Genomic DNA, 110,479 nt, shown 5'->3' on the forward strand with positions numbered 1-110,479 from the left:
AAGGTGATCTCCGGCCCGGCCTTGACGCTGTCCTCCGGGTGCACGTGCAGGTAGGCCAGGTCACCGGCCCGCAACGCCACCAGATGCCCGTACGCCCCCAGATACGGCTGCAGGTCGGTCACCGGCTTGCCGTCCTTGCTCACGCTCAGCGTCAGCCTGCTCGCCTGCCCCGGCACCAGGTCTCCCTGCAGGGACACCGTGTACCCGTCCACCGTCGCCGTACGACTGACCTCCGTCAGCGCCCGCGGCGTGTAGTCGCCCGCGACCAGCAGATCCGCACCCAGCGTCAGGTTACCGCCGCCCACCGGGGCGAAGTCCGCGAACGCCCGGTACGCGCCCGGATCCGCCAGCGTCAACCGCACCGACCACGCCCCGTCCCCGTCCTGGACCGGGTGCAGGTGCTGGAAGCTCGCCAGATCCCTCGACACCACGATGAAATGCAGCTTCTTGTCATGCTCGACCTGGTAATCGGTCACCGGCCTGCCGTCAGGGCCCGTCACCGTGAAACGGAAATCGGTCGGCTCACCGGCCTTGACGGTGGTCAACGGGTTCAGGGTGTAGCCGTTCTCGGACACTTGAAGCCCCCTAGGGGTATCGCTCTTCTTCTGTTCGTGCCGGCCTTCCGGGGCCATCGCGGCGTGGTCCTCGGCCTGCGCCGGGGCCGCCGTCGGGCCGACCACCTGGCCCACGCCCAGGGCGCCGCCGAAGACGACGGCCAGCCCCAGGACGTAGGCGCCGAGCTTGGCGGCGGCGTTCATGCCCGGCCCGCCAGCTCGTATCCGGCCTCCTCGACCGCGGCGGCGATCTCCGCCTGGTCCACCGGGCCTTCGCTTTCGATCGTCAGCAGGCCGCCGGCCAGGTCCACCTTTACGGAGGTGACCCCGGCGACCCCGCTGACCTCTTCCTTCACCGAGCTCACGCAGTGGCCACAGGTCATGCCCTTGACGGTGTAGGTGGCGATGCTCATGACGTCTCCTTTTTGTAGTGTAACACCCTACCCCCCTAGGGTATCCAGAAGGGTTTTTGAGGATTCAGCTGACAGGTACGGCCGGCCTGCGCATGAGAGCGGCCGTGAGTGCCGCGCCCAGGACGGCCACCACCGCGGCGCCCGTGAAGGCGGCCTGGAAGCCGAGTTGCTCCTGGGAGGTGGCCAGCGCGGTCATGACGGCCAGGCCGAGCGCGGAGCCGACCTGGTAGGTCGTGTTGACGATGCCGGAGGCGAGCCCGGCCTCCTCCGGGCGGGCGCCCGACATGGCCGACATCATCGCCGGGATGTACGCCAGGGACATACCGACCGCCGCGACCAGGCTCGCGGGGAGCACGTTCGTGGCGAACTCGCCGGTGAACCCGAGCCCGGCCACCCCGGCCGCCAGCACCGCCAGGCCGACCACGATGAGCGGCTTGGCCCCGAACCTGCCCAGCAGCCTGGCGGTGATGCCGATCATGAAGATCATGATCGCCACGGTCATCGGCAGCAGCGCCGCGCCGCTGGCGAACGCGCCGTACCCGAGGACCTGCTGCAGGTAGAGGTTGAGGAAGTACCACATGGGGATCCAGGCCGCGCCGAGCAGGGCCATGGCCAGGTTGGCGGTGGCCAGGCCGGGCGTGCGCCAGATGGCCAGGGGCATGAGCGGCTCTCTGACCGTACGCTGCACGACCAGGAACAGGGCGAGCAGCGCCGCGCCACCCAGTCCGGCCGGCCAGTTCGCGGCGACGATGGCGTACACGACGAGCGCGATGCCCGCGGTGACGGACGCGGCGCCCACGAGGTCGACGGATCCGCGCTTCCCGCGCACGGCGGGCAGCAGCCCGGTGGCCGCCAGGGTGGCCAGGCCGATCGGGATGTAGATGATGAAGACCCACGGCCAGCTCAGATACTCGGTGATCACGCCACCGAGGAACACGCCCGCGGTGCCACCCGCCGGGGCGGCGGCGCCGTACAGTGCCATGGCCTTGCCCAGTTCGCGGGCGTTGTGGCCGAAGAGCATCATGAGCAGCGCCATGGCGGCGGGCGCGATGAGCGCCCCGCCGATGCCCTGCACGGCACGCCCGGCCACCTCGACCCAGGCGGTGGTGGCCGCTGCGGCGACCACGGATCCGGCGATCAGGACCGCCCACCCCGTGACGAACACCCTGCGCGCCCCGAACAGGTCGGCCAGCCGCCCGCCGAGCAGCAGCAACCCGCCGAAGGCGACCACGTAGGCGTTGAACACCCACTGCAACCCGCCGTCGGAGAAGCCTAAGTCGCGCTGCATGTCGGGGAGCGCGACGCCGATGATGGAGGTGTCCATGATCACCATGAACTGTGCCGCCGCGAGCACGAGGAGCGCCCACCAGCGTCTTTCGTCAGCCATGACGTGACCCCTTCCTTCCTTGTTACCCCCAGGGGGTATGTCTGGGAACGGCGAGGAACGTAACACACCCCATGGGGGTATGTCCAGTTCGAAGTCATGCGCGCCCGGGCGCGATATTTGGCATGATCGAGCTGTTGCCTGACGGGTGGCCCCCTGAGTGGAGGGGGATGGACACGGAGAGGAATCCGAGATGTCGTGGGGGATGGGGTTAACGCGCCTCACCTGGGGCTGACCACTCGTTCTCCGCACATTCCGCGCATCCGGTCTGTGCGCAACACAGGGAGCGCAGCCATCCCTTGCTAGGCTGCATGTCAACCGTTGGGTCTCACCCCGGCAGGTGAGGCCGTCGAAGAAGTGGGGTCACACCGTGAAGAAGCTGCTCGTTCTGGCGCTGATCGCCCTTGGGGGGTTGCTGATCTGGCGTAAGGTGCAGGCCGACCGCGCCGAGCTCGATCTCTGGACCGAGGCGACCGGCAGCGAGAACTAACCGACCGGCGAGGCGATGAGTGACGTCGTCCCCATCAAGCTGGTGTGCCTGGACCTGGCAGGCACCACAGTCGGTGACATCGCCATGGTCGAGCGCGCCTTCGCCGAGGCGATCGCGACCCAGGGCATAGTGCCCGGGACCGGAGCGTACGCGCGTGCCATGGTTCACGTGCACCGGTCCCGGGGCTGTCCCAAGATCGATGTCTTCCGTGGGATCTTCCCCGGAAACGAGGCCCAGGCGCAAGCGGCGAACCTGACGTTCGAGCGCTCCTACGAGGGCACTCTTGAGCGGGCGGGTCTCGTCCCCATGCCCGGAGTTCTGGAGGTCCTCGACAAACTCCGCGGCACCGGCATCAAGCTCGCCCTGATCACCGGCTTCAGCCGCACCACCCTGAGCCGCATCCTGAGCGTCCTCGGCTGGCACGACAAGATCGACCTCGCCATCTCCCCCGAAGACGCCGGCGGCCGCGGCCGCCCCTGGCCGGACATGGTCCTGCACGCCGTACTGCGCCTGGGGGTGGAGGACGTCCGCCAGGTGGCCGTCATCGGCGACTCCGAAAGCGACATGCTCTGCGGCAAGCGCGCGGGGGCGTCGATCGTGGCGGGGGTGATGACCGGGGTCCACAGCCGGGAGCGCCTTCTGAAGGGCGGCGCGACCCACATCCTTGACTCGATCGCCGACTTCCCTAGTTTGGTACTGAGCGATGACCTTGGTACGACGCAGGTAGCTTCGTCCGCCCGGTAAGCTATCTTCGTCGAAGGGGCCTTAGCTCAGTTGGCAGAGCGCCTGCTTTGCAAGCAGGAAGTCAGGAGTTCGAATCTCCTAGGCTCCACCAGCCAAGACGCACCCTCGCTAAAGATCATTTAGCGGGGGTGCGTGACTAATTGAGTGACTACGCCTCTTCCTGCGCTGGGAAAATGCCGTCCATGGCCTCCGCCGCCTCCAGCAGCACGGGCCGCAACTGGAAGCGGTAAACCGTCTCGGTCACCACGGTGTTCGCATGGCCTACCAGCCGCGAGATGTCCTCGATCGGGGTTCCGGAGTCGGACAGGATCGACACGAAGCTGTGCCGGAGCTCCCGGGGGTCCACTCCGCGCCCACCAGCCCGGCGCGATTGAGTACTTTCCGGAAGTCACGCCGGACGTTGGTAGCCGTGAGCGCCGTACCGGTCTTGGTGCGGAAGACCAGATCAGCTCCGGTCCGCGTGTCGCCAGCAGGAGGCCGTACCTTGTCCTGAGTCTCACTGAGTTGGCGAAGAGCCTTGACCGCACGAGCGGGCATCTTGAGCGTGCGGCGCGACTTGACAGTCTTCGTGTCGCCTTTCCTGCGAACGGATCGCCAGACGTAGACAGCAAACTCCTGGTGATCCCAGCCGACAATGTCGACCGGCAGCCATGCCTTCCGCTTCTCGTCGAACGCCACCACATGAGGCCAGGTCAACGCCCGCACTTCCTCCGTACGCGCGCCAGTGAGCAGGGACAGAAGAATGTACGCGCGGATGCGAACGTCCGCCTGTTCGGCGGTGGTTACAACGGCTTCGGCACCGACCTGGGTCCCCTCGCTTCGGGACCCGGCGCGGCCAAGGTGGGTAAAGCAGGTCGCCCGGCTCCGACCTCGACTGCTTCGTCCCGAAGCCACATCACCGGAGCGTCGACCTGACTCAGCAGGAGGTGGTCGTCTCGGCTATACAGGAATCGGTGCCCGGCCCACCGTTGGCGGTGTCGGTGCCCGGCCCGCCCAGGATCCGGTCGTTGCCGGCTTCGCCGTCGAGGGTGTCGTTGCCGTCGTCGCCGCTGATGTCGTCGTCGCCGTTGCCGCCGAAGACGGTGTCGTTGCCGGCACCGGCGGCGACCCGGTCGTTGCCCGCGAAGGGGAGGATGACGTCGTCACCGCCCAGCGCGGCGATACGGTCGGCGAACGGTGACCCGCAGATGACATCGGCGCCCGAGGTGCCGATGATGGTCTGCCCCGAGGTGGCGGTGCGCCGGTCGATGGTGCAGCCCGGTCCGTTTTGCAGCGTCCCGTCGACACTGTTGGTGTTGAAGAAGCCGCTGCCGGTCTCTGCGGGGTTGTTGGTGAGGACTAGGCCCGTTTGCCCGTTTAGCGCGCGGGTTGCGCCCTGCGCCGACGCCACGTCGTCGTGAAGCAAGATCCGGTCGGAGAAGAGGTACGTGTCGTCGTGTGGCCCCGAGATCTGCGAGCGAACCGACTGAGCCGGGACGGGAGCACCGCGGAAGTCGTAGCTTGCGCTCTGCGTCGCGCTCATCCCTGCTTGGTCCATGAGCGCGTAGCCCTGGTAGGAGAACTTGGCGGTGGAAAGCGAGGTCCCCGGCGGCGTATGCACGTTCAGCGAGAGCGTGCATTCCTTATTCGAAGCATCACCACCAGGTTCGATGAGCGTCTCGTATGAGCTGAATGTAACGGTGAACGACTTCCCGTCGGGGCTGATCGCCGCCTCCCATGTCCCGGGCGGGCACCCGTTTCCGTTCGCACTGACGCTCGAGATGTATGCCTCGGCCGGGTTGGGGACAGAGGATGCCGCTACCGCGGGGGTCATGAGTGCTGCGGTGAGGACGGCGGCGGCGAGTGTACGTGCGGCCAGCTTGGGGAGTGTGTTGCGCATGATGAATGGCATAGGGCATTCCTTTCTGTGGTGAGCATTCCCAGCGAGAACGTCAGGTAATTTCCTGAGGCTCGTTGACCTGTGTCAGATCAAGCTCATGAATGGTGTCGCGGTAGCGCGGATGCCGGAGTTGTTCTTTTTCGCATACACCCGCACCGCTGCGATAGCGCGATAAGGGAGATACCCCGGTGTCAATCATGAAAGACGCACGCACGTTTATAAGCGGGCAAATAATCAGCAAGAAGCGAAAAGAGGGAGTGTCCTTGATATCCGAATATCCACCATTAAAATGGATATTATCCTGACGTGCAGCTCCCGAAAGATCCGATTCGCGCAGATATGCCATGATTCCGAGAATCTGGCCCCTGGCGCGGCGGTGGGCCGGGGGCAGCAACCGCAGCAGCAAGCGCGCCATATTCGAGCGACCTTGAGCGGCCGTTAATGACCCTGCGAGCAGCGCAAACGACCTGTAGCGATCTCGCTGCCGAGATTTCGGGACGAAAAGGCAACAGCGTGGCATGGGGCAGCTCTCCGGCCGGTCCCCCAGCGGCGGCGCGCGTGCCGGCAAGCGGCACTTCCCGAACCTTGTGAGCCGCCGGCTTCAGGCAGGGCAATCAGCGCGCGAGGAAGTCCACCGGGACACATGTACACGCGATCGGCGGCTTACCTGGTGCGTCCGGCCCGGAATGGCTGTGCCTGCCCGAGCGCCGTCACTCAGGGCTTTTTCGAGCTTGTACAGCTGCAAAGTACCGCTACCGCGACGAACTCACCCCCAGCCAGACATTCGGCTCCCAGGAGCGGGATTTGACGAACGTCTCAGCTTTGACCGGGCTCATGTCCTTGGTGCTTCCGGTAATGATCTTCTATAGCTCCAGAACCCGAGGGCGGGCGTCAGCACGACCGTAGGCAAGGATGTGGCGCAGTCCTTGCCGAAGCCGTTCGAGGGATTGCTCGTCTACATCTAGAACCGCCTCAATCTCGGGCTCGGTAAGGCCAAGCGCCTCCAAGGCGTCGAGGTCGAGGACAACACGCAGCACGTTGTCTCGCAGAGTGAGCTCCTGGACGGCTCCATAGGCGGTGCCCTGGTTGGCGGTAACAACACAGTAGGTGTCGAAGCCCAGGGCAATGTCTTGATCGTCAGGCTCATAGGTGCAGCACTGGAAGGTAAGCACCATGCCATCGCCGTGCTCGGTTTCGCTCACACCGGCGGACATGCATTCATCCTCGGGGTGTTCGTAGGCTCCGGCGACCTGAGCGGTGAATCTGATCGTCATGGTGGGAGAGTAGCCGCACGACAGGGCAAAGCCCGGCCCAAGATCACCGCCTTTGTCCGCCCTACTGGCCACATGGGTCAGAACCAACCCTTCCAGCGGCCCGAATACCTCGGAAAACGCGAGATCCGTCCGGCTCACGTGGTCGGACGCGACCCGGTCAACGTGAGTCAGCCGTCTCAAACGCGCGAATATTCGGGAGCCGAGGTGCTGCCCGAAGCGCTTCAGCGCCTTCCGTGTGTGCCTCTGACGAGACTTCACTGTAGATGTTCATGGTCACCGCTATTTGCGAGTGACGAAGGATTTGCATCGCCACGCGCGGGTGGACGTCGAGGGCAACGAGCAAGGACTCGCAGGTCTTTCGGGTCGCGTGAACGTGCACCTTGCGCACCCCCGCCCTGATACAGGCCTTGGCGAAGCTGCGACGGAAGTTGGACGGTTCGATCGGCCGGCCGCTGGCAGTCGTGAAGACGAGCCCGGTCTCCTGCCAGCGTGCTCCGCTTCGCTCCATGCGTTCCCAAAAGCGAGCTTGCGCCATCGAGGACCAAACAGGCTCATAACCGGGTATCCGCGTAGACCGCTGTGGCGTCGTCATACACCTTGCTCCGGCCTTCGGGGTCGGAGTGTTCGGCTTGGCGGACCTGCGTGATCAGGGCTTGAGGGCCATGCTCGGCGAGGAGGTCGAGGGCTTGGCACAGAGGGTCTCTACAGTCCTGTCGATCCATGCCATGGTCAGCTCGATCGGGTTGCGGTGAGTACGGCGATGTCACGGTCGAAGCAGACGATGATGTGGCCTTGTGGGGTGGCAGCGACGGCGTTGACCGAGTCGAGGAATTCGATGTCAGGGCTGATCCTGTCAAAGGTGGTGAGACTCCATGCCGCTACCGTTCTGTGGCTGGCGGCAACTGCGATGGGGTGGCCGTCGATCGTGGTGGCGGCGAGTGCGACCACGGTTCCCATGGCAAGCTGGCCGATCTGCTGAGCGGTGGCGACGTCCCATACCTTCATCGGTGGGTCGCGCCAGTCGTCGTTCGTGGTGATGGCGATGGGTCGTCCGTCCACGATGGTGGCGGCCACGAGGCGTACCGGTTTGCCGTTGCTACCGGTGGTCTGGAGTCCGGTGTCGCGGTTCACGGTGAGGTCACGGACCCGGAAGCCGCCGCCCCACCGTCCGAGGACGGCGACGGGCTGGTCGTCGAGCGTGGTGGTGGTGAGGTCTTGTACCCATCGATGGTCGCTCTTGCGGGGGTTTCCGGTCTCTTCGCCGGTGCGGAGATCCCATACCCGGATGGTCTTGTCGTCGCTGGCGGTGATGGCCCGGGGTGGGTCGTCCGTGTTGTCGGCCGCGACCGCGGTTATCGGGAGGCGGTGGGTGGTCAACGGTGCTCCGGCCGCTTTCCCCAGTGCGAGGTCCCAGAGGTGGACATTACCGTCCTTGCCTCCGGTGATCGCCACCGCGCGACCGTCCACTTGGGTCGCGGCCACGGCAGTTACGGCGCCGGTGTGATCCGTGAGTGGCCGGCACACCTGATCGCCGGTGTCCAGATCCCATACTCGTACGGTTTCGTCATCGCTGCCGGTGACCGCCGCCGGTCGGCCGGCCACTGAAGTGGTGGCCACCGCCGTGATCGCGGCGTCGTGGCGAACTGGCTTGTCGGCCGGTTGGCCGACGACCAGATCGGACACCCGGACCGACCCACCGTCGCAACTCGACACCACCACCTGCCGGCCGTCCACCACTGCCATCGCCACCGCATGCAGCGTGCGGGGATGCTGAGGGAACAGCTCACCGATCAGCTCGGCCGTTTTCAGGTCCCACACCTGGATGGTCGGCTCATTGGAGTTGCAGGTGATCGCCATCAGTCGGCCGTGTACGACCGTGGTCGTCACGGCCTCTAAGTCCGCAGATCGGGGAAGGTCACCGACCGGCAGTCCGGTGGCCAGGTCCGACACGCGCGTAGTCGTCTGATAGCCACCAGAGACGACCACCAGATGGCCGGCAGTCAGCTCCGCGACCGCGACCGCGCTCACGTATCCACTGTGGCCAGTGAACGGGCTTCCCACCGGATCACCGGTATCCAGGTCCCATACCCGGACCGTTCGGTCGCCGCCCGTGACAGCCACCCAGCGGCCGTCCAGCACCGCGGTCGCCACGGCGTACACCGGGCCGGTGTGGCCGCGGATCGGTGCCATCACCTCCTGCCGCGTTTCCAGGTCCCACACTCGTACCGTCGTGTCGTAGCAACCGGTGACCACCACCTGGCGGCCATGGCGTTCCGCGATCGCGAGAGCCTCCACGCTGTCAGCCTGAAGGTTGAACGGCTCGCCCACCGGCCTACCGGACGCAAGTTCCCACACCCGTACGGTGTCGTCGTCACCACCGCTGACCACAACGGGGCGACCGTCCAGAACGGACATCGCCAGCGCCCGCACCGCGTTCGTGTGACCAGCCCATGGGGCGCCGACCCGCTCGCCGGTTGACAGATCCCAAACTCGTACTGTGTCGTCGCCACCCCCGGTGACCGCTACGGCACGGCCGTCGAAGACCGTGGTCGTCACCGCCGACACCCAACTGGTGTGGCCGTCCATGGCGCCCAGCGGCGGGCATGACTTCACGCCCTTCGGCAGCAGACTGGTCCAAGTTGGCTGCACACGCCAGGCAGCAGGACGAATAACCGGTGCCTCATGGCGGGACAGAGACGACATGCCGCGCATATTAGTTGCTGGTACCGGGACGCGTCTCCAAGAAACCCAGGGCGGTCGTCTTTCCGGGCAGCCGGAGCCGGCGGGGCCTACATGGACAACGTGGGACGGTCCATTCCTGAGCTGCTCGGGCGTGTTTCAAAAGGGCGGCCCCATCTGAGACTCCGTGTGCGAAGGGGCCGTGTGCGGTCCAGCGATCGGTTGGCCTCCCGGGTCGCTAATTAGGTCCGGTTGGCCATCCTGTCGGTCACGGCCACGAGCGTATCCGCCATCCCTGGGCCGTGACCGGCGTCGTCCAGGACGATCAGCTCGCAGCCGGGCCACGCACGCGACAATCGCCATGCGGTCTCCAGCGCCGTGCTCACGTCCAGCCGTCCGTGCACCAGGATTCCGGGCACGTGTCCCAGCCCCGCCACGCCCCGCAGCAGCTCGTCGTCGCCGAGCCAGGCGGCGTGCCGCCAGTAGTGGGTGACCAGGCGGGCGAATGTCACGCGGTAATCCCGGTCGTCGTAGCTGGTATCCCGTTCGAGGCCGGGGCGCAACCGGACATGCCGGTCCTCCCACACGCACCAGTCAGCCGCCGCCTTCTCCCGCACCGCAAGATCGGGATGCTCCATCAGCCTGGCGTAGGCGTCGGCAAGGTTCCCGTCTCTCTCCTGCTCGGGTACGCCGTCCCTGAAGCGCTCCCACTCCTCGGGGAAGACCCGCCCCATCTCACGGGTGATCCACTTCACCTCGCGCCTGGTGGTGGTGCCGATTCCGAACATGACGATCTCGGAGACCCGGTCCGGATGCCGGACGGCGTATGCCAGTCCCAGCGTCGTTCCCCAGGAACCGCCGAGCAGCATCCACTTCTCGATCCCGAGGTGCTCCCGTAACAGTTCCATGTCCGCGACCAGGTGGTGCGTGGTGTTGGCGGCGAGGCTCACCGCCCAGTCGCTGACGCTCGGCGTGCTCCTGCCGCACCCGCGCTGGTCGAACAGCACCACTTTGTACGCCTCCGGATCGAGGAACTGGTACCACGCCGGCGACGCTCCCGCTCCAGGCCCGCCGTGCACCACCACGACCGGCTTGCCCTCGGGGTTGCCCCCTACCTCCCAGTACACGAGGTTTCCGTCGCCGGCCTCGAGCAGCCCCTTGTCATACGGCTTTCCTGTCGGATACATGCCGGAAATATAACAGCGCTGTTAGACTAGCCGTCATGAGCACGCTGATGCGCCACGTTCACGAGATGATGGACGGCGCCATCGCCGAGATCTACGCGGATCTCGGCATGCTCGAATACCGTCCCCGCTTCTCCCCTGTGGTGCGCACGCTGGTGGCCGAGGGGCCGATGGCCATTCGCGACCTGGCCGAGATCATCGGCGTGACGCACTCGGCAGCCAGCCAGACGGTGATCCAGATGCGCCGCCACGGCTTCGTCACCCTGGAGAAGGGCGCGGACGCCCGGCAACGCATCGTCCACCTCACTCCGAAGACCCGAGCCGCGCTGCCGGCGATCGAGGCCGAGTGGGCAGCGACGGAGCAGGCGATGCGGGAGTTGGACGAGGAACTGCCGGTGCCGCTGGCCGACATGTTGCGGGCCATGGTCGAGGCGCTGGAACGTCGGCCGTTCCGGGCCCGCGTTGAAGGACAGATGCGGACCGATGGCGCGAGGTGTGACAGTGCCTCAACCTCGCGGCGCAGCGGCCCTGCCGCCACTGCCAAGCGGCTGACCGGATTGATCGATCACAGCGGCGAGCAGTAAGTGCCGCTGTCTTCGACCAGGCCGAACAGCTTGATCCCGACCATCGCGTGTTGCGGATGGTGCTGAATCCGGGGTGGTGACTGGCGGTGCGATTCGTAGCCGGCGTGATGGGCCGTGAAGAGGAATCGGGGGTTCGCCGAACTAGGGGTGTTCCGAGGTAACCGCCTGAAAGGCCGGCATGCATGACAGCTCCCCCCCAAGATTCGGCGCCTCCCAGTGAGGGCACCGACGCGCAAGTGATAGAGGCGTCGTGGCGTCACCCTGATCGCTTCGGCGCCGTCTTCGATCGCCATTTCGCATCCATCCACCGCTATGTTCACCTGCGCTTGGGCGAGTCGGCCGCGGATGATCTCGCCGCGGAAACCTTTCTGCGCGCCTTTCGCAGCCGGGACCGCTTTGACCTCACCTGCTCCAGCGCCCGGCCCTGGCTGTACGGCATCGCCTCCAACCTGGTCGCCGAGCACCGTCGCGGTGAGGCGCGCAGGTATCGGGCGCTGGCCAGAAGCGCCGATGCAGCGGAGATCGCCAGTCACGACGAGCGCGTGGTGCAGCGGGTCTCTGCGGCGGTCATGCAGCCGCGGCTGGCCGCCGGTCTCGCCCGGCTCCCGGCCGGGGACAGGGATGTCCTGCTGCTGGTCGCCTGCGCTCAACTCAGCTACGAGGAGGTGGCCGAGGCTCTCGGCATACCTCAGGGAACGGTGGGATCACGTCTCAACCGCGCCCGCAAGAAGCTCCGCAAGATCATCGGTCCCGCCGGGGAGGCACTGTGATGAACGAACTCGAAGCGATCAAGGGCCACCACGACAGCCTGCCCGGACCCGCGCCCGAGGTGACCGCGCGTGCATGGGTGCTGGTGGCCGAAGAGGTCGAGGCCGAGCGGATCGGGAGCGGCCACCGTCAGCCGGCGCGGTCGCGTCGGCGCCCTCTTCGCGGTTTCCCGGCCGGCTGGTTGGCGATGAGGGCAGGCGTGGCCGTGGGCCTCGCGGCGGCGGTGACCGCGGGGCTGGTCATGGTGCGTGGCGGTCACGACTCCGCCCCGTTCGGGACCCCTCCGGCCAGCGCCGCCGAGTTGCTCCGGCATGCGGCCTCGGTCGCGGCGCGGGAGGATGTGCGGCCCGGGCCGGGGCAGTTCGTCTACGTCGACCAGAAGAACGTCACGTTCGCCTCCGGTTCCGAGGGCGAGTACACCCAGGACGTGCGCCGAGAGGTATGGATGCCCGCCGGGGATCCCGGCAAGGCCCTGACGCGCTCGACGTACGGGCAGACACACGCCACCAGCGGGCGCCCTGAGCACGTGCAATCCCCCGGAACGGTGGAGTATCAGCGCGCGGGGCAGTGCCGCGAGCACTCCCTGGGCCTGCCGTTCCAGGTCGCCGATCTTCCCGCCGATCCGGATCGGGTTCTGGCGAAGATCCGCCAGGACGCGGAGACGTTCGTCCGGTCGGACCAGCGCAGACGAGGGGAGACGGACCTGGGCGAGGACGAGATCGACATGCGGGTCGAGAAGGTCGTCGCGAGCTCGTTGCTCAGGCTGGCGCAGGACCCGCTCACCTCCTCCCAGACCAGGGCCACGGTCTTCGGCGCGCTGTCGAGGCTGCCGACCGTGACCATCGTCCCGGACCTCACCGACCCCGCCGGACGGCACGGGGTGGGCGCCTCGCTCAAGCTTGAGAGCCCCGACGGCTGGGAACGTGGGGAGCTCATCTTCGAGTCGGCCACCTACCGGTTCCTCGGCTACCGGAGCTGGATCGGGCGGCAGGAGGGCGGACAGATCAGGGAGATTCCGGGCGCCAGTACGGCGGTGATGACAGTGAAGGTCGTCGACTCCATGCCGGAGGTGCCCAAGGATGCCGGCAAGCCGATGTTCTGCTGACTTGGTCATCGACACGTGCGCTCAGTGTGTCGGCGTCGCGCATGGCGTGCTGGTAGATGAGCGCAGCCCCACACTACTCGTGCGACACATGGGGCAGAAGGTAATGAAGTACAGCACAATTAATGCATGGGACACCCTCGGCAGCCCGGCCCGCGGGAATACCCCGGTGTGGTTTCCGCTCTGGTCGTGATCCTGGCAGTGCTTCTGCCGGGCGGCTTCACGTTCAGCGTGTACAAGTACCTCAGAGCCCCCGACCCGAACACCGCCGCGGCTTCGCCGACCGCAGACCCCGGACCCGAGCCCAAGGAGCCGGGCCCCAGCGAGGACGAGCGCCCGGACTCACCGATCGACGCCGGCCAATACGGTGACTGGAACTTCCGTGCGGGCAGCGTCACGTTCAAGGCCGAGAAGGTGGGCGGCTGGACGTACGACTCCTGCGAGCCGGTGGACAGGAACGGGGTGCTGGCCAAGAACAAGTGCGAGCGCGCCGTTCAACTGGCCTATACGGCCTACCGAGGACATCTCACGGCGGTCCAGGTCATCATGGCCTTCCCCACCGTGAAGGCTGCCAAGGCCACGGCCATGCAGCTGACGAGCTCCTCCCGGGCCGTGAAGTGGCGCCGGGACAAGCTGCTCGACGAGTACGTCTACGCCAAGAAGCGGGTGGCCTCGACCGAGAGGTACGTCATCCTCACGGTCGTCGCCGCCGACAAGACAGCCCAGGCGAAGGCCATGCGGTTCCAGCACTACCTGCACGCGGATCGCTCGAACAGCTTCCGCGACTCGACTGCTTCAGATTGAGCGGTCACGCCATTCGCGTCTGACTCGTCCGTAAGCTGAGGGTGTGTCCCCCGCTCTGGTCCTGCTCGACGGCGTCCGCTGGCGGGGTGTGCGCGTGATCGGCGATCGTGCGCAGACCCTGCTGTCCGTGCTCGCCATGCACGGGCGTGCGGGGATCAGTGACGAGCGCCTGGTCGAGGAGCTGTGGCCTGATGAGGCGCCGGCCAATCCGACGAAGGCGCTGCAGGTGGTCGTCTCGCGGACCAGGGCGGCGACCTGTGCTGATGCCGTGGTACGGATCTCGCGTGGTTACCGGCTTGGGCTGGCCGCCGATCAGGTGGACGCGCTGCTGGTCGGCGCGCTGGTGAAGGAGGCGCGGGCCGCACTGGGCGAGGACGACGTGGCGCTCGCGCGTCGCCGCGCCGAAGAGGCCATGGGCCTCGTGGCCGGCGGCTCGGATGGTGCCACGGGCGCGCTCGCCGAGCTGAGGGGCATGGCGGCGACGTGGGTGGCCGAGGCGCGGCGGGTGGCGGCGATCGCGCGGGGCCGGAGCGGCGCTCACGAGGCCGCGCTGCCGCTGCTGGAGGAGGCCGCGGCCGATCGGCCGCACGACGAGGAGCTGCTGGCCTGCCTGCTGCGGAGCGAGGCCGCCGTACGAGGTGCCGCCGCCGCTCTGGAGCGCTACGAGCGGTATCGCGCGGGCCTGGTGGCGCGGCTCGGCACCGAACCAGGGCCTGAGCTCGCCCGCGTGTACGCCGAACTCCTCATCGCGGATCGGCCGGTGCGTGCGGGCATCCTGTTCGACGGCTCCTCGTTGCTCGGCCGCGATGGCGACATCCGTGCGGTGCACGCGCTGTTGCAGACCAACCGGGTGGTCTCCGTCATCGGCGCCGGCGGGCTGGGCAAGACGCGGCTGGCTCATGTCGTCGGCAGAGACGCCGCGCAGCCCGTCGCTCACTTCGTCGAGCTCGTCGGCGTGTCCTCGCCCGAGGGCGTGGTGGGCGAGGTGGGCTCGGCGCTCGGGGTTCGGGATTCGGTCAGCGGGCGTCGTGTCCTGACCGCTGAGCAGCGCTCAGACGTTCGCGCCCGGATCGCCCAGCATCTCGATCAGGCTCCGGCGCTGCTGATCCTGGACAACTGCGAGCATGTGATCGAGGCCGTCGCCGACCTGGTGGCGTTCCTGACCGTGACGACCCGCGACCTTCGAGTGCTCACGACCTCGCGCGCCCCCTTGTCGATCCCCGCCGAACGTGTCTACCCGCTCGGCGAGCTGCCCGCGGGCGACGCGGTGGAGTTGTTCCGCCAGCGCGCCACGGCCGCTCGCCCGGGTGTGCGGATCGACGAGGGAGTGGTCGAGGAGGTCGTCGCCCGCCTTGACGGGCTGCCGCTCGCGATCGAGCTGGCAGCGGCCAAGGTACGGGCGATGTCGGTGGAGGAGATCGCGCGGCGCCTGGCGGACCGGTTCGCCCTGCTGCGCGGCGGGAACCGTACGGCCCCCGATCGGCACCAGACGCTGCTCGCGGTCATCGAGTGGTCGTGGAATCTGCTGGACGAGCCGGAACGGCTGGCGTTGCGATGGATGTCGCTGTTCGGCGACGGTTTCACGCTGACCGCGGCCGAGCACGTACTGGGCTCGGACGCCCTGCACGTGGTGAACGCGCTGACCGAGCAGTCGATGCTGAACGTCCGCGAGACGGCGTACGGCCTGCGCTACCGGATGCTGGAGACCGTCAGGGAGTTCGGGCGGATGCGGCTGAAGGAGGCCGGCGAAGAGGCGTCCGCCCGGGCGGCGCAGCGGGCCTGGGCGACGGAGTACGCCCTCGAGCACGGCTCCAAGCTGTTCGGCCCGGCGCAGTTCGAGGCGGCCGACGCGTTGCACGCGGAAGAGAGCAACCTCGCCGATCTGCTCCGGCAGGCTCTCGGCGAGCCCGATCCCGTCACGATGGTCCAGTTGCTGGCGGGCATCGGCGCGCTGTGGTCGATCCGCGGCGACCACTCCCGGATTCTCGTTCACCGGGACGCGATCGCCCAGCTGGTCAGCGGCTGGACGCCGCCGCCGCACCTCGTCGAGGTGACCAGGGCCGCCATGCTGATCACGCTCATGAACAGCCTCAACTTCACCGACCGCAGCAGCGGTCCGATGCGCGACCTCCTCCGTACGCTGCCCACCGGTGACGCGACGGATCCCTTGGTGGCGGCGATGGCCACGGTGCTGCTCGCGTGCGACGCGGACGACGGCGCCGACGTGCTCCGTCGGCTGGAGGAGTTGTCCCGGAGCACCGACCGTGACGTGGTTCTGGCGGCGACACAGATGAGCGCCCAAGTCCTGGAGAACACGGGAGAGGTCACCGGGGCGATCGAGGCCGCCGAGCGGACCCTGGCGATGGTCCGCGGGGGCGAGGGGCCGTGGTTCGCCGCGATCATGCACGCCATGCTGGCCCACTTGGTCATGCAGCTCGGCGACCGGCGGCGGGCGGTCGGACACGCGCGTACCGCCATCCCGGTGCTGAGCCGGCTCGGCGCCGCCGACGACGAGGTCCAGCTCCGCGCGCTGCTGCTGATCTCCGCTCTCGCCGACGGCGCGCTCGACGCCGCGGAGGCCGAACTCGCCGAGATCATCCGGATCAACGACAACGAGACCGTGCTCGGCGGGGTGGCGATGGCCTCTTTGTGCGCGGCCGAGCTCGCCCTCGCCCGCGGCAGGACGGCCGCCGCGCTCGCGGAGTACCGCCTGGCCGTTCAGCGGGCGCACAACCTGCGTCTGCCCGGGGTGCTGCGCGCGGAGGCCACGCCGTGGGCGATCATGGCGGAGTCGGTCGCTCTGACGGCGTACGCGTACCACGCCCCGCCGGAGGACGCCCGGTACGGCGAGGAACTGTTCTCCACCGTCCGGGGCTATGACCTGCTGGCCGCGGACAGCCCGATCCTCGACTATCCGCTGTGTGGCTCGAGGCTCTTCGCGCTCGGCGCGTGGGGGTTGCTGCGCGGGGCCATGGCCCTGCGCGACGCGATCGGGTTGCTGGTGCTGGCCGAACGGTTCGCGTACAACACCAGCATGCCCAGCATGGCCTTCGAGCGGATCGAACCGTACGCGGAGCGGGCCGCACCCGGGATGATCGCCGCCGTGCGGGCCGAGTACGGCGACCGGCGCGGCTCCGACCTGCTCGACGAGGCGCGAAGTCTCGTCGAGCGGGTCTCCGGCCGCGACGGGCGCAGCTCACATGTGCCGCTTGTAGCTGCGTACCGACAGCGGCGCGAAGATCGCGATGACGATCAGGCACGCCAGCAGCGTCCAGGCCACCTCTCCGCTGACGAGGCCACTGTTGGCGAGGTCGCGGGTGGCCGTGACCAGGTGTGAGACCGGGTTGAACCGGACGAACGCGGCCAGCCAGCCGGGCAGGGTCTCGACGGGGACGAACGCGTTCGACAGGAACGTCAGCGGGAACAAGATCATCATGGAGATGCCCTGCACTGCCTGGGCGCTGCGGGCTATGGTGCCGACCCAGGTGAAAACCCACGCCAGCGACCAGCCCGTGAAGATCGCCAGCAGGATCGCGGCGAGCACGCCGCCCGCTCCACCGCCCGGGCGGTAGCCCATCACCAGACCCATGCCGAAGGTCAGAGTGGCCGCGATCGTGTAGCGCAGCATGTCGGCCACCATAGGGCCGGCGAGCGGCGCGATCCGGGCGATCGGCAACGACTTGAACCGGTCGAAGACGCCCTTTTCCATGTCCTCACGCAGTTGCGTGCCCGTGGCCATGCACGTCGTCAGCACGGTCTGGGCGAGGATTCCGGGGATCATCAGGGGGAGGTAGCTCTCCACGTCACCGGCGATGGCGCCGCCGAAGATGAAGGCGAACATCGCGGTGAACAGGATGGGCTGCAGCGTCACGTCGAAGAACTGCTCCGGGTTGCGACGCATCTTCTTGAGCGCCCGCCATGCCATCGTCAGGGTCTGACCGATCGTCTCCCCCATGGAGACGCGACGCCGGGCGGCCGCCACCCGGTCGGCGGCGCGGACCGCCTCGCGGGCGGGTGCGATCATGGTGCTCATCGGTTCTCCTTCGTGCCGGTCCCGTCGTCCTCATTCGTCTCGTGGCCGGTGAGGGCGAGGAACACCTCGTCCAGGCTGGGCTTTGCCACGCTCACCGAGGCGATCGACACCCCGGCGGTGCGGAGCGCGATCAGTACGTCCGCGGCCAGGTCCGCCTGGTCGAGGGCGACGTTGAGGCGGCCCTGCTCCGGGCTGAGCACCGGGTCTTCGCCGAGGACGCGCCGTACGACCTCCACAGCGGCGGGTACCTCGCCCGGCTCGGCGAGCAGCAACTGGAGCGTGGAGTTGCCGACCTCGGTCTTCAGCTCGTCGGGCGTGCCTTCGGCGACCTTGCGGCCATGGTCGATGACGGCGACCCGATCGGCGAGCTGATCGGCCTCGTCCAGATATTGCGTGGTCAGCAGCACCGTGCAGCCGTCGGCGACCAGGCCGCGGATGGTGTCCCACATCTGGCCGCGTGTGCGCGGATCGAGACCGGTGGTCGGCTCGTCGAGGAAGATCAGCGGCGGCCTGGTGATCAGGCTGGCCGCCAGGTCGAGGCGTCTGCGCATGCCCCCGGAGAAGTGCGAGATCGGTTTGTCGGCGGCCTCTTCCAGGCCGAACTGGCCCAGCAGTTCGGTGGCGATGCGCCGGGCGCGCGGCGCGGCGATGCCCTGCAGGCGGCCGAAGAGCCAGAGGTTCTCGCTGGCCGTCAGGTTCTCGTCGACCGACGCGTATTGTCCGGTGACGCCGACCAGCTGGCGGATCACGTGCGGGTTGCCGGCCACGTCGACCCCGAAGATCTCGGCACGGCCCGCGTCGATCCTCAGCAGGGTGGCCAGCATCCGTATCGTAGTGGTTTTGCCCGCGCCGTTCGGGCCGAGGACGCCGAAGATCTCACCGGGGCGTACCTCCAGGTCGATCCCGTCGACGGCGCGGTGCTCGCCGAACGTCTTCACCAGCCCTTGCGCACGTACGGCCAGATCGGCGCCCCTGCCGACGGCGGGGACGCCCTCGGTACGTCCGAGTTCTGTGATGCTCATGGCTTCACTGTCGGCGGTGCCGGTTTCACGGCACCCTCGACCAGGTTTCACTGCTTCTACGCGGGCGCCCAGTGCGTCGGCGATCAGCGCCGCTCGGTCAGGGCCGGGGTGACGTGGTCAGTGTCGCCGAACTGTCTCACACGGCGGCTTTACCCTCAGTCGTTACGTGTGGTGTAAGTGGGGCGCAAGTGACGATCAAGGGCTGATTCATATGTTCCTCTCGTAAGGAAATCAGTTGAGACGTATCCGGAGGATCACCGTGAAGAGCATCAAGAGAATCGCCCTCGTCTCCGCCGTCTCTGCCTCCCTGGTCATGATCATGGGCGGTGCCGCCAACGCCTCGACATCCGCGGGCCCCGGCTCGACGTTCGTGGCCTACGAAGGGCCGGGCTTCACCGGCCGGACACAGGTCATCGACAAGTGTGGCGTGACCAACCTCCGCTACCGCGGGTCGTACAAGTGGTACGGCGGCGGCCAGTCCGGCCGGATGCACAACCAGATCAACGCCAGAGGGCCGGTGCACTTCACGCTGCCCACCCAGAGCAACGCGCAGCAGAAGACGGTCGTCGGTTGGAAGAGCATCTTCGTGGTGTGCTGACGCCCCCGTCGGGTGGTGTGGATCCGGCCTCGAACCGCGCGTCTTCACTGGTGCCGTTCGAGCGTGAGCAGCGGCTCGGAGAACACGGGTGCCGGTGCGCCGGGGTCCGCGGCAACAGCCTGCTCCAGGCTGCGGAAGCCGGCCTCCAGTTCTTCGGGACCGAGCTGGGCGAAGAACGAAAGGGTACGCAGGCGCAGCCGTTCGAGCATGTCAGCGCGGGTGCCGTAGGACGGCTCGGTAACCGTGCCGAAGCCGGTGACGCGCCAGCCGGCCGACGTGAACATCGCGATGACCTCGTGCAGCGGCTGAAACAGCGAGGCGTCCACCTCGAAGCCGCGGGGGAAGTGCTCCAGCCACCACGGCCTGGGATGGTGGTCGCTGAAATTCGCGCGCAGCAGCAGCCGGCCGGCGGGCTTGAGCACTCTGGCCAGCTCTTGGACCGCGCGCGGCTTGTCCTGGACGTGGTGCCAGGACAAGAACATGAGAGCGTAGTCGGCGCTGCCGGACGGCACCGGCATGTCCTCGGCGGAGCCTGCCAGATACCGCACCTCGGGATGCCGGGACTGCGCCTGCGCTATTTCGCGCATGCGGACCGACGGCTCGACGCCGGTTACCGGGCCGAACGCTCGTGCCAGCGCGGGGGTGAACCTGCCGGTCCCCGAGCCGACGTCCAGCCCGACCAGCGGACGCCGCTCGGGCAGCTGGGCTCCGAAGGCACTGATCCATGTCTGCAGCTGCTGGTCGTCAAGTGCACGGCCACGTGCGTAGTCCTGGTACTGCTCAGTGTCGTAGTCGATCCGCCTCATCGCAGCTCCCGCGTCAGCCGGGCCAACTGCGAACCGTCGGCCCGATATATCGACCTGATACATCGGCACGATATGCAGTGGCGCGTCAGGCTGCAAGCCCGGGCATGGCGGTCGGGCGTGTCCGCACCGCGGTGGCCGGCCAGGTCCAGGGTGCGTAAGGGGAACCGGAAGACCGTCCACACCGGCATCGCCGCCGCTGGTCCATGGAGGAATGCGGGCTCGCAGGAGAGGACCGGTGAACGGTCAGAGCGCCGACGTCAGGCCTGTCGTTCCTCGTGGCCGGCCGCCGCCGCGTGCCTCCCCACGGTCTCGGCACCGAGTCGATGAGCAACGCGTACGTGACGGGGAACGGCGCGTTGCGGAACAGCCCCCACGCGAGCAGGATGACCCACGCGGTCGCCGCGCTGGTGATGAAGATCATGGCCAGCAGGGTCAGGGCCCACCCGATCACCAGGAAGCGGATGGCGAACTTGCGGCCGGCGTGATCCGACCACGTACCCCAGACCACCTGCCCGAGCCACCCCGTCAGCCCCGAGACTCCTGACAGGAAGGCGGCCTCGGCGAACCCCATGCCGTGCTGCGTGAGCTGCACGGCCAGGAACGTCACCGCACCCGCCTCGGCCCACAGGAACAGGAAGATCAACACCACGGACCACCGCACGTTGGCGTTGCTCAGCGCCTGCTTGACAGGGGCGAGCACGCTGCCCGGGAGCCGGGTGGACAGCTCGGGCAGCGGGCGGGTGAGGCCGCGGCGGTCGATCCAGTCGTAGACCTTCTCCTGGTTGCGCCTGGTGCCGACGAGCGCCTGCGCCACGATGATCGGGATCCCCAGGAGCGGGAGGCGGAGGCTCGCCCGGTGCTCACGGTTGGATCTTGTTTGTCATTGTTTATGGCGATTTGTCCAAGGTCAACAGGGGTACCGTGAAGCGGCCGGGCGGCACGCTCCTAGGTTCGGTTGATGCGGTAGACCAGGTGGGTCACTCCCGTTCCCTCGACGACGTCCGGGCCTTCGAGCTCGATGGGGGTGTCAGTGAGCCTGTCGAGGTAGCGGACGCCCGAGCCCAGGAGCACAGGGACCAGATCCATGCTGATCTCGTCCAGCAGCCCGGCGTTGAGGCACTGCTGGGTGATGTCCGCTCCGCTGACAGCGACAATGCCGTCGCCCGCGACGGTCTTGGCCTGCGCTACGGCGCTTTCGACACCTTCGGTGACGAACGTGAACGGGTTGCCGTCATTCTTCCAGCCCTCGGGGATCTGGTGGGTGACGACGAACGTCGGCAGCCCCAGCGGAGGGTTGCCTTGCCACCCACCCGCCAGGTCGAACGTGCGCCGCCCGGCAACGAGGGCCCGTGCCTGCGCCCACATCTTTGTCACGTGGCGGGCGCTCGCTTCTGACACGAGGCTGGACTCCGACCCGTCGGGCAGCCGGATCGGTACGGATCCGGCTCCGATCCACGCAAAGACCTGGCCCACACCGTCGGAGGCGTCGGCGACGAACCCGTCCAGCGACACCGACATGTTCGCGACGACTTTCGCCATCTTGGTTCCCCTTTTTTCTTGGGTTATTGCGCCTGCAGTTGTTCGAGGGCATTGAGAAGGTGGTCGGGGTCATGGTCCGGGGCCGCCCAGAAGACGTGGTCGACGCCCACGGCGACCACGGCCGGGCGTGGACGCTTCGACGGTACGGGCGGCGGCGGTGCGCGTACATCGGCCATCCTCCGGGTTTCGGGCCGTCACGAAGGGGCGCACGACTGCACCCGGGGGCCCGCCGACGCCTGGTGGCAGGCCGAACGCGCCGCCGCGACCAGGGACGTCACGTCGCTGTAAGTCGTTTGACGGATTCGGCTCCCGGGCGATCAGAGATCCAGCCGGGTGAGCTCGATCCGCCTGGAGACCCCGACCTTGGGAAAGGCGCGGTAGAGGTGGTGGCCGATGGTCCGCGGGCTGAGGAAGAGCTGTGCCGCGATCTCCCGGTTGCTGTAACCGGCGGCCGCCAGGCGTACGACCTGCAGCTCCTGCGGGGTGAGGCGGCCGCGCAGGTCGGTGTCGCCGATGTCCGCGGGCGCGGCCCCGTCGAGAACGTCGAGCTCGGCACGGGCCCGGGCGGCCCAGCCGGATGCCCCCGTCCGTTCGAAGCCGTCCCGCGCCCGGATCAGCTCGGCCTTGGCCTCAGCGCGCCGGCGCCGCCGTCGTAACCACTCCCCGTACAACAGCCGGGTCCGGGCTTCGTCGTACGGGCGGGGCCTGGCGCTGCGATGAAGAGCCAGGGCGGCGGTGAAGTGTTCTTCGGCTTCCCCGTCCGGGCCGAGGAGGGCGTGGCAACGCCGGGAGAGCGCGATGGCCTGCGCATTCCCCGTCTGCTCGGCCCAGCGATCGAACGCGGACAGGTGGCTGCGCCCGGCCTCGGCCCGTCCGGCGCGTACGGCCGCCTCCACGTGGTCGGGCACGGCGCGGATCACGATGTCGTACCGGGCCGGGCCGCCGCACACCCCGTCGAGGCGGTCGAGCGCGGCAGACGTGCGCCCGGCCGCCAGATCGAGCAGGCCCAGGCCCCACTGCGCCAGCGCGCTGATCGCCGGATGCGGCACGGCCCGTTGCAGCGTGCCGTCGGCCAGGGACCGGCACCGGGCGTCGTCGCCGAGGATCGCCGCGAGCCAGGTCGCGATCGCGTCGAAGATGGTGGCCTGCATCTCCATGCCGATGTCGGACGCCAGCGACGCCCCCTCGGCCACGCTGGACTCCGCGTCGCGGAAGTCGCCGCGCAGCAGCTGCGCGATCGCCTGACACTCCAGCCCGTACGTGAGCCAGGTCAGCGCCCCCTCCGCCCTGATCTCCGCCATCACGGAATCGAGAAGCGTCGCGGCGGCCTCGTCGTCCGAGATGAGCAGGCTGGTGAACGCGGCGCACAGCCGCTCCAGATACCCGTCCACGGTTCCCGCTTGTGCGGCGCCGATCAGCGATCGCATCAACGGGACCGCGGAACCCGGCTTGCCGTCGAAGAGCCGGCCCCAGCCGATCAGGCCACCGGCCAGGGGACGGAGGCTGGAGTCCGCCGACAGGTTCAGCTTTTCCAGACATGTCACGCTTCGAACCATCAGCCCGTGCGCACAGGCGTCCCTGGCAGCGAAGATCGCCTCGGTCAGCATGGACGCCGCGGCCTCCGGGTCGCTCGTGGCGACGAGCTCCGCGGCCTCCAGGGCGAGTGCGGCGTCGGCCGCCGGTGCGGTGGCCTCGTACTCCACCTGTGCGCGGATGAAGGTCGCCTCGGCCGCCAGGCGGGGATCGTCCGTCGAGGAGACGGCTTCAGCGGCGAGCCGGTTGGCCCACGTGGGCCGTCCGGCGTCGTACGCCGCCCGCGCCGCGTTGACGATACGACGGGCCTTGCCCTCCCTGTCGGTGCTGAGGCGGGCCGCGCGCTCGTACGCGGCGGCGACCGCCATGGTGCCGCCCCGGTCCTGGGCGCGCTCCGCGACCCGCTCGAGCTCCCCGGCGATCTCCTCGTCGGGCCCGGTGACCGCCGCCGCCCGGTGCCACGCCCGGCGATCGGCGTGCCGCTGACCGGTCAGTACCGCGGCGAGGGCGGCATGGATCGTGATCCGCTGGTGATGGGGCGTGTCCTGATAGACGACCGATCGGATCAGCGGATGCCGGAACCTCACCTCGTCCCCTGAGATCGAGAGGAGCCGCGCCTGCTCGGCAGGTCCCAGATCCGCCGCCTCCGCGCCGACCCGGGCGGCGGCGCGAAGGATCATGTCGAGGCCGGCGTTCTCGTCGGCCGCCGCCACCGCCATGAGCAGGCGGGTGGCCGGGGGCAGCGCGGCGAGCTGGGTGCGGAAGGCGTCCTGGACCCGGCCGGTGACCCGCAGCGGGCCGACCTGGTCGCCGGGAGTCTGACGCCCGGACCTGATCTCCGAGCCGAGCTCGATGATGGCCAACGGGTTGCCTGCGGCCTCGGCCAGCACCCGCTTCTGAACGGGCGTCGCCAGGCCAGGTGTCCGCACGTTCAGGAGCTGGTCCGCCGCGGCAGAGCTCAAGGCGGCGAGCCGGACGCCCTCGACCCCCGGCGCCGGGGAACGGTCACCTTCGTCGCGGAAGGCGAAAAGCATGGCGACGGGATCGTCGCTGAGCCGGCGCGCGGCGAACAGCACGGCGTCTGACGAGGCCTGATCGAGCCACTGGGCGTCGTCGACCACACAGAGCACGGGTCGTTCACCGGCGATGTCGGCAAGGAGGGTCAAGGTCGCCGCACCGATGAGGAACCGGTCCCGCACGCCGGCGCCGGTGTCGGCGAGGCCGAAGGCACCGCGCAGCGCCGCCGCCTGCGGGCCCGGCAGCGCCTCGATGTGGTCGAGATAGCGGTGGAGGAGCAGATGGAGAGCACCGAACGGGACTTCGGCCTCGGACTCGATCCCGACTGCGGAGATCACGGCCATGTCGTGTGCCACTGTGCCGGCGTACTCGAGGAGGGCGGATTTGCCGATGCCGGCCTCACCGTAGAGCGCCAGTGCGGCGCTGCGCCCGGACCGGGCATCGGCGAGGAGCCGAGTGATCCGCTCCTGCTCAGACTCGCGCCCCACCAACATGGGGCAAACGGTAGCAAGCTGCCGGCCCAGGGAAGGGGACGTCAGACGGAGGTGGTCGCCAGCCGGATGTCTTGAGGGGCAGCCACCCCGGGGCGAGAGGCCGTCCAGAGGCGGTGTACGAGGATCGGGCCGATGACCCAGTAGCCGAGCGAGGTGACGATGCCGGGAAAGCCGAGGTCACCCGAGACCAGGTCGTAGATCGGGTGACCGATCGCGTTGCCCATCGCCCCCATGATCGCGAAGAACCAGGCGATGAGCAGCGGCACCCGCCAGCCTCGGTAGATCGCGAGCGCGCCCATGGCGAAGGCCGCGTAGGAGATCATGTTGATCCAGACGAACATGGGAAGCGACATGGCCTGCGCGCCGAAGACCTCGGTCGGCCAGCGCCGGTTGAATCCGTTCATGAACTCCTCCCCGAAGTGCAGGAACTGCCAGGCCAGACCGATGAGGTAGATCGGCAGCACCCGGGAGGCGTCGGGAAGCCGGCGGTTGGTGGTGGCGAGGTGACAGCCGTAGGCGATCACCATGGCCGGGATGAAGGTCAGCCACAGCGCCAGCCCGGGCGACAGGTAGGCGAACAACGCGATCAGGGCGGCTGCCATGACGCCGGAGGCGATTGCGGATCGGTGGCGGGTCATCAATGGCTCCTCATGAGGTGGGTGGTGACGGTGTTGAGCTCGATCGGCGCGTCCTCGCCGACCACGACGGTGCCGCCGAGGCCGACCAGTCGGCGGCCGTAGGCGCGGTTGGGCCCGAAGGCGAAGGTCATCCCCGGGCTGAGCGGCAGGTCGGAGCCGATGGTGGGCTGCTCGGCCAGCAGCCCGTAGCGCGCGGTCTCCGGCAGCAGGCCGAGTCCGGTGCCGGACCCGCACACCGCTCCACAGGGGTTGACGGCGTGCACGAGGGGGTGTGGGTGCCAGGCGCCCGTTTCCTGGAGCGGCCTCTTCATCGCGGTCACGACCTCCCCGAACGTGCGTCCGAGGCGCAGGGCCGCCAGTCCGGCCTCATAGGAGGCGCGAGCCGCCTTCGCCGCCGATTCCAGGTGGGGATGGAGGTCGCCGAGCGCGATGGCCACCCGTTGCCGGCTCACGCACATGCCGTACGAGCAGTACGGCTGGCCGCACAGGGCGCCACGAATCGCGACATCGCCGCGCAGCTCTTCCTGAGCCCGCGCACCGTGGGCTACCACCTCCACAAGGCGTTCCCCAAGCTGGGCGTCGCCTCCAGGACCGAGCTCAGCAGGCTTGACCTCGGCGAGCGATGATCAGTTGTCGGCGAGCACCGCGTGCGCGGCGTTGTAGCCGGGGATGAAGGTGATGCCGGGGCCGCCGTGGCAACCGGCGCTGCCCAGGTAGAGTCCCTCGACGCCGAGCGGCTGGTCAGCGTATCCGTTCGGTCCGGGACGGTTGGGTCCCATCTGTTCGGGGTGGATCAGTCCGTGGCAGTAGTCGCCCTCCGGCGCCCCGAACATGATGCCCATGTGGCGAGGGGTGAATGTGGTGTGTTTGCTGATGAGACGGGCGAAGTTGGGTGCGAGTCTGGTGATCTTGTCGATCACGCGCTGTCCCATCTCGGCCTTCAGCCGCGCGTAGTCCGCGTGCGGGCTTTCGATCGGGAACCACAGGGAGAACGCCGACGCCGAGTGCTTGCCCGCCGGTGCCAGGTCGGGGTCCTGTGCCGACGGGATCTGGAAGGCTATGGCCGGATCGGCCGGCACGATCCCGCGCCGGCAGTCCTCCCACTGCTGCTGGAGTTCCTCCGGCATGCTGAACAGGCCGATGGCGGCCTGCATCGCCGGGTCGTTCAGCAGCTCGTAGGGCGCCGCGAACTCCGGCGCGCCGTCCAGCGCGAAGTGCATCTGTACGTAACTGCCGCGATGGTCGACACGGGAGAACCGCTCGCGTACTTCGGCGGCCACGGCGCCGGGCGGGACGAGATGGGTGAGCGTCAGGTCGGGGGCGACGCAGGAGACGACAAAGGGGGCGTCGAGCGTGGATCCGTCCTCGGTCCGGACGCCCATCACGCGTCCGCCGGCCACGCGGATCTCCGTCACCTTGGTACGCAGCCGCAGTTCTCCCCCGGCGGAGGTGAACAGGTCCTGGAGATGCGCGGTGAGCGCTCCGATGCCGCCCCTCGGTTTCTTCATCAGGACCGCGTTTTCGTCGGGGACGGCCAGACCGAAGGCCAGGGCCGCGGCGCTGCCCGGCGTGGCCGGGCCGCGGTAGGTGGTGTTGACCGCGAGGAAGGCGAGCATGCCCCGCAGCGCGCCGTGTTTGTCCTTGTCGGGCAGGTAGCGGTCGAGTACGTCGGTGACCGATCCGAACAGCAGGTCGGTGATGCTGGATCGCTCGAACTCGTCCGCCGCGCAGGCGTACATCTCGTCCAGCGTCTTCGGCGGCCGCCCGGCGTCGAAGCGCCCCAGGGCCCGGGCCGGTGCCTGGCTCCACGCCATCAGGCCGGCCATGCCGTTGACCACCTCGGTGCCATGCACCTCGTTCAGGTGGGTCATCAGCCGCATCAGGTCGGTGTAGTAGACGACCGGGTCGTCGCCGACGCCCCGCAATGACACCGACATGACGTCCATGTCGATGGTGGGCAGCACGTCCAGGCCGAGCTCGCGGCTGACCGTCGCCGAGGTCGGGAACTGCAGCGAGCCCGCGATCTCGAACTTGTAGCCGTCGAACAGCTCCACGGTGGAGGCCATTCCGCCGGCGTACCGCTTGGACTCCAGACAGACGGTGCTCAGACCCGCCTGCTGCAACAGGACGGCCGCCGCCAGCCCGTTGTGTCCCGCACCGATGACGATCGCGTCGCAGCTCCGCATTGCGCCGCCTCCCGGTTCTCCAGGCTTCCCCGCAGGCTGACACGCGCCGCATGTTTCGTCAATAGTGACGAAACAGGCCGTCGATCATCCCGTGCTCGATCGAGGAGAGCGCGGAGTGGCACAGCTGGGCCAGCTCGGCCAGGGACCGCTCGTCGCCCAGCATCCAGACCTCCATGGCGCCGAAGACGGCGGCGGCGATGCACCTCGCGGTCACCGTGACCGCGAGCCGCTCGCCGGGCGACATGCCGCCGTCCGCAGCCGTCCGGCGGCCCAGCCGCTCGGCGACGGCCTCGGCGAAGTCCGACTCGACCTGGCGGATGTGCTGGACGATCCGCCCGGGATCGAGCGTCTCGGCCCGCAGCGCGGCGATCTGTGTGACCGCCTGCACGTCGTAGGGGAAGGCGAAGATGGCCGCCCGTACCGACTCGATGATGGGCTCGTCGTCCGGACGCGCGGCGAGGGCGCTGCGGAACCAGTGCAGTCCGGCGTCGTAATCGGCGAAGAGCAGATCGTGCTTGGAGGTGAAGTGCCGGTAGAAGGTCCGCAATGACACGCCGGCATCGGCGGCGATCTGCTCGGCCGAGGTGCTCTCGACGCCCTGGGCGAGGAAGCGGACGAGAGCGGCTCGCCGGAGCGCTTCGCGCGTGCGTTCGCTGCGCGCCGTCTGCGCCGCCCTGCCCATCATGCGTCAGAACCTATCCGTTTCGACAATATTGACAAAACTGGTCGCCGAAGTGACGCTGGCGAAATGGTGTCGCTCCTCGCTCACGCCGTCCTGGGCGTGGCGGCCGTCTGGTTCGTTGTCGCCTCCAACCCGGCGATCTTCCGCCGTCCGGCGACAGGTCCGCTGATCTCGACACTGGAATACGTCTACTACCTCGCCGGCATCGCATCCATCGCGGTGGGCTGGTACTTCAACATCCGGTTCGTGACCGAGTACGCCGACGGCAATACCAATCCGATCTGGGGTGACGGCAGCTGGGCGCAGTACATCGAGCTGATGTACGTCAACCCCGCCGCGGGCTCCGCCGGTCAGGACTACACGATAGGCAACGTGATCCTGCTGCCGCTCATGACGATCATCGGCGGTCGTCGGCGCGGCATCAGCCGCCCGTGGCTGTTCTTCGTCTCCAGCCTGTTCACCAGCTTCGCGTTTGCCTGGGCCTTCTACCTGGCCACCACCGAACGGCAACGCCGCCTGGCGGAGTGCGAGACATCTTGAACGGCGGCATGAGCGTGGGCTCGGGCCTTCCTACTTGTCCTGCTGCCGGCGCACCATCTCGCTGATCCAGATGGGCGCGAACGGAGACGTGCAGCCCGGGGAAGTCGGGTAGTCCTTGAGCACCTCCAGGCGCTCGCCGATGTCGATCGCACGGGCGCGGTGCTCGGCGTGCTCGATCCCGATCTGCGCCAGGCAGTGGTTCATCGCCCACTGCAGGCGATCAGGGGCGTCTTTCATCTCCGCCTCGATGACGTCGAGCAGTCCCCCGAGGTCAAGGGCCTCGGGCTTCTTCGCCACGCGTTCGGTGGTCAGCGCCCAGCCGGCGCTCGCGACCGCTGGATCCGGATCGGCGGACCAAGAGAGGCGCAGCTCTTCGGAGTGCGGGTTCTTCTTCACCACGTAGTTCACGAGCCAGTCGTGCACCTTGGGTGCGCGCGCCTCGCGCACCATGGCGTCCAGCTCGGCATGCTCGAACGCCTTCGGGCGGCAGATCAGGATCGCCAGCAGTCTCGCCGCGGTGTCGTCCGTCTTCCAGAGCTGACAGGCGAGTTGCTGCTGCGTCTTCAGCCGCTTCGCGAGCGCGCGCAGCTTGCCGAGGTTCACACCGTGATCGTCACCGTGTCTCTCGTTCACCTCGCGTGCCTTCGGGTCCTCGAGCTCGGCCAGCTCGGCCATCACCTCGGCCACCGTCGGCTCGGTCGGCGTCGTCTCGGCCACCTCAGCCTCCTGTCCGTCACGTGCGGGACTCAGCCTACGGCGGGTTGCAGGTCGTCCGGTTGGCGGAGGGGCGACCCTTCGTTTTGTCCTGGCCGGTATCTCAAATTCCGCCTGGCTGCAACCCGTTGACCGTGGTGTGAACGCCATGTATACATACGCAATACCTGATGGATCCCCAACCCAACGACTCAGCGCCAGGCCCTGACGAGGCGGAGATGTCATGGCAGTGATCAGCAGGCGAGGATTTCTCGCCGGAAGCGTAGCCACGCTGGGGGCCTCTGCCCTGACGGCCTGCGGCAGCCCGGAGACCTTGCCCGTATCGATGCAGGAAATCCGCTCGGCCGGGGGCGGCGGTGGACCGAATCGCGGCGGGATCCTGTATTTCGGTCTGTCCACCGACCCGGCCAACCTCGACCCGCATCTCACCAGCGGCAGTGCATCCGACTATCTGCGCCAGCTCGCCTACAACGGGCTGGTCCAGTACAACGGGGCCGGAGAGATCGTCGGTGACCTCGCGGCCGAGTTCGGCTGGGCCGACGAGCTGACCTACCGGGTCAAGCTGCACCCGGGGGTGAGCTTCCACGACGGTTCCACGATGACGGCCGACGACGTGGTCTTCTCATTCCGCCGCATGATGGACAAGGCGACCGCGGCGGCGTCGGCGCCGCTGCTCGACCAGGTGGCCTCCGTCGAGGCGCCCGACGCCGCCACCGTGGTGTTCAGGTTCAAGCAGCCCGACGTGGCCTTCCCCTTCGCGCTGGCCGCGCCCACGACGAACATCGTCTCCAGGAAGTGGATCGAGTCGGGCGCGAACACCAAGACGCAGGTCATGGGCACCGGCCCGTTCCGGTTCGTGGAGCGCATCCCGGGGGTGAGCACCACATACGTCCGGTTCGAGAACTACTTCGAGGACGGCCTGCCGTACCTCAACGGGATCGTCTTCCAGCCGATGGGCGACGACTACGCCCGCGTGACGGCCCTGCGCACCGCGACCGTGGACATGATCGACTACGTCCCCGCCACCCACGTCGGCGTCATCTCCGAGAATCCGCGGCTGCGGTTCGTCTCGGACAAGACCTTCGGGTTCGGCTTCGTCGGCTTCGTGACCAGCCGGCGTCCCTTCGACGACGTACGCGTCCGCAAGGCCATCGCGATGTCGATCAACAGGCAGTCCGTCCTGGACACCGCGTTGCTGGGGCACGGCAGGCCGATGGACGGCGCCCTGATGTCGGAGACCTTCGCCCCGTACGCGCCCCAGCTCGCCGGCTCCATGCCCTACGACCCGGAACAGGCCAGATTCCTGCTCAAACAGGCCGGGCAGGAGGGCCTGACGCTGCCGGTGGTGACCACCAGCTCATACTCGGTCATCGCCAGGCCCGCGCAGGCGATGCTGCCCGGCCTGCGCGCCGCGGGACTGAACGTCAACCTCACCCAGCAGGAGTGGCTGACCTTCCGCTCCAGCGTGTCGACCAAGGTCTTCCCCGTTCATTCCTGGGGGACGGCGCCGAAGTTCGGCGATCCCGCCTCGCTCGGCGACTTCATCGGCAGCACCGGCTCCTTCGCCAAGAACCTCGACTTCGCGGACGACAGGATCGACGAGCTGCTCACCCAGGCACGCAGGACCTCCGACCAGAGCCTGCGCAACGAGATCTACCTCGACGTCGAGAAACGGGCCCTGGAGCTGGTCCCGATGACCTACACCATCCGCCGCGAGCAGGGCGAGGCCCACTACAACCACGTCAAGGGCTACGAGCACCCCCCGAAAGGCGCCTGGACCGCCACGGCCCTGCGCCGGACCTGGATGGAGAAGACGGCGTGAGGCGTTTCCTGGCCAAGCGGTTCGCCCAGGCGATCCTGCAGTTGCTCCTCGTCGGAACCATCGTGTTCTTCCTGGTACGGCTCATCCCCGGCGATCCGGCCAGGGCGGTGCTCGGCGACTCGGCCACCGACGAGCAGATCGCCGCCACCCGGGCCGCGATGCACCTCGAAGAGCCGTTCTTCAGCCAGTTCGTCGGGTTCTGGAGCCGGCTGTTCCAGGGGGACCTCGGCACCTCGCTGATCAGCGGCCGCCCGGTGATGCAGGACCTGCCGTCCCGGATCGGCAACTCCCTGGAGCTCGTCCTCATCGCGCTGGCGATCTCGCTGGTGGTCGGCATCGCGCTGGGCCGGATCGCCGCCACGCGCGCCGACAAGCCGGCGGACCACGCGCTGGTCGCCGGGTCGATCTTCGGGATCTCGCTGCCCGTGTTCGTGATCGGCACCTTGCTGCTGCTGGTGTTCGCGTTCTTCATCCCGATCCTGCCGCCGCGCCGGTTCGCCTCGCCGTTCGAGGATCCGCTCGCGCACCTGCAGATCCTCGTCCTGCCGGTGGCCACGTTGACGGCGGCCTCGTGCGCGGTGGTGACGAGGATGACCAGGGCGTCGATGCTGGAGACGCTCAACGCCGACTACGTCCGTACGGCACGGGCGAAGGGCCTGGTCGAGAAGCACGTCATCAACCGGCATGCGCTGCGTACGGCGCTGCTCGCCGTTGTCTCCGCGACGACGGTCGAGCTGACGACGCTGATCGGGAGCACGGTCCTGGTCGAGACCATCTTCGGGTGGCCGGGGATGAGCTCCCTGCTCATGAACGCCGTGGGACAGCGCGACTATCCCGTCATCCAGGCCGTCGTCCTCGCCGCGGCCACCATCGTCATCCTGGTCAACCTGGTCGGAGACCTGGTCGCCAGGGCACTCGACCCCCGGGCGGAGGATAACTGATCATGGCCACCGTGCTGTCAGGGGCGCCTGCGATCGAGAGCGCCGGCAGGAGGACCTTCCTGCGGCGCATGCTGTCCAACCGCAGGACGTCCGTCGCGGGCGCGTTCCTCCTGCTGGTCGCGATCGTCACGCTGTTCGCCAGGCTGATCGCGCCGTACGACTACCGCGACATCGTCGGCAAGCCGTTGACCTCGGCCTCCGTGCTCGGCATCGACGACTTCGGGCGCGACGTCCTGTCCCGCCTGCTGGTCGGGCTCCAGGTGTCGCTCGGGGTGGCGCTGTCGGCGGTGCTGGTGGCGGCGGTCATCGGGGTCGCGCTCGGACTCGTGGCCGGGTACGTCGGCCGCTGGGCCTCGACGATCATCATGCGTGGCATCGACGTCCTGCTGAGCTTCCCCCCGATCGTGCTGGCCATCGCGGTGGTGGCGATCTTGGGGCCGGCCCTGGTGAACGTCGTCCTGGTGATCGGCGTCCTGTACATCCCGAGATTCACCAGGATCGTCTACACCCAGGTTCTGGCCATCCGGAACCTGGAGTACGTCGAAGCCTCGAAGATCATGGGTGCGCGCCCCGCGGGAATCCTCGTCAGGACGATCCTGCCGAACGTGGCGGCGCCCATCATCGTCCAGCTGAGCCTGTCGGTGAGCTTCGCCATCCAGATGGAGGCCGGGCTGAGCTTCCTCGGCCTCGGCGCGCAGCCGCCGCTGCCCTCGCTCGGGACGATGGTCGGCTCGGGCCGCGACTTCCTGGAGGTCCAGCCGATGCTGCTGCTCTACCCGTCCGTGCTCATCATCCTGGTCGTCCTCGCGCTCAACGTGTTCGGGGACGGCATCCGCGACCTGCTCGACCCGCGTCGCCGTGGCACCAACTGAAAGGAACGCATTCATGACCCTCCCTTCCACCCACAGGCTCGGCGAGCTGTCCTGGACCCAGGTCAAGGAGCTGGCGGAACGGGACCCGATCATCCTGTTGCCGATCGGCGCGGTCGAGCAGCACGGCCCGCACCTGCCGGTCCACGAGGACTCCATCGTGGCGGAATGGGTGGCCGACAAGCTGGCGAAGGAGAACGGCTGCTATGTCGCGCCCGCCCTCCACTACGGTCACTCCGGGGTCTTCCGCGGTTTCAACGGCAACCTCTCACTGAGCCAGGCGACGCTGCGCGCCGTCACGTACGAGATCATCGAGGCGCTCGTGCAGTCCGGTTTCCGGCGCGTGATCATCGTCAACAACAACGGCGGCAACGTCGGCCCCGTCATCGACGCCGGCCTCCAGGCACGTCGTGACCTGGGCGTCCTCGTCGGTCACCTCTACCCGTGGCAGCTCGGCTACGCGCTCATGCGGGACGTGTACGACAACCCGGCCACGGCGTACGGCCACGGCGCGGAGCCCGAGCACTCCGCGATGCTCGCGATGTTCCCCGACCAGGTCCAGAGCGAACTGGCCGTCGCGGGCGGCCTGGCGTCGAACAGCGGCTGGACCCCGACGAGCTACACGGAGGCGGCGATTCCGGGGCACGACGTGCGCGGGACCGTTCTGTGGGACTTCTCCGAGGTGAGCGCGACCGGCTGCACCGGCGACGTGAGTCTCGGCAACGCGAAGACGGGCGAGATCTGGATCGAGCGGGTGATCGGTTTCTGCTCCGCCTACATACAGGAATACGACCGGAACACCTCGGGAGACGCATGACAACCGGCACGAGTCCCGCGGAGCCGATCCTCTCAGTCGAGGGGCTCTCGGTGGACTTCCAGATCGCGGGCGAATGGGTCCCCGCCGTTAAGGACGTCAGCTTCGCGGTCGCCAAGGGCGAGGTGGTGGCGCTCGTCGGGGAGTCCGGCTCGGGCAAGTCCGTCAGCTCGATGTCGGTGCTCGGGCTGCTGGCGAAGAACGCGCGCCGCCGCGGCAGCATCCGGTACGGCGACACCGAGCTGCTCGACCTCGGCGAGGAGGCCCTGCGCGACATCCGGGGCAAGCGGATCGCGATGATCTTCCAGGAGCCGATGACCGCGCTGAACCCCGTCTACACCATCGGCGAGCAGATCATCGAGGCGATCCAGTGCCACGAGCGCGTGCCTGCCGCCGAGGCCCGCTCACGCACGCTGGAGCTGCTGAGGAAGGTCGGCATCCCGGAGCCGGAGTCGCGGATCGACAGCTACCCGCACCAGCTCTCCGGCGGCCAGCGGCAGCGTGCGATGATCGCGATGGCGATCGCCTGGTCGCCCGAGGTCATCATCGCCGACGAGCCGACCACCGCCCTCGACGTCACGGTGCAGGCGGAGATCCTGGAGTTGCTGCGCCGCCTGCAGAAGGATCTCGGCTCGGCGGTCGTGGTCATCACCCATGACATGGGCGTGGTCGCCGACCTGGCCGACCGGGTGGTGGTGATGAAGCAGGGCGAGGTCGTGGAGGAGGCCCCGGTCGCCCGGCTGTTCGCCGAACCCCGGCACGAGTACACCACCAAGCTGCTGTCCGCGGTGCCCCGGCGCGGCCAGGCCGAGCCGGCACCGTCCGGCGGCGACCCGGCGTCGGGTCCTACGCTGCGGGTCACCGATCTCCAGGTCGAGTACCTGGGGCGGCTGGGCCGCAAAGGGTTCAAAGCCGTACACGACATCAGCTTCGAGATCGGGAAGGGGAAGGTCCTCGGCCTGGTGGGCGAGTCGGGCTCCGGCAAGTCCACGATCGGCAGGGCCATCGTCGGGCTGGTACGCGCCACGTCCGGCACGATCGAGATCTGCGGACGTGACGTGGCCGGGCTCGGCGCCAGGGAGCTGCGCGGGTTCCGCAGGAAGTACTCGATGGTCTTCCAGGACCCCGGATCCTCGCTCGACCCGCGCCGGTCGATCGGCGACTCGATCGCGGCCCCGATGATCATAAACCGGTACGCGGGACGCGCCGCCGTCCGCGAGCGGGTGCTGGAGCTGCTCGACCAGGTGGAGCTGCCCAGGAGCTGGGCCGACAGATTCCCGCACGAGCTGTCGGGCGGCCAGCGCCAGCGCGTCGGGATCGCCCGAGCGCTGGCGCTGGAGCCCGAGCTGCTCATCGCCGATGAGCCCACCTCGGCGCTGGACGTCTCCGTGCAGGCCACGGTGCTGCGGTTGTTGCAGGAGCTGCAGGACAGGCTCGGCTTCTCCTGCCTGTTCATCAGCCACGACCTGGGCGTGGTCGAGCTGCTCTCGCACGACGTCGCCGTACTGCAGCACGGACGGATGGTCGAACACGGCCCGGCCCGCGAGGTGCTGAACGATCCTCAGACGGACTACACCAGAAGGCTGGTCGCGGCGGCGCCGGTGCCCGACCCCGCCGAGCAGGCCGAGCGCCGCGAGCTGTGGCGGGCGATCTCCAGGTGAACGATCACCTCAGGTGGGAGACCACCCGCTCGTCGGGCCGCAGATGGTTGCGCAGGGTGCGTTCGGCGGTGTCGAAGTCGTGCATGGTCAGGGCCGCGAGCAGGGTGCGGTGCTCAGGGTTGATGACCGCCAGCCGGTCGGGGCGTGCCGCCACGGCGCTGACCCCGATCCGCTGGTGCCGTGGCTGGAGGCTGCTGAACAGGTCGGTCAGTACGGTGTTGCCCGTCGCCCTGACGAACGCGAAGTGGAAGAAGAAGTCCATCTTGGCGTGCTCGGCGATCGCGTCGCGGTCACCCGCTCTGCACCGCGCCACCATGTCCGGATCCTCCATCAGGTCCAGGTGCGCCGACAGCTCCCGCGGGATGTCGGTCTTCTTGTCGCACAGGATCCGGAAGCCGTGGATCTCGAGCACAAGCCGCATCTCGTACGTCTCGAACAACTCGGCAGCCGTCACGCTGCGCACCTGCGCGCCGCGCCTGGGCAGGAGGTCGATGTACTTCTCGGCCGACAGGCGGTGGAACGCCTCACGGACGGGAGTGCGCGACACGCCGGCCTCGTCGCAGACCAGCTTCTCCTCCAGGAAGGACCCCTCGGGAAACCGGCCGCCGAGGATCGCCTCACGCGTCCATCGATAGGCACGCTCGCCTGCGGTAGTCGCCGGCGCGATGTCCGGTTCCCAGTTCATGCCACCCCCACGTTCGTGTGTATACACAGCGTATATTAAACGCGAGAAGGAGTATCCGTTGCAGGACAAACAAGAGCGGAGATATGCCGCCTGGCTGTCCGGTCCGAGTTTCGCCGCGGCCGAGATCGTCGCCGACCTGGGCTACGGCGCGGTGGTCCTCGATATCGAACACGGCTCTTTCGACCTGGCCGACCTCGAACGCTTCATCCCGTTCCTCCGTGGTCTCGGTCTGGAGGTGCTGGCCAAGGTGCTCGGGCCCGAGCGGGGGCCGATCCAGCAGGCCCTCGACTTCGGCGCCACCGCCGTCGTCGTGCCCCACATCGAGAGTGCCGCGCACGCGGCCGCCGTCTGCGCCTTCGGGAAGTTCCCCCCTCGGGGCGACAGAAGCTTCGCGGGCGGACGAACGGCGCGGTACGGCGGGTTCGACGACGAGTGGATCGTACGCCAAGATCGCGAGACCCGCGTCTACCCGATGATCGAGGACGCGGGCGCCATCGAGCAGATCGACGACATCCTCGCCCTCGACACGGTCGACGGCGTCTTCATCGGCCCCAGCGACCTGTCCGTCCGCCGCGGCCGGGGCGCCTACTCCCGCTCGGAGCAGGACTTCGCCGACCTCAAGATCGTGGCGGACGCGGCCCGTGCCGCGGGCAAGCCCTGGGTGCTGCCCGCGTGGTCTCCGGCGGAGAAGGCGTTCGCCCTGGAGAACGGGGCCGACCAGCTCGTCCTGACCATGGAGCACGGCGCCATCATGGCCGGTTTCAAGGCCGCGCTCGACCAGACCCACGAACTCACCCATTAGGAGACCCTGCATGCTCGTCACCGTCGGACAGTTCAGCGCCACCACCGACAAGTCCGCCAACCTCGACGCCGCCACCGGGCTGATCGAGCAGGCGGCGGCCCGAGGGGCGCGGCTCGTCGTCCTGCCGGAGAACGCCATGTACTCCAACCCGGACGTGACCGCCGACATCGTCCCCGAGTCGGAGCACCTCGACGGGCCCTTCGCGACCGCGATCGGCACGCTGGCGAAGCAGCACGGCATCGCCGTCGTCGCCGGCATGACCGAGGCGCCCGCCGGGGAATACGGCAAGCCCAGCAACACCGTGCTCGCCGTGGACGCGGGCGGCGACCTGCTCGGCGTCTATCGCAAGGTGCACCTCTACGACGCCTTCGGCTACCGCGAGTCCGACCGGGTGCAGGCGCACGCGCCCGAACCGCTCGTCTTCACGCTGGACGACCTCACCTTCGGCGTCCTGACCTGCTATGACCTCCGTTTTCCGGAGATGGCCCGGTTCCTGGTCGACGCCGGGGCCGAGGCCCTCGTCGTACCCGCCGCGTGGGTCGCCGGGCCCGCCAAGGAGGACCACTGGATCACGCTGGTCCGCGCCCGCGCGATCGAGAACACCGCCTACGTCCTGGCCAGCGGGCAGACCGGGCCTGTCTGCACCGGGCAGAGCGCGATCGTGGACCCGATGGGCGCCGTCGTGGCGTCGGCGGGCGAGGCCCCGGGGGTGGTGTCGGCCGTCATCGGCGCGGAGCGGCTGCGTGCCGTACGCGCCAAGAACCCCAGCCTGGCCAACCGCCGCTTCAAGGTGCTCCCCGCCTGAGCTCCTTGTGAAAGGAGTGCGATGAAGATCCGGCGTCCCACGGCCTCCGGCGCTGTCCGGCATCCCCGGCGTGGACGCGGACGGGCCCGTGGTCGCCGCCGGCGGCGGGCTCGCAGCGGAACCCTCCGGCGATCGTCGTGCCCGAACCGCCAGCTCAGGAGTCGCGTCGCAGCGACGACAGCCCCCACAGCTCGGCGATGCGTCCGTCGCGCACGCGGAAGATCTCCAGCATGGTCGGGGGTTGCTGCCCGGGAATGCCGTGCACGCTCGTACGGACGGCGGCCGTGTCCCCTTCGACGACCAGGTCCTCGACGACGACCTGGGCATCCGGGAACGCCTCGTGGAACCGCTGCCACGCCCGGGTGACGCTCTCGGGGCCGGTCGTGGCCAGGGGGTGGCTGTAGAAGTCCGCGGTGAAGATCTCCACCGTGGCGGCGTGGTCGTGGGCGTTGAACGCCGCGTACATGCGTCGGGCAGCGGCCCGTACGTCTTCGGTCATCGGCTCTCCTGCTCGATCATGTTGGCGCGGACGCGGCGCAGAACGCCCAGCACGATCTCCTGCTGTTGTGCGGTGACGCCGTCGAGGAGCCGCTCCTGGTACGCCTGGTGTGATCGCTCCAGATCGGCCGCGACCCGCTCACCGTCGGGGGTCAGCGCGGCCAGGGTGTAGCGGTTGTCCGCCGGGTCCAGACGACGACCGACCAGCCCTTCGGCCTCGAACGCCTTGACCAGTCGGGTAACGCTCGCACCGTCGATGCCCAGCGTCCGGCGCAGGTCGCTGTGGCTGGTCTCGCCGTCACGCCACAGCCGGACCAGCAGCTGCACTCGGTGGGGGCTCATGCCCACGTGCCGGGGGAACGCCTGCCGCAGCTCCGCGCAGGCCCCACCGAGCTCACGGAAGAACGTGTCCTCCGGCGTCTCTTCACGCACCATCTCTTTATACTCTCAACTCTTGAGGACATCAAGAGATAGGCTTGTCGGCGGCACTGCGTAACCAGCGGTTCTACGGATGGTGAGGGGGTGGCTTTACTCATGATTCGGATGACCGGTAAGGTGGTTTTGTCAAGATCTATTTACCTTCATGAGGTTGAAGCATGACCCGCAACAAGCTCGTATCCGTTCTCCTCGGTTCCGCCGCCACGGCCGCCCTGCTGCTGACCCCGGCAACGGCCGCCTCCGCACAGGCCGGCGCCGCCTCCACCGCGACGAAGGCTGGTACGGCGTCGGCCCGAGCTGGGATCGAGCGCGACAGCGTCAGTTGCTCCAAGCCCAAGGGCAAGTGGGCCAACTACTCCTGGGGCGAGGGGAACACGACCGCGACCATCTACTTCAACAACCATTGCAGCCACAAGGTCAGTGTCAAGATCATGTTCGTCAGGAAGGGCTCGGTCGGCAACGCGGCCGCCAAGTACCGTTGCATGACGGTCAACGCCAACACCAAGGGCAAGAAGAAGTTCTACGCCGCCGTCTACAAGCCGTATTCCGTGACCCGGGTGGCGCGCTGCAGCTGAGCTGAGAGGCTGCCCTCACGATCATCGATCAAGGTGCTTCGTACAGCAGGGATACAGCAGCTCTTGACCGGCGCCCATTCTGCGAGCAGGACGCCAGGAATTCGTATCTCCTAGGCACCACCCCACGTCGAGGCCGAGCTGGGCGTCCGGCTCGGCCTCAGCGTGGCATTGCCCGAGCGTGGTGCGCCGAGAGGGCCGCCCATCGCTCGACATCACGTACCGGGCCGGCCGGCGGCCATGGGTCGTCGTTCACGTCAGAATGGGGAAGCTCTGCTCCGCCGCGCTCGACGAGCACCAGAGCCGTTGCTATGAAGCCCTCCATGAGTGAACGCAGGATGGGATGGTTCGAACGCTCGTAGCGCTCGATGAGTGCACCCACGAAGGCCGCGAATGCGGTCAGGTCGATCTGGCATTCGTCGCTCTCCATGGGGCCGAGTCCAGTCGGCAATCCCGTCTCGGGTGCGAGTGCCTCGGCTGATCGCATGAACAGGCGGGCAACTCCGTTCGAGGGGTTCCAGAGGACCTGATCGCCAACCTGGAAGTACTGGCTCACACTTTCCTCGCGTTTCCACAGACGGGGGCATCACTCCGCTGGGCGTGCTCGATGATCTTGCCGGTTCGACGGGTCATGGACTTGGCTGGCTAGGCTTTTCCGGTGAGCTTCGGCAATTTTGCTCGTAGGGTGCGGGACCCTGCACTGCCTTACCGATGGCGGGTGTCGGCGTTCCGTTCCTGCGTGCAATTGCATCGGCCCCTCGGGTTCGAGGCGACGCTGAGTTTTCTCGAGTCGCAGGCAGGGAGGTTCCAACGCGATGAGGCGGCACTGCTCCGTGCGCTCGACATCATCGAGACCAGTCGTGCCGCCCTGCAGGTCGAGCTCCGGGCTTATGCGACAAGGCGCCGACAGGCCAAAAGGCAAGGTCGGCGGTCTCCGCGTGCGGGGGACTCCAATCCGAATCTTCAGGCTCGCTGGTACTGGTACGGCGCTCCCCGGGAAGCGGCGCTGCACGCGTTGTGGTTCTGGCATCGGCGACATTTACCTTTTCTGATGCCTTCCGCAGACCCGGTTCTCCTGGAGATCAGCAGATGCGTCAGCGAGTGTCTGGATTCCGGTGGCGTACTCACGGCAGCGCGGCGCGAAGTCCTCGGTGCCCGTGTGAGTGAGCTTGGGCAACGTGCGTGCTCGTGGGATCTGCTGGTGGTCGTGCGGCATGTCGAGGTGGCATCCGGTCTGCGGTAATGCAAGTGCAGAACGGTGAGAGGCCGGGCCTGGTCGCAGCGGCCCGCCGCCCGCATGCTCGGTGGCGGGCCGCTGTCGAATCTACTGTTTACGCATCAGCAGCCGGCCCTGGCGGAATCGCTCTCCTTCTTGGGGCTCACGCAGCATGCGTCCCACTTCGACGAACCCTGCCTTGTGCATCAACTCGGCGAGGTCGTCGATCGGCCAGCGGTAGGCGGGCGTCACCTTGTGATCGAATTCCACCACCGGACCGCCCTCAGATTCGAAGAAGCCGAGCAGGAGGTAGCCGCCCGGGGCCAGCACCCTGTGGAACTCGGCGAAGTACGGCGGCAGTTCTTGCGGCGGGGTGTGGATGACGGAGTACCAGGACAGGATGCCGCCCAGCCCGCCGTCCGCCAGGTCCAGGGCATCCATCGAACCGACCTCGAAGCGCAGGTCAGGATAGGCCTCGCGGGCAAGCTTGATCATCGCAGGGGACAGGTCGATGCCGAAGGCGTCCAGCCCCAGGTCCCGAAGGTGCTCCGTCATGTGGCCCGGGCCGCATCCGAGCTCGGCGACCAAGGTCCCGGCATCACCGGTCCGCACGAACTCCGCGAACGCGGCGAGGGCTGCGCGATCCAGGGGCTGGCGGTCGAGTGCACCCTGGACGAACTCGGCGTAGATGACGGCGACGGCGTCGTAGGCCTCCGCCGTCGTGGTCAGATAGGAGGGGGTTTCGGTCACGGTGGATGACTCTAGACCCTGACCGGCGCCGTCGTACGGCTCTCGGCGGCGGGCTTCATGCCGGCTCTGAGCGACCTTCCGGCTGTCGACGGCGGCTTCGGACGGCACGTCGGTGGAGGTGCGGGCGTCGAACCCCTCACGACTGGTGACGGCTTCCCAGGCTGTCGCGTTCCAGCGCACGTAGCGCGGCACCCTCGCGCCCGGCGGGACGCTCATCGACGTGCGGGGCATCGGCCCGGATCGCGCGCCGGCTCTGCGGGACGCTGACCCTGGGCGGGTTTCAAGAGGCGGGCGCCCCAATTCGAGACGGTCCTGCCGCTGGCTCAGGCGGCCGAGGCACATGAGCTCAGCGAGACCGGCCGGGCCAAGGGCAAGATCGTCCTTACGCTGAACGAGGGCGCCTAGGCTCGGTGTCCGGAGTGTCCCAGTCGAGGGGGACGCCGAAGGTTTCGTGCAGGCCGGTGCGGCCCGCGTCGGTGAGCTGGACGACCCGGCGGGCCCGGCCGCGGCGCAGCCAGTCCAGCGCGAACAGCCGGGTCGCGATGGCCGCGCCGAGCGCGCCGGCGAGGTGGTGGCGGTGCTCGCCCCAGTCGACGCAGTAGCGGATCGCCGGTCGCCGCCGGGAGAACTCCTCGACGTCGATCCCGAACTCCGTCAGCTTGCCGAGACCGGCCGGGGTGATCCGGTAGCCGTTCGCGGCCGTGGCGAGCACGCCGCCGTCCACCAGCGCGGCCAGCAGCACCACCCCGAGCCGCCCGGCGAGGTGGTCGTAGCAGAGCCGGGCGCGCAGCAGCGCCTGGTTGCGTACGTCCTCACGCAGTGACGTGACCGGCAGCGGCCGGGCGATCCTGGCCAGCTCCTCCAGCGCCCGCGCCACGTCGGTGCTGGCCAGGCGGTAGTAGCGGTGCCGGCCGTCGTGCTCGACGGTGAGCAGCTTGGCCTCGCGCAGCCTGGTCAGGTGGCCGCTGATCGTGGACATGCTCACCCCGGCCTCGGCCGCCAGCGCGCTGGCCGGCAGCACGCCGCCGTCGGCGAGGGCGCGCAGCACCTTGGTCCGGGTCGGATCGCCGATGGCCGCCGCGACATGCGCGATGTCGGTCTCCGTGGCGGACTTCCACATGGCGCCAGTCTAGGACGACGACATTTCGGCGTTCACCGTAGTAGTCCCGTTCCAGACTGGAAGGCATGACGCGTACAACGAGAGAGCCGACCGTGTCCCTCTCGCAGGCCGCCGGATGGTCGCCGCTGGTCGCGCTCTGTCTTGGATATTTCCTGGTCATCCTGGACGTCACCGTGGTCACCGTGGCGATCCCGGTGATCGGCGCCAAGCTGCCCGCCGGGCTGACCGAGCTGCAGTGGGTCGTCGACGGCTACACGCTGGCGTTCGCGGGGCTGCTGCTGTTCTGTGGCGGGCTCAACGACCGGCTCGGTGGGAAGCCGGTTTTCCTGGCCGGGCTGACGGTGTTCACCGTGGCCTCGGCCTGGTGCGGGCTGGCGACGTCGGCCGGAGCGCTGATCGGTGCCCGGCTGGTGCAGGGCGCCGGTGCCGCGGCCATGGTGCCGGCCTCGCTGGCGCTGCTGCGCGACGCGTACCCGGAACGTGGGGCGCGGGCGCGGGCGTTCGGCGTGTGGGGCATGGTCGCGGGGATCGCCGCCTGCGCCGGGCCGGTGCTCGGCGGCGTGCTGGTGTCCGCGATCGGCTGGCGGGCGGTGTTCTTCGTGAACATCCCGTTCGGCCTGCTCGGCGTCCTGCTCACCGTACGGCACGTCCCCTGCCGGACAGGGCGAGGTGCCGGGCGCGGAGGGCTGGACGTCCCGGCGCAGGTGGCCGGGGCGCTGTGTCTGGCCGGGCTGACCGCGGCGTTGATCGAGGCCGGGGCGCGCGGCTGGACCTCGCCGGTGGTGCTGGGCGGGCTGCTTCTGTCCGTGCTCGCGCTGCCGACGTTCCTGCTGCTCGAACGCCGGGCACGCGCGCCGATGCTGCCGCTGGGGCTGTTCGCGAGCCGCCGGTTCTCGGCTTCGGCCGCCATCGGCGTGCTGCTCAACCTCGGCTTCTACGGCCTGCTGTTCGCCGTGCCGCTGTACTTCCAGCAGGTACGGCACCTCGACGCGATGGCGACCGGGCTGGCGATGCTGCCGATGGCCCTGATGCCGCCGATCGCCTCGCCGCTGAGCGGCTGGGTCGCCGCGCGCACCGGGCCGCGCCCGCCGATGGCGTACGGGCTGATCATCGGCGGGATCGGGCTGCTGAGCTGGCTGCCGGCCGACGGCGACACGAACTACTGGGCGCTGCTCGTACCGCTGATGCTCACCGGCTTCGGGACCGGTTTCACGATGCCGGCCGCCACCGCGGCGATCATGGAGGCGGCGCCGCCCGAGCTCGGCGGGGCGGCCTCCGCGGTGTTCAACGCCGCCCGTCAGACCGGCAGCGCGATCGGGGTGGCGCTGGTCGGCACGCTGGTCGCGGGCGGCGGTCTCGTGGCGGGCCTGCACGCCGACGTCGTCGTCGGCGGCCTCGGCTTCCTGATCGCCGCCTCACTGGCCGTCTTCGCCCTCCGCCCCGCAGATTGATCCGGCGGTCAGTGGCGTAGCAGTGTCAGGCTCGTCTCGGTGTCGGTGACGGTGAGCCGGGCCTGGCCGCCGATCGGGAAGGTGGCCAAGGGGTTGGTGTGGCCGACGTCGATGTTGGCCAGGACGGGGACGCGGCTCAGCACCGGTTGGGTGGCGATGATCTGTTCCAGCAGCGAGCGGGACATGTGGCTGGCCTGCTGGAACCGTCCGATCGCCAGTCCTCGGATTTCGGGGGCGTCGGGAAGCTGCAGCAGTGAGACCAGGTCACGGGCGAACCTCGCCGGGTGCGACTCGAAGTCGTCCTCGACGATCAGGATCGCACCGTCGAGGGACGGCATGTACGGGGTGCCCTGCAGCAGGTTCAGGGTGCACAGATTGCCGCCGACGATGCGCCCCTCTGCGGTGCCGGGGCGCAGCGGCCACCATCCCTCGTTGGGCATCAGTTCGCGCTTGTCCTGGTCGAGGAACCAGAGATCGTCGCTCCACTGCGCCGCCGGGGTCAGGGCGATCGGGGCGGTGTCGAACATGACCGAGGAGAACCAGCGCAGGGTCTCCTCGAGGTGATCTCGCATCCCGAACGTCGACCAGTGCGGACCGGAGTAGGTGACCAGCCCCGTCCGGGCGAGGATGGCGCTCTGCAGGGCGGTGATGTCGGAGTAGCCGCACAGGATCTTCGGGTTGGCGCGGATCAGCTCCCAGTCCAGGTACGGCAGGAGCTCGTTGCAGTTGTAGCCGCCGATGACCGTCAGGATCGCCGCCACCGACGGGTCCGCGAAGGCGTCGTGCAGATCGGCGAGCCGTGAGGCGACGCTGGACGAGTCGAACGCGTCCCGCTCGTCGACATGGGTGCCGTAGGAGAGCGTCAGGCCGAGCTCAGCGAACCGAGACCTGATGAGGTCGGTGTGATCGTGCTCCATCACCATCGCGCGGGACCTGGCCGGCGCCACCACGCGTACGACGTCTCCTGTGTTCAGTTTGGGAGGAAAGATCACATCCATACGACCGAAGCCTAACCGGCGTCGGGAACAATGGAACAAACCATTTCCATTGTTCCGCGACGCCGGTCTCGTCCACCGTCACCGAGAAGGCGCGAGCGATTCTCACCTGGCGCCGGCCGCGGTATCAGCGGAGGACCTCACTCTGACGAGGTGTCTTCCGACCACTCCGGGGCCGTGTTGTCGGTGTGGGCGGTGGTGCCGGAGTTGTCGGTCCAGGTGCCGTCGTTGTGGTGATCGTGGTGGTGATCGTGGCGGCGGAGATCGCGCCTGCGCTCATGCCTGTTGAGGTTGCGGTTGCGGTTCTCCACGTCCACGAAGACGCGCTGGCGCCCCTCCCGGATGGGCCGAGGAATGAAGACGGGCTTCTCGTGGCTGACGACCTTCGGCGCGGCCTGCTGCACCACGCGGGTCACCTTACGCGGTGTGGGCTGCGGCGGACCGCCGGCCGCGCTCCCGCTGGCCACCCCGGGAAGGAGCATGACACCGGCGACCGCGCCGGTAATTGCTAGTGCCGCGAGCCGCCCATGGTATGGCGCTCGCGTTCGCCGACTCTTGGTGTTCACGTGTCTCGTTTCCGTTCATGGATAGATCGGTGCGGACCCTGGCATCCGCCGTTTCAGCGGACACTCAGATGGAACCGGACATACCCATACAGATATTCTCAGTTACCTCGTTAATCCCAAATAGCACGTCAAAGCCCAAGGGTCGTAAGTAATCACGATTTTGGTGTTTGAGCGCATCCGCCCCAGCAGCCCCGGGCGATCTACCGCTCCTTGCCGAAGAATCGGATGAAGTTTCGCGTCCGGCCGGTTCCTCGCGTTGCCGAGCGACAGCGGGAGTCGGGCTCGTTGACTGATCTCTCGCTGTGGGGATTAGCGCTAACCCCAAGAACCCACATCTCGGAGAATGGGAAAACACCAGTGCGACACGTCAGCTCTTTCCGGCTTCGGGTTCAACGGGGCGTACAGCGGCTCCAACCCGGTGCCGTCGAGCTTCGCCCTTAACGGCGTCACCCTGCACCGGCGGCGTCTCCACCCCCACTCCCATCTACGCGGGCGTGATGACGTCCGGCTATCCGTCGGACGCCACCGAGAACTCGGTGCAGGCCAACATCGTCGCCGCCGGCTACAAGTGAGCCCGCCGCCGCCCCTGGCACGCGCCGGGGGCGGCGATCCGGTGAGCGACAAAGCCCGGTACAGCGGGGCTTTCGACTCAACTGCCGTATGGCTACTATCAGGCACCTATCGCCTAGTTGGGTGATTGTCACCGATTGGTGAGGAGAGTGTCCTGCACGTGGCTGGATGGGGCAGGAGCGGGCGACGGCGGACGGAGACCGTGGGCGACGGGAGCGCGTCATCCCAGCCGCGGCGGCTGGCCGGTGTCCGCCGGCTGCCCTTGCGTACGGTGCTGCTCATCATCGTGTTCGTGCCGAGCCTGACCTTTACCCCGCTGCTGGCTTCGGGCATGTTCCAGCTGTCCTCGCAGTGGCGGGCCGAGAAGGCCCAGATGGATCTGGCCACCAAGACCGTCGGCGCACCCGCGTCCGACCTGTTCTTCAGCCTCGACAAGGAACGGCGGCTCACCGCGGAGACGCAGGCCGACCCCGGCGGCGCCGCCGCCGGCAAGCTCACCAAGCAGCGCGTGGTGACCGACCAGGCCGTGAGCGCCTTCCGTCCCCTGACAGCCCTGGACACCAGCAAGGCACCTGAGGGGCTCGCCGACGCCATCGCCCGTACCGACCGCAGCCTCAACCTCCTCGACGAGCAGCGCCGGGCGGTGGACGCCGGTTGGGCCAGCCCGCAGAAGGCGTTCGACTACTACAGCGGGGTCATCGAGTCGGACCTGCGCGTGTTGACCGTCCTCAGCCACACCGACGAGGGCGAGGTGAACAGCAGCGCGCAGACCTTGGTCGACCTTTTCTGGGTCGTCAACATGATCGGCCGCGAGGACGCCGTCCTGGCCCGCGGCTGGAAGACGGGGCGCCTGACGAAGGACGAGTACGGCCTCGTCACCGACGCCGCCGGCACCAGGAAACACCTCCTGCGGTCCCAGGTGATCCCCAGCCTCACCGGCGACGAGAAGCGGTACGAGACGCTGATGACCGGCGAGGCGTGGGAGGCCATGACCGCGCTGGAAGAGCGGCTGACCCCCTCAGGCAACCAGGTGACCCTGCGCGGGGACAACGCCCAGTGGCGCTCCTCGGTGGACACGGTCACCGAGCAGGTGACGCAGCTCCTGCGGCTCCGGCTCGACCACGTCAGCAAGATCGGCTACGACCACGCCGGCATGCTCTTCGTGGTCTTCATCAGCGTCACCAGCGTCGGCCTGCTCGCCCTGGGCCTGGTGATCTTCACCAGCTGGCGCCTCACCTCCATTCTCCGCCGGCGCATCCTCCACCTGCGCGAGGACGCCCAGGAGCTCCAGCAGCGGCTGCCCAAGGTGGTCGCCCGGCTGGAGCGCGGGGAGGACGTCGACGTGGACGCGGAAGTGCGCATGCTCAAGCCCACCCCCGACGAGCTCGGCGAGCTGGGGCAGGCCCTCAACCTGGCCAGCCGCAGCGCGGTCTTCACCGCCGTACGGCAGGCCGAGCAGCACCGCGGCTTCCAGCGCATGCTCCAGCGCATCGCCCGCCGTACGCAGATCCTCATCGGCCTGCAGCTGAAGAAGCTCGACGAGCTGGAACGCAAGCACGAGGACCCCGAGGTGCTGGAGGGCCTGTTCGACCTGGACCACCTCACCGCCCGGCTGCGCCGCTACGAGGAGAACCTGGTGATCCTCGGCGGCGGGCAGCCGCAGCGCCGCTGGCGCAAGCCGGTGCACCTGCTCAACGTGCTGCGCGCCGCGCAGGGCGAGGTCCAGGACTACCGGCGGATCTCGATCGACGTCGAGGGCGAGTCCTGGGTGAGCGAGCGCGCGGTGGGACCGCTCGTCCACGTCCTGGCGGAGCTCATGGAGAACGCCACCACCTTCTCCAAGCCGATGACCCCCGTCGAGGTGCGGGCCGCACCGGTCAGCCGGGGCGTCGCCGTGGAGATCGAGGACCGCGGCCTGGGGATGGAGCCCGAGCAGTACGCCGCCGCCAACGCCCTGATGAAGTCGCCGCCGCAGCTCGACGTGATGACCCACGCCGACGACGTCCGGCTCGGCCTGTACGTGGTCGCCCGGCTCGCCGCGAGCCTGGGCCTCCAGGTGGAGCTGCGCTCGTCGGCCTTCGGCGGCACCCGGGTCATCGTGCTGCTCCCGGAAGCGCTGATCGTGGACCGCCCCCGTGCGGTGCCCGAGGAGGCCGCCCCGGCCCCGGCGCCGGCCCCGGCCCCGGCCGCGGAGGCGCCCCGCCCGCAGCCCCGCCCACAGCCCCGCCCACAGCCCCGCCCACAGCCCCGCCCGCAGGAGGAGCCGGCGGCTCCCCAAGAGGACGGGCAGTTGCCGACCCGCTCCAGGGGACGCGCGATGGCGTACGTGACAGCACCCGACGGAATCCCGGACGACGCCCTCCCGTCCGGCCTCCGGCCGCTGCCCCAGCGGGTGCGCCAGGCCAGCCTGGTCACCGAGCTCAAAGTCCCGGCGGACAGGGATGAACAGACCGAACAGGAGACCTGGGCCCTACGCGAGCAGCCCAGCCGATCCAGTGCGACAATCGGCGCGTTCCAGAGGCAGTCTCGCAGGCGCCGGACCGGTGATGACGCCTTCCAGCCCCGGCCGGACGGATCCCCCGAGCCCGGTTCACCTACGACGGAAGATCGATGATGACGCAGCGAACCACCGCCACCAACAGGGACCTGGACTGGCTGCTGGACGGCCTGGTCGATCAGGTCGCGGGCACCCGGCACGCCATCGTGCTGTCCGACGACGGCCTGGTGATCAGCCGGTCCCGGACCATCGAACGCTCCGACGCCGAACGCCTCGCCGCGATCGCCACCGGCCAGCAGAGCCTGGCTCGCGGTGTGGGGCAGCTCTTCAGCGGCGGACCGGTGCAACAGGTCATCATCGAGATGGCCGAGCTGTGGCTGTTCATCACGACCGCCGGTCGTGGCACCCATCTGGCCGTCGTCGCCTCCCAGGAGGTCGACGCCGAGCTGATGAGCGTCGCGATGCACACCCTGATCCAGCAGGTCGGCCAGAAGCTGGGCACCGACGCGCGTACCCCGCAGGCCGATGACGCGGGGAGACGCGGATGAAGCACTGGACTGAGGGGTTCGACGACGATGACGCCGACGAACCCCTTGTCCGCCCCTATACGATCACCGGCGGACGAACCGCCCCCGAGCGGGACGACCTCACGCTGATCACCCTGGTGACCTCGATCTCCGGCGTCTCTTCGCAGACCGGACGCGGGCTGAGGCGAATGCAGCCGGAGCACCGCACCATCTTCACCTTGTGCGAGCGGCCTCTGGCGGTGGCCGAAGTCGCCTCGGCGCTGAACCTCCCGGTGTCAGTGACCAAGATCCTCATTGGCGATCTGATCGAGAACGGTCAGATGCGGGCCCGGCCACCGTTGGCCTTCGCCCAGGCGGGCGGTCTTCCGGATGTGACAATTCTTGAGGCGGTGAGGGATGGCTTACGCAAGCTCTGACCAAGGGGACGACGCTCCCCTGGCGGTCAAGATTCTTATCGCCGGTGGGTTCGGCGTCGGGAAGACGACCATGGTCGGCGCGGTGAGCGAGGTCGCCCCACTGCGTACGGAGGAGTACCTCACCCACGCCAGCGTCGGCATCGACGATCTGGAAGGCGTGAGCGGCAAGTCCACCACCACCGTCGCGCTGGACTTCGGGCGCATCACCATCAACAGCGAGCTGGTGCTCTACCTGTTCGGCACCCCCGGGCAGGAACGCTTCTGGTTCATGTGGAACGACCTGGTGCACGGGGCGATGGGCGCGGTCGTCCTGGTCGACACCCGGCGGCTGGACGTGAGCTTCGCGTCGATCGACTTCTTCGAGAGCCGCGGCATCCCCTTCGTCGTCGGCGTCAACTGCTTCCACGGCGTCAAGGACCGCACGCAGGAGGAGATCCGCAAGGCGCTCGACCTCGACCCGCAGGTGCCGCTGGTGCTCTGTGACGCCCGCGACCGGGCGGCGGCCCGCGATGTGCTGCTCGCGCTGATCGACCACCTGCTGGCCGCCCGGTCCCGCACCGCGCCGCACCCCGTGGCCTGACGCCCTGTTACCTCGCGGCCGGTGACAGGAGCAGCGGACGGCGGTCGATGCGGTGGCGGACCTCGTCGGTGCCGAAGTGGTAGTCGATGCGCCGGGTCGCCTCGGCCCAGTCCTCCATCGAGCGGACCGCCGACAGGGCCTCCACCACCACCGGGTCGCTCCACCTTTCCACGGCGCGCTTCCACAGCGTGCCAGGGTCCTCGGTGAGCAGGCTGCCGACGGTGCCCTCGTAGATCGGCATCGCGCGCACCTCGCCGTCCGGCTCCACCTGCAGCATCGGGAAACCGTACCGGCTCAGGGCGTTCGGATGCATCATCAGGACCATGTTGTCCGCCGCCGCCACCTGCACCGTGCGGGGCGCGAGGGAACGCAGCCGTTCGACGTGCTCGCCGCTCACCAGCGTGCGCAGCTGGTCGAAGCCCAGCAGCTCCTGCTCGGCGAACCCCGGCCTGCTCGCGAGCCCGGACGGCACCGCCGCGGCGAAGGTGAGGAAGCGCAGGTACGGGAAGCGAGGGGCGACCGTGCGGCAGAACTCCTCCATCTGGTGGAGGTTGGAGCGCAGGACCGCGTAGTCGACCCCGAACTCGACCGGGTCGAGGCCGTTCGCCACCCGCTCCCCCGAGAGGTCGTTCAGCAGGGCCAGCGCGTTCATCGCCCGGTCGAACGAACCGGCCCGCCCGCGGATCCGGTCGTGCACCTCGGCGTCGGCCCCGTCGACGCTCACGGTGATCCGGGAGAAGACCCGGGTCACCTCTTCGGCCGAGCGGCGGTCGAGCGTCCATCCGCCGGTGTAGACGTTGACGCCCACCCCCGCTTCGCGGATCCGCCCGGCGACCTCGGTGATGCCTCTGACCAGCAGCGGCTCCCCGCCGGCGAACTCCACCGCCTGCGGGCGGAAGGAGACGATCGCGTCGGCGACCTTGAGCATCTCGTCGTGGTTCAGCTGCCGGGCCGGCCGCCTGCCCGACTCGGAGTAGCAGTGCACGCATCGCAGCGGGCAGGCGTAGGTGACGTCCCAGACGACGTCGCTGGGCCCGTTCGGGGTGCTCATGGCGTGGTCCTCTTCTCGTTCGTGTGATGCCAGTGGCCGACCAGGTCGGCGTACAAGGGTGATCGGGTGAGCAGTTCGGGATGCGTTCCGGCGGTCGTGGTGCTGCCGTCCATCAGCAGGACGCGCCGTGCTCTCATGGCGGAGCTGATGCGATGCGCGATGACGACGAGCGTGCCGCCGCGTCCGGCGAACGCCTCCTCGGCGCGCTGCTCGGCGGCCGGGTCGAGGTGGCAGGTGGCCTCGTCCAGCACGACGATCCGGGCGGGCGAGGCGTGGACGCGGGCCAGGGCGATGAGCTGCTTCTCCCCGGCGGAGAGCGAGGAGGGCTCCTCGATGACGGCGTCGAGCCCGCCGAGCCGTTCGACCAGCGGCAGCGCGCCCACGGCGGCGGCCGCCGCCCGCAGCTGCGCGTCGGTGCCCGCGCCGAGGTAGGCCAGGTTCTCGCGGACGCTTCCGGCGAAGACGTACGCCTCCTGGGGCACGAGTGCGATCAGGGTCCGCAGGCGGTGTTCCGGGGTCTCGTCGAGCGGGAGCCCGCCGAGCAGGATCCGGCCGCCGGTCGGCGGCAGGAGCCCCGTCAGCAGCATCGACAGGGTGGACTTGCCGGCGCCGCTCGGGCCGACCACGGCCAGGTGCTCCCCTTCGGAGATCGTGAGGTCGAGCTCGTGTACGACCGGTGTCGCCTCGGGCGCGTAGCCGAAGGTCAGCCGTTCGGCGTCGAGCCGGTGCCCGAGCGGGCCGGGCCCGGTCCCGGCCCGCGGGGAGCCCGCCGGTACGGTGACGGACTCGGCGATCCTGCGCAGCGAGACGGCGAGGGCCACTCCCCACCCGCCGACCGTGCTGATGAGCATGCGCAACGCCGGGTCGAGCCCGGTGGCCAGGTAGGTCACCGCGCCGATGACCTCTCCCACGCTCAGGTGGCCGCCGTCCACCAGCGGACGGGCGGCGATCAGCAGGACGAGCAGCGGGACGTGGACGCCGAGCGTGACGATCAGCCGCCGGCCGGTGCCCGCCCAGGCCATGGACATGGTGGCCGCCACCTGCGCGGAGACGGCGGTGTCCACCGTCGCGCGGGCCTGGTCGTGAGCTCCGCAGGCGGCGACGTCGCGCAGTCCGGACAGGATAGGGGTGGCCTCGGCCGTGAGCCGCTCGTCGGCCAGGATCAGCGCACGTTGCCGGCTCGCCAGCGTACGCAGCAGCCAGGCGAACACGGCCAGGGCCAGCACCACCGGCCCCACGGCGATGGCTGCCGCCGGCGGAGAGAGGGCCAGCAGCCCCACCAGCGCGGCGATCAACGACATGCCGAGCTGGCGGGTGCTGCGCAGCAGGGCGGACACCAGGTTCCGCACCGTTTCCACCTGCCCGGTGAGCCGGTTGACGGCGGCGGTGTCGGGTGGTTCGGCGCCGCCGGCGGCGCGGGTCACCGTGGCGGTGACCACGGCTCGTACGAGGTCGTCGCGCAGCGGCTCGACGACCTTGGCCAGGACGGGGAGCGTCAACCGGGTGGCCACGGCCTTGAGCGACATCACCGCGGCCAGCAGCCCGAGCAGGGCGAGTCCGGTCCCCGGCCGCCCCGCCAGAAACCCGCGGTCGACGGCGGCGGCGACGAGCAGCCCGGACAGCAGCGTCGGAGCCGATTCGACGGCGGACAGGGCCAGGGCGGCGGCCAGCGGGCGCTTGCGCGGCCGGAGCAGGGCCAGCAGCAGGCGCGGCGCGCTGAGCGTGCGCGGCCCCGCGAGCGGCCTGAGCGCCGGACGGGTCAGCGAAGCACCGGACACGCCTCCTCCTTTCCACTGGTTTCCTCGGCGGCGAACAGGGCGCGGTAGGCCGGGTCGTTCCAGAGCTCCCGGTGCGTGCCCCGAGCGCTGATCCGCCCGTTCTCGAGCCAGACGACCAGGTCGGCGTGGGCGGCGGTGGCCGCCCGGTGCGCGATGACCAGGCGGGTGCGTCCGCGCATCCCGTCCACGAGGGTGCGGGTCACCTGAGCCTCGGTCGCGGTGTCGAGGCTGGAGGTGGCGTCGTCGAGCACGGTAAGCCGGGCACGCCGTACGAGTGCTCGGGCCAGGCCGAGGCGCTGGAGTTCGCCGCCGGACAGCGGCGCGCCCGCGGCCGGGGTGCCGTACCCCTGGGGGAGCCGGCGGATGACGTCGTCGACGCGGGCGGAGGCGGCGGCCTCCTGTACGGCCGCGCGACCGGTCCCGGGCCGCCCGTAGGCGATGGCCGAGGCGAGGTCACCGCCGAGGAGCGCGGGACGTTCGAAGGCGTACGCGACGACGTCGCGCAGCGAATCGGGGGCGATCTCGGCCAGGGGCCGGCCGTCGAGCAGCACCTGCCCGCGGTCGGGGTCCAGCAGCCTGCCCGCCACCATGGCCAGCGTCGTCTTGCCCGCGCCGGACGGCCCGACGACCGCGGTCAGCGATCCTGCGGGGAGTTCCAGGTCGAGCTCGTCGAGCAGCCGGGCGCCGTCCCGCGTGACGGTGACGCCGCGGAACGACAACGTGCCGGGGCCTTCGGGGGCCGGGCGCGTACCGGGGACCTGCGTGGGCAGGGCGAGCACCTGCGAGACCCGCCGCGCCGCCGAGCGGGCCTGCGCCACGCTCATCACCGCGTCGACGTGTTCGATGAACGACAGGCCCAGCGTGGCGTACCCGGCCACGGCCAGCAGCTGCCCGGGTTCGAGGCGGCCGGCCACGACGCCGAGGCCCGCCACGGCGAGGACCGCCACCTCCATGAGCGGCAGCACCAGGCCGATCCGCCACCCGCCACGGGCCTGTGCTCGCCACAGGGCGTGCCCGGTCGCGGACAGTTCGGGCAGCGGGGTGAGCACGCGGGCGATCTCCCGGTCGGCGGTGCCGGAGGCACGCACGGTACGGATGCCCGCCAGGGTGTCGGTAAGCCGTGCCGCCAGCCGGCCCTGCGTCTCCTGGTAGCGGTCGTACAGCCCGGACATCCGGGAGACGAACATGAGGATGATGAGGAGCGCGACGGGCAGGCCGGCCACGAAGGCCAGCCCGGTCCGCCAGTCGATGATGAAGAGCGCGGTGATGCCGCCTGCCGCGGTGAGGAGCCCGGCGGCGGTGTCCAGCAGGGCGAGCGGGACCTGCCCGGCGCCCGCGGTGTTGCTCACGAGCCGGTTGGCCAGCTCCCCGGTCGGGAACCGGCGGGCTTCGCCGACGCCGAGGCGCAGGATGTGGCCGGTGAGCCGCAGGCGGAGCGCGGAGGTCGCCGAGGCGTTGGCCGCGGCGCCCGCGACGTGGCACACCAGGTCGGCGACTGTCATGACGGCCAGGATCAGGCCCAGCCGCGCCGCCGCGGCGAGCACGTCCTCATCCGCGAGCACCCTGTCGACCGCGGCGGCCAGCAGGGCGGGCATGGCCAGTGTCGCGGCCGAGGCGACGGCGGTCGCGACGGTGACCACCGCCAGCGGTCGCCAGGCGCGCCGTGCGAGAGAGGCGAGCAGGCGGTCGCCGTGCTTGTGCGTCACCCGTTCCCCGGCGATGCCTGCCACGGGATCTGACATCCTTCCTCTCCTCTCTCGACGGACGCGGTGGGTCACCGCCGGCGGCGGTGACCCGGGGATTTCACTAGGACAGGCTGAGGGTGATGAAACAGGTCTCATCGCCCTCGCACGTCACGCCGAAGCAGCTGAGCGTGCAGGGGTACAGCCAGGACTCTTCTGCGGCCGGGAGCATGTCCAGGGCCTTGATGTCGATCTCCATCAGACGGTGATCCAGCAGCTGTCGTTCTTGCACGAGATGAAGCACGTGATGACGCAGGGGAACAGCGAGTTCTCCTCGGCGGCCGGCAGCATGTCGAGAGCCTTGATGTCGATTTCCATGGTGTTCTCTCCTTCGGTAATGGGGATTTTTCGTCAGATGGTGACCCAGCAGCTGTCCTTGCAGGTCTTGACCTCGCAGGTGATGAGGCAGGGCCACAGCGAGGACTCCTCGGCGGCGGGGAGCATGTCGAGAGCCTTGATGTCGATCTCCATGGCGTTCTCCTTTCTTGTGTCGTGCCGCTCGTTTCGAGGCGGCATGGGATGCCGGCCCGCATCGACGGGCCGGAGTCTGTGAGCGTCCGCTAGGCGGTGACGGACCTGCCGCTCAGGAAGTCGATGAGCAGGCCGGTGACCAGATGTCCGTCGCCGGAGGCCAGCGGGTCGTGGTCGGCCACGGGGATCTCCAGGTAGACCGGTGGCACCGGGTGACCGGCGGCCAGGAGGCGGCGGTGCAGGCGCCGGGAGTGAGCGACCGGGATGATCGAGTCCTGCAGGCCGTGGATGATCATTATGGGCAGGCGCATGCGATCCGCCAGCCGGCCCAGGTCGCGCGGGCCGAGCTCGTCGTCCGGCTCCGCGCAGCCGCCGAGCCGATCGAGCAGCGTGCGTACGCGCTGTCCCCCGTCCTGGTACAGTTCCCGGCCGGACAGGAACGGCGCGATGACCGCGGCCCGGGTCCACAGGTCCGGCTCCGCGGCGGCGGCCAGCAGGGCCAGGTAGGCGCCGTAGCTGATGCCGTACAGCATGGGCCGTTGCCGGCCGGGGCCACGCGCGTCGGCCAGCGTGCGCCCCAGCTGGAGGATGTCCGCGAGGTCGGGACCGCCCCACACGCCGTGGATCGCGTCGCGGTGGGCGGCGCCGTAGCCGGTGCTCCCCCGCTGGTTGGGTGCGACCACGGCCATGCCCGCCGCGGCCATCCGCTGGAACAGCGGATCGAACCCGAAGGGCCAGGCGGCTTCCGGGCCACCGTGCAGGGCCAGCACGACCTGCTCGCTCGCCACGGGGTCGCCGTACACGATGGCCTCGACGGGTCCGGCCGGGCCCCGGTAGTCCACCGTACGAGCCGGGGCCCAGCCGCCCGGGTGCTCCTCGGCGGCGGCCCGCGCCCGGGGCCGGAGCGGATCGGGCAGGGTGACCACGCCGAGCGGACGGTCCGGCGTGCTGTGCAGCAGGTGCAGCCCGCCAGTGGTCCAGCGCGCCAGCTGCTGCAACGTCCCGGCCGGCAGCTCGGCCTCGATGCCGGTGTCCGCCACGAGGTCGTGCAGCAGCAGGTCGGAGCGGCTGCGGCGGACGACCGACAGGGCCAGGTGCCGTCCGTCCGGGTCCAGGGTCAGCGGTGCGACGGTGCCCTCGATGCGGTTCAGCCGCTCGGGGAACGCCGTCGGAGCCGGGTCGTCGCGGTGCCGGACGCCGAGTCGGAACGTTCCATCGCGTTGTGCCGCGGTCAGCAGCACACCGGTGCGCGGCGCGGCCATCAGCAGGTGCTCGCCGTTCGCCAGCCCTTCGAGTGACGTCAGAAGGCCGGTGGCGAGGTCGAGGACGAGCGTGCCACCGGTGCCCGGCTCGGGGCGGGCCAGCGCGAGCCGCCGGCCGTCCTCGTCGAGCCAGACTCCCCCGGCGACCGCACCGGCCAGCCTGGCGACCTGCTCGGGAGCCTCGGCACGTCCTGACACGCGCCACACCGTGGTGCGCCCGTCCTCGCCGCTCTCGAACAGCAGGGCGGCGGTGCCCGGCGCGACACCGGCGACGAGCCTGAGCCCTCCGCTGCGCGGGGTGAGCAGTTCGTACTCCTCGGCCGGCGTGCCGTCCGGGCCGGGGACGGCGAGCAGCAACCGCGCCGACCCCTTGCCGTGGCGGCACAGCAGCACGTCGCCGTCTCCGGTCGGGAGCGGGAGCGTCCAGGAGGTCTCGCCGTCGCGGGTGGGTGACAGGCGGGGCCGCGGCGCGGGACCGGTGAGGTCCCACAGTTCCGGCATGAGCCGGTCACGGCCGTACGCGGCCAGGCAGGTGGCGTAGCGCCCGTTGCCGGAGAACCGGAAGCTGATCCGCCTGAGCTCCGTGGGCAGGGTGGTGACGGTGCTCATCGCGCGATCACCTCGGTGGAGACCATCCACGGGCGGGGGCCGCCGTGGCGCAGCCGCAGCAGGAAGGCGAGCACGCCGGCCAGCCCGGTGTTCCACCCGAACGTCACCTCAAGGGCGTTCTCGTCGGGCACCACGAGCAGCCCGTCGCGCACGATGGCGCGTGTCCACAGGACGGCGGCCAGTTCCTCGGCCTGCTCGTGGTAGATCGGATCGTCGGCCAGCTCCGCCAGGTCCAGCAGGAACTGCCCGTCCCCGGCCAGGCCGTGGCAGGCCGCGGTGCCGGAGCGCAGCCGGTGGCCGTGCACCGCCCTGGCGGCCGCCCGGGCCACCTCCAGCGCGTCCCAGTCGCCGGTGACCGTGTGCAGGCGAACCAGGAACGTCCCGATCCCCGAGGAGCCGTTGCACCAGTGGGGCATCTTCGCCCCACCGTGCGGGCCCTCCCCCCACCAGGCCGCCTCACCGTGGTAGTCGACCGCGTCCAGCAGGGTACGGCCCGCGGCGACGGCGGTCTCCAGGCAGTCCTCGCGCCCGAGCGCGACGCCGGCGGCCAGCAGGTACGCGCCGATCCCGGCGACGCCGTGGGCGAAGCCGTAGTGGACGACGCCCGCCAGCGCGGAGTCGAAATCCTTGGGGATGGGCCACAGGACCGTGTCGGGGGTGCGCTGCGCGACCTTGAGCAGCTCGTCGGCGCAGTCGCTCGCCCGGTCGCGGAACCTCGTGTCGCCGGTGGCGTTCCACAGGTGCAGCAGCGCCGTCCCGGTCCCGGCCAGGCCGTGACAGATGTCCGGGTTCGGCCAGCTGACCGGCAGGTCGAGGGCGAGGTCCAGGCCCGCCGTGCGTATGTCGTGGTCGTCGAGCGCCTTGCCCGCCTCGTACAGGGCCCAGGCCATGCCGGCCCGGCCGAAGTACAGCCCCGGTGAGGGGCGGCGCTCGCTCGCGAGGCGCTGGATCATCCAGTTCGCGCCGTCGCGCAGGGCGGTCGTGAGCGATTCCTGAGGGAAGGTCCCCGCCAGGGAGGCCATCAGCTGGAGCACGCCGGCCGCGCCGTACTGCACGCCGCAGGGGTCGGCGTTGGCGCCGAACCCGGTGCTGGGCCACAACCGTGCGGCGGCGTCCCCGTCCAAGGTGCGCAGGGTGTACGCCAGCCCGTCCTGGAGTAACCGGTCCTGGTCGGCCGTGGCCAGCCGGTAACCGTCCCCCGCCTCCAGCCCGGTGGTCAGGCCGTCCAGGAACGTACGGACCCTGGCCAGCTCCCACCGCCGGGCGGGATCCTCCGCCATCAGCCCCAAGATCATGGGAGCCAGCTCGGTGGCCACGGGATCGCCGGCGACGGCCACGTCGACCAGCGTGCGAACCCGGGAGTCCCACGGTCTGGCGTGCTCGTCCTGATCCTTGACCAGCATCGGCTGGCAGGAGGTCACCAGGTAGAACACCGTCGCGCCCAGGGCGTACAGGTCCACTTCGAGGCCGGGGCAGGGCCCGAGTGCGGGGGAATTCTCCTGCTCCGGCGGCGCGTAGCCGGGAGTGTGGGTGCGTCCGACCAGAGTGCCGGGCATCGCCGCGGTCTCCAGGTCGATCAGCCGGCAGTCGCCGTCCTCGGTGACGATGATGTTGTTCGGGGTCAGGTCGCGCACGATGTAGCCGCGCCCGTGGACCGTCGCCACCAGGTCGACCAGGCGCCTCACAAGGCCCAGCACCGTTTCGCGCCAGCGCGGGTCCGGACCTTCGGCGCCGCGCTCGCCGGCCCAGACGGTGAGCACGGTCCCCTCGATGCGCTCCTGGACCAGGAACAGGTTGTCGTCCTTGTCGAACAGCGTCACCTTGCGCGCCGTGACGCCGAGCGGCCCGAACAGGTCGAGCATCCGCCCTTCGTGGCGCAGCGCGTCCCGCTCGTCACGTCCGTTCAGCCTGGCGCCCACATGCGGCCGGGCCTGCTTGACGATCATGTTCCCGCCGGTGTCGCGGTCCTCGGCCAGGAAGACCCCGCCCTTGGCGTTGTGCCGTACGGCCTGGCGCACCACGAACCGGTCGGCCAGCAGCACCGCCTGCGGCGCGGCCACCCGTACCGGAGCCTTGCCCGACTCGAAGGGGCAGGGCGCCCACGGGGGCGGCGAGTACCAGGCGTTGCGCTTGTCGGTCACGAGGGTGCCGTCGGGGGCGGCCAGCTGCGAGGCGTAGGAGCCGTCGTTGTCCAGCACGGAGGGCGCCGAGAACACCCCGTAGCGGTAGTGGACCAGGCTGCCCGGCTTGTACGCGCGATCGGACAGGATGGGCGGCCCGGGCAGGCCCAGGGTGGCCGCGTGCAACTCCTCGGCGATCGCGGTCGCCGCCCGGTCGTCGGACGGGTAGACGGTGATGAACTTGCCCACCGACCCGCGGTCCTGCTCCCTGGCCACCAGGCCGGACAGTTCGGCCAGCGTCGCGGCGAACTTGAACGAGCAGCGGTGCCGCGCCAGCACCTCGACCGCGCGCGCCAGCACCACCGGAGCGGACAGCGGCGTCGCCGAGACGTGCAGCTTCCAGCCCTGCGCCCTGTTCTCCGCGCCCACCGGAGTCACGTACGTCCACGGCTTGCGGGTGCGGACCTCCCAGGCGTCCTCTTCCTTCGCCGCCTGCTCACCGGTCGCCGCCCGGCCGGCTCGCGCCAAGGCCGCTTTGGCGACATCCCCCAACACGTGCTGATCCACGCCGAACCCCCCTGAATCCACTGAGTGATCAGCGCGGGCCGGGGCCATCGGCTGATCGACATCAGGTATAGGCGTGGCGACTTGTAGCCATCTTGGACAGGAGTTGGAACCTGTTGGGCGTCGTCTTGCCGGAACCTCCCCACCCGCCCGCTCACCTGCCAGAACGTCCTGTCAGCCGATAGCGTGATCAGGTGGACAACGATGCGATGCCGTGAACAACGCCAATGGCCACCCCCCGCGATCGGGGAGTGGCCATTGACGTCGTGCTTTCTAATCGCAGTGTTCGAAGCCACTGGTGTAGGAGCTGCTGCCGACCGAGCCGCCCCACTTGACGCACTGTCCGGCCGCGTCGCGCCTGACGGGACCCGCGTAGTAGTCGTAGCTACCCGAGTCGGTCGTCCTGCTTTCTCCTTGCGGCTCCAGGAAGGCCGACGCCGCCGACGCCGAGCCGAGGTTCGTCGACTTCAGCGTCACGACGCAGTTGTAGCCGTTGCCCGAGTTGTAGAGCAGGTACGTGCGGCCACCCGTGAGAGCGGCCGAGTCGATGACCGAGTAACCGCTGCCGCAGACCTCTTCAGGGGTGTAGGGGTTGCTGCTGCCGCAGGCGTTGGTGCTCGTGATGGCCTTCTTCTGGCCCAGGGACACGGTCACGCCGTCCACGGTCGGGCTGGTGTCCATCGCGCCGGTGGAGGTCCGCTGTTCGTAGTGCAGGTGCGGCGCGTTCGAGCCGCCCGTCGAGCCGACGGTCCCGATCACGGTGCCCTGGCTGACGGTCAACGAGCCGCCGGCCGACCTCACCATGCTCGCCAGGTGGGCGTAGCGGGTCCGGGTGCCGTCACTGTGCCGGACCTCTATCCACTTGCCGTAGCTGGTGCTTCCCGCGTCGTAGAAGTACGCGGTGCCCCCAGCGGTGGCACGCACCGTTTCGCCGTTGATGTCGTCGCCCCCGTAGTCCTGCCAGTCGATAGAACCCGACGGGTTGTGGGCGGGGGTCCCGGTCCAGTTGTTGGCGTAGAAGGTCTTACCGCAGTTGAACGGGCTCTTGTGAGACACAGCCAGGACGCTGGCGTCCTGCGCTGAGGCGGCCTGGGGAATCAGCGCTGCCGCGACGGTGACCAACAGGGCAGTGATCGCGGGTCTGAGGGCCTTCGGCCAGGTCGGCCTGCCGATTGTGGGCATGCTCACCTCTCTGAACAGGTGCGTATTGGGGGGATACGGTTGGGCACCCGGTTCCAAATGATGTCGATGAGCCGCCTTGGGGGCGCATTTCGACATCTCGCCGCCCGTGGGGGAGGGCGGGTCGATCATGAAGATATCCCTGAAAGTTCTCTTCATCAATCTCTACGGACATGAAATTTTGCGGCTCTTCAACCTGCCGTCAAGTACATGTCAAAACCGCAGCCCACTTCGGCTTAAGCCAATAAAGAGCCTATTTTATGTACACCCGAAATTATAGATTTTGGTATACAGAGTAGGACCCTCGTTCACGGGCCCCGCGTACGATGATCGGCCGGCACCCCGGTTGGATGAGGCGCATGACTGCTCATGACGTCGCCCGACTTCTCCCCGAGGTCCCCGTGCTCCGTGACTTCTGCCGGTCCGTGGCTGTGCTGGAGGCCATCCTGAGCCCCGACTGGGCCGGCCGCCGCCACTCCTTCGACGCCGGTTGGGCCCCAGGGGAGGAGATGGCGTCCATGCGGAACGGCTCCGGAGACGAATACTCCATCGTCTTCGTGGCGGGCGGCGCGTACCTGCGAGGTTTCGACCACGAGGCGGCGATGAGTCCCTACGGGAACGACGGGCCGTGGCCGGGCGTGCTCGACTCGGTTCCCGATGTCTTCCGCCGGTGCGTGGAGGAGCCCGCGTTCCGTGACGAGGACGGCATGCCCGTCGTGACCGCCTGTCTGTGGCGGGAGGCCGGCGACGACGCCTGGCGGGTGGGCGAGATCGACTATCCGGACGGCGTGCGCGACCCTGACGGGTCGGGCTATCTGTTCGCGCTGCTCATGGACCCGTCGCCGGAGGGGTTCCGGCGGTTCGCCGAGGACTATTACGAAATTTCCCTGGACCTCGACGCGATACGGCACGTCCATGCCCTCCGCCCGCTGACGCAGGCGGTCGTCACCGCGTTGAACGCCGACCTCACGCTGAAGGATCTCGCCGAGGACCTCGCGGAAGCCCGGTATCCGTCCTGAGCCTAGCCGTACCGGCCGCTTGAAGCCGGGCGCAGGGCGGCGGTGACATCGTCCGCGAGCCGGTCCACCTCGTCGACTGCCAGGGTCGAGACGGTGAGGCGGATCGCGGGCGGCGTGGCGATGCGGTTGCGGGCGCCGGGCGCGACGGCCCAGCCGCGCGCGAGCAGGCGGGTGATCGCGGTGGCCTCGTCCGGAACGGGGATCCACACGTTGAGCCCGGTGCGCCCGTGCGCCGGGATGCCGCGCTCGGCCAGCGCCGTCACCAGGCCGTCCCTGCGCCGCGCGTACGAGGCCGCCACCGCCGCCGTGTCCACCGCGTCCGTACGCCAGAGGTAGGCGACGGCGCGTTGCAGCAGGTGACTGACCCAGCCCGCGGCCAGGCGCTGGCGGCCGCGCAGCCGACCCAGAGTGACCGGGTCGCCGGTGGTCAGGGCGACGCGTAGATCGGGTCCGTACGCCTTGGCCGTCGAACGCGTGAGGACCCAGCGCTGCGTGACCCCCGCCAGCGGGTGCAGGGGAAGGTCCACGAAGCCGGACCCGTGGTCGTCCTCGACGAGCAGCACCCCCGGGTACGCCCCCAGCACCTCGCGCAGGGCCCCGGCCCGTTCGGAGGAGACGGCGGCGCCGATCGGGTTCTGGGCGCGGGCCGTGACCACGACGGCTCGGACCCCGGACCGCAGGGCCCGGGCGAGTTCGTCGGGCAGGGGGCCTTCGTCGTCCACCCGCATCGGCACGGGACGCAGCCCCATGACGCCGACCAGGTCGAGCAGGGCCGTCCAGCTCGGGTCCTCCAAGGCCACCGCGTCGCCGGGGCGCAGCTGAGCGGCCAGCACCCGTTCGACCGCGTCGAGGGTGCCCGAGGTGATCGCCAGCGGGCCCACCGGTACGCCGTCCGCGCGCAGGCGCTCGCCGGCCAGGGCGATCAGCTCCTCGTCGTCGCCCGTCCCGTACATGGCGGGCCGTTCCTCGTGCGCCCGGGCCGCGGCGGCGAGCGCGTCCCCCAGGGGCGGCAGCAGGGCCGGGTCGGGGTTGCCCTTGGACAGGTCGCGCGCGCCAGGAGGCACCTCGATGCGGATCTCCTCCCGGAACGTGCTGGCCGGGCGCGGCCTGACCCGGGTGCCGCGCCGCCCGGCGGTCTCGATGACGCCGCGCTCGCGCAGCAGCCGGTACGCGGCCGCCGCCGTGTTGGGACTGACCCCGGCCCGGGAAGCCAGCTCGCGCACCGGCGGCAGCATCGCGCCTGGTGACAGCCGCCCCTCCGACACGGCGGCCTCGACCCCGGCCGCAATCTCGCTGGCAGTCCCACCCACAATCAGGTACTTTTCTGACACAAAATCCATTATGTACTAATACAAAGAGGTACGGGTGCTTATTCATCCTTGGGACGCGGCCCACGACGGCGGCGAATGGCGGACCTGGCTGCGTACGCACGACTTCGGGCAGCTCGCCGCGAACGGCGTGGACGGCGGCCCGCCGGTCGTGGTGCCGACACATTTCCTGTTCGACGGCGGCAGCGAGGTCGTGCTCCACCTGGCCAGGCCGAACCCGATCTGGGCCGCGCTGGAGGCCAACCCGGCCGTGGTGGTGACCGTGCACGACGACTACGCCTACATCCCGTCGGGCTGGCGCTCCGACACCCCGGAGACCGGCGTACCGACCAGCTATTACGCCTCGGTTCAGCTCGTCTGCCGGGCCCGGATCGTGGACGACAAGGAGAGCAAGGCCGAGATCCTGCGCCGCCAGCTGGCCCACCACGAGCCCGACGGCGGCCACGGCGAGGTGGCCGCGGACGCGGGGCCGTACCGGAAGATGCTCTCGGCGATCCGGGGGCTGCGGCTGGAGGTGGTGGACGTGCGGGCCAAGTTCAAGTACGACGACCACCGGCCGGTCGAGTTCCGCGAGCGGATCGCGGGCGGGCTCGCCGAGCGGGACCTGCCGGGCGACGCGGGCGCGCGGGCGCAGCAGCTCAGGCGGATGTCCCCCGGACGGTGAACTGCTGGTTCAGTCTAGCCTGAAATTACTGGCTAGAAAGCTGAACGTTAGGATGACCGCATGAGTACGCAGGACGGCCCCGACCGCGAGCAGGTGCTCGAGTGGGTCGAGCGGGTGGCCGCGTTCGTCTCCGCGGAGTGGGGACTCGCCCCGATCACCGGCCGCGTCCTGGGCTGGCTCATGGCGTGCGACCCGCCGGCGCAGACCGCGAGCGACATCGCCGACGCCATCGGCGCCAGCCGCGCGTCACTCACGACGAACATGCACCTCCTGACGTCCATCAAACTCATCCGCAGGTTCCGCAAGCCAGGGGAGCGGAACGTCTACTACCAGATCGAGGACGACGCCTGGTCCAAGGTCATCCGGCAGAAGCTCGCCGCGTTCACCGCGTTCGACGAGCTGGCCGCGGAGGGCCTGCGGCTCGGCTGGACCGACGAGGCTCAGACCAGGCGCATCGAGTCGGCCAGGACCGCCATCGCCGGCCTTGCCAAGGTGCTCAACCAGGCCACCGACTGAAACCCGGAGCTGACGCGGCGGGCTCTCTGCGGCCTCAGCGGCGTCGCGCCCCGCCTCGCGGAGCAGCCCGGCCGGGTCCTCGACGCCTTCCTGCAGCGGTACGGGGGTCCTTCGGGAGACCCGGTGGACGCGTACCTGTGGATCATCGTGCTCCTGCCGGCGTACACGGTCGCGCTCTACCCGGTGCTCGCCACGCTCCGGGCACGCCGAGGCCCTGCTGTCCACCGCGGTCAGCCGGCTGCGCTGGGCGGCGGCGCACCTGGCCGTGGCCGCGCTCGGCACCCTGGCGCTGCTGGCCCTCGGCGGGTTCGTCACGGGGCTGATCTATTCGCTGGTCATGGGGGACCAGGCGGTGGGCCGGGTCCTGGCGGCGCCACTCGAACACGTACCGGCCGCCTGGCTCGTGGGAGCCCAACACGGTGTCGGGCGAGCCGTTCACCGCGGCGCCGGCGACGGTGATCCTCGCGCTGACAGCGCTGCTCACCACCACGGCCCTGATCCGCCTCCGCAGCCGCGACTTGATGTCCGATTTCCACTAGTGGGCGCGGCCTGGGAGCCGGAAGAGTGGTCCGCGTGCTCACCGACGAAGACGCGTATTCCGTGCTCAGAAGCCGCGACGGCCGGTTCGACGGCCGGTTCTTCGTGGCCGTCGTGACCACCGGCATCTTCTGCCGTCCGAGCTGTCCGGCCACCCTCCCCAAACGCGAGAACGTCCGTTTCTACCCCTCCTCCGCGGCCGCCCTGGAGGCGGGCTTCCGCGCCTGCAAGCGCTGCCGCCCGGACACCGTCCCCGGCTCCCCCGAGTGGAACGTCCGGGCGGACGTGGTGGGCCGCGCCATGCGGCTCATCGCCGACGGCCTCGTGGACCGCGAAGGAGTCGCCGGACTGGCGTCCCGGCTCGGCTACAGCGAACGCCAGCTGCACCGCCAGCTCACCGCCGACCTGGGCGCGGGCCCGCAGGCCCTGGCCCGGGCCCAGCGCGCGGCCACCGCCAGAACGCTCCTGGAGACCACGGACCTGCCCGCGGGCGAGATAGCGTTCGCCGCCGGCTTCTCCTCGATCCGCCAGTTCAACGACACCGTTCGCAAGGTCTACGGCACGACACCCGGTGCCCTGCGGGGCACTCCCTCCGTCCGCCGCCCACCCGGCGCGGTACGGCTACGCCTCACCTACCGCCCGCCCCTGGACCTGCCCGCCCTGTTCTCCTACCTCGCCAACCGCGCGATCCCGGGCCTGGAAGAGGCCACCGCCCACTACTACCGCCGCTCGCTGACCCTCCCGCACGGCCTCGGCCTCGTCACGCTGCGCCCCGCGGGCACGTACGTCTCCTGTGAGCTCCACCTGGAGGAGCTGAAGGATCTGGCGGCAGCGGTACGGCGCTGCCGCCAGGTCCTGGACCTGGACGCCGACCCCCGCGACATCGCCGACCACCTGACCCGCGACCCGCTCCTCGCCGCCGTGGTGGCGCGGACTCCCGGCAGGCGCGTGCCCGGCCATGTGGACGCGGCCGAGATGGCGATCCGCGCGATCCTGAACGAGGAGACCCCCACCGGCCGATCCCGGCTCGCCCACCTGGTCCGCACCTACGGCACCCGGCTCGGGGGCGGTGCTCGCGCCTTCCCCCGGATGGAGGTACTGGCGAGCTCCGACGCGCCCGCCCCAGTGGCCGCCCTGGCCCGCGCGCTGATCGCCGGGACCCTCCATCTCGGCCCCGAAGCCGATCGCGACCAGGTCGAACGCGAGCTCCTGACCCTGCCTGGCATCGACGCGGAGGCCGTGGCACGGATCCGCATGCGAGCCTTCGGCGACCCCGACGTCTTCCTCCCCTCTGACTCGGCCGTGCAGCGGGGACTGCACCGCCTCGGGCTGACGGCCGAGGACGCGCACCGCTGGCGGCCCTGGCGCTCGTACGCGATGCAACACCTGAGCGCGCCATACACCCACACCCCCTGAGGAATCGTTCGTGTCGACCTATTTGTCCCTCCTTAAGAGCAGGCGTGACTTCCGCAGCCTCTGGCTGGGCGCGTCCGTCTCCGTGATGGGCGACAGCATGACGTTCATAGCGCTGTCCTGGCTCGTCCTGGCCCAGCCAGGCGGAACGGCGAAGCTGGGTTTCCTGGCCGTCTGTTACACCGCCCCCGTCGTGGTCGGCGGCCTGGTCGCGGGGCCGTTGCTCGACCGGTTCGACAAGCGGGCGGCGCTGATCGCCGACAGCGTGCTGCGCGGCGCCGCCGTCGGATCGATCCCCCTCGCGGCGGCGGTCGCGACCGTGCCGAACTGGCTCCCGTTCCTCGTCGCCGCCCTCTACGGCCTGCTGAAAATGGTCCCCATGGCGGCGGTCCCGGCCGCCATCCCCGATCTGGTCGCCCCGGAAGAACGCGACGCCGCCAACGCGCTCGAATCCGTGAGCTACTCCCTGTCCGGCATCATCGGCTTCACCCTGGCCGCCCCGCTCCTGAGCACCCTGGGCCCGGCGAACATCCTGGCCCTGGACGCCGTCACCTACGCCTGCTTCGCCGTGGCCGTGGCCCTGATCCGCCGCCCCCTGCGCCCGCACGCGAAGCCGGCGGCAGCCCAGGCCGCACCCGTGCCGGTCTTCCGCGACAGGGTCCTCGTCGGCACCACGCTCGCCTTCATGGCCTTCAACATCGCCGAAGGCGCGATGACCATGGTGGTCGCGCCATGGCTGGCCAAGGAGCAGCTCCCGGGCGACGGCGCCGCCCTCTCTCTCCTCATGGCCGCCCTGTCGGCCGGTGAGCTCCTGGGCGGATTCGCGGCCGGGGCCTGGCGCCCGAAGATGGACCGGCTGGTCGCGATCGCCGTGGTGGAGCTGGTGGCGGCGGCAGGGTTTCTGGCGGCGCTGGGGTCGCCCGACTGGATCCCGGTGGCCGCGGGTTTCCTGGTCATCGGCATGTTCAGCGCCCCCATGACCGTCTGGGCGCAGTCGCTGCGCATGGAGCGCATCCCGCCGTCCCAGCGCGGCCGGGTCTTCAGCGTCTTCCGCACGATGATGCAGGCCACTCCGCCCATCGGAGCCGCCGCGGTCACGCCGCTGCTGGTGGCGGGCAACCTGGCGGGGGCCGTCGTCCTGATGAGCGCTCTGGCGGCCCTGCCCGCCTTCGGCCTGCTGTTCATACGCGAGGGCCGCCGACTGTGCATAACCGGCTCATCCTGTGGATAACCATGCCCGTACCGGCCCTCACCAGGGGCAGCGGAAGCACCCCCTCCTGGCGCCCCGGCAGGGCCGGAACGCTGGAGAATCAGGGCTTGGCGTCGCCATACCACAGCCCGTGACCACCTCCGCCCGGTTGTCCACCGGCCTGGGCACACACCTGTGGATGAACGCCCTCAGCCGAGCCGGTCCGCGATGCTCCTGGCCACCTCGGCGGGCGGCTGCAGGGTCGTGTCGACGACCTGGCCCTCGCGGCTGAGCCAGGGGAAGGCGCCCGCGTACGCCGGCAGGTGCTCCAGCCGCCATTTCCTGGCCGGCACGTCGTCGGCCGCCTCGATCCGGCGGGTCAGAGTCTCCTGGTCGGTGTGGAGCACGAAGAGGTGCACGGGAATGCCGGCGTCCCGCAGACCGGCGCTGATCTCCTGCCAGTACTCCTCGATCAGGACGGTCTGCAGCATGAAGCCGACCTGCTCGGGATCGAAGTAACGAGCACCGGGAACGAGCGGGACGAGTTCCCTCGCAGTGCTCGTCTTGCCCGCGCCGAACGTCCCGTTCAGCCAAACGATCACGGATCACCAAGTCCAGTAGGAGCGCGCCTCCGACTTCCAGCCCTTCGGGAAATACTGCTGGATCTTGAACGCCATGCCAAGGCCGCGGGCGATGTACTGGTCGCGGTCCAGCTTCCTGGTGATCGGCTTGCCCGGTTCACCCTTGTTGTCCCACCAGGACTCCCACTGCTTGATGCAGGTCTTCCCGCTCAGGTACTGGTTGGAGCAGGGCGCGGGCGGCGACCAGATCTGGGTGTGGCCGAAGTCGATGACCTTCCCCGACGACTTCTCGGTGATGGTCCCCCACGCCTTGAGGCAGTACGCCTGCGAGGGAATGTCCCACTTCACGTAGTGCTGCGGGCCAGACGTGGCGAACGTCCGCAGGTTGCCGCACTTGGCGTCGCCGATCTGCTCCTTGGTCACCCTGACGGTGTAATACGTGCCGTTGCCCCGCCACCCGTCCAGCGTCAGCCAGTCGCCGTCACGTACGAACTTCTCCGCGGAGTCCGGCGGCCACTTCTTCGGATCGCCCCAGCTGACCTCCGAGGTCGTGGACGACAGGGGCTTCCAGGTCCACTGCCCGGCCGCCTGCCCGTCGGCCCAGTACTGTCCGGCGCTGCGCTCGGCGAACCGGGAGTACTGCCCGTAGTTCTCCCCCGCCCGAGCCGGGCCGGCCGCCCCCGCGAGCACCGTGATCATCGCCGCGCCGGCGGCGAGCCACGGCCGCGTTCCCATCTTCTGGATCTTCACCGCCAGCACGCTACAGAGCCCGCGGCGCGCGACGGCTCACATCAAGAATCTTCGAAACGCCCCTTCGAGGCCGGGCGCAGGAGGAACGCGGTGCTCTCGTGCTCGGGAACCTCCACCTCGAGCCCGGTGCCGGCCAGCGCCTGCGCGATCAGCTCCCGATCGCCGGCCCACTGCAGGACGAGCTCGTCCACCAGATCGCCGTACGTGTCGAAGCTCGTCGTGTGCGACTGGGTCGTCCAGAAGACGGCCCTGGGCGGCTGCCCGGCGGCGGCGGCCGCCTCGTGGACCTGCTGCCAGGCGCCGGACGCGGTAGGCCAGAGGTCGGGCTCGGCGAGGTAGCCGTGCGCGGCCAGCCGGTCGAAGGCCGCCGAGATCCGGCACAGGTCGGACGACCGGTCGGCGGCCAGGCAGGTCACGACCCCTTCCTCCGGCTTGTTCAGACCGTGGACCGAGGCGATGAGCGAGTCCATCAGGGCGTCGCTGTGCTTGGCCAGTTCGTCGGCGTCCATCTCCAGCAGCGCGTCGTAGTCGTCCTCCTGACCCGCCTGCCCGGGAACGGAGACCACGAGACCCTCGCGGGCGAACGCCGCCTGGATGTTGGAGGGCAGCCCGCCCCGCCACGCGAGCGGCACGTCGTCGGCCAGCGCGCCGTCCGGGGTGAAGTGGTCGGCGCACGGGCTCAGCAGGCCGCTGGTCTCAGTGTCGGACGCGAAGCGTTGGGCATCGACGATCTGCCAGCCCTCGTGCTCCAGCCGGCTGAGCGCCCGGTCGAACCCCTCGCGCTGCGTGCCGCGCGGCGGGACGGCCTCCTCGAACTCGATCAGCTTGGACAGCGTGTCGGCGACCTCGGCGCGACGCTGTTCGAGGAACGCGCGGGTCTCGGAGATGAGGTTCCGGCTCATCAGGGTGTCCATCACCATCGACCACCAGGCTTCGGCGTCGTCGAAGGCGACCGGGTCCAGCTCCTTGAGGGAGAGCCACAGCTTCTCCGTGTACTCTTTGCCGGCCTCCTGGGACTCGCCGTTCAACGCCTGCTGGCGCAGCCTGAGCCGGTAGAGGAACTCGACGAAGTTCGCGAGAGAGCTGTTGACCTTCTCCGCCTGCGGGGTCTCGTCCATCGAGAGCAGGCCGACGACGCCGCTGCGGATGTCGAGAAAGTAGCGCATGCCCGAGTCTCCCGACGTGCCGCCGAGCGTGAGGACGTTGAGGTCCCCGCCCGGCGTCCGGAACACGACGAGGGAGCCCACCCGCGGCTCGTCGGCGATGAAGGTGGTGAACGCCTGGTCCGCGCGCACCGGCAGCCCGACCTCGGACAGGATCCGGACGTCCTCCTCCGACAGCCCCTTCTCCCGGCACTGCTCGACGTCCATCAGCAGCAGGCCCTCGTCACCGAAAGCCTCGACCATCTCTTCGTGCGTGACCACGATTCAACACCCCGACGTCAGACCCTGAGATCAAGTTCCCCCAAGGGTAGGGGATCTTTACGGATCAGACGGTACGTTCCCAGCGGACCTCCCCCTCGTACCACCGGTCGGTGGGACGCAGGCCGGCCGACCTGGCGACGGCGGCCGAGGCCGCGTGGTCGGGGTGGATGTGCGCGACGATCGTGTCGATCCCCTCGCCTATGAGCCGGTCGACCAGGGCCCGGGCGGACGCGGTGGCCAGGCCGCGGCCCTGCCAGGGCGTGCCGATCACCCAGGCGATCTCGGCGGTCCGGCCGTCGATCGTGGCCTGCACATATCCGACCAGCCGCTCTTCCTCCCGCGACCAGATCACCCAGTTGCGCCAGCCGGGCGGCCCGGCGACCAGCCGCTCGTAGCGGGCGCGCAGCTCCGGCGTGGTGAGCGGGGCGCCGCCGGTGAACGTGTGCAGGTCCGGGTCCGACAGCACGACGGCCATCTCGTCGGCGTGCTCCGGGCGCAACGGGACGAGGACGAGCGCGGGCGCCTCGATGGGACTGGTCACCGGCTCATTCTGCCGTCAGCCCGCCCCAGTTGCCGTTCGTACAACTCCCGGGAGCGGCGCAGGAAACCGGCCAGCAGCTCCAGGTCGGCGGCGCTGTAGTCGCGCATCAGGGTCTCGCCTTCGGTGACGAACGGCCCGTACAACTCCCAGGTCTTCTGCCGGGCGATGTCGGTGAGCTGGATGAGCGTCTTGCGGCGGTCGGTGGGGTCGGGGCGGCGGGCCAGGTAGCCGAGGCGCTCCAGCCGGTCGACCAGCGCGGTCACGCTGCCGGTGGTCAGTCCGAGCGCGGTCACGAGCCGGCTGTGGGTCAGGTCCTCATGCTGATTGAGCAGCTCCAGGCAGCGCAGGTCGGTCCGGTTGACGCCGAGCAGCTTGGCGGCCGCCTCGTCGTAGGCGTCCACGGCCGATTGCATCGCCTCCATCTCCTCGGCGACGGTCCGGCGCAGCGCGTCCCAACTTTCGTTTGACATTCGAGCCTCTCGACTATCAAGATAAAAGTGTCTTGAACACCAAGATACATGACTATCGAGAGGATTCCGATGGGCACCACAAATCTCCGCAAGCTCAAGCCCCTGCTGGTCATCGCTCCGCTGGCGGCAACCCTGGGCGGGCTCGGCGGCCTGGCCGCCTCCTCCCCCGTCTACGTCGCGGCCGGAGCGGCCGGCGGGCTCGTGTGGACCGCCCTGGCCGCCCTGCTGACCGGCCCGCTGCTGCGCCTGCGCGACCGATCCCCGAGGCTCACCGACAGCGTGACGCTCGCCGCCGCGTTCGTCACCGCGCTGACCCTCGGCGCCGGCCTCGTCCAGCACGTCATGTACCCCACTCCGGACGCCTACCTGCACCTCATGCGCTCAGACGCCGCCGCCGGCGCCACCGGCCTGTACATGGCCGTCAACCCGCTGCTCGAATGGCTGCTCATCCCGGCCGCGCTCACCTTGGCCTGGCACACCGGACGGCAGCGCCGGCTGCTGCTGATCGCCGCCGGCGTCTACTACCTCCAGCGCATCACCACCTACCTGTACTTCGCCCCCACCGTCCTGAGCTGGACCGGCACCGGACCCGTGCCGCTTCCCCAGGTCGCCCTCTGGCTCGACCTCGACCTGGCCAGAATGACCCTCGACCTGACCGTCATCGCGGTCCTCGCCGCCGCGGCACTGCGCCGCCACGCCTCCGCCCCGTTCGCCTACCCGACGATCGCCGCCGGGGGACCGGGACGGCACGCCTGATCACTCACCAGTGCTCCCCCCAGCCCGTCGGGCGAGGAGGCCGCACCCGAGGGCCAAGGTCAGCGGACCCTTTCGCCGTACACGTGCTCGACCCTCATCGTCATGAGCACCCTGCGGTCGTACACCATCACCGACCGGTACTCGTCCCAGTCCGGATGCTCCCCCGCGGCCCGGCGGTAGTAGTCCACCAGCGCCTCGACCTCGGGACCGTGGGGGTCGGCGCCCGGCCCCGTGAGCGTCACCGTGCCCTCGGCGGTGGCCCACGACCAGCCGTCAGGGCTGGTGACCTCCAGTGCGGCCCGCGGGTCCCGGCGCAGGTTCGCCGTCTTGGCCCGCCCCTCGGTCATCGAGACGTAGATGACCTCGGCCTCCCGGTCGTAGAAGGGCATGACGGGGGAGAGCTGGGGGCGGCCGTCCGACTTGAGCGTCGCGAGGACGCCCAGCCGGCTCTCCGCGAGCAGCGCGCGCGGGTCGAACGGTGCGGCGGTCATGCGGGCTTGCGGAACTGCTCGACCATCGCCGCGTACCCGTCGCCGCCGCGCCCGTCGGCCACGGCGCGGTCGGTCAGGGCCTTGATGAACCTCGGGAGCTCGGCGTTGACACCGAGGGCCTCGCTTTCGTGGATGAGGTGGTCCATCGCGGCCAGGTGGGTGTCGATGGTGGAATCCAGGGCCGGGTACGTGCCGCTGTCGACCTGCTCCGCGTAGGCCGCCAGCCAGCCGTTCACGATCTCGATCCCCTTGCTCGCGAGCGGGGCGTACGCTTCTGCTCGCACCCCCGCCGAGCCGAGCAGGGCGGCGCCCTGCAGGAAGCCGTTCAGGACGTTCCACATCAGGCTCAGCACGGCCATCTCGTGCAGCGCCGACAGGGTGTGGTCGTCGCCGAGGTACGTCGTCCCCGAACCGAGGCTCCTCAGGACGGGCTCGTACAGCTCGAAGGCCGACCGCGGCCCGCTGTAGGTGATGACGGCATCCGCCCCGATCTCGGCGGGGACGGCCATGATCGCGCCGTCGAGGTAGGCGCCGCCCTGCCGCGCCGCCCACTCGGCCGTCTCACGGGCGCCCTGCGACGTACCCGACCCAAGGTTCACCAGGACGCGGCCGTCGAGAACCGCGCCGAGCGGGTCGAGGAGCCCGTGCACGGCGTCGTAGTCCGTGACGCAGACGACCACGAGCGGGCTGGCGGCGACGGCGTCGCCGACCGAGTCGGCGAGCTTCGCGCCCTGGGCCACCAACTGGTCGGCCTTTGCCGCCGTACGGTTCCATACGGTCGTGGGATGTCCCCCGCGCAGGAACGCTCCGGCCAGTGCCTGGCCCATCAGCCCCAGGCCGATGACTGTCACGGGAGTGTGGTTGGCGTTGTTACTCATGGCAGAATCCTCAACGTTCATACCGATATGAAGGTCAAGGGGGGAACGAGCGTGCTGATCGGGGAGTTGAGCCGGCAGACCGGAGTTCACACGCATCAGCTGCGTTACTACGAGGCTCAGGGCCTGCTCGAGCCAGAGCGTGGCAGCAACGGCTACCGCGAGTACGGCGACGACGCCGTGCTGACCGTGACCCAGATCCGCAGGCTGCTCGAAGCCGGGCTGTCGACCCAGGAGATCGCGTACCTGCTGCCCTGCGCCACCGGCGCGGCCCCGGACCTCGAGCCCTGCCCAGAGCTTCTGGACACGCTGCGAGCCCGCCTGCACGGCCTGGACGAGCACATCGACATGCTCGCCCGCTCCCGCCAGTACCTCCGCGACTACATCGACGTCACGGAGCGACGTGTTGCGGAGAGCGGGTCCAATGCTTGAGGGCTTAGAGACGGGCACGCGCTACATGGCGCTGATCGCCCGGAGGCTCCCGCGCTGGGTTCCGGCAGGTGGACGAGCTCATTAGGGCTTTTCGGTCGACCGGTCCCAAGTAGTTGCGTTCGAGCGCGCTCGAAGCCATAGCGTCGCCGCCATGACGACACAGACCTGGATCATCACCGGCGCGTCCCGCGGTTTCGGACGCGCGCTGGCGGAGGCGGCGCTCATGGCGGGCGACCGCGTGGTGGCGGCGGTACGCCGGCCCGAGAGCGTGGCCGACCTGGCGGCGAAGCACCCGGACAACTGCCTGATCGCGGAGTTCGACGCCCGGGACGCCACTGCGGCCGGCGAGCTCGTGCGTGCCACCCTTGTTCGTTTCGGACAGCTCGACGTGCTCGTGAACAACGCGGGCCGCGCCGTGGTCGGAGCGGTCGAGGAGGTCGGCGACGCGCAGCTGCGTGAGCTGATGGATCTGCACCTGTTCGGCCCCGCCGCGCTCGTGCGCGCGGCGCTGCCCGCGATGCGCGCGCGGGGCACCGGGACGATCGTGCAGATGAGCAGCCAGGGCGGGCGGATGTCGTTCCCGGGGGTGGCGGCGTACTCCGCGTCGAAGTTCGCGCTCGAAGGCTGGTCCGAGGCGCTGGCCGGGGAGGTCGCGCCGTTCGGGATCCGGGTGATGATCGTCGAGCCGAGCCGGTTCCGGACCGACTTCAACGCGGGTGATGTGCTGGAGTTCGTGGAGGCGTCCGAGACCTACCGGGAGCTGCTGGCCGCCGTACGCGCGGACATGGCCGGGGCCGACGGCCGCCAGGAAGGCGACCCGGTGCGGGCGGCCGAGATCATCGTCTCCCTCGCGCACAGTGACGAGGTGCCGCTGCGGCTGCCGCTCGGGCGCGAGGCCGTCGAGCGGATCTCGGGTACGTACCGGCGCGGCCTGGAGGAGGTCGAGCGGTGGGCCGAGACCGCCCGCAGCGCCGACTTCGCGGACGTCCCGGCATCAGTCCGCCCGATTTAGGCTGGCTGTCATGGCCACCGACGATCTGATGACCAGGGCGCTCGAAACGCTCGGGGACGACGGCCCGATGTCGGTCGAGGCGATCCACCGCCTCACCGAGCCGGCCGACGTACCCGAGCCGATGACGATCGCCGACGTCGCCGACCTTCTCGGCATCTCGCCCCACACGCTGCGCTACTACGAGCGGGCCGGGCTGGTCGAGGTGGCCCGCGACAGCCACGGTCATCGCGTCTACGACGCCGAAGCGGTGCGGCGCCTGGTGTTCCTCACCCGGATGCGGCTGTCCGGCATGCCGATGCGCGACCTGCAGGACTACATCTCGCTCGTCGACGCCGGGGAGCACACGGTGCCCGAGCGGCTCGACATGCTGATCGAGCATCGCGACACCATCCGCCGCCGGATCCGTGAGCTGACCCTTTCCCTCACGGCGGTCGAGTACAAGATCGCCACGTACGGGGGCTCGACCGGGCCGGACGTCCAGGCCCCCGCCACCGACCGGCCGTCGCGACTGGCGCTACGGGCGGAGGCGTGGGGACAGCACTGAGACGGTCTCGGTGGTGACGAAGTCGACGTAACCGGCGGGAGGCTTCATCCCGCGCGACAACATCCAGTGGATGCGACCGGCTCCGGTCAGCGCGAGCGTGGCCCGGTAGCCCAGCTCGACGTCGGCGGCGTCGAAGCGGCCGGCCAGTCCGTCGAGGTGGTCGGTGAGATGGCGCCCGAGGGTGGTCAGCGCCAGGGATGCGAGATCGGCGCCCACCGGGCCCACCCCGAACGTCGCCCAGTCCAGCGCCACCGTGTCGGCGCTGTCGTCGGCGGCGACGAGGTTGCCGTGGGAGAAGTCACCGTGCACGAGCACTCGGGGCACCTGGTCGAGCCGCTTCAGCAGGTTGTGGCGTTCCTGCCACAACGCCGGGATGTGCGGGGGCAGGTCCATGCCGGCCCAGTTCAGGTCGCTGACGGCGATCCGCTGGGCGAGCTGGTGGCCTGACAGCCACGGTACGTCGGGCACGGTGACGCCGGCCTGCCAGCGGCCGAGCCGGTGCGCGGCCACGTGCGGGGCTTCCGGTGTGGCGCCGACGTCGGCGAGATAGACGGTGTCGTCGATGACGCCGTAGCAGCGGGGTGCGGCCAGGCCCGGTCCCTCTGGCAGCAGTCCGCTGGCGTAGGCGAGAGGTTCCCGGCGCCAGTTGGCCCAGTGCCGGGGGTCGGCGGCGCCGGCGGCGTGTCGTCCGGTGGTCAGCGGCCGGCAGGCTTTGCGGATCACGGTGAAGGCGACCTGGTCGTGGCCGAGCCGGGCCAGGCCCGACAGCCTGGTCACGGCACCGGTGGCGGCCCCCGAGCTGCCGGTGATCGGCTCGCTCCGGCACGACACGAGCGTGCCTCCTGGGTGGCCCAGCACCGCGTCCAGCACCGCTTGGGGAAGCAGATCCGTCATTCGCGGCACGGTAGGCCATCACTGTGCTCGCGTGCCTGCCATTTTCCGCGCGGCGACCCCGGCGGCGGGTCCTTGCCGGTCGTACCAGGACGCGAGCATGTGCGGCCTCCACAGGGTTCGTCAGTCGTCGAGCTGCTCGTGCAGCCACGCGCGTTCCGCACGGCTGGTGGCGCGGGCGATCTGGAGCATGCCGCGGCGGTAGGGGTCGTCGATCTCGTCGGCGCGCAGCGGCCGCTCGCCTTCGTAGAAGAAGCTCGCCGGTTGTTCGAGGAACTCCAGGCGACGGCGCAGCACCGCGGTCCGGTCGGCCTCGTCGGGGAGCAACGACAGGAAGGCCAGGATCGTGAAGAACCGGCTGCCGTCGGTGATCTCGTGGTCGGCGGGCTCGCGCAGGCGTCGCAGCAGCTCGGCGCGGCCGGCGTCGGTCAGGCTCAGGACGTACCGCTGGGCGGCCGCGGCGCCGGGCTCGACGCGCCGGTCGAGGAGGCTCCGCTTCAGCATGCGGTTGATCGCCGGGTAGAGGCTGCCGTCGCTGACCGGCCTGGTGTAACCGGACAGCTGGGCGACGCGGCGGCGCAGCTCGTAGCCGTGCAGCGGGCCGTCGGCGAGGAAGCCGAGTATCGCGAGTTCCAGCATGCCGACAGCATATACCTCGAATCGAGGTATTATCGCACCGGCTCTCCGTCGGGCAGGCGGACGCGGAAGGCGGTGCGGCCGGGGCGGCTCTCGACGGCGATCGTGCCACCGTGCGCGGCGACCACCGCCTTGACGATCGCCAGGCCGAGCCCCGTGCCGCCGGAAGCACGCGATCGTCCCTTGTCCACGCGGGAGAAGCGTTCGAAGATCTCCTCCTGCATGTCCGCCGGGGGTCCCGGGCCCGCCGTCGGTGACCGTCAGCTCCGCCGCACCCGGCACTCGTCGCACCGTCAGGGTGACCGCCGTGCCTTCGGGGGTGTGCATACCGGCGTTGGTCAGCAGGTTCGTGATCACCTGGCGCAGCCGCGACGGGTCGCCCTGGACGGTGACCGGCTCCTCGGGCAGTTCGAGCCGCCGGCCCGCGTCCAGCCGGGCGAGCAGCAGCAGGTCGGCCACCAGTTCGCTCATCCGGCCCGACTCGGCGTCGATGCGGTCGAGCGCGTGCCGTACCCCCTCGGGCATCGGCTCGGCGCCGCGAAGAGGCCTCACTCACCCTCGTCGGGTACGACCTGACCACCGTGGACGCCTACGCCACCGCCGCGTTCGCGATGGGCTCCGCGGCGTGGGCGTGGGTGGAGGAACAGGACGAACTGGGGGCGTTCGCGGTGACCTCATCCGGAACGGTCTGGCGTACCAGCGGTTTCCACCGTCATGTGCCGTCCGGGTCGGCGGAGTAGCGGGCGGCGGCTTCGGCGGCCTTGCGGGCCAGGGCCTGGCGGAGCTCGGCCGGGGCGAGGACTTCGGCTTCGGCGCCGAAGGCCAGGAGCGCTTCTGCCGCGGCCAGGGAGCGGAAGTGCAGTTCGACGTGCACCCGCTCCGGTTGCCGGTCGGTCGAGGGAGGGGGACCGGCCAGGTCGGCTTGGTGGATGCGCAGGAACTTGCCGAGGATGTCCCGGTGGACGCTGACCGTGACGGGCAGCGGGACGGGGATGTCGTCGATGTGGCGGCGCAGGCCGTCCCAGACGTCGGCCAGTTCGAGGCCGTCGCGGCGTCGTACGGGCTCGTCGAGAAGGCTCGCCGACAGGGCCCGGTCTGCTCGGAAGAGTGCGGGCTCGCCGCGATGATCGGCGACCAGATACCAGACGCCGGCCTTGTTGACCAGGCCGTACGGATCGAGAGTGTAGGAGCGGACGCGGTTGTCGCGGCCGTGGCGGTAGCGCAGGCGCAGCCGCCGGTCGTTGAAGACGGCCTGCTGGAGCACGGCCAGGTCGACGGCGGAGCCGCTGCCCTGGCGCGCCGGTCCACCGCGCCAGCGCACGGGGTCGATGAGGATGCGGCGGCTGGCCAGGTCGGCGTCGGGCCGGTGCGGGGCGGGCAGGGCGGCCATCAGCTTGCGCAGCGCGGAGCCGAGGGCCTGGCCCAGGCCCAGCTCGGTGTGAGCGTGGTCGGACAGCAGCACGAACAGGGCGCGGGACTCGTCGGCGGTCATGCCGGTGACGTTGGTGCGGTAGCCGGGCAGCAGCGCGATGCCGCCGTGGGGGCCGCGCACGGTGTAGACGGGCACCCCGGCGGCCGACAGCGCCTCGACGTCGCGCATGACGGTGCGGACCGACACCTCCAGCCGCTCGGCCAGATCACCGGCGGGCAGCTGCCCGTGGGTCTGCAGCAGCAGCATGATCGACAGCAGGCGCTCGGATCTCACGTCCTCAAAGGTATATGACGCCACCTGACATATATCCCCGTGAAGATGCAGGTAGACGGCCCGCCTACGGGGGCGGCGCCAAGCGTCCCTGAAAGGACCTGTGCTGTGACCGCAACGAACGCGCTCGCCCGGAAGATCGCCGAGGACTTCGTCCGCGCGTGGACCGGCAAGGACGTCGACAAGGCCCTGAGCCTGCTCGCCGACGACGTCGTGTGCGAGGCCCCGACCGGCACGTTCGAGGGAGTGGAGGGCTACCGCGGGTTCCTCGAGCCATTCGCCAACTCGCTGATCGGCGCCACCGTCATCGACGTCCTGGGCAACGACACGAACGCGGCGACCGTGTACACCACCGACACCCCGCTGCTGAAGGACTTCCGCGGCATCGACTACTTCACCGTCGAGAACGGCAGGATCACGCGCGTGATCAGCATCTTCGACATGCTGCCGATGCACCGGGCCAGAAGCGCCGTCCAGCACTGACCCTGCCTTGCGGCTACTTCTGTTCCCGGAGCCAGGCGTCGAACGTGGTCGGCGCGATACGGGCGTGCTCGCCCGGCAGCAGCACGTTGCCGGCCATCTCCGGGCCGAACAACCCCGACCACGTCGGCACCAGCTTCACCTCCCGGCCGCGCGCCCGATGCGTGCGCCGGGCCATGTCGACGAGGTCCTGCGGCTCGGGCCCCGCGACGTCGACGTAGCGTCCCTGCGGCTCGCCCACCGCGATCTCGGCCAGGACGGCGGCCACGTCCGCGGGCGCGACCGGCTGCACGAGCAGCGGCGCGACCGTGGCCAGGCCGTCCTGCTCGGTCCAGCCGGCCACCATCTCGGCGAAGTCATGGAACTGCGTGGCCGGTACGACCGTCCACGGCACCGTGCCCTCGGCCACCAGGCGTTCCTGCTCCCGCTTGCCGGCGTAGTGCGCATTGCCCTCGATCCGGTCCACCCCGGCGATCGACAGCAGCACATGATGGCGTACGCCGGCGCGTTCCTCGGCGGCGAGCAGGTTGCGGGTGGCTGTTGCGAAGTAGGCCACCGTCTCGTCCCGGTCCCCCGCCGGCCCGTTGGTGACGTCCACGACGGCCCCGACTCCGGCGAGGGCGTCGTCGAGCCCCTCACCCGTCAGCAGGTCCAGGCCGAGCGAGCGGCTGATGCGCACGACGTCGTGCCCGTCCCGTTCGAGGGCGGCCACGGTCAGGGAACCGATGTTGCCGGTCGCGCCGGCGACGGCGATCCGCATGATGATCACTCCTTGTCTACGAACACCATGGACCATATCTCGGACTAAACAGGTCCGCAATATCCGCGATATGCTGGCGACCGTGAAGCTGCCCGTGAGCACCGAATGGCTGTTGCACTGCGCCACCTCGCTGGCGCAGCTCGAACCGGGGACCACCGCGTCGGCCGCCCAGCTGGCGGAGTACTACGACCTGCCGGCGCCCTACCTCGCCAAGCAGCTCCAGTCGCTCGTCAAGGCGGGCGTGCTGTCGGCGACCACAGGGCCGCGCGGCGGGTTCCGGCTCGCGCGCAAGCCCGCGGAGATCACGCTGCTGCAGATCGTGGAGGCGGTGGACGGCGCCTCCGCTCCGTACGAATGCCGCGAGATCCGCAGGCAGGGACGCGGCGCGCTCCCGGCCGAGGAGTGCCGGCAGGCGTGCATCCTTGCGGCGAAGATGGCCGAGGCGCATCAGGCGTGGCGAGGCAGCCTGGCCGGGATCTCGCTCGCCGACGTCCTCGCCGACCTGCCTCCATGGGCGCCGGCACGCACTCGATCGCTGCTCACCGGCGCGAAGGACGCGCCGGGCGCGTCATGACAGGATCTGTGGGGGACTGCGAGGTTCGGAGGACGTGATGAACAACGAGACGGCCACGTTGCTCTTCGACGTGATCGCCCGGTTGGAGAACAGCATCCTCGCTCGCGACTGCCCCGCCATCGTCGCGCTCCAAGGTGAACGCCAACTCGTGCTCAGCGACTACGACTACCTCCGCGACCAGCAGTCGGCGACGGACTTCGAGAACCGAGCCGCCACCAAGGCCCAGGAGATCGCCGCGACGCGATGGATCTTCGCGGTCCCCCAGGTATGGGTCATCACCCCGGACAAGGTCTTCAGCCGAGCCGTCTCGAACCTCCCTCTGCTCGAAGGGGAGCAGGAAGCGATCACCTGGATGAGCTTCGACCAGAGCGACGGCGTGGACTACGGGCGCGTCCCTTACACACGGCGTCCGAACGGGGAGCCGGTGTTCGACGAACCGGAGATGTTCACCGTGAGCGTGCGTCCGGCCGAACGCATGCCGGGATACACGCTCCTTCAGGGACTCTTCCCCGACCATGGCACTGCCGGCTGACGGCGCGGTGGAAGGACAACTTCCGCCGAAGGGGCCGGATCTGCGGTCACGCTTCGGCAAGGAGGCCACCGCGGCCCAGCGGGCCCTGGGGCCGGTCGGCGGCTCGCCGGCGTGAGCCTTCGCGCAGTTCGAGCACGTCGGGGACGGTCATGAGCCCTCTTCTCTCCAACAGGGTGTGCGGTGGTCAGCTCTCCGGGTGGACCATGAGGAGCACAGCGCGATTGTGTGCGGCGTGACCTCGGTACAGGTGCGGGCGAGCGGCGTCGAACCGGATGGAGTCGCCTTCGGCCAGGTCGGTGGGGGAGTCGGCGGGCCCGGTGGTGACGTGTCCGTGGGTGAGCACGAGGCACTCCTCGACGCCGGGCAGGTGGGCGTCGGAGTGCTGGGTGCTCTCGGCGATGGCGATGTCGTAGACCTCCACGGTGCCGCGCAGCCTGATGCGGTGGAGCAGGCGCGCGCTGACCGCGTCGCCCTCGACCTGCGGCCGCCGGTCGTCGGCGCGTACCACCTCGACCGTCGAGGCGGGCGCTTCCAGCAGCTCACCGAGGGACGCCTTCAGCGCGGTGGCCAGGGCCCACAGGGTGCTCAGGGTCGGGTTGCCCTGGCCCTGCTCGATGCCGTGCAGCGTGGTCTTGCTGATGCCGCTGGCGGAGGCCAGATCGGCCAGCGATATCCCGGCCGCCGTACGCAGCCGGTGCACGTTCGTCCCCACCACTTGCGTAAGATCCATGCGTATCAGCATAGTGGTATGGACGTACCAGCAAAATGGAGGCCGACATGACGGTGACGCGGCTGCGCGACATTCCAGGCATCGGTGTGGACACCGTCGGTGACGCGGCCGACGCCGCGGGCGACCCGGAGTTCCTGCGGCTGGAGAATCTTGACACCGACCTGCGGCCGCCCGCCGTCGCCGTCGCCGCCACGCATGCCGCCGTCGACGACGACGCGGCCAACAGCTATCTGCCGTTCCAGGGACACCGCTCGCTCCGCGCGGCCGCCGCGGCGCACGTCGGGCGCATCTCCGGGCACGCCTACGACGCCGACACCGAATGCGTCAGCGTGGCCGGCGGGCTCAACGGCATCCTCAACACGCTGCTGGCAACCGTCGAGCCCGGGCAGGAGGTCGTGCTGTGCGACCCCATCTACGCCGGCCTGGTCAACCGGGTCCGGCTCGCGGGCGGCATCCCCCGCTTCGTCCCCGCACAGCCCACCCCGGACGGCTGGACCGTCGACGCCGAACGACTCGCCGCCGCCGTCGGACCCGACACGGCTGCGGTCCTGATGATGGGGCCGGCGATGCCGACCGGCCTCGTCCTGGACGAGCGCCACTGGTCCGCCCTCGCCGACGCCTGCGAGCGCCACGACGCCTGGCTGATCTACGACGCGGCCATGGAACGCATCCGCTTCGACGGCCGCCCTCCGAGCCACCCGGCGACCCACGAGGGCCTGGTACGGCGTACCATCACCGTCGGTTCGGCCTCCAAGGAGCTGCGGCTCATCGGCTGGCGCGTCGGCTGGGTGGCCGGCCCCGCCGACATCATCGCCGACGTCCGCCTGGTCGGCCTGACCAACGTCGTCTGCCAGGTCGGCCTGGCGCAGGACGCCGTGGCCGCCGCCCTGGACGCGCCCGACGCCGATGCCGACGTCGCCGCGGCCACCGCCGAATGGCAACGGCGCTGCGAGACGGTCCTGCGCCGGCTCGCCGCGTACCCGGTCGTCCGACCGCACGGCGGGTGGTCGCTCCTCATCGACACCAGACCGCTGGAGCTGACCCCTGCCGAACTGTCCCGGCGCCTGTTCGACCGGGCGAAGATCGCAGCCACCCCCATGGACGGCTGGGGTCCCAGTGGCAGGCACTACCTGCGGCTCGTGTTCGCCAACGAACCCGTCGAACGCCTCACCGGCCTCGGCGACCGCTTCCGCCTGGCCATCGGCTGATATTTGCGCTTATCTTGCTATTGCAAATCTCTTGCAATAGGAGCGTCCTCATGCCCCACCTGGTGCCGGAAGCCGGGCCGCAGCGTGTCCTCGCCGCCTCCAACTTCGTCTACACCCTCGGCAGCGGCCTCTACCTGACCGCCGGGGTCCTGTACTTCACCGAGGGGGTGCATCTCCCGGCGAGCCAGGTGGGCCTGGGGCTCGGCATCGCCGGGATCGTCTCGCTGGCCCTGGGCATCGCCGTCGGCAACCTCGCGGACCGGCACGGCGCACGCGGCGTCTACACGATCACGCTGGTCGTCCAGGCGCTGGCCACGGCCGGTTTCGTGCTGGCCGGCAGCTTCTGGCCGTTCCTCCTCGCCGTGTGCGCCGCCACCGGCGCGAAGGCGGCCGGGCTGGCGGCACGCAGTCCGCTCATCAGGCACTACGGCGGCGACCGGCCCCAGGAGTTCCGCGCCTACCTCCGCGCCGTCACCAACGTCGGCGTCTCCTTCGGCGCCCTGCTGGCCGGCTGGGCCGTCCAGGTCGACACGCTCATGGCTTACCGGCTCCTCGTGGCCGGCAACGCCCTCGCCTTCGCCGCCTCCGCGGCGATCCTGGTCTGCCTGCCGCCGGTCGCGCCCGGGCCCGTCGTCCACGAGCCCCGCTGGATCGCGCTGCGGGATCGTCCCTACCTGCTGCTCACCGCGCTCGACGGCATCATGGCCGTCCAGTTCAAGGTGCTCACCGTGGCCATCCCTCTCTGGCTGGTCGGGTTCACCGCCGCGCCGCGCTGGCTCGTCTCGGGCACCATGCTGATCAGCACCGTCATGGTGGTCGCGCTCCAGGTACGGGCCAGCCGTGGCGTCGACTCCCCTGCGGCCGGCGGCGGCGCCTACCGCCGGGCAGGCGTCGCCTTCCTCGTCTCCTGCTCGCTGATCCCGTTGGCCGCCGGGTTGCCGGCATGGGGAGCGGCGGCGCTTCTGGTGATCGCGGTGGTGATCCATACGATCGGCGAGCTGTGGCATTCGGCGGCGGGCTTCGAGGTCTCCTTCGCCCTGGCGCCGGAGCACGCCACGGGGCAGTATCTGGGGGTGTTCGGGCTGGGCGCCGGACTGGCCGAAGGGCTCGGCCCGGCGTTGCTCATCGCGCTCTGCATCACCTGGGGCCGTCCCGGCTGGTACGTCGTCGGAGGGCTGTTCGCCCTGACGGGCCTGACGGCCCCTCTCGCCGTCCGCTGGGCCCAGCGAGAATCGAGGGCCGCAGCCAGTGCGTGACCCCGCCGAGTCCGTCACCCGGCAGGAGTCAACCGGATGTATCCGTACGGGTTGAAGAACAGATCGTCCTCGTCGTAGCGGTCGCATGCGCCGGTGCGCAGCAACCAGCGAGGGGCATCCTCGGCCATCCGGAACCCGGCGCCGTCCTCGATCTCCTCCGCGCGCGGATCGGTCAGCAGGTAGATCGCCAGCGTGTCCAGGTGCGCGACGAGCTCGGGCAGCCTGTCCTTCGCCGGAGGCTCCTCACCGACCTCGATCTCCACCTCGGGCGCGCCGAGCAGGTGCATGCCGCAGCTGTAGAGCACCTGACCGTCGTAGATCGGCCGCTTCACCCAGGCGGCGACCAGCGCGTCGGCCAGGGCCTCGTCCGTGGCCTCGTCCGTGGCCTCGTCCGCTCGATCGGCCAGCGCGAGCCAGCGGTCCCGGCCGTGCGCGATCCCGCTGCTCTCGTTCTTCACCGCCAGGGCGCCGGCCCGCAACAGAGCGGCCGTCACCGCCAGCAGCCGCCGGGAAGTGTCGAACGCCAGATCCTGCATCATCGGCGCGGACAGCAGGTAGCCGACGGTGTCATGGGACTCCACCGCGGCCCAGTCCGCCTCGTCGAACGAGGCCGCCGCCATGCTCGCCTCGAACGCCTCCGGCATCCGAGGGTCGGGTTCGGCCTCGGAGTATTCACGGTCGAGGACGAAACCGCCGAAGCCGGCCGCGATCCGTTCCATCTCCGAAAGGCCCAGCCCGGCGCCGAGCACGCACAACACATGCCGAGGAAACGCTTCACTCATCCCGACACGCTATCGATCATGACCGGCGCCTCGCGCCGATTCCCGCGATCTCCCGGAACAGCGGATCGACGACACGGCCGTCACCGCGCTGCCGGCGGCACCACCGGATCGTGACCCGCATTCCACTCGCGGCCTCCCCTTGTGGCCCGGCCGCCCTGTCTCCGGCGGCTACGTCTTCTTGGCGACGTGCAGCTCGCACACGCCGTCCGAGCAGGACCGCCGCAGCCGCCCCATCGAGACGGTCTGCGCCAGGCCGATCAGCCAGCACGTCGGGCACCCGCGGAAGGCCACGAGCGCCACCGGCGCCAGCACCAGGCTGACCGGCCCGATCACCGGGATCAGCGCGAGCGAGCCGATCAACGCCCCGAACCCCACCGCGCCACGCGCCAGATGCCGGGGCAGCGACGCGCTGGCGAACTCGTGCCCGTCAGTCATCGCACGCCCCCTCGCCGAGCCGGTGCTGCACGGCCGCGCGGGCGCGGTGCAGGCGCGACTTCATCGCCGCCACGGTCAGGCCCAGCGCGTCGGCGGTCGTCCGGCCGCTGAGGCCCTGGACGTCCCGCATGATCAGCACCTGCCGCTGGTCGGCGGGCAGCGCCGCGATGGCCGCCGCCACCCGCGCCGCCTCCAGCCGCTGGAACACCTCGTCCTCCGCGGACCGGATGGCGGTGCCGTGGAGGGGAGGCGGTGGCCGCAGCGCCAGCCTGGCCCGGCGTACGCATTCGTTGCGAATGATCCGGAACATCCATGACAGCAGAGCGCCGGTGGCGCGCAGCGTACCGATCTTGCGATAGAGGACGATCAACGCCTCCTGCGCCGCGTCCTCGGCATCCTCGGGCGTGGCGCACAGGTGGCGGGCGAAGCGCCGCACGTGCGGGTGCGCGCCCGACACCAGCGCGGCGATCGACTCGGCGTCGCCGTCCCGGGCCGCCGCGATCAGCGTCTCGTCCGGCCAGGTCCTCGTCTCAGCCACGCGCACGCCTCCTCCGCCGCAGCACGACCACGCTACAGGTGCAGATGAGTACGACGGCGACCGCGACGCCCACAGCAACGATCACGACAATCTCTCCCATTCGTCGATGACGGAACGCATATGAGAGGCGCCGGACCCGCCGAAGGATTCACCCGCCACGCGAGGAATGCCGGCCGGCCTCTGGCATGTCCTCAAGGATCATGTCGTTTCCCGCATCAAGCGTGTTCGAGAGAGTGGGCGAGGCGGGCTTCCTGGGCGAGGGTCAAGGCCGCTCCCGGCACGTATTCGGCGGCGTTGACGTGCGTCTCCGTGACCTTGACGCGGTGCACGATGGCGCCGGCCGCGTGCTGCTGGCCGCCGAGTATCGTCTGGGCGGCCCTGCCGATCAGCATCGCCACCGCTTCGACCGTGGGATACGGCAGGTCGTGGGTGTGCGCGTGGCGGCCGAAGAGGTAGACCTTGCTGCCGTGCTCCGTCAGCAGGGCGGCCAGCGGATCGTCCACGCCGAGCATCGCGCCGTGGTCGAGGTGCTCGTCGATGAAGGCACGCAGGTCCCGCTTGAACGCGCCGAACTCGACGACCGTCTGGTCTTCGCTCAGGCTGCCCGCGCCCACGGTGACCTCGGCCCACCAGGAGTGGCCGTGCAGGTTCATGCACTTGCCCGACAGGTGCGGGAGCCGGTGCGCGGTCTCGAAGTTATGCCGGACGCAGATCTGATGTGTCATGGGTGGCCTCGCTGCTGTACGTGGTCGGGTCGGGCACTCCGGCGAGGGAGAAGGCGTTCCTGCGGGTCAGGCAGGCCAGACAGACGCCACAGTGGAGCGAGCTGTCGAGGTAACAGGTCCGGCTCTTGTCCATCGGCGCGTCCAGTCGCCGGCCGTAGGCGACGATGTCCTCCTTCTGCATGGTGACGAAGGGGGTCTCGATCCGGGGCGTGTGGAATCCGCGGGTGGCCTGCTTGATCATCTCCTGGTAGACGGAGAAGAAGCCGGGGTCGGCGTCCGGCATCGGATAGCCCTCGCGCGTGTGGTGCACCCCCAGCGCCACCAGCTCCGCCCGGCGGGCCATGGCGATCGCCACGGCCATGTCCGTGATGAAGGCGTTGCGGTTCGGGATGGTGATCGAGCGCAACGCGGTGCTGGACGGCACAAGGGTCGGCACGGCCTCGGCGGGGTCGGTGAGTGAGCAGCCCGTCAGCAGGGGGCCCAGGCCGTGCACGGTCACCGTGTGGTGCTCGGCCGTCAGGTGCTCCGCCACGTCCCTGGCGGCGGCCAGTTCGCGGGGGCCGTGCCGCTGGCCGTAGTCGAAGGAGATCAGCAGGAGGCGATGAGTCCTGCCGTAGTGCGCGGCCAGCACGGTCGAGTCGAGGCCCCCGGAGAAGACCACGACGGCCAGGGGACCGTGCCGGCCAGGTGTGAGACTCAACGGCACTCCTCGACACAAGATGCTTACTGTGAGTGATCATAGGTGACTGCCGTGTCGGTCGCGGACTTGTCGGGGGCTTTGCCGCTGTCCGAGGTGGGGCGGCCGTGAGAACGGGGAGTTCTGGGCTGACACGCAGTCCGTTCGACGACGAAAGCAGACGACCCGCCATGGCAATCCCGGCGTCTCAAGATCCCGTGCTCGATGGCCAGTCACCGCCCGCGCGCCGGCTCCGGCGGTCGCAGGAGCCCTTCGGCGAGCTGCTGCTCGCCGGCGGCCGCACGGACCTCGGCGAGTTGCCCGCCGCCTGGCTCAGAGAGCTGGTCACCGAGCGGCAGCTGGTGGTGCTGCGCGGTTTCACCGGCGCCACGGCGGTGACGCAGTTCGAGGGGTTCGCGTGCGGGCTGGGTGAGCCGGTGTCGTGGTGCGGCAACCGCACTTTCTCCGTACGAGCCCAGGCCGACCCCGACGACCACCTCTTCGAGACCGGATTCATGCCGATTCACTGGGACGGCATGTACATGAACGACGACGACGTACCCGATCTGCAGATCTTCCAGTGCCTGGAGGCGGTGGACCCGACTCTCGGCGGGGCCACGCTGTTCTGCCACACCGGCAGGGTGCTGGCCGACGCCGATCCCGCCACGCGGAGGCTGTGGGAGGGTCTCACCTTCCACTACGAACGTCCCAGGGCCGAAGGCGGGGCGTTCACCCGCGACTTCCCGCTCGTCGCCGGCCACCCGCACACCGGTCTGCCCACGCTGCGGTTCTCCGAGCCGGTGCCCGACGGCGTGGTCATCATCAACCCGCCCACGACCACCCTGCCCCGGCCACCTGAAGGGCACGACCCCGACCAGATCATCGAGGAGCTGCGGCAGGCGATCTACGACCCCCGGCACATGTACGCCCACCGGTGGCAGGTCGGGGACATCGTCATCGCCGACAACAACACGCTGCTGCACACCCGCGAGCCGTACCCGTCCGACGTCCCCCGGCATCTGCGCCGCGTCACCACCAGGTTCAGAGCGGCAGCCGCGCCGGAGTGATCGGCAGTTCGCATGGTCCACGGCGTCGGCGACGACCGTCCCCGTGATCCCGATCTCGCCCGGCCGAGCGGCCCTGAGCTCACCGGTCACCGTCGGAGGGGGTCAGGAAGTCCTGGAGCTCCCGGTGCCGGAACTGGTACGTGGCGCCGCTGACCCGCAGCAGCCGGGCCTCGCAGGCCCAGTCGAGGAAGGCCCACAACCGCAGCGGCAGCAGGCCGCGCATGGCCGCGACGACCAGCCCGATCATCGTACGGGCCCAGGCGATCGCCCCGAAGGACAGCCCGAAGGTCACGCCGCCGACGAGCGCGCACACCAGCGACTCCACGACACCGGTGTTCATGACGAACGCCAGGAAGGCACCGACGCCGCCGGTGAGACCGAAGGCCAGCCCGATCGTCGGGTTGCGGTGCAGTGCCTCCCGCGGGTGGGCCAGCTCGGCATCCCTGCTCCAGCCCCCGGTAGCGATCTTGAAGACGACCCCCAGCGTGAAGGCGAGGGCGAAGGTTCCGGAGACCCCCACGGCCAGCGGCAGCGGGCCGGCGTGGGCCAGCCGCAGCGGCACCAGCCCGATGATCGCGCCGCACAACCCGAAGCCCAGCAGCGTGAAGGGCTCGGCGTGGAACACCTCGAGGACGGTCATCCGTTCGGCGCCCCGCTGTCCTGCCGCGGTCAGCCCGATGACCGCGCCCAGCACCAGCCCCCCGGTGCCGCCCGCGGCGACGGCGAAGACGGGCCCGAAGACCTTCCCCTCGGTCAGCACGAGTCCGGCCAGGCCGCCGAGCACCCCGACGGGCGTGCCCGCCAGGGCGCCCAGCAGGCCGCCGATCACGCGCCGCCGTCGGGGGACCTCGCTGCGCCCACCGGCGGCGGCCGGCCAGGGCGACAACGACAGGCCGGTGGCGATCGCCACCCAGCCCGCCATGAGCGTCAGGGTGAGCAGCCGCTCAGGACCGGCTACAGCATCGTCAGCCCCCGACCCCGTCCAGTACGCCAGCATCGCGATGACCGCGAAGAGCGCGCAGACCAGGCAGTGCAGCGCCCAGACCCGCCGCCGGCCGCCGATCGGCCACAGCAGGTGCGGAACGATGTCGATCGCCGTCAGGCCGGGCGGCGGCCGGTCCGCCTCGGCGCCCCGGGCGGCCTGCCAGCGCAGGTGGGCGGCCAGGTGCACGAGCCACGACCGCACCTGTTCCGCCTGGTACGGAGCCCCGTGGGCGGTACGGGGCGTCAGCACGGTCGCCGCCGGCACGTACGCCTCCAGCAGCCTCCTGACGATCCGCGCCACCCCTTCACCGGTGTCGAGCCCCGGATCCACGCGGAGCAGGCCGGCGGGATCGGCGCCGGACTCCACGGCGGTCACGGTCAGCACCAGCCGCCAGGGCGTGGAGAGAGCGGCGTGCACGGCCTTGCCCGCCGGCCCGGACAGCGCCCCCTGGATGGCCTCGCGGTGCGCGCCGTAGGGGTGCCCGTCCGGCCAGCGGGTGCGCAGGTACGCGCCGATCTGCTGGCCGGTCAGGTTGCGCAGGTGGACCCTGGCGGCGTTGTCGAGCCCGGCCCCGGCCTCGCGCAGTTCGGCGTGACGGTCGGCGCGGCAGGTCACGACGACCGCGCCCGGTCGCCGGCCGGACAGGTCGCTGTAGCGGTTGAGCTCGGCCAGCAGCCCGATCGCCCGGCGCGGCGGGCCCCACGCCGGCTCGGGGTCCAGCTCGTCCAGCCCGTCCACCACCGGCAGCACCCGGCGATCGCGTACCAGCCGTTGCGCGTCCCTGGCCGCGAGCCCGAAGTCCTGCGCCAGTTGCTCGGCCAGCCAGGCCTCGAACGGCCTGCCGAGGGTCCAGCGGGCCGCGCTCAGCCGTACCGGCACCAGTTGCCCCTGGTCGAGCCGGCCGCCGGCGGCGAGCACGGGCTCCAGCAGTTGCAGCACCAGCTCGATCGCCAGCACCGTCTTGCCGGCCCCCGACTCGCCCACGACCAGCAGGCGCCGCAGGCCCAGGTCGCCGAAGAACCGGCCGATCGTGTGCAGGTCGCACTCGGTCTCGCCGGTGTCGCCGTACAGGCTGAAGGAGAGCGCCGCGAGGTTGTAGCCGCCGAGCAGGCCCTTGCGCGCCCTGTCCTCCTCGCGGACCACGCGGCGGGTCAGCAGCTCGACGGCGGGATCGGGCGTGGAGACGGCCGGCGTCGGCGGCGGCTCGGGGACGGGGGCGGACGGTTTCGCCAGGGCCGTCCTGGCCGCCCGCCAGCGTTCGAGCTCGCCGGGGATCAGCTCGGTCGGGTAGTCGCAGTAGTGGAAGCAGGCGGTGACGAAGGCCCGGACGAAATCCCACCGGGGCAGCCGGTCGACCTGCCGCAGGACGTGCGAGACCGTGCTCTTCGGCAACGCGTCGACCGTGGCGCCGTCCGTGGCCGTCGTCTGGCCGCCGAGCGAACGCAGCCTGCTCAGGGACGGCTCGCCCGCCCACTGCTTGAGCCGGGCCAGCGACCGTACGAATTCGGCCGTGCTGCCCGCCTCGGCGGGATCGGGCGGACGGGGACGCTCCTCGATCATCCCTCTCCCGCCCGCACCAGCGCCCAGCCGAACTCGTCCCTGCCGCGCCGCGGCCACCGGCCTTCCAGGCACCGGCCCTCCAGCGTCTGCACGTGGCGCGACTCCATCAGGAAGTTGCGGGCCTCGTCGGCCTCCACCAGGTCACGGCCGACCGCGATGGGCACGAACCCGTGCCGGGGGATGTACACCCAGCGGCCGCGGTCCCAGTCGTAGGGGTCGAACCAGCGGTGGCGAACCGTGCCGGACACGCGTACCTCCGGTCCGTCCCTGGTCAGCACGAACGACCCCTGCGAGCGCAGCAGGCTCATCCTGCTGACGTAGAACAGCTCCGTACCGATGAAGGCGTTGATCCGCACGTCCCAGTAGTCGTGCAACCAGCTCGACTCCCCCTCCCGCAGCTGCCGCGCCGTGCGGGCGAGCTGCCGTTCGAACCGGCGCTGATTCTTGCGCTCGGCCTTCTTGATCACCTTGAACGAGCGCAACCACCGCAGTGACATCGTCCTCGACGCGCCCGCGCCGTCCATGAAGTGCTCCAGGAAGTCGGACGCGATCGGGTGGAAGTCGCGCCCGCCCTCGACGATCGAACGGAACAACGCGACCAGTTCCGGGACGGGCCTGCCTGTCCGCCGCCGTAAGCCTCGCAGGAACATCCTTTGTTCTCTCCGTGGTCGGGTCCAGGGTCAGGGACACGTCTGGCGGTACTCCTCCTGGGGCACGAGATTCTCCCACTCCTCGCGGGTGAGGGAGCGGCCCGCGTTGGCACACGCCGCGGCCACCAGGTCGGGGGGTGTGCGGACGTTCCACAGCCGCGCGGTCCTGTCTCCCGAGGCCGTGGCGACCGTCGTCCCGTCGTTGCCGTAGACGAGGTCGGTCACGCCCTTGGTGTGGCCTTTCATCGCGGGGCCGAGCCGCCGGTAGGTCAGCAGGTCCCAGAGTTGCACCTCACCGTTGGTGAGGCCGGTGGCGAGGACCTTCCCGTCGGGGTTGAAGGCGAGCGAGGTCGTCATGCCCTCCTCGGCGATCAGGCCGATGCCGACCGCACGGCGGTGCGGCACGTCCCACAGGCGCACGCTGTTGTCGTAGGCCGTGACGGCCAGCCGCTGCCCGTCGGGGCTGAAGGCCAGATCGTTGACGAGTCCGCCGTGAGCCGTGAACGTAGGGCCGGGCAGCTCCCGGCCGGTGGCGACGTCGAATAACCGGATCCGGTTGTCGAAGCCCGCGGTCGCCACGATCGTGCCGTCGGGGCTGATCGTCATCGCCGTGATGACGTCGGTGCCGTCGCGTACGGTGATGCGCACTCCGATCTCCCTGCGGCTCGCGATGTCCCAGAACACGATGGACTTGTCCCGCCGGGCGGCGACGAACCTGCCGTCGGAGCTGATCCTGGCCATCGCGAGCGACTTCTCGTGCGCGACCTCGCGGCGGCTCGCGACGTCCCAGAGCCGTATCCCGTCCAAGCCCTCCGACAGGAGTGTCCGCCCGTCGGGAGTGAACTCCACCCGGTACGCCGCCGCACGGCGGGCGTCCTCGGGACGCAGCGGCGGGCCGAGATGACGCTGGGTGGCCGCGTCCCACAGCTGGAGGTCGGGGCTCTTCTCGTCGGCGACGCCGGTGACCAGAATCCGCCCGTCCGGGCTCAGCGCGACGGCCCCCAGCGCCGGCACGCGGGTCCCCTTCTGCTGGAGGACCTTCGGGTCGGCCAGCCGGACCACGCCGTCATCGCTGGCGGCGACCAGCACACTCCCGTCCGGGCTGAACGCGATGTCGTCCACGCCGGCGTAGTTGTCCCAGAGCGCGAACAGCTGCTGCCTGCTGGCCGTGTCCCACACCACGGTGCGGCCGCTGTCCCCGCCGGTCGCGATCCGCGTGCCGTCCGGGCTGAAGGCGACCGAGTAGTAACCGGCCGTGCGGTCCTTGAGCATCCCCTTCGGCTTGCGCGTGGCCACGTCCCACACCCGGCCGGTACGGTCCCAGCTCACGGTTGCCAGGGTTGACCCGTCCGGGCTGAGCGCCACATCGGCGAGGGGCTGGGTGTGCCCCGTGAAGGGGGCGCCGAGCTGGCGGGACGTGGCGGTGTCCCAGAGCCGCGCGGTCTTGTCCTCCCCGGCGGTGACCAGGATCTTCCCGTCCCTGCTGTACGTCACGCCGCGGATGCCCTTCCGGTGGTCGTACCTCTCGTCCGGACGACCCATGGGAGCCCCGTGCGGGAGGTGCGTGGCCACGTCCCACTGCTGGACCACGCCTTTGCTGTCGCCGGTCGCCAGCGTTCTCCCGTCCGGGTTGAACGCGAGCGCCGCCACGACCCCCTCGGCCTTCACCTGGGCGCCCAGCTCGCGACGGGTGACCACGTCGTAGAACCGGACGATGTCGAGGCACGCCGTGGCCAGCGTCCGGCCGTCGGGGCTGACAGCCAGCCGCACGCTCGAACAGTCGTACTTCGCCCGGGTGATCGGGGCGCCGAGCTGCCGCCGCGTCGCCGCGTCCCACAACCGCGCCGTCCCGTCGTCGCCCCCCGTCACGATGGTCGCGCCGTCGGGACTGAACGCCACCGCCGTGACGCCCCGCTGGTGCCCGGTGAGCGTCCCCCTGCCGGTACGGGTCGCCGCGGTCAGCACCCGGTTCCTGGCCTCGTTGGTGTGCGCGATCCGCCACGCCGCCACGGCGAGCATCGAGGCCAGGGCGGTGTCGCCGGTGACCTCGCTCTGCGCCGCCAGCTGGCGGGAGCTGGCCAGACCGCGTTGCCAGTTCGCGTCGGCCGCCGCGTTGACGGCGGTGCCGGCCGCGGCGAGGGCGAGGACCGACAGCGCTGCCAGACCCGACATGACGAGCCGGCGGCGCCGGGTCACTTGCCGCGCCTCCCGCGTGGAGGCCGTGACGAAGCTCTCTACGATGGCGCCGGGCGGGGGGAAGCTGTCGGGGTCGCGCTCCCAGCGGGGCCGACAGTCCTGGACCGCCAGCAGCCGGGGCCCCCGGTAGAGAAAAGCCGGGTCGCGGTGGTTCTCCGCCCACTGGGCGGCAGCCTCCAGGAGCCCGTCGTACACCGTCTGCGCGGCGAGGTCCGGTTCGAGCCACTGCCGCAGGGTGGGCCAGGCCGTCAGGAGCGCGTCGTGGGCGATCTCGACGCTGTCCTCGTGCAGGGTGAGCAGGCGCCGGTCGGCGAACGCGGACAGCAGCGCCGCCGTCCGCTCCAAGTCATCCGCCGAACGCGCCGACGCGGCGGCGTGCAGCTCGGCCAGCGTCGCCCGGCGCCGCGCGACCCGGCCGCCCGCGGTGATCGTCGTCATCCGCCGGAAGAACCTGAGCGCGGCCTTGCGATCGTCCGGCCGGAGCCCGTCGAGGGCCTCGTCGGCCGTACGTCGTACGGAGTCGCGTACCCGGCCGGAGTCCTCGTACCCCCGGACCGTCAGGGTGTCCTTCTCGCGCCGCTCCCAGGTGTTGCGCAGGGCCTGGGAGAGCAGGGGCAGGGCGCCGGCCTCGTACCGGTCGCCGGCGCGCAGCTCCGCCAGGATGATCTCCACCAGCCCCTGTTCGAGCTCCAGACCCGCCGCGGCCGCGGGGCCGGTGATGGCCAGCCGCAGGTCCGGCTCCGTCATCGGCTCGACGATGACCTGACCGTCCTGGATCGCCTCGGCGAACTGCGGGTAGGCAGCGCACCGGTCCCAGTAGTCGGCGCGTACCCCGACGATCACCCCGCCGCCGTCCGTGCCCTCGGCCAGGGCGTGCAGGGCCCGTACGAACGCCTGTCGCTCCCGCTCGTCGCCCACCAGGGTGAACAGCTCCTCGAACTGGTCGACCACCAGCACGAACCGCCCGGCTCCCGCGACGACCTCCCCCGGATCCTCCCGTAATCGCTCGGCCACAGTCTCGACCAGCCCGCCGAACGCCCCCACCCACACCCCGGCGAGCGCGCCGAACGGCTTCGCGCTCGGCGTCACCAGCAGGCGCGGCCAGTCCTGCGACCCGGCCAGCGGCAACATCCCCTCCGCCAGCGCCGGCATCAGCCCCGCCCGCAGCAGCGACGACTTGCCCACCCCCGAGGCGCCTGAGACCAGCAGGATGGATCCGTGCCGCGCCAGCCGCCTCCCCAGGCGATCCAGGAGGCTGCGGGTCGCCCGCGTACGCCCGAAGAACAGTTCGGCCTTCGTGCCCTCGAACGGCACCAGACCTTGGTAAGGGCACACATCGTGGGATCGGCCGCTCCCGCCTCGCTCGCCCATGGCGCTCATTCTGGCCAATCGCCCGCACGCCCTCAATCACGTTTGAGCGGATAGCCGGAGTCGTCCGCCCCGTCCGATTCCGTCCAATGCCGTCCGACCAGTGGCCTGAACAGCCGGGACGCGGTTTCGATGGTCTGGTTGTCCGCGGGGGCAGGACCGACGAAGAAGACGGGGGTGTCGGAGCCGTGTATCCCGGTGCCGGGATGTCATTGGGGGCGCTGCTACGCATGTGGCGCCGGCGGGCGCTGCTGACGCAGGAGCAACTCGCCGAACGGGCGGGTCTGAATGTCAGGACGGTGCGTCGGCTGGAGAACGACGGGCTGTTGCAGCCGCGGACCACCTCGGTTCTGGCGCTGGCGAAGGCGCTGGAGCTGGACGGTGCGGAACGGGCGACCCTGAACGCGGTCGCCCGTGGCCACCCCACCGACCGCCCCACCACAGCCCCGGCTGACCCGTCTGTGACCGGCCCGAGGCCGTGGACCATCCCCCGGCAGCTGCCCGCCGACGTCGCCGCGCCGGGCGTCCGGGAACGCGAACTCGCGATCGTGGAGGACCACGCCACCATGCCTGAGCTGAACGAGGTCGTCGTCTTCGTCAACGGCATGGCCGGGATGGGCAAGACGGTGCTGGCCGTACACGCCGCCCACCGCCTCGCCCCTCGCTTCCCCGACGGGCAGCTCTTCGTGGACCTGCACGGCCACGCCCAGGCGACGGCACCGGTTGAACCGGGCGCCGCCCTCGCCCGCATACTCCGCACCATGGGCGTCCCGGCGAAACACATCCCGTGGCACCCGGACGACCGCGCCGCGCTGTACCGCAGCGTCCTGGCCGGCCGCAGACTCCTGATCGTCCTGGACGACGCCGCCGACGAGCACCAGCTCCAGCCGCTCCTGCCCGCCACCCCCGGCTGCCAGGTGATCGTCACCAGCCGCCACCGCCTGACCTGCCCGGGCGACGTCCGCATCCTGTCCCTGGACACCCTGCCTCTGGCAGAGGCGATCACTCTGTTCACCCGCACAGCCGGATGCGACCGGGACACGCCTCCGGACGTCCTGGCCGAGATCGTACGCCGCTGCGGCCTCCTCCCCCTGGCCATCCGCATCGCCGCCGCCTGCCTCCAGGCCCACCCCGCCTGGAACGCCCACCACCTGCTCGACCGTCTGGCCGCCGACCGCCTCACCGAACTGACAGCCGGCCGCCAAAGCGTCACCGCCGCCTTTGACCGCTCCTACGAACGCCTGCCCACCGACCAGCAAGAGGCCTACCGGCTCCTGGGCTCGGCCCTCCACCCGGCCTTCGACCTCGACACCGCCACCGCCCTGCTGAACACGACCACCACCCAGGCGATCCGGCTCCTGGACCACCTCCTGAACGCCCACCTCCTGCAGGAGCCGGCCCCGGGCCTGTACCGGCTCCACGACCTGATCCACGCGCACGCCTCGGCGCTGTGGCCGCCGGACGGGGTGAGGGCATCCCTCCAGGTCCGCTGCCACACCGCCTTACTGACGTAGCCGGCGACGCCTGGCCAGGACGAGCAGCAGGTCGCGGCCGTAAGCGAGCGGCAGGATCGACGGCCAAACGATCAAGAGGCCAGAAGGTCTGGGCGTACTGCAACGCGTACTGCGTTGAAGATCAAATTGCGTGACGTGGAGTTCTCAAAGCATGCTCACGCCCATGAGCAGTCTCCCCGACCCCTTGCCCGAGTTCTTCGATTGCGGCTGCCCGGACGTCTACTACTGTCCGCGAGCCGGTGCGGTCGAATGCCCTCGGCACAGCGGCTTCGACGTCTGCTGTGACGCGCTTGATCAGCATGCTCCAATCCGGGCGTGAACTAGTTTGGAAGATTTCGGTACATAATCTCTGGACCTGCTGCGGTGCAGGTCATCGTGACAGTCATCCTGTCCGCGCTTCCCGTGGGTCCCCCTCGTTGACCGCCCTGACGGGCACGGCACCCGGGTTCACGTTCAACGCGGCAAGGGGTCGCCGTGGTCTGTCGACTGGTAGTGCATGGTGAGCCCCATCCGGGCAGCGAACTCGTCTGTCAGAGCTCTTGCGCTTCGCCAGGCCCAAGCCGCGCAGCCCGCCCCCAAGGCGCGGTCCGGAAACCACGGATTGCCGCTTCCCTTCATGAGTTCGTTCTGGGCGAAGCGGTTGCTACTCTCCAGAGCCTTCCCGAAACGGTGAGTCATATCGATGCTCACGAACTCTGGTCGATAATGAACCAGGTAGTTCCGAAGCTGGACAAGCAGCCGAGCGTTCTCAGGAATCTTGGTACCCGGATCGAGCGACTCGCGACCAGCCAGACGGAGTGCAAGATCGTACTTCTTGAGTACGTCCAGATAGCCGTTGTCGGTCGCATCCCATACCGGAGCCATGGCTGAGAGGACCGAGCCGTCTAGGCTGCCGACATACGAATGGTGCCCGTCCCTGGCATCCTGAAAGACCTCATTGATCGCCGCTTCGAGGAAGAAGGCGGACTCGCTAATCGCGCTGATCACAAGTGTCCGGTGACGAAGATCGAACATCGGTCGCGAACCTGCGAGTGAAGTCTCAAGAGCCTGCGCGTCCTCGGCTGCGTAACGAGCCGCATACAAGTGGTGTGTGGAGAAGTAACTCCGCATGAGGACGGTGATGCTCTCCGCCATCTCAGCACTGTCAGTCAGACCGATCTCGGGCAGGGCGAGAGTGGAGTTCCCAGCCTGGAGCACGACCTGAACCACTCCTCCCCTGCCCCCGCTAGCTGCCCCCCTTCCGGGACTGTCAGGCGGGTTCTGCGGGTCTGTACGGTCACTGGCTCTGTCTCTCTTTCGGTGGTGACGGAGCGTTAGGCCAACAGGATGCGGTGGCGGAGCAGCGTGAAGCCGGCGCGGCCGTGCATCTGGCGCATGATGCGCTTGGTCTTGGTGTTCACGCCTTCGGTGCCGCCGTTGTGGAACGGCAGAGTGACGGCCGCGTGGACGGCGTCGCGGTCCTGGTCGAGGCCGCGGATGAAGGCGTGCACGTGAGGGAGGTCGGCGGCACGGGCGGTGGTGATCCACGTGCTGAGGCGGTCGGCGTTGCCCTCGCTCGGCCGGAGCAGGTCGGCGAAGTCGCGGACGAGTCCGGCCAGGTCGATCATCTCGGGGCAGGCCGTGGTGAGCTCGTTGAGCAGTCGGCGATGCTCGTCTTTGAGGTTATCGGGCCGGGTGAGCAGGAGCCGGGCGAGGCGGCGTGGGGAGATGGGCAGGCGGTCGGCTTCGACCCGGCCTTGGGTTATGTAGCGGTAGAGGAGATTGAAGCTGCCCGGGTAGCCGAGGGCTTTGATCTCGTTGAACAGGTGCAGGACGGGGACGGCGGGGTCGTCGGTTCGGCGGCGTTTGAGGTGGTCGCGGTAGGGGTCGACGAGGGTCGGCCGGTACTGCGGGGCGCGTTGCAGGCGTTCGGGTTCGGACACGCGCGCGTAGCGTTTGACGGTGTTGAGGCCCAGATTGAGGCGGCGGGCGCACTCCAGCAGGCCAACTCCCTTGCCGAGTAGGTCGTGGACCTGGTGCCAGCGCTCGCGGGTGGTCTGGGCGCGTTTGCCGTCTTTGATCGGGGGTCCGGCCTTGGCCCAGCAGGCACTATGTGTGGCGACTTCCTTGGTGACGGCCTCACCGAAGTTGTGCCACAGAGCACTGGTGGGCCGCTGGCGAGGTGTCCGCGCGGAGCACGGGTCCTTTTCCTGCGGCCCCCAGCCCGAACGACGCATGCGACTTTCACCGCACGTCGCTCTCCGGTGACTACTGCGTGAGCTGCGGTTTCGGCTGCCCGGTGTGGATGGAGTCATGGCAGGTCCGGCAGACCACGAGGGTCTTGCGCCGTCGCCTGGCCATGAGTTCCGCCCACGCGGGTTGCGGCCGTCCCGGCAGGGTGAGGTCTGCGAGGCGTCGGACGTGGTGCACCGAGATGCCGTCGTCGGCTTTGCAGATCTCGCACCGGTTCGCCAGGAGCCGGGTGATCAACTCTTTGTGGCGGATGGTGCCCGGGACCAGGACACGGTCGGTGATGGCCGCGTCCTTGTTGCGCCGTAGTGGAATGCCTCCGAACCGTGCGACCAGTGGCTTCCTGCCGCTGCGTTCGATCCTGGCTTCGAAGCACTTGCGCGGCCCGTGCGGAGTGGCGATGGTGGCCGCGTATGTGCGGGCCATCTTCGCCACCGACGAGCGGTGCTTGTTGGCCAGAGTCTTCAGCAGCGAGGTCTCCATGACCCAACCGAGCCGGTGGAGACGATGGACGTTCCCGGCCAGCAGATAGTACTGGACGATGCCCCGCCACTCGGCCCCGTAGGTGTTGACGATGGTGTGGTCGTCTTCGTTGATCAGACGGGGCCTGCCCTCGGGTTTGCCGCGGGACAGGTAGGGGGTCTTCTTAGCCTTGATCACCGATGCTGGCACTTTGAGGCTGACGACGCCGTTGGCACTGCGCCGGCCGCGAGTGACCTTGCGGTCGTTGTGCAGGACGGTGATCTCATAGCCGAGGAAACGCGCCGCCTGGGTGCGGGCGTGCGTGATCAGTGTCTTGTCCGCCGACAACTCCAGCGCGAGTTCGTCGCGCATAAACGCTGTCAGGCGCTGTTTGATCTCCTCGGCTTCGGCCTTGGGTCCGGTGAACCCGAGCAGGGTGTCGTCGCAGTACCGGACGTAGCGCAGCCGCCGGAAGCCGGGATCTCGGGGATCCCCGCTGGGCATGCTTCGCAACTGCTTGCGCAACTCCCGCGCCGTGGCGTGGTCTCCGCGCTTGTGCGCCCGGTCTCTGGCGGCGCGCACCCTGGCATAGGCGGTGTCCTGCCTGCGGATCCGCCCTCGGGTGTATTGCGGGATCAGAACCTTCTCGACGAAGTCGTCCAGCCGGTGCAGGTAGATGTTCGACAGGATCGGTGAAACGACGCCACCTTGCGCAACCCCGCTCAGCGTCGCGTTCCAGACCCAGTCCTCCAAGTATCCGGCCTCGAGCATGTTCCGCATCAGCCGTAGGAACCGGCCATCGTGGATCCGCTCGGCCAGCGTCGAGAGCATGATCTCGTGATCGAACCTCCCGAAGCAGTCGGCGACGTCTCCCTCGATGAACCAGGTCGTCCCGGTCCAGGTCTCGCCCACTTTCCGCAACGCGGTGTGGCAACCTCGACCGGGGCGAAAACCGTGGGACAGGTCGGAGAACGTCGGCTCGTAGTAGGCGTCCAGCAGGAGCCGCACCACTTCGCCGACGAGCTTGTCCGACCACGGCGGAAGGCCCAAGGGCCTGGTCTTGCCGTTCTTCTTCGGGATGTGGATCCGCTTGACCGGGCTCCACCGATACCGCTCATACCGCAGCGCCTCGATGATCGGCTCGATCTTGCCGATCGACATGCCGTCCACGGTCTCCCCGGTGACCCCGGGCGTCATCGCCCCCTTGTTGGCGTAGATGCGCCCGTAGGCCAGCAGATACAACTGCGGGTTGAACAACTGTCGATACAACTCTTCCAGCGGCAGGCCACGCCTGCCGCGCTCACGCAGGACACCCAGCACCGTTTCGGCGCTCTGCATTACGCATACCTCCTGACCCTGGGGTGTCCGATCACCTGGCCCCCTTCGCCCTGCGTCCGGCTCTCCCGGACTCCTTGGCCGGTCGTGACTCCGGCGACTACTACGGGGCCTCCGTCGCCATAGGACTCGCGTCCCGTAGGCGATCCCATGTTCGTCCTGGTCGTACGTGACAGCGTGAGGTAGGCGTCCCACTCATCTCCTTCAATGCCCTCACTGGGCATCGCTCCGCGCTCGGAAGGTGCCCAGGTCATGGCATCAAACCCGGGCAGAGCGCGGCGTCGGCTTCGGGTGTCGATTTCCGACGGATGCGACCTTCCATCAACTGGAGATTGGGATTCAGGCAATCCAGCTTTCGCCTTATCACGCGGGTCCCACGACGCGCCGTCTCCAACGCCTGAGCACGGTCGCCGCTTCAATGACATGCTGCTGTCCCCTTCACCTTTCGGATCCAGGTAAGCCATCGGACCCAGGAACCTCCTTCCAATTCCTCCCGGCTGAGCCGGGGATACGACCAGGCGCCTCATGGCGCACTGCCACCGGTCGGCGACCTGGATGGCGTCCGAAAGTGCGCGGCGGATCGCTTCGGCGTAGGCGCCGGAGCCGTCCCGGCACACGATCTGCACCCCGGGAGGGGCGCGCAGCCAGGCTTCCAGGACGTCGGCGGTGCGGCCGGGCAGGACGTCGATGCGCTCTCGGGTCTCGGCGTCGATCAGCACGGTGGCGTAGCGGTGACGTCGACGCAGGGCGAAGTCGTCCACTCCCAGCACCCGGGGTACGCGCGGCGGTGGCAGGGGCAGGCGTAACAGGATCCGCAGGGCGGTATGCCGGGATAGGTGCACGGCCATCGCGGACAAGAGGCGCACGCCGGCACGTCCGGCCAGTTCGCGGACCACCGCTCCGATCTGTGAGGCCAGGCGGGGCGTGCGGCGTTGGTAGCGCTCCAGCACGCCGGGCAGCTGCTCCCGGAAGGTCTGGCGGCAGCCGCGGGTCGGGCAGACCAGGCGGCGAATCCGCACCATCACCACCACGCGACGTGTGTCCACCGCGACATCGGCCAGAGTGCGCTCGTGATAGCCATGCACGCGCGTTGTCCCGGCTCCACAGGTCGGGCAGGTGACAGAAGAGCCGTTCGGGGTTCGCGCCCGTACCCGAATCTGCTCACCCTGGTCCGCTATATCCTCCACTACCAGCGGCGATAGCCCTGAGAACACCGTCTGCACCAACTCGTTGACGTCGATCACGACTCAGCGTGACCTGATGACACCTTCCGTCACCACCGAATCTGCGACAGAGCCACTGACTGGACATACCCGCAGGGAACCTCGTGCGGCGGCGACGTGGCGCTGAGGTCGGCGGGTTCGATGGGTACCGGCGGCTTGTGCGATCATCCCGGAGCTTGAGGCCCCCGCCGGAGGCAAGGATCTTGTCGGGCCGGCATGGCAGAGGGCAGGATGGGCGTATGTTCTTGACTATCGTTGCCGTCACTTCGCCGTTTGTGCTCATGGCTGGAGCTGTCTACGTGGGCGTTCGGCTGGCGTCGAGGCGCAAGCATGCGGGCGTGGATCACTAGTCGCGGATACCGAAGTGGCATGGCCGATGCCCTGTGCGGCGGCGTGGCGCTTGGTCGGTGGGTTCGGGGTGTACGGCGGGGCGGGCGTACGGCGATGCCCCACGCGGCGCTCGTGCGAGAACGGCCCCCAGGCCGCACGCGCAGCGCGGGACCGCTGGGCGTACGGCGGCGCGCCGCGCCGCCGCTTGATCCATATAAGAACAATTCGGCAACGTCACTGCTGAGGCTGCTGTCTGGTCTCACTTGATGCTTGACGCTTTGGCGTCGGATGATGCTTGACACTCCTAGCCGATCTTTCGCTTCTTAGTATGCGCCTGGGACTTGATCCGGGTGATCTCCTGGGTGGTGGTCCGGGGCACGACGCGGATGGGCTCGCCGTTGTCGTGGATGGTGATGTGGGTGTCGTCCACGGTCACGTCCAGGATCTTGCGGGCGTGGACGCGTCCGACCTGGATCTTCTGGCCGACGACCTGGAAGTGGCCGCGGCTGCAGACCACACGCTGGACGGTGACGGGCTCGGTCGGAGAGGCGGGCGGTGCTCCGGCGGGGCGGGCGTTGCGCAGGGTGAAGCACTTGGCGAGCGGGAGCGGGCAGGGCACGGCGCGCAGCAGCAGGCGATCCTCGTCCATGACACGGGCGGTGATGCCGTCCAAGCGCACGATGACGCGCCGGCCGGCCAGATGGGCGCCGATGCACAAGGCGCGGCCGGCCAGGCTGATGGTGCCGATCGAGCTGACCTGCCGGTCGACCTCGACGGCGCCGGCCTCGATCGGCGGCTCGGGAACGGGCTCGTCGGCGGCCGGGCGGGCTTGGCCCGAGGCGAGCAGCGCAGCCAGGTCCTTGACGGTCAGCCGGGAGGCCACACTCTTCAGCCGGCCACCGCCAGTGGTGAACACGTGCAACCGCTGCGTGCTGATCCACACGGTGATCGACAGGCCCGCCCGATCAGGCCCGAGCCAGAGCTGCTGGCCGCCGATCGACAGATTCCCCGAGGCGGGCACGATCCGGTCCACCTCGATCGCCTGCCGCGACAGCGGATCGACCGAGATCCGCAGCACAGGTTCGGGCCGTTCGAGCTGATCACCATGGTTGCCGGCCGCAACCGGAAGGTCTGCAGGAGCAGAAGAAGGAGGAGTCACGGTGGTCAGGGTGGCGGGTAGGTGCAGCGGCAGTTCCCGCTCGGCCCGGCGCTGGCCGTCGCTGCGCTCGGCGAAGAACCGGTCAGCCGGGAAGGCCATGTCCAGCGCCTGGTGCGGACGGGCGGTGTTGTAATGCTCCACAAACGCGTCCGTCTCGGCCTGGGCGGCCTCGATCGAGGCGAACGGCAGCGCCGCATCCAGCCATTCGCGGCGCACGCTCTGATGGAAACGCTCGATCTTGCCCGTGGTGGTCGGGGTGCGCGGGGCGGTATGCCGCAGCTTGATGCCGTTCTCCCGGCAGACCCGCTCGAACAGCACCTCACCCGCCTTCGGCCCGCCGAACCGGCCGGTGAACTGCTTACCGTTGTCGGTCAGCACCTCCAACGGCACCCCATAGCCGCGCATCGCCTCGGCGAACGCCGCACACACCAACCGGCCGGTCGGCCGCGTCACCACCGAGGCGATCACACAGAACCGGGAATGATCGTCCACCCCGGTGATCAGCTTGGCCTCGCTACCGTCGGCCAGCAGCAGCCCGCCCATGATGTCCATCTGCCACAACTGCATAGGCCCCGGCCGCTCCCAGCGCCGGTAATCCTCCCGCTTACGCCGGCGGGCGACCGGATCGACCAGCCCGTTACGCACCAGCACCCGATAGATGCTCGCCCGCGACGGCAACGGCTCCACCCCACGCCGCCCCAGCTCCCACAACAACGTCCGTGGGCCCCACCGCGGATGAGCCCGCCGCAGCTCACAGATCAACGCCTCCACCGCCGCCGGCGTCTGCATCGGATGCGCCTTGGGAGCGTGCGACCGGTCGCCCAACCCCGCCAGGCCACCGCCTTGATACCGGCGCACCCAGGCATGCACCGACTGCCGCGACACCCCATACCGGACCGCCACGTCGGTGACCTTCGCCCCCGACAACACCTCGATCACCGCGTGATAGCGCTGCTCCACGACGCTCAACTCCACCAATGCCACCCGAGCCTCCCCCGAAGCGTCGATAACGCCACGAGCAGGCACAGATAACGATCAAGGTGTCAAGCATCAAGCGAGGCCAGAGTGTCAACCATCAAGCGAGACAGGACACACTGCTGAGGCTGCTGAGGCTGCCGCGGGTCTTCGGATCGGAGTAGGTTAACGCCGTCGTGGTGACGGATGGCCGGAATGCTGCCGCCTTGCATGGCGTCGAGTACGCGGATGCAGCCTCCCCGAAGGCCGGCAGCGCTGGCACCAGGTAGTACGAGGCACGGATACTCCCTGCATCAGGGAGCTCCGGCGGCGGTCCGCCCACGGAGATCGGCTGAACCACGACCTCCTCCGGATTGGTGACGGCGCGCGCGATGCCGTATCCGCACTGCCGGAGAAGGTTCAGCATGGTCCGCACGTCCTCGCACTGCGACACATCGCCCAGGTGCACCGGCCGCCCCAGCGTCGCGGCCGCCGCCGCCAACGGCAGCGTGGCGTTCTTCGAACCGTCGACACGAACGGAGCCGACCAGCGGCTCATTGGGACAAATCTCTATCGCTTCAGCGACAGACACCGTCGGGGGCATCGTCATCTGCGCTTCCTTCCGAGGCGAGGCCGGATCAGGCCGAGCGGGCACGCCAGAAAGTTCGATGACCCTCAGTAGATGACCTGCGGTGGAGTGTCGTCAGGATGACAATGAGAGGCAAACGCGGACGCGCTTGTCCGCGTGGATGTCCCAGGAGAGACCACTTGGTGTCACCCGCGGCATCCCGCTGTGGGCCGTACGGCTGCGCACCGCGCGAGAGGCTCGGCTCTGGGATGTGCCTGGTATGGCTCGCGAGCTATGGCAGCTCACCCCGGATTTGTCGGACACCGTCGCCCTAGCCAGCATGATCAGGAAGTGGGAGACGGGACAGCACCTCCGGGTGCGCGCTACCAGCTCCTGTACGCCCCAGCATTGGGTATTCCTCGCGACCACCTCTTCGCCCTGACGTCACCGCCGTCGCAGGTCCTCGAGCAAACAATCACACTGCCCGCCAGGTCGAATGGCCCAGAGGCGAGGCCCTCTCCGGGCCACCCGGCCTCAGAACCGTGAGTGCCACTCGTTGCGGCACATGGCTCAAGCACACCGCTGCGCACCTTGGAGGAGGATGCTCAGGGGTTGGTCGCCATGGCGGCGAACACTGAACGTGAGCCGACGCGTACGAGACGTGCCTCCGCCTCCACGAAGCCGGCCGCGGAGACGAAGGCCAGTGCGTCGTCGACGGTGTTCGGGATGGGAACGTCGCAGGCGATCAGCGCGGCGAACGCGCCGCTGGGCTGGAACTGCGATGTCACTGGGAGGGTGAACCCGACCCGGCCCCCGGGACGCAGGGCTCGACGCCAGTCGGACAGCGCTCCCCGGCCGAGAAAGTGTAGAGACGAGGAGCAGAGGACAAGGTCGAGGGAGGCGTCGGGCACGGGCAGGGGGACGGCCTGGCCCACCTGCCAGTCGATCGCGGCGGCCAGACCAGCCTTTTCGGCGCGGTCACGGCCGACGGCGATCATGCCAGAGGAGATGTCCACGGCCAGGATGGGAGTGGCGACACCCGTAAGGGCGAGCTCGAGCGCGACGGCGCCGTTGCCGCAAGCCACATCGGCGGCCTTGTCGCCGGGGCCGGGTTTGACCAGATCGAGCAGCAGGCGGGCGATCTCGTCGTGATGATCGTTGTCGTAGCCGCCGGCTAGCTCGTCGAAGGCCCGCGCCATCTGCGAAGAATTCGTCACCAGTCAATTATCGAGGCATTGGGAGTCCGCTGAGCTCGTCCCCATCTGTGCCTGTCTTGCCACAAGTACTGCTGCGGTCGAGAAGCGCGCCAAGTTGAAAACGGTGCGCGCCAGTTTGCCGGGAATGGCTGTGCGGACTGGCCGACCAGACCGACCAGGCGTGGGGCCTGACCGTACTGACCAACGCGATGATCACTTGACTCGTCTGCTCCGGAACGTGGTTGGCGCCGGATTCCGGTCGATTTCACAGCGCAATATTGATCTACAACTGTTACGAGTTAGTAGCGGTTGCGTCGCTCTGATGACGCTGCGTCTGATGGAGTCACATGTTGCGTGAATGCCCGTCGACTTCTTGAGCAACTCGGAAGTGTTATGACGTGGCAGGTCGCAACATTATCGGCTATAGCAAATAGCCGATCTTGTTCCATCTCGACAATGACGGGGTTCAAGGAGAAGGGCCGGCCGGCCTTCACTTGATGGGTGGGGATGAAAGTCCCGTCCACGACAAGATAGTGCAGTCCGTCCCTTTTTGCCTTCCGTAAGGCCAGTGCGAGTTTCGAGGAGTGGGCCCTAGAGTGGCTCCCCGAATCCCCGCTCCGAGCTCGGCGAATGTTCGGTAAGACTCGCCGTGTCGCCGAGTGGTGATTGATCGCCTGGATATAAACAGGCTCCGTAGACAGGTCTCCCGCATTCCGGGTGGCCTCTTCCTACAGGGGGTCGGAAATGATCAGGAAGTATGCAATATCCGTCATAATCGCGACAGTGTTGGGCGGTGTGCTGGCGGTCGGTACCGGGGGCGGCGCCACCGCCGAGGCGCTCTCTTGTAAATCGACGTGCAAGTCCCACAAAATGTGCAAGTCGCACAACCGCTGCCACTCGCACAAAAAGTGCGGCTCACACAAGAAATATCCACCGGCAAGCAAGTGTCACAAAAAGACCTTCTCCGAGGTCAACATCGTCCATATCGTCAAGTCCTAACCGGGCACGAGCTCTGCAGCCACAGCTGCTGGGGGCGCCTGCACGAAAGCCCCCATCAAGGAAGACACGTTCAAGCAAGCGATCTGGATCGGTAGCTGTTGCCGAGTAAGAAACCACCCCGCATCGCGCTCGGGTGTCTGCTGGCCCTCGCCGTCGTCATCCTGGCCGGCGGGGGCTGGTGGGCCCACCGCGGCCTCAGCGTCCAGGATCACCTCGAGGTGACCAGGCACGCGCTGTCTCGACTGCGTGACGTCGTGAACGCCGGCGACGCGCGGGCCTTGGCGGAGCCGCTGAGCGAGGCTCGGCAGAGCGCGGCGCAAGCGCAAGCGCTTACCGCCACGCCTGACTGGGCCCTGCTCACGCACATTCCCATGGTCGGAGACGCGGCCACCGTCGCCCGCGGGCTTGCCGAGGCCACAGCCGAACTCACCAACGTGCTGATCGGCATCCAGAAGAGCGCGTCCCCGATCACGGCCGGTATGCAGTCCGTGAGCGACATGCGGCGGCTCCTGCCCAGCCTCGAAACGATGGCGCCGAGGCTGAACGAGGCGCGGACCCGCCTTGCCCGAGCCAGGGCCCACCTGGCCGCCACCCCCGCGGCCACCCGTCTGGAACGCGTGGATCAGGCGCGCGCCACGGCCTTGCAGGAGATGGACAGGCTGCAGGGCTGGCTGGACGCCGCAGCGACCGCGGCCACCGTACTCCCCCCGATGCTGGGCGGCGATGGCCCGCGCCGCTATTACCTGGCCTTCCAGACCAATGCCGAAGCACGCGGAACCGGCGGCCTCGTAGGCGCGTTCGGCATTCTCGAAGCCAAGCACGGCCGGATGTCCATCGAACGGCTGACCAGCAATGCCGACTTTGACGACCCCTCCACCCCCGTCGTCGACCTCGGCCCTGCCTACCGTGCGCGTTACGGGCTGAACGCGGCCAGGATGCTGTCCATCTCCAATCTCTCCCCGCACCTTCCCCATGCCGCGGCCATCTGGACCGGAATGTGGGAACGGCAGACCGGCCAACGGCTGGACGGCGCCATCGCCACCGATCCCGTCGGTCTGGCCTACCTTCTCCGGGTGATCGGCCCCGTCACTCTTCCTGGCGGCCAGAAGGTGACCGCCGGCAACGTCGTAGACCTCACCGAGCGGGAGGCCTACGCCCGTTATCAGAAGTCCGCGGCGCGCAAGAGATTCTTGATCAGGATTGCGCTGGCCGTCAGCGAGAAACTGACGAATACTTCCGCCGAGCCGGCCGAATTGCTGCCCGTCCTGTCCCGGCTGGTCAAGGAGCGGCGCGTGCAGATCTGGAGCCGCAGGGACGCCGAGCAACGATACCTGTCGGCGACCCCGCTCGGCGGCGTGCTGCCGCAGGCGCCCGGGCCGTTCGCTGGACTGGTGGTCAACAACTCGGGGGGCAACAAGCTCGACTACTACTTGGAGCGCTCTCTCACCTATGAGCTGGGGCCCTGCCGCGACGGTCTCCGCATCACGAGAGTGCGGATCAGGCTCGACAACGATGTGCCGAAGCAGCACCTGCCTGCGTACGTCTCCGGTCGGCTTGACTCGCCGCATCGGCGGCATGCTGTCGGCTCCAACCTCCTATGGGTGTCGCTGTATGCCTCACTCGGCACGAAGCTGAGCGCCGCGTGGCTCGACGGCGACCGGGTGCCGGTCGTCCGCGAGGACGAGCGATCCCATCCGATCTACTCCAAGATGATCGAGTTCGCCCCGCGACAGTCGCGAACCATGGAGCTCGAACTGGTGGAGCCGTATTCCACCGCGCCGCCGCAGATCCCGGTCCAGCCGCTGGTTCGTCCGCAGCACACCGAAATCATCCAGGATCCTCGAGGCTGCCCTTCGTGACGAGTCACCGACCACGGTTCGGCAAGGCGCCGCCACCGTCTACTGTGGAAAGCACTGCCGCCAGGCCGCCCACCGCGCCCGCGGTCGCCTGCGGCAGACGCGTCACGAGCTGGACTGGCTGCGCCGCCGCCTGGCCGCCGGCGTCGAGGACCTCCTGGCGCTGACCGCCGAGCTGGACCAGGCGCACGCTGAGCTCGCCGCCGGCGACCCGGGTCATGATCCGTCGACCGGATGGGAGCCCGCGCTCGCCGCGCTCGCCCGCCGCGCCGCCTCGGTGGCCACCACCCTGGCCGGCACCGCCCGCAGCCAGCAGGCCACCGCCGCCGACCACCGGCATCCTTGTGGAGATCGACTTCGTCGCGCACAAGAGCGCGTAATGTCAGAGCGTGGACAGTTCGCTATACGTCCTCGTCGAGGACCTGCGCGGTGAGGGCGTCGAGAAGGTGCTCGACCGTGTGCGGGGATACGGCGTGGCCGGGATCACGGTCGGTGCCGTCCATCACGGGTCCCGCGACGTCACCCCGCACGGGCTGTCCAAGCTGACCCTGCGGCACGACGGGGCGCACTTCGACCTGCCGGACGACCTGTTCGCCGAGCTGCGCCTGGTGCCGCCGACCGGCTACACCGACGCCTTCGACGGCCTGCTCGACGCCTGCCGGGCGCGCGGCCTGAAGCTGCACGGCCGGACGGTGTTCCTGCGAAACGGCACGCTCGGCGCCCAACACCCCGACGTGACCGTGCGCAACTGCTTCGGCGACCGCGGCTACCCGACCGACCTGTGCCCGGCCCACCCCGACGTGCGCCAGTACGCCGTGGCGCTGGCCAGGTCGGTGGCGAGGCTCGGGGTGGACAGCGTCGTCGCCGAGGGACTGCACTACCGGCCGCTCAAGGCCGAGCGGTCCTTCGTGCCGCTCGGACCGATGGACGCCTACCTGATGGCCTTGTGCTTCTGCGACTTCTGTACGGCGCGGGCATCCGATCTCGGCGTCAACGCGGACATGGCACGCGAGGAGTGCGCGCGGATCGTCGGCGGCGTCCTCGACGGCGACCCGCCGGCCGAGGGCGTGGTGACCAGGGCCGCCCTGACCGCCTACGCGGGGCCGGACGTCGTCGGCTACGCGCGCGCTCGCTGTGAGACCGTGACCTCGCTGGTCTCGCAGGTGGCGGACGCGGTGGCGAGCGAGGGGTCCAAGCTGGTCTTCGTCGACCCGACAGGCGCGGTGAAGGGCTACCGGGACGGTCTGCCCTTGCCTTTGCTGGCCGCGCACGACGCCTGGCAACTGGGCGTCGACCCGGTCGCGCTGAGCAACCTCGTGTCCTCCTTCG

The 110,479-nt window shown here is 69.5% G+C and carries 112 protein-coding genes, 1 tRNA gene and 4 pseudogenes (1 of these 117 cut by a window edge); 48 read left to right on the forward strand and 69 right to left on the reverse strand.

Annotation, left to right across the window (positions count from 1 at the left end; all coding sequences use genetic code 11):
* From ACIBI9_RS52085 to ACIBI9_RS52095, 3 genes are all read right to left on the reverse strand, one after another.
* Nucleotides 1–758: hypothetical protein (locus ACIBI9_RS52085; protein ID WP_397234771.1), on the reverse strand; the 758-nt coding region annotated here is incomplete at its 3' end.
* Nucleotides 755–967: a heavy-metal-associated domain-containing protein gene (locus ACIBI9_RS52090; RefSeq protein WP_397234773.1), complete on the reverse strand. Its 213-nt coding sequence runs from the start codon at nt 965–967 to the stop codon at nt 755–757. The genes ACIBI9_RS52090 and ACIBI9_RS52085, both read right to left, overlap by 4 nt.
* A 64-nt stretch (nt 968–1,031) precedes the next feature.
* Nucleotides 1,032–2,354, reverse strand: coding sequence for an MFS transporter (locus ACIBI9_RS52095; protein ID WP_397234775.1), 1,323 nt, complete (start codon nt 2,352–2,354; stop codon nt 1,032–1,034).
* Between the two features lie 367 nt (nt 2,355–2,721).
* Between ACIBI9_RS52095 and ACIBI9_RS52100 the strand changes: the two genes are divergently transcribed.
* From ACIBI9_RS52100 to ACIBI9_RS52110, 3 genes are all read left to right on the forward strand, one after another.
* On the forward strand, nt 2,722–2,841 hold the full coding sequence (locus ACIBI9_RS52100) for a DLW-39 family protein (protein ID WP_020542320.1): 120 nt from the start codon (nt 2,722–2,724) through the stop codon (nt 2,839–2,841).
* 15 nt (nt 2,842–2,856) lie between these two features.
* On the forward strand, nt 2,857–3,585 hold the full coding sequence (locus ACIBI9_RS52105) for an HAD-IA family hydrolase (protein ID WP_397234777.1): 729 nt from the start codon (nt 2,857–2,859) through the stop codon (nt 3,583–3,585).
* A gap of 15 nt (nt 3,586–3,600) precedes the next feature.
* Nucleotides 3,601–3,676, forward strand: a tRNA-Ala gene (locus tag ACIBI9_RS52110).
* 57 nt (nt 3,677–3,733) lie between these two features.
* Here the strand turns inward: ACIBI9_RS52110 and ACIBI9_RS52115 are convergent.
* From ACIBI9_RS52115 to pip, 8 genes are all read right to left on the reverse strand, one after another.
* A complete protein-coding gene (locus ACIBI9_RS52115) occupies nt 3,734–3,931 on the reverse strand; it encodes a hypothetical protein (RefSeq protein WP_397235008.1) in 198 nt (65 codons plus the stop codon).
* Nucleotides 3,847–4,479, reverse strand: a complete 633-nt coding sequence (locus ACIBI9_RS52120) for a tyrosine-type recombinase/integrase (RefSeq protein ID WP_397234779.1) — start codon at nt 4,477–4,479, stop codon at nt 3,847–3,849. The genes ACIBI9_RS52115 and ACIBI9_RS52120 overlap by 85 nt, the downstream gene beginning before the upstream one ends.
* A 22-nt stretch (nt 4,480–4,501) precedes the next feature.
* Entirely contained in the window at nt 4,502–5,476 is a 975-nt protein-coding gene (locus tag ACIBI9_RS52125; protein ID WP_397234781.1) for a DUF4360 domain-containing protein, read from the reverse strand.
* 40 nt (nt 5,477–5,516) lie between these two features.
* Nucleotides 5,517–5,879: a hypothetical protein gene (locus tag ACIBI9_RS52130; RefSeq protein ID WP_397234783.1), complete on the reverse strand. Its 363-nt coding sequence runs from the start codon at nt 5,877–5,879 to the stop codon at nt 5,517–5,519.
* 448 nt (nt 5,880–6,327) lie between these two features.
* Entirely contained in the window at nt 6,328–6,876 is a 549-nt protein-coding gene (locus ACIBI9_RS52135; RefSeq protein WP_397234785.1) for an Imm10 family immunity protein, read from the reverse strand.
* 19 nt (nt 6,877–6,895) lie between these two features.
* On the reverse strand, nt 6,896–7,330 hold the full coding sequence (locus ACIBI9_RS52140) for a tyrosine-type recombinase/integrase (protein WP_397234787.1): 435 nt from the start codon (nt 7,328–7,330) through the stop codon (nt 6,896–6,898).
* A gap of 137 nt (nt 7,331–7,467) precedes the next feature.
* Nucleotides 7,468–9,441, reverse strand: coding sequence for a WD40 repeat domain-containing protein (locus ACIBI9_RS52145; RefSeq protein WP_397234789.1), 1,974 nt, complete (start codon nt 9,439–9,441; stop codon nt 7,468–7,470).
* 218 nt (nt 9,442–9,659) lie between these two features.
* The gene (gene pip / locus ACIBI9_RS52150) at nt 9,660–10,604 is read right to left on the reverse strand and encodes a prolyl aminopeptidase (RefSeq protein ID WP_397234791.1); all 945 of its coding nucleotides are present in this window, start codon (nt 10,602–10,604) and stop codon (nt 9,660–9,662) included.
* A gap of 35 nt (nt 10,605–10,639) precedes the next feature.
* Here pip and ACIBI9_RS52155 point away from each other — a divergent pair, with 35 nt between their 5' ends.
* The 5 genes and pseudogenes from ACIBI9_RS52155 to ACIBI9_RS52175 form a co-directional block, all read left to right on the forward strand.
* Complete coding sequence (locus ACIBI9_RS52155; RefSeq protein WP_397234793.1) at nt 10,640–11,185, forward strand: MarR family winged helix-turn-helix transcriptional regulator; 546 nt, start codon at nt 10,640–10,642, stop codon at nt 11,183–11,185.
* Between the two features lie 236 nt (nt 11,186–11,421).
* The gene (locus tag ACIBI9_RS52160; RefSeq protein WP_397234795.1) at nt 11,422–11,955 is read left to right on the forward strand and encodes an RNA polymerase sigma factor; all 534 of its coding nucleotides are present in this window, start codon (nt 11,422–11,424) and stop codon (nt 11,953–11,955) included.
* Nucleotides 11,955–13,058 (forward strand): CU044_5270 family protein, encoded by a 1,104-nt coding sequence (locus ACIBI9_RS52165; protein WP_397234797.1) that lies wholly within the window; start codon nt 11,955–11,957, stop codon nt 13,056–13,058. The genes ACIBI9_RS52160 and ACIBI9_RS52165 overlap by 1 nt, the downstream gene beginning before the upstream one ends.
* Before the next feature lie 126 nt (nt 13,059–13,184).
* The gene (locus ACIBI9_RS52170; RefSeq protein ID WP_397234799.1) at nt 13,185–13,859 is read left to right on the forward strand and encodes a hypothetical protein; all 675 of its coding nucleotides are present in this window, start codon (nt 13,185–13,187) and stop codon (nt 13,857–13,859) included.
* A gap of 136 nt (nt 13,860–13,995) precedes the next feature.
* Nucleotides 13,996–15,369 (forward strand): annotated as a pseudogene (locus tag ACIBI9_RS52175) (ATP-binding protein); the annotation flags it as partial.
* 1,686 nt (nt 15,370–17,055) lie between these two features.
* Here ACIBI9_RS52175 and ACIBI9_RS52180 read toward each other — a convergent pair.
* Both ACIBI9_RS52180 and ACIBI9_RS52185 read right to left on the reverse strand, forming a co-directional pair.
* Complete coding sequence (locus ACIBI9_RS52180) at nt 17,056–17,892, reverse strand: ABC transporter permease (protein WP_397234801.1); 837 nt, start codon at nt 17,890–17,892, stop codon at nt 17,056–17,058.
* Nucleotides 17,889–18,914 carry an ATP-binding cassette domain-containing protein gene (locus tag ACIBI9_RS52185; RefSeq protein WP_397234803.1) on the reverse strand — a complete coding sequence of 342 codons (1,026 nt, stop codon included), beginning with the start codon at nt 18,912–18,914 and terminating at the stop codon, nt 17,889–17,891. Before ACIBI9_RS52185 ends, ACIBI9_RS52180 begins: the two co-directional genes overlap by 4 nt.
* Nucleotides 18,915–19,173: 259 nt before the next feature.
* Here ACIBI9_RS52185 and ACIBI9_RS52190 point away from each other — a divergent pair, with 259 nt between their 5' ends.
* Nucleotides 19,174–19,512 (forward strand): MiAMP1 family antimicrobial peptide, encoded by a 339-nt coding sequence (locus tag ACIBI9_RS52190; protein ID WP_397234805.1) that lies wholly within the window; start codon nt 19,174–19,176, stop codon nt 19,510–19,512.
* Nucleotides 19,513–19,556: 44 nt separating this feature from the next.
* Here the strand turns inward: ACIBI9_RS52190 and ACIBI9_RS52195 are convergent, their stop codons facing one another.
* The 6 genes from ACIBI9_RS52195 to ACIBI9_RS52220 all read right to left on the reverse strand — a co-directional run bounded on the left by ACIBI9_RS52195 (nt 19,557) and on the right by ACIBI9_RS52220 (nt 25,991).
* Nucleotides 19,557–20,318 (reverse strand): class I SAM-dependent methyltransferase, encoded by a 762-nt coding sequence (locus tag ACIBI9_RS52195; protein WP_397234807.1) that lies wholly within the window; start codon nt 20,316–20,318, stop codon nt 19,557–19,559.
* A gap of 85 nt (nt 20,319–20,403) precedes the next feature.
* On the reverse strand, nt 20,404–21,132 hold the full coding sequence (locus ACIBI9_RS52200) for an MFS transporter (protein ID WP_397234809.1): 729 nt from the start codon (nt 21,130–21,132) through the stop codon (nt 20,404–20,406).
* Between the two features lie 131 nt (nt 21,133–21,263).
* A complete protein-coding gene (locus ACIBI9_RS52205) occupies nt 21,264–21,857 on the reverse strand; it encodes a dihydrofolate reductase family protein (protein ID WP_397234811.1) in 594 nt (197 codons plus the stop codon).
* Between the two features lie 317 nt (nt 21,858–22,174).
* A complete protein-coding gene (locus tag ACIBI9_RS52210; RefSeq protein WP_397234813.1) occupies nt 22,175–24,901 on the reverse strand; it encodes an ATP-binding protein in 2,727 nt (908 codons plus the stop codon).
* Nucleotides 24,902–24,942: 41 nt separating this feature from the next.
* The gene (locus ACIBI9_RS52215; RefSeq protein WP_397234815.1) at nt 24,943–25,539 is read right to left on the reverse strand and encodes a hypothetical protein; all 597 of its coding nucleotides are present in this window, start codon (nt 25,537–25,539) and stop codon (nt 24,943–24,945) included.
* Nucleotides 25,539–25,991 (reverse strand): M24 family metallopeptidase, encoded by a 453-nt coding sequence (locus ACIBI9_RS52220; RefSeq protein WP_397234817.1) that lies wholly within the window; start codon nt 25,989–25,991, stop codon nt 25,539–25,541. The genes ACIBI9_RS52215 and ACIBI9_RS52220 overlap by 1 nt, the downstream gene beginning before the upstream one ends.
* Between ACIBI9_RS52220 and ACIBI9_RS52225 the strand changes: the two genes are divergently transcribed.
* Nucleotides 25,980–26,165 (forward strand): helix-turn-helix transcriptional regulator, encoded by a 186-nt coding sequence (locus tag ACIBI9_RS52225; RefSeq protein ID WP_397234819.1) that lies wholly within the window; start codon nt 25,980–25,982, stop codon nt 26,163–26,165. The two genes, ACIBI9_RS52220 and ACIBI9_RS52225, sit on opposite strands and share 12 nt — an antisense overlap.
* Here ACIBI9_RS52225 and ACIBI9_RS52230 read toward each other — a convergent pair whose 3' ends face one another.
* Together ACIBI9_RS52230 and ACIBI9_RS52235 are read right to left on the reverse strand one after the other, a co-directional pair.
* On the reverse strand, nt 26,166–27,725 hold the full coding sequence (locus ACIBI9_RS52230) for a phytoene desaturase family protein (RefSeq protein ID WP_397234821.1): 1,560 nt from the start codon (nt 27,723–27,725) through the stop codon (nt 26,166–26,168).
* A 58-nt stretch (nt 27,726–27,783) separates the two neighbouring features.
* Nucleotides 27,784–28,410, reverse strand: a complete 627-nt coding sequence (locus ACIBI9_RS52235) for a TetR/AcrR family transcriptional regulator (RefSeq protein WP_397234823.1) — start codon at nt 28,408–28,410, stop codon at nt 27,784–27,786.
* A gap of 96 nt (nt 28,411–28,506) precedes the next feature.
* Between ACIBI9_RS52235 and ACIBI9_RS52240 the strand changes: the two genes are divergently transcribed.
* Nucleotides 28,507–28,947: a DUF2834 domain-containing protein gene (locus tag ACIBI9_RS52240; RefSeq protein WP_397234825.1), complete on the forward strand. Its 441-nt coding sequence runs from the start codon at nt 28,507–28,509 to the stop codon at nt 28,945–28,947.
* A gap of 30 nt (nt 28,948–28,977) precedes the next feature.
* Here the strand turns inward: ACIBI9_RS52240 and ACIBI9_RS52245 are convergent, their stop codons facing one another.
* Nucleotides 28,978–29,622: a DNA alkylation repair protein gene (locus ACIBI9_RS52245; protein ID WP_397234996.1), complete on the reverse strand. Its 645-nt coding sequence runs from the start codon at nt 29,620–29,622 to the stop codon at nt 28,978–28,980.
* A 364-nt stretch (nt 29,623–29,986) separates the two neighbouring features.
* Between ACIBI9_RS52245 and ACIBI9_RS52250 the strand changes: the two genes are divergently transcribed.
* Genes ACIBI9_RS52250 through ACIBI9_RS52270 form a run of 5 tightly spaced genes read left to right on the forward strand, consistent with a single transcriptional unit; the run spans nt 29,987 to nt 35,768 of the window.
* On the forward strand, nt 29,987–31,483 hold the full coding sequence (locus ACIBI9_RS52250; protein ID WP_397234827.1) for an ABC transporter substrate-binding protein: 1,497 nt from the start codon (nt 29,987–29,989) through the stop codon (nt 31,481–31,483).
* Nucleotides 31,480–32,424: an ABC transporter permease gene (locus ACIBI9_RS52255; RefSeq protein WP_397234829.1), complete on the forward strand. Its 945-nt coding sequence runs from the start codon at nt 31,480–31,482 to the stop codon at nt 32,422–32,424. Before ACIBI9_RS52250 ends, ACIBI9_RS52255 begins: the two co-directional genes overlap by 4 nt.
* Before the next feature lie 2 nt (nt 32,425–32,426).
* Nucleotides 32,427–33,296, forward strand: a complete 870-nt coding sequence (locus ACIBI9_RS52260; protein ID WP_397234831.1) for an ABC transporter permease — start codon at nt 32,427–32,429, stop codon at nt 33,294–33,296.
* 13 nt (nt 33,297–33,309) lie between these two features.
* Complete coding sequence (locus tag ACIBI9_RS52265; RefSeq protein WP_397234833.1) at nt 33,310–34,110, forward strand: creatininase family protein; 801 nt, start codon at nt 33,310–33,312, stop codon at nt 34,108–34,110.
* Entirely contained in the window at nt 34,107–35,768 is a 1,662-nt protein-coding gene (locus ACIBI9_RS52270) for an ABC transporter ATP-binding protein (RefSeq protein ID WP_397234835.1), read from the forward strand. The genes ACIBI9_RS52265 and ACIBI9_RS52270 overlap by 4 nt, the downstream gene beginning before the upstream one ends.
* Nucleotides 35,769–35,772: 4 nt before the next feature.
* On the opposite strand, the gene ACIBI9_RS52275 is transcribed toward ACIBI9_RS52270, so the two are convergent.
* Nucleotides 35,773–36,453, reverse strand: coding sequence for a GntR family transcriptional regulator (locus ACIBI9_RS52275; RefSeq protein ID WP_397234836.1), 681 nt, complete (start codon nt 36,451–36,453; stop codon nt 35,773–35,775).
* A gap of 58 nt (nt 36,454–36,511) precedes the next feature.
* On the opposite strand from ACIBI9_RS52275, the gene ACIBI9_RS52280 reads away from it, so the two are divergent.
* Nucleotides 36,512–37,255 (forward strand): HpcH/HpaI aldolase/citrate lyase family protein, encoded by a 744-nt coding sequence (locus tag ACIBI9_RS52280; protein ID WP_397234838.1) that lies wholly within the window; start codon nt 36,512–36,514, stop codon nt 37,253–37,255.
* Between the two features lie 10 nt (nt 37,256–37,265).
* Nucleotides 37,266–38,060, forward strand: a complete 795-nt coding sequence (locus ACIBI9_RS52285; RefSeq protein ID WP_397234840.1) for a carbon-nitrogen hydrolase family protein — start codon at nt 37,266–37,268, stop codon at nt 38,058–38,060.
* 154 nt (nt 38,061–38,214) lie between these two features.
* Here ACIBI9_RS52285 and ACIBI9_RS52290 read toward each other — a convergent pair whose 3' ends face one another.
* Together ACIBI9_RS52290 and ACIBI9_RS52295 are read right to left on the reverse strand one after the other, a co-directional pair.
* Complete coding sequence (locus ACIBI9_RS52290; protein WP_397234842.1) at nt 38,215–38,559, reverse strand: ester cyclase; 345 nt, start codon at nt 38,557–38,559, stop codon at nt 38,215–38,217.
* Entirely contained in the window at nt 38,556–38,993 is a 438-nt protein-coding gene (locus ACIBI9_RS52295; protein ID WP_397234844.1) for a MarR family winged helix-turn-helix transcriptional regulator, read from the reverse strand. The genes ACIBI9_RS52290 and ACIBI9_RS52295 overlap by 4 nt, the downstream gene beginning before the upstream one ends.
* Nucleotides 38,994–39,154: 161 nt before the next feature.
* Here ACIBI9_RS52295 and ACIBI9_RS52300 point away from each other — a divergent pair, with 161 nt between their 5' ends.
* Complete coding sequence (locus ACIBI9_RS52300) at nt 39,155–39,571, forward strand: hypothetical protein (protein WP_397234846.1); 417 nt, start codon at nt 39,155–39,157, stop codon at nt 39,569–39,571.
* Nucleotides 39,572–39,728: 157 nt separating this feature from the next.
* Here the strand turns inward: ACIBI9_RS52300 and ACIBI9_RS52305 are convergent, their stop codons facing one another.
* Nucleotides 39,729–40,124 carry a DUF6086 family protein gene (locus ACIBI9_RS52305; protein ID WP_397234848.1) on the reverse strand — a complete coding sequence of 132 codons (396 nt, stop codon included), beginning with the start codon at nt 40,122–40,124 and terminating at the stop codon, nt 39,729–39,731.
* Between the two features lie 102 nt (nt 40,125–40,226).
* On the opposite strand from ACIBI9_RS52305, the gene ACIBI9_RS52310 reads away from it, so the two are divergent.
* Entirely contained in the window at nt 40,227–40,811 is a 585-nt protein-coding gene (locus ACIBI9_RS52310; RefSeq protein WP_397234850.1) for a hypothetical protein, read from the forward strand.
* 81 nt (nt 40,812–40,892) lie between these two features.
* On the opposite strand, the gene ACIBI9_RS52315 is transcribed toward ACIBI9_RS52310, so the two are convergent.
* Nucleotides 40,893–41,726 carry a class I SAM-dependent methyltransferase gene (locus ACIBI9_RS52315; protein WP_397234852.1) on the reverse strand — a complete coding sequence of 278 codons (834 nt, stop codon included), beginning with the start codon at nt 41,724–41,726 and terminating at the stop codon, nt 40,893–40,895.
* 114 nt (nt 41,727–41,840) lie between these two features.
* Between ACIBI9_RS52315 and ACIBI9_RS52320 the strand changes: the two are divergent.
* Nucleotides 41,841–41,939: pseudogene (locus ACIBI9_RS52320) on the forward strand (zinc-binding dehydrogenase); the annotation flags it as partial.
* Here ACIBI9_RS52320 and ACIBI9_RS52325 read toward each other — a convergent pair.
* Nucleotides 41,917–42,654, reverse strand: a complete 738-nt coding sequence (locus tag ACIBI9_RS52325; protein WP_397234854.1) for an ArsR/SmtB family transcription factor — start codon at nt 42,652–42,654, stop codon at nt 41,917–41,919. The pseudogene ACIBI9_RS52320 and the gene ACIBI9_RS52325 sit on opposite strands and share 23 nt — an antisense overlap.
* A 65-nt stretch (nt 42,655–42,719) precedes the next feature.
* Here ACIBI9_RS52325 and ACIBI9_RS52330 point away from each other — a divergent pair, with 65 nt between their 5' ends.
* On the forward strand, nt 42,720–44,105 hold the full coding sequence (locus ACIBI9_RS52330) for an MFS transporter (protein ID WP_397234856.1): 1,386 nt from the start codon (nt 42,720–42,722) through the stop codon (nt 44,103–44,105).
* Between the two features lie 8 nt (nt 44,106–44,113).
* Here ACIBI9_RS52330 and ACIBI9_RS52335 read toward each other — a convergent pair whose 3' ends face one another.
* Nucleotides 44,114–45,103 (reverse strand): S66 peptidase family protein, encoded by a 990-nt coding sequence (locus ACIBI9_RS52335; protein ID WP_397234858.1) that lies wholly within the window; start codon nt 45,101–45,103, stop codon nt 44,114–44,116.
* A gap of 137 nt (nt 45,104–45,240) precedes the next feature.
* Nucleotides 45,241–45,507, reverse strand: coding sequence for a hypothetical protein (locus ACIBI9_RS52340; protein WP_397234860.1), 267 nt, complete (start codon nt 45,505–45,507; stop codon nt 45,241–45,243).
* A gap of 653 nt (nt 45,508–46,160) precedes the next feature.
* Between ACIBI9_RS52340 and ACIBI9_RS52345 the strand changes: the two genes are divergently transcribed.
* From ACIBI9_RS52345 to ACIBI9_RS52365, 5 genes are all read left to right on the forward strand, one after another.
* Nucleotides 46,161–46,238 carry an arabinofuranosidase catalytic domain-containing protein gene (locus ACIBI9_RS52345; protein ID WP_397234998.1) on the forward strand — a complete coding sequence of 26 codons (78 nt, stop codon included), beginning with the start codon at nt 46,161–46,163 and terminating at the stop codon, nt 46,236–46,238.
* 200 nt (nt 46,239–46,438) lie between these two features.
* Nucleotides 46,439–48,850: a nitrate- and nitrite sensing domain-containing protein gene (locus tag ACIBI9_RS52350; protein ID WP_397234862.1), complete on the forward strand. Its 2,412-nt coding sequence runs from the start codon at nt 46,439–46,441 to the stop codon at nt 48,848–48,850.
* Nucleotides 48,847–49,281, forward strand: a complete 435-nt coding sequence (locus ACIBI9_RS52355) for a roadblock/LC7 domain-containing protein (protein ID WP_394494606.1) — start codon at nt 48,847–48,849, stop codon at nt 49,279–49,281. The genes ACIBI9_RS52350 and ACIBI9_RS52355 overlap by 4 nt, the downstream gene beginning before the upstream one ends.
* On the forward strand, nt 49,278–49,676 hold the full coding sequence (locus ACIBI9_RS52360; RefSeq protein WP_397234864.1) for a DUF742 domain-containing protein: 399 nt from the start codon (nt 49,278–49,280) through the stop codon (nt 49,674–49,676). Before ACIBI9_RS52355 ends, ACIBI9_RS52360 begins: the two co-directional genes overlap by 4 nt.
* Complete coding sequence (locus ACIBI9_RS52365) at nt 49,657–50,256, forward strand: GTP-binding protein (RefSeq protein ID WP_397234866.1); 600 nt, start codon at nt 49,657–49,659, stop codon at nt 50,254–50,256. The genes ACIBI9_RS52360 and ACIBI9_RS52365 overlap by 20 nt, the downstream gene beginning before the upstream one ends.
* Nucleotides 50,257–50,263: 7 nt before the next feature.
* On the opposite strand, the gene ACIBI9_RS52370 is transcribed toward ACIBI9_RS52365, so the two are convergent.
* From ACIBI9_RS52370 to ACIBI9_RS52410, 9 genes are all read right to left on the reverse strand, one after another.
* Nucleotides 50,264–51,307 carry a radical SAM protein gene (locus ACIBI9_RS52370; protein ID WP_397234868.1) on the reverse strand — a complete coding sequence of 348 codons (1,044 nt, stop codon included), beginning with the start codon at nt 51,305–51,307 and terminating at the stop codon, nt 50,264–50,266.
* The gene (locus ACIBI9_RS52375; RefSeq protein ID WP_397234870.1) at nt 51,304–53,085 is read right to left on the reverse strand and encodes an ABC transporter ATP-binding protein; all 1,782 of its coding nucleotides are present in this window, start codon (nt 53,083–53,085) and stop codon (nt 51,304–51,306) included. The genes ACIBI9_RS52370 and ACIBI9_RS52375 overlap by 4 nt, the downstream gene beginning before the upstream one ends.
* A complete protein-coding gene (locus ACIBI9_RS52380) occupies nt 53,067–54,827 on the reverse strand; it encodes an ABC transporter ATP-binding protein (RefSeq protein ID WP_397234872.1) in 1,761 nt (586 codons plus the stop codon). Before ACIBI9_RS52380 ends, ACIBI9_RS52375 begins: the two co-directional genes overlap by 19 nt.
* 64 nt (nt 54,828–54,891) lie before the next feature.
* Nucleotides 54,892–55,026 carry an ALQxL family class IV lanthipeptide gene (locus ACIBI9_RS52385; protein WP_363978582.1) on the reverse strand — a complete coding sequence of 45 codons (135 nt, stop codon included), beginning with the start codon at nt 55,024–55,026 and terminating at the stop codon, nt 54,892–54,894.
* A complete protein-coding gene (locus ACIBI9_RS52390; RefSeq protein WP_397234875.1) occupies nt 55,026–55,145 on the reverse strand; it encodes an ALQxL family class IV lanthipeptide in 120 nt (39 codons plus the stop codon). The genes ACIBI9_RS52385 and ACIBI9_RS52390 overlap by 1 nt, the downstream gene beginning before the upstream one ends.
* 33 nt (nt 55,146–55,178) lie before the next feature.
* Nucleotides 55,179–55,298, reverse strand: a complete 120-nt coding sequence (locus tag ACIBI9_RS52395; protein ID WP_397234877.1) for an ALQxL family class IV lanthipeptide — start codon at nt 55,296–55,298, stop codon at nt 55,179–55,181.
* 89 nt (nt 55,299–55,387) lie between these two features.
* Nucleotides 55,388–57,169 carry a prolyl oligopeptidase family serine peptidase gene (locus ACIBI9_RS52400; RefSeq protein ID WP_397234879.1) on the reverse strand — a complete coding sequence of 594 codons (1,782 nt, stop codon included), beginning with the start codon at nt 57,167–57,169 and terminating at the stop codon, nt 55,388–55,390.
* Nucleotides 57,166–59,856 carry a class IV lanthionine synthetase LanL gene (gene lanL / locus ACIBI9_RS52405; RefSeq protein ID WP_397234881.1) on the reverse strand — a complete coding sequence of 897 codons (2,691 nt, stop codon included), beginning with the start codon at nt 59,854–59,856 and terminating at the stop codon, nt 57,166–57,168. Before lanL ends, ACIBI9_RS52400 begins: the two co-directional genes overlap by 4 nt.
* A gap of 270 nt (nt 59,857–60,126) precedes the next feature.
* Nucleotides 60,127–60,909, reverse strand: a complete 783-nt coding sequence (locus ACIBI9_RS52410) for a M23 family metallopeptidase (protein WP_397234883.1) — start codon at nt 60,907–60,909, stop codon at nt 60,127–60,129.
* A gap of 482 nt (nt 60,910–61,391) precedes the next feature.
* Between ACIBI9_RS52410 and ACIBI9_RS52415 the strand changes: the two genes are divergently transcribed.
* Entirely contained in the window at nt 61,392–62,051 is a 660-nt protein-coding gene (locus ACIBI9_RS52415; protein ID WP_397234885.1) for a hypothetical protein, read from the forward strand.
* A 2-nt stretch (nt 62,052–62,053) separates the two neighbouring features.
* Here the strand turns inward: ACIBI9_RS52415 and ACIBI9_RS52420 are convergent, their stop codons facing one another.
* On the reverse strand, nt 62,054–63,382 hold the full coding sequence (locus ACIBI9_RS52420) for an aminotransferase class I/II-fold pyridoxal phosphate-dependent enzyme (protein WP_397234887.1): 1,329 nt from the start codon (nt 63,380–63,382) through the stop codon (nt 62,054–62,056).
* A gap of 34 nt (nt 63,383–63,416) precedes the next feature.
* Between ACIBI9_RS52420 and ACIBI9_RS52425 the strand changes: the two genes are divergently transcribed.
* From ACIBI9_RS52425 to ACIBI9_RS52440, 4 genes are all read left to right on the forward strand, one after another.
* Nucleotides 63,417–64,043 (forward strand): FMN-binding negative transcriptional regulator, encoded by a 627-nt coding sequence (locus tag ACIBI9_RS52425; protein ID WP_397234889.1) that lies wholly within the window; start codon nt 63,417–63,419, stop codon nt 64,041–64,043.
* A gap of 60 nt (nt 64,044–64,103) precedes the next feature.
* Nucleotides 64,104–64,559 carry a GbsR/MarR family transcriptional regulator gene (locus tag ACIBI9_RS52430; protein WP_397234891.1) on the forward strand — a complete coding sequence of 152 codons (456 nt, stop codon included), beginning with the start codon at nt 64,104–64,106 and terminating at the stop codon, nt 64,557–64,559.
* A 573-nt stretch (nt 64,560–65,132) separates the two neighbouring features.
* On the forward strand, nt 65,133–66,512 hold the full coding sequence (locus tag ACIBI9_RS52435; protein WP_397234893.1) for an AlkA N-terminal domain-containing protein: 1,380 nt from the start codon (nt 65,133–65,135) through the stop codon (nt 66,510–66,512).
* Nucleotides 66,513–66,522: 10 nt separating this feature from the next.
* Entirely contained in the window at nt 66,523–67,740 is a 1,218-nt protein-coding gene (locus ACIBI9_RS52440) for an MFS transporter (RefSeq protein ID WP_397234895.1), read from the forward strand.
* 167 nt (nt 67,741–67,907) lie between these two features.
* Here the strand turns inward: ACIBI9_RS52440 and ACIBI9_RS52445 are convergent, their stop codons facing one another.
* From ACIBI9_RS52445 to ACIBI9_RS52465, 5 genes are all read right to left on the reverse strand, one after another.
* Entirely contained in the window at nt 67,908–68,300 is a 393-nt protein-coding gene (locus ACIBI9_RS52445; RefSeq protein WP_397234897.1) for a hypothetical protein, read from the reverse strand.
* Between the two features lie 3 nt (nt 68,301–68,303).
* A complete protein-coding gene (locus ACIBI9_RS52450; RefSeq protein ID WP_397234898.1) occupies nt 68,304–69,029 on the reverse strand; it encodes a hypothetical protein in 726 nt (241 codons plus the stop codon).
* Between the two features lie 41 nt (nt 69,030–69,070).
* Nucleotides 69,071–70,453 carry an SUKH-4 family immunity protein gene (locus ACIBI9_RS52455; protein ID WP_397234900.1) on the reverse strand — a complete coding sequence of 461 codons (1,383 nt, stop codon included), beginning with the start codon at nt 70,451–70,453 and terminating at the stop codon, nt 69,071–69,073.
* Nucleotides 70,454–70,517: 64 nt separating this feature from the next.
* Entirely contained in the window at nt 70,518–70,994 is a 477-nt protein-coding gene (locus ACIBI9_RS52460) for a GNAT family N-acetyltransferase (protein ID WP_397234902.1), read from the reverse strand.
* Entirely contained in the window at nt 70,991–71,464 is a 474-nt protein-coding gene (locus ACIBI9_RS52465; protein ID WP_397234904.1) for a MarR family winged helix-turn-helix transcriptional regulator, read from the reverse strand. The genes ACIBI9_RS52460 and ACIBI9_RS52465 overlap by 4 nt, the downstream gene beginning before the upstream one ends.
* Nucleotides 71,465–71,533: 69 nt before the next feature.
* Between ACIBI9_RS52465 and ACIBI9_RS52470 the strand changes: the two genes are divergently transcribed.
* Nucleotides 71,534–72,220, forward strand: a complete 687-nt coding sequence (locus tag ACIBI9_RS52470; RefSeq protein ID WP_397234906.1) for a hypothetical protein — start codon at nt 71,534–71,536, stop codon at nt 72,218–72,220.
* A gap of 59 nt (nt 72,221–72,279) precedes the next feature.
* On the opposite strand, the gene ACIBI9_RS52475 is transcribed toward ACIBI9_RS52470, so the two are convergent.
* Nucleotides 72,280–72,711, reverse strand: coding sequence for a PPOX class F420-dependent oxidoreductase (locus ACIBI9_RS52475; protein WP_397234908.1), 432 nt, complete (start codon nt 72,709–72,711; stop codon nt 72,280–72,282).
* Nucleotides 72,708–73,589 carry an NAD(P)-dependent oxidoreductase gene (locus ACIBI9_RS52480; protein ID WP_397234910.1) on the reverse strand — a complete coding sequence of 294 codons (882 nt, stop codon included), beginning with the start codon at nt 73,587–73,589 and terminating at the stop codon, nt 72,708–72,710. Before ACIBI9_RS52480 ends, ACIBI9_RS52475 begins: the two co-directional genes overlap by 4 nt.
* Nucleotides 73,590–73,616: 27 nt before the next feature.
* On the opposite strand from ACIBI9_RS52480, the gene ACIBI9_RS52485 reads away from it, so the two are divergent.
* From ACIBI9_RS52485 to ACIBI9_RS52495, 3 genes are all read left to right on the forward strand, one after another.
* Nucleotides 73,617–74,018, forward strand: coding sequence for a MerR family transcriptional regulator (locus ACIBI9_RS52485; RefSeq protein ID WP_397234912.1), 402 nt, complete (start codon nt 73,617–73,619; stop codon nt 74,016–74,018).
* Nucleotides 74,019–74,169: 151 nt separating this feature from the next.
* A complete protein-coding gene (locus ACIBI9_RS52490) occupies nt 74,170–75,030 on the forward strand; it encodes an SDR family NAD(P)-dependent oxidoreductase (protein WP_397234913.1) in 861 nt (286 codons plus the stop codon).
* A gap of 10 nt (nt 75,031–75,040) precedes the next feature.
* Nucleotides 75,041–75,574, forward strand: a complete 534-nt coding sequence (locus ACIBI9_RS52495; protein ID WP_397234915.1) for a MerR family transcriptional regulator — start codon at nt 75,041–75,043, stop codon at nt 75,572–75,574.
* Here ACIBI9_RS52495 and ACIBI9_RS52500 read toward each other — a convergent pair.
* The 3 genes from ACIBI9_RS52500 to ACIBI9_RS52510 form a co-directional block, all read right to left on the reverse strand.
* Nucleotides 75,545–76,468, reverse strand: coding sequence for a phosphotransferase (locus ACIBI9_RS52500; protein ID WP_397234917.1), 924 nt, complete (start codon nt 76,466–76,468; stop codon nt 75,545–75,547). The genes ACIBI9_RS52495 and ACIBI9_RS52500 overlap by 30 nt on opposite strands.
* 120 nt (nt 76,469–76,588) lie before the next feature.
* Complete coding sequence (locus ACIBI9_RS52505) at nt 76,589–77,104, reverse strand: PadR family transcriptional regulator (protein ID WP_397235000.1); 516 nt, start codon at nt 77,102–77,104, stop codon at nt 76,589–76,591.
* A 29-nt stretch (nt 77,105–77,133) separates the two neighbouring features.
* The gene (locus ACIBI9_RS52510; RefSeq protein WP_397235002.1) at nt 77,134–77,325 is read right to left on the reverse strand and encodes an ATP-binding protein; all 192 of its coding nucleotides are present in this window, start codon (nt 77,323–77,325) and stop codon (nt 77,134–77,136) included.
* A gap of 97 nt (nt 77,326–77,422) precedes the next feature.
* On the opposite strand from ACIBI9_RS52510, the gene ACIBI9_RS52515 reads away from it, so the two are divergent.
* Nucleotides 77,423–77,677 carry a hypothetical protein gene (locus ACIBI9_RS52515; RefSeq protein ID WP_397235010.1) on the forward strand — a complete coding sequence of 85 codons (255 nt, stop codon included), beginning with the start codon at nt 77,423–77,425 and terminating at the stop codon, nt 77,675–77,677.
* Between the two features lie 5 nt (nt 77,678–77,682).
* Nucleotides 77,683–77,841: a hypothetical protein gene (locus ACIBI9_RS52520; protein ID WP_397234919.1), complete on the forward strand. Its 159-nt coding sequence runs from the start codon at nt 77,683–77,685 to the stop codon at nt 77,839–77,841.
* On the opposite strand, the gene ACIBI9_RS52525 is transcribed toward ACIBI9_RS52520, so the two are convergent.
* The gene (locus ACIBI9_RS52525; RefSeq protein ID WP_397234921.1) at nt 77,814–78,806 is read right to left on the reverse strand and encodes a helix-turn-helix transcriptional regulator; all 993 of its coding nucleotides are present in this window, start codon (nt 78,804–78,806) and stop codon (nt 77,814–77,816) included. The two genes, ACIBI9_RS52520 and ACIBI9_RS52525, sit on opposite strands and share 28 nt — an antisense overlap.
* Nucleotides 78,807–78,911: 105 nt before the next feature.
* Here ACIBI9_RS52525 and ACIBI9_RS52530 point away from each other — a divergent pair, with 105 nt between their 5' ends.
* Nucleotides 78,912–79,286 (forward strand): nuclear transport factor 2 family protein, encoded by a 375-nt coding sequence (locus ACIBI9_RS52530; protein ID WP_397234922.1) that lies wholly within the window; start codon nt 78,912–78,914, stop codon nt 79,284–79,286.
* Nucleotides 79,287–79,299: 13 nt separating this feature from the next.
* On the opposite strand, the gene ACIBI9_RS52535 is transcribed toward ACIBI9_RS52530, so the two are convergent.
* Nucleotides 79,300–80,043: an SDR family oxidoreductase gene (locus tag ACIBI9_RS52535; protein ID WP_397234924.1), complete on the reverse strand. Its 744-nt coding sequence runs from the start codon at nt 80,041–80,043 to the stop codon at nt 79,300–79,302.
* A gap of 82 nt (nt 80,044–80,125) precedes the next feature.
* On the opposite strand from ACIBI9_RS52535, the gene ACIBI9_RS52540 reads away from it, so the two are divergent.
* From ACIBI9_RS52540 to ACIBI9_RS52550, 3 genes are read left to right on the forward strand one after another with little or no spacing between them, the layout of a single operon-like run.
* On the forward strand, nt 80,126–80,617 hold the full coding sequence (locus tag ACIBI9_RS52540; protein ID WP_397234926.1) for an RrF2 family transcriptional regulator: 492 nt from the start codon (nt 80,126–80,128) through the stop codon (nt 80,615–80,617).
* Nucleotides 80,618–80,654: 37 nt separating this feature from the next.
* Complete coding sequence (locus ACIBI9_RS52545; protein ID WP_397234928.1) at nt 80,655–81,149, forward strand: hypothetical protein; 495 nt, start codon at nt 80,655–80,657, stop codon at nt 81,147–81,149.
* Entirely contained in the window at nt 81,133–81,264 is a 132-nt protein-coding gene (locus ACIBI9_RS52550; protein WP_397234930.1) for a hypothetical protein, read from the forward strand. Before ACIBI9_RS52545 ends, ACIBI9_RS52550 begins: the two co-directional genes overlap by 17 nt.
* 69 nt (nt 81,265–81,333) lie before the next feature.
* Here ACIBI9_RS52550 and ACIBI9_RS52555 read toward each other — a convergent pair whose 3' ends face one another.
* Nucleotides 81,334–81,879 (reverse strand): helix-turn-helix domain-containing protein, encoded by a 546-nt coding sequence (locus ACIBI9_RS52555; protein ID WP_397234932.1) that lies wholly within the window; start codon nt 81,877–81,879, stop codon nt 81,334–81,336.
* A 47-nt stretch (nt 81,880–81,926) separates the two neighbouring features.
* Between ACIBI9_RS52555 and ACIBI9_RS52560 the strand changes: the two genes are divergently transcribed.
* On the forward strand, nt 81,927–83,087 hold the full coding sequence (locus ACIBI9_RS52560; RefSeq protein ID WP_397234934.1) for a pyridoxal phosphate-dependent aminotransferase: 1,161 nt from the start codon (nt 81,927–81,929) through the stop codon (nt 83,085–83,087).
* A gap of 50 nt (nt 83,088–83,137) precedes the next feature.
* On the forward strand, nt 83,138–84,343 hold the full coding sequence (locus ACIBI9_RS52565) for an MFS transporter (protein WP_397234936.1): 1,206 nt from the start codon (nt 83,138–83,140) through the stop codon (nt 84,341–84,343).
* Nucleotides 84,344–84,357: 14 nt separating this feature from the next.
* Here the strand turns inward: ACIBI9_RS52565 and ACIBI9_RS52570 are convergent, their stop codons facing one another.
* The 5 genes from ACIBI9_RS52570 to ACIBI9_RS52590 all read right to left on the reverse strand — a co-directional run bounded on the left by ACIBI9_RS52570 (nt 84,358) and on the right by ACIBI9_RS52590 (nt 87,523).
* Nucleotides 84,358–85,125 (reverse strand): hypothetical protein, encoded by a 768-nt coding sequence (locus tag ACIBI9_RS52570; protein WP_397234938.1) that lies wholly within the window; start codon nt 85,123–85,125, stop codon nt 84,358–84,360.
* 168 nt (nt 85,126–85,293) lie between these two features.
* A complete protein-coding gene (locus ACIBI9_RS52575) occupies nt 85,294–85,560 on the reverse strand; it encodes a hypothetical protein (RefSeq protein WP_397234940.1) in 267 nt (88 codons plus the stop codon).
* Nucleotides 85,553–86,098 (reverse strand): RNA polymerase sigma factor, encoded by a 546-nt coding sequence (locus tag ACIBI9_RS52580; protein ID WP_397234942.1) that lies wholly within the window; start codon nt 86,096–86,098, stop codon nt 85,553–85,555. Before ACIBI9_RS52580 ends, ACIBI9_RS52575 begins: the two co-directional genes overlap by 8 nt.
* A gap of 215 nt (nt 86,099–86,313) precedes the next feature.
* The gene (locus ACIBI9_RS52585) at nt 86,314–86,823 is read right to left on the reverse strand and encodes a 6-pyruvoyl trahydropterin synthase family protein (protein ID WP_397234944.1); all 510 of its coding nucleotides are present in this window, start codon (nt 86,821–86,823) and stop codon (nt 86,314–86,316) included.
* The gene (locus ACIBI9_RS52590) at nt 86,795–87,523 is read right to left on the reverse strand and encodes a 7-cyano-7-deazaguanine synthase (protein ID WP_397234946.1); all 729 of its coding nucleotides are present in this window, start codon (nt 87,521–87,523) and stop codon (nt 86,795–86,797) included. The genes ACIBI9_RS52585 and ACIBI9_RS52590 overlap by 29 nt, the downstream gene beginning before the upstream one ends.
* 167 nt (nt 87,524–87,690) lie before the next feature.
* Here ACIBI9_RS52590 and ACIBI9_RS52595 point away from each other — a divergent pair, with 167 nt between their 5' ends.
* Nucleotides 87,691–88,566 carry a TauD/TfdA dioxygenase family protein gene (locus ACIBI9_RS52595; protein WP_397234948.1) on the forward strand — a complete coding sequence of 292 codons (876 nt, stop codon included), beginning with the start codon at nt 87,691–87,693 and terminating at the stop codon, nt 88,564–88,566.
* A gap of 79 nt (nt 88,567–88,645) precedes the next feature.
* Here the strand turns inward: ACIBI9_RS52595 and ACIBI9_RS52600 are convergent, their stop codons facing one another.
* From ACIBI9_RS52600 to ACIBI9_RS52610, 3 genes are read right to left on the reverse strand one after another with little or no spacing between them, the layout of a single operon-like run.
* Nucleotides 88,646–91,111: an NACHT domain-containing protein gene (locus ACIBI9_RS52600; protein WP_397234950.1), complete on the reverse strand. Its 2,466-nt coding sequence runs from the start codon at nt 91,109–91,111 to the stop codon at nt 88,646–88,648.
* Nucleotides 91,108–91,761, reverse strand: a complete 654-nt coding sequence (locus tag ACIBI9_RS52605) for a hypothetical protein (protein ID WP_397234952.1) — start codon at nt 91,759–91,761, stop codon at nt 91,108–91,110. The genes ACIBI9_RS52600 and ACIBI9_RS52605 overlap by 4 nt, the downstream gene beginning before the upstream one ends.
* A gap of 30 nt (nt 91,762–91,791) precedes the next feature.
* Nucleotides 91,792–95,337 (reverse strand): hypothetical protein, encoded by a 3,546-nt coding sequence (locus tag ACIBI9_RS52610; protein WP_397234954.1) that lies wholly within the window; start codon nt 95,335–95,337, stop codon nt 91,792–91,794.
* A gap of 194 nt (nt 95,338–95,531) precedes the next feature.
* On the opposite strand from ACIBI9_RS52610, the gene ACIBI9_RS52615 reads away from it, so the two are divergent.
* A complete protein-coding gene (locus ACIBI9_RS52615) occupies nt 95,532–96,839 on the forward strand; it encodes an NB-ARC domain-containing protein (protein ID WP_397234956.1) in 1,308 nt (435 codons plus the stop codon).
* 453 nt (nt 96,840–97,292) lie between these two features.
* On the opposite strand, the gene ACIBI9_RS52620 is transcribed toward ACIBI9_RS52615, so the two are convergent.
* The 7 genes and pseudogenes from ACIBI9_RS52620 to ACIBI9_RS52650 all read right to left on the reverse strand — a co-directional run bounded on the left by ACIBI9_RS52620 (nt 97,293) and on the right by ACIBI9_RS52650 (nt 106,316).
* Entirely contained in the window at nt 97,293–97,973 is a 681-nt protein-coding gene (locus tag ACIBI9_RS52620) for a hypothetical protein (RefSeq protein ID WP_397234958.1), read from the reverse strand.
* A gap of 179 nt (nt 97,974–98,152) precedes the next feature.
* A pseudogene (locus ACIBI9_RS52625) lies at nt 98,153–98,977 on the reverse strand (transposase); the annotation flags it as partial.
* A 109-nt stretch (nt 98,978–99,086) separates the two neighbouring features.
* Complete coding sequence (locus tag ACIBI9_RS52630) at nt 99,087–100,868, reverse strand: reverse transcriptase domain-containing protein (protein WP_397234960.1); 1,782 nt, start codon at nt 100,866–100,868, stop codon at nt 99,087–99,089.
* A 533-nt stretch (nt 100,869–101,401) separates the two neighbouring features.
* Nucleotides 101,402–102,079, reverse strand: a pseudogene (locus tag ACIBI9_RS52635) (ISL3 family transposase); the annotation flags it as partial.
* A 643-nt stretch (nt 102,080–102,722) separates the two neighbouring features.
* Nucleotides 102,723–104,546 (reverse strand): IS481 family transposase, encoded by a 1,824-nt coding sequence (locus ACIBI9_RS52640; protein ID WP_397235004.1) that lies wholly within the window; start codon nt 104,544–104,546, stop codon nt 102,723–102,725.
* A gap of 106 nt (nt 104,547–104,652) precedes the next feature.
* Nucleotides 104,653–105,141, reverse strand: a complete 489-nt coding sequence (locus tag ACIBI9_RS52645) for a hypothetical protein (protein WP_397234962.1) — start codon at nt 105,139–105,141, stop codon at nt 104,653–104,655.
* Nucleotides 105,142–105,704: 563 nt separating this feature from the next.
* Nucleotides 105,705–106,316 (reverse strand): class I SAM-dependent methyltransferase, encoded by a 612-nt coding sequence (locus ACIBI9_RS52650; protein ID WP_397234964.1) that lies wholly within the window; start codon nt 106,314–106,316, stop codon nt 105,705–105,707.
* A gap of 1,076 nt (nt 106,317–107,392) precedes the next feature.
* On the opposite strand from ACIBI9_RS52650, the gene ACIBI9_RS52655 reads away from it, so the two are divergent.
* A complete protein-coding gene (locus ACIBI9_RS52655; protein ID WP_397234966.1) occupies nt 107,393–109,153 on the forward strand; it encodes a DUF4012 domain-containing protein in 1,761 nt (586 codons plus the stop codon).
* Between the two features lie 4 nt (nt 109,154–109,157).
* On the opposite strand, the gene ACIBI9_RS52660 is transcribed toward ACIBI9_RS52655, so the two are convergent.
* The gene (locus ACIBI9_RS52660; protein ID WP_397234968.1) at nt 109,158–109,490 is read right to left on the reverse strand and encodes a hypothetical protein; all 333 of its coding nucleotides are present in this window, start codon (nt 109,488–109,490) and stop codon (nt 109,158–109,160) included.
* Nucleotides 109,491–109,539: 49 nt separating this feature from the next.
* Here ACIBI9_RS52660 and ACIBI9_RS52665 point away from each other — a divergent pair, with 49 nt between their 5' ends.
* Nucleotides 109,540–110,479 carry the 5' portion of a hypothetical protein gene (locus ACIBI9_RS52665; protein ID WP_397234969.1) on the forward strand. 248 nt of this gene lie beyond the right edge of the window, so the window shows 940 of its 1,188 coding nt (coding positions 1–940); it begins with the start codon at nt 109,540–109,542; its stop codon lies off the right edge, out of view.

This window comes from Nonomuraea sp. NPDC050451 (assembly GCF_044458585.1).

What these genes read in the sequence shown, in the direction of transcription:
- ACIBI9_RS52090 (WP_397234773.1), bottom strand. Translation starts at nt 967, where the DNA reads ATGAGCATCGCCACCTACACCGTCAAGGGCATGACCTGTGGCCACTGC.
- ACIBI9_RS52095 (WP_397234775.1), bottom strand. Translation starts at nt 2,354, where the DNA reads ATGGCTGACGAAAGACGCTGGTGGGCGCTCCTCGTGCTCGCGGCGGCA.
- ACIBI9_RS52105 (WP_397234777.1), top strand. Translation starts at nt 2,857, where the DNA reads ATGAGTGACGTCGTCCCCATCAAGCTGGTGTGCCTGGACCTGGCAGGC.
- ACIBI9_RS52125 (WP_397234781.1), bottom strand. Translation starts at nt 5,476, where the DNA reads ATGCCATTCATCATGCGCAACACACTCCCCAAGCTGGCCGCACGTACA.
- ACIBI9_RS52130 (WP_397234783.1), bottom strand. Translation starts at nt 5,879, where the DNA reads ATGGCGCGCTTGCTGCTGCGGTTGCTGCCCCCGGCCCACCGCCGCGCC.
- ACIBI9_RS52140 (WP_397234787.1), bottom strand. Translation starts at nt 7,330, where the DNA reads ATGACGACGCCACAGCGGTCTACGCGGATACCCGGTTATGAGCCTGTT.
- ACIBI9_RS52145 (WP_397234789.1), bottom strand. Translation starts at nt 9,441, where the DNA reads ATGTCGTCTCTGTCCCGCCATGAGGCACCGGTTATTCGTCCTGCTGCC.
- pip (WP_397234791.1), bottom strand. Translation starts at nt 10,604, where the DNA reads ATGTATCCGACAGGAAAGCCGTATGACAAGGGGCTGCTCGAGGCCGGC.
- ACIBI9_RS52155 (WP_397234793.1), top strand. Translation starts at nt 10,640, where the DNA reads ATGAGCACGCTGATGCGCCACGTTCACGAGATGATGGACGGCGCCATC.
- ACIBI9_RS52165 (WP_397234797.1), top strand. Translation starts at nt 11,955, where the DNA reads ATGAACGAACTCGAAGCGATCAAGGGCCACCACGACAGCCTGCCCGGA.
- ACIBI9_RS52170 (WP_397234799.1), top strand. Translation starts at nt 13,185, where the DNA reads ATGGGACACCCTCGGCAGCCCGGCCCGCGGGAATACCCCGGTGTGGTT.
- ACIBI9_RS52180 (WP_397234801.1), bottom strand. Translation starts at nt 17,892, where the DNA reads ATGAGCACCATGATCGCACCCGCCCGCGAGGCGGTCCGCGCCGCCGAC.
- ACIBI9_RS52185 (WP_397234803.1), bottom strand. Translation starts at nt 18,914, where the DNA reads ATGAGCATCACAGAACTCGGACGTACCGAGGGCGTCCCCGCCGTCGGC.
- ACIBI9_RS52195 (WP_397234807.1), bottom strand. Translation starts at nt 20,318, where the DNA reads ATGAGGCGGATCGACTACGACACTGAGCAGTACCAGGACTACGCACGT.
- ACIBI9_RS52205 (WP_397234811.1), bottom strand. Translation starts at nt 21,857, where the DNA reads ATGGCGAAAGTCGTCGCGAACATGTCGGTGTCGCTGGACGGGTTCGTC.
- ACIBI9_RS52210 (WP_397234813.1), bottom strand. Translation starts at nt 24,901, where the DNA reads ATGTTGGTGGGGCGCGAGTCTGAGCAGGAGCGGATCACTCGGCTCCTC.
- ACIBI9_RS52215 (WP_397234815.1), bottom strand. Translation starts at nt 25,539, where the DNA reads ATGACCCGCCACCGATCCGCAATCGCCTCCGGCGTCATGGCAGCCGCC.
- ACIBI9_RS52230 (WP_397234821.1), bottom strand. Translation starts at nt 27,725, where the DNA reads ATGCGGAGCTGCGACGCGATCGTCATCGGTGCGGGACACAACGGGCTG.
- ACIBI9_RS52235 (WP_397234823.1), bottom strand. Translation starts at nt 28,410, where the DNA reads ATGATGGGCAGGGCGGCGCAGACGGCGCGCAGCGAACGCACGCGCGAA.
- ACIBI9_RS52245 (WP_397234996.1), bottom strand. Translation starts at nt 29,622, where the DNA reads ATGGCCGAGCTGGCCGAGCTCGAGGACCCGAAGGCACGCGAGGTGAAC.
- ACIBI9_RS52250 (WP_397234827.1), top strand. Translation starts at nt 29,987, where the DNA reads ATGCAGGAAATCCGCTCGGCCGGGGGCGGCGGTGGACCGAATCGCGGC.
- ACIBI9_RS52260 (WP_397234831.1), top strand. Translation starts at nt 32,427, where the DNA reads ATGGCCACCGTGCTGTCAGGGGCGCCTGCGATCGAGAGCGCCGGCAGG.
- ACIBI9_RS52265 (WP_397234833.1), top strand. Translation starts at nt 33,310, where the DNA reads ATGACCCTCCCTTCCACCCACAGGCTCGGCGAGCTGTCCTGGACCCAG.
- ACIBI9_RS52270 (WP_397234835.1), top strand. Translation starts at nt 34,107, where the DNA reads ATGACAACCGGCACGAGTCCCGCGGAGCCGATCCTCTCAGTCGAGGGG.
- ACIBI9_RS52275 (WP_397234836.1), bottom strand. Translation starts at nt 36,453, where the DNA reads ATGAACTGGGAACCGGACATCGCGCCGGCGACTACCGCAGGCGAGCGT.
- ACIBI9_RS52285 (WP_397234840.1), top strand. Translation starts at nt 37,266, where the DNA reads ATGCTCGTCACCGTCGGACAGTTCAGCGCCACCACCGACAAGTCCGCC.
- ACIBI9_RS52290 (WP_397234842.1), bottom strand. Translation starts at nt 38,559, where the DNA reads ATGACCGAAGACGTACGGGCCGCTGCCCGACGCATGTACGCGGCGTTC.
- ACIBI9_RS52295 (WP_397234844.1), bottom strand. Translation starts at nt 38,993, where the DNA reads ATGGTGCGTGAAGAGACGCCGGAGGACACGTTCTTCCGTGAGCTCGGT.
- ACIBI9_RS52300 (WP_397234846.1), top strand. Translation starts at nt 39,155, where the DNA reads ATGACCCGCAACAAGCTCGTATCCGTTCTCCTCGGTTCCGCCGCCACG.
- ACIBI9_RS52325 (WP_397234854.1), bottom strand. Translation starts at nt 42,654, where the DNA reads ATGTGGAAGTCCGCCACGGAGACCGACATCGCGCATGTCGCGGCGGCC.
- ACIBI9_RS52330 (WP_397234856.1), top strand. Translation starts at nt 42,720, where the DNA reads ATGACGCGTACAACGAGAGAGCCGACCGTGTCCCTCTCGCAGGCCGCC.
- ACIBI9_RS52335 (WP_397234858.1), bottom strand. Translation starts at nt 45,103, where the DNA reads ATGGATGTGATCTTTCCTCCCAAACTGAACACAGGAGACGTCGTACGC.
- ACIBI9_RS52355 (WP_394494606.1), top strand. Translation starts at nt 48,847, where the DNA reads ATGATGACGCAGCGAACCACCGCCACCAACAGGGACCTGGACTGGCTG.
- ACIBI9_RS52360 (WP_397234864.1), top strand. Translation starts at nt 49,278, where the DNA reads ATGAAGCACTGGACTGAGGGGTTCGACGACGATGACGCCGACGAACCC.
- ACIBI9_RS52365 (WP_397234866.1), top strand. Translation starts at nt 49,657, where the DNA reads ATGGCTTACGCAAGCTCTGACCAAGGGGACGACGCTCCCCTGGCGGTC.
- ACIBI9_RS52370 (WP_397234868.1), bottom strand. Translation starts at nt 51,307, where the DNA reads ATGAGCACCCCGAACGGGCCCAGCGACGTCGTCTGGGACGTCACCTAC.
- ACIBI9_RS52380 (WP_397234872.1), bottom strand. Translation starts at nt 54,827, where the DNA reads ATGTCAGATCCCGTGGCAGGCATCGCCGGGGAACGGGTGACGCACAAG.
- ACIBI9_RS52385 (WP_363978582.1), bottom strand. Translation starts at nt 55,026, where the DNA reads ATGGAGATCGACATCAAGGCCCTGGACATGCTCCCGGCCGCAGAAGAG.
- ACIBI9_RS52390 (WP_397234875.1), bottom strand. Translation starts at nt 55,145, where the DNA reads ATGGAAATCGACATCAAGGCTCTCGACATGCTGCCGGCCGCCGAGGAG.
- ACIBI9_RS52395 (WP_397234877.1), bottom strand. Translation starts at nt 55,298, where the DNA reads ATGGAGATCGACATCAAGGCTCTCGACATGCTCCCCGCCGCCGAGGAG.
- ACIBI9_RS52400 (WP_397234879.1), bottom strand. Translation starts at nt 57,169, where the DNA reads ATGAGCACCGTCACCACCCTGCCCACGGAGCTCAGGCGGATCAGCTTC.
- ACIBI9_RS52415 (WP_397234885.1), top strand. Translation starts at nt 61,392, where the DNA reads ATGACTGCTCATGACGTCGCCCGACTTCTCCCCGAGGTCCCCGTGCTC.
- ACIBI9_RS52430 (WP_397234891.1), top strand. Translation starts at nt 64,104, where the DNA reads ATGAGTACGCAGGACGGCCCCGACCGCGAGCAGGTGCTCGAGTGGGTC.
- ACIBI9_RS52465 (WP_397234904.1), bottom strand. Translation starts at nt 71,464, where the DNA reads ATGTCAAACGAAAGTTGGGACGCGCTGCGCCGGACCGTCGCCGAGGAG.
- ACIBI9_RS52470 (WP_397234906.1), top strand. Translation starts at nt 71,534, where the DNA reads ATGGGCACCACAAATCTCCGCAAGCTCAAGCCCCTGCTGGTCATCGCT.
- ACIBI9_RS52475 (WP_397234908.1), bottom strand. Translation starts at nt 72,711, where the DNA reads ATGACCGCCGCACCGTTCGACCCGCGCGCGCTGCTCGCGGAGAGCCGG.
- ACIBI9_RS52480 (WP_397234910.1), bottom strand. Translation starts at nt 73,589, where the DNA reads ATGAGTAACAACGCCAACCACACTCCCGTGACAGTCATCGGCCTGGGG.
- ACIBI9_RS52485 (WP_397234912.1), top strand. Translation starts at nt 73,617, where the DNA reads ATGAAGGTCAAGGGGGGAACGAGCGTGCTGATCGGGGAGTTGAGCCGG.
- ACIBI9_RS52490 (WP_397234913.1), top strand. Translation starts at nt 74,170, where the DNA reads ATGACGACACAGACCTGGATCATCACCGGCGCGTCCCGCGGTTTCGGA.
- ACIBI9_RS52495 (WP_397234915.1), top strand. Translation starts at nt 75,041, where the DNA reads ATGGCCACCGACGATCTGATGACCAGGGCGCTCGAAACGCTCGGGGAC.
- ACIBI9_RS52500 (WP_397234917.1), bottom strand. Translation starts at nt 76,468, where the DNA reads ATGACGGATCTGCTTCCCCAAGCGGTGCTGGACGCGGTGCTGGGCCAC.
- ACIBI9_RS52505 (WP_397235000.1), bottom strand. Translation starts at nt 77,104, where the DNA reads ATGCTGGAACTCGCGATACTCGGCTTCCTCGCCGACGGCCCGCTGCAC.
- ACIBI9_RS52510 (WP_397235002.1), bottom strand. Translation starts at nt 77,325, where the DNA reads ATGCAGGAGGAGATCTTCGAACGCTTCTCCCGCGTGGACAAGGGACGA.
- ACIBI9_RS52535 (WP_397234924.1), bottom strand. Translation starts at nt 80,043, where the DNA reads ATGCGGATCGCCGTCGCCGGCGCGACCGGCAACATCGGTTCCCTGACC.
- ACIBI9_RS52545 (WP_397234928.1), top strand. Translation starts at nt 80,655, where the DNA reads ATGAACAACGAGACGGCCACGTTGCTCTTCGACGTGATCGCCCGGTTG.
- ACIBI9_RS52550 (WP_397234930.1), top strand. Translation starts at nt 81,133, where the DNA reads ATGGCACTGCCGGCTGACGGCGCGGTGGAAGGACAACTTCCGCCGAAG.
- ACIBI9_RS52555 (WP_397234932.1), bottom strand. Translation starts at nt 81,879, where the DNA reads ATGGATCTTACGCAAGTGGTGGGGACGAACGTGCACCGGCTGCGTACG.
- ACIBI9_RS52560 (WP_397234934.1), top strand. Translation starts at nt 81,927, where the DNA reads ATGACGGTGACGCGGCTGCGCGACATTCCAGGCATCGGTGTGGACACC.
- ACIBI9_RS52565 (WP_397234936.1), top strand. Translation starts at nt 83,138, where the DNA reads ATGCCCCACCTGGTGCCGGAAGCCGGGCCGCAGCGTGTCCTCGCCGCC.
- ACIBI9_RS52570 (WP_397234938.1), bottom strand. Translation starts at nt 85,125, where the DNA reads ATGAGTGAAGCGTTTCCTCGGCATGTGTTGTGCGTGCTCGGCGCCGGG.
- ACIBI9_RS52575 (WP_397234940.1), bottom strand. Translation starts at nt 85,560, where the DNA reads ATGACTGACGGGCACGAGTTCGCCAGCGCGTCGCTGCCCCGGCATCTG.
- ACIBI9_RS52585 (WP_397234944.1), bottom strand. Translation starts at nt 86,823, where the DNA reads ATGACACATCAGATCTGCGTCCGGCATAACTTCGAGACCGCGCACCGG.
- ACIBI9_RS52595 (WP_397234948.1), top strand. Translation starts at nt 87,691, where the DNA reads ATGGCAATCCCGGCGTCTCAAGATCCCGTGCTCGATGGCCAGTCACCG.
- ACIBI9_RS52600 (WP_397234950.1), bottom strand. Translation starts at nt 91,111, where the DNA reads ATGATCGAGGAGCGTCCCCGTCCGCCCGATCCCGCCGAGGCGGGCAGC.
- ACIBI9_RS52605 (WP_397234952.1), bottom strand. Translation starts at nt 91,761, where the DNA reads ATGTTCCTGCGAGGCTTACGGCGGCGGACAGGCAGGCCCGTCCCGGAA.
- ACIBI9_RS52610 (WP_397234954.1), bottom strand. Translation starts at nt 95,337, where the DNA reads ATGAGCGCCATGGGCGAGCGAGGCGGGAGCGGCCGATCCCACGATGTG.
- ACIBI9_RS52615 (WP_397234956.1), top strand. Translation starts at nt 95,532, where the DNA reads ATGTCATTGGGGGCGCTGCTACGCATGTGGCGCCGGCGGGCGCTGCTG.
- ACIBI9_RS52620 (WP_397234958.1), bottom strand. Translation starts at nt 97,973, where the DNA reads ATGGCGGAGAGCATCACCGTCCTCATGCGGAGTTACTTCTCCACACAC.
- ACIBI9_RS52630 (WP_397234960.1), bottom strand. Translation starts at nt 100,868, where the DNA reads ATGCAGAGCGCCGAAACGGTGCTGGGTGTCCTGCGTGAGCGCGGCAGG.
- ACIBI9_RS52645 (WP_397234962.1), bottom strand. Translation starts at nt 105,141, where the DNA reads ATGACGATGCCCCCGACGGTGTCTGTCGCTGAAGCGATAGAGATTTGT.
- ACIBI9_RS52660 (WP_397234968.1), bottom strand. Translation starts at nt 109,490, where the DNA reads ATGCCGGTGGTCGGCGGCGGTGGCCTGCTGGCTGCGGGCGGTGCCGGC.